This window comes from Actinomycetospora cinnamomea (assembly GCF_003096675.1).
Taxonomy (GTDB): Bacteria; Actinomycetota; Actinomycetes; order Mycobacteriales; family Pseudonocardiaceae; genus Actinomycetospora; species Actinomycetospora cinnamomea.
The window spans coordinates 1-111,165 of the sequence record NZ_QEKW01000002.1 but is presented as its reverse complement, the minus strand read 5'-3'; the positions used below and the strand labels follow the sequence as shown (position 1 = coordinate 111,165).

The window sequence follows — 111,165 nt, the reverse complement described above, 5'->3', positions numbered from 1 at the left end:
TCGGCGGCGGCGCCCCGGGCCCGCCGACCGAGGAGTAGTTGCAGGTGATCCGCTCGAGACGCCCGACCTGCGGGGCGGGGACGTCGCGCAGCGCGGAGACCCGGACCGAGCCCAGCGGCAGGCCGAGGTAGTTCGGCAGCTGGTCCGACGCCAGCACCTGGTCGCAGTCGTTGGGCAGGATGCCGTCGCGCGGCGGGGGCGCACTGGTGACCGGGGCCGCCCCCGGACCGGGGAACGTCGGGATGGGCGGGGTGCCCGAAGCCGGCCCGGAGGAACACGCCCCGACCAGCAGCGCGAGCCCCGCGAGCGCCCCGACCAGACCGGCGCGACCCCGTCGCGACCGACGCCGGCCCCTCGCCGGGCCCGGCGTCCCCGCTCCCCCGCGCTCCATCGGCCCCCGTCCCCGCCCCGTCGTCGTCGGCCTGCCGGCCGCCGCCCGCGGACCGTCCTGCGCGGCCCACGGTAGCCGTCGCCCGCCACGACGCGGCTCAGGCGTCCCCGGACCCCTCGTCCTGTTCGGCGAGCACCCGCTGCGCGACCGCGAACGCCCGGTTCGCCGCCGGCACGCCCGCGTACACGCCCACCTGCAGGAGGACCTCCCCGATCTCCTCGCGGGTCAGGCCGTTGCGCCGGGCCGCGCGGATGTGCATGCCCAGCTCGCCCTCGTGGTGCAGGGCCGCCAGCACCGACAGCGTGACGATGCTGCGGTCACGCCGCGCGAGGCCGGGACGGGTCCAGATCCCGCCCCACGCGTAGCGGGTGATGAAGTCCTGGAAGTCGGCGGTCACGTCGTCGGTGTTCGCGACGGAGCGGTCGACGTGCTCGTCGCCGAGCACCGCGCGACGGACCTCCTCCCCGGCGGGATCCCAGTCCTGGGTCGAGGGGTGGGGGCTCACGGGCTCACCTCGCGGGATCGCAGCAGGTCGTCGACGAGGGCTGCCGCCTCGCCCACGGCGCCGGCCGGGTCGAGCAGCGCACGGACCTCGGCGGCGGGGTCGGCGGGCGGGTCGTCGAGGGCCGCGAGGGCGTCGGCGAGCACGTCGGCGAACGGCCGGTGCTCGTCCTGGGCGGCGCTCGCGGCGGCGGTGACCAGGTCCTTCGCTGCGGCGTGCCCGAGCCGGGCGCGCAGCCCGGTGGTGGCCTGCTCGGCCAGCAGGAGGCCGCCGGTGACGTCCAGGGCGGCCGCCACCCGGTCGGTGTCGACCGCGAGGTGGCCCAGCGCATCGGCCAGCCACGACGCCCCGGACCCGACGGTGCGCAGGAGCTCGACGAGCGGGCGCCACTCGGCGTGCCAGGGTCCGGCGGCGCGCTCGTGCTCGTGCAGCGAGGCCGCGCCCAGCACCGAGGCGACGAGGCCGGGCGCGGCGATGGCCGCAGCTCGCGCCGAGACGGCGGCCACGGGGTTGCGCTTGTGCGGCAGCGTCGACGACCCGCCGCGGCCGGGGACGTCCTCGCGGACCTCGCCGACCTCGGTCTGCGCGAGCAGCACGAGGTCGGTGGCCACCGTGCCGACGGCGGCACCGGCGCGTCCCAGCAGGCCGGCGAGCTCGGCCACCCGTCCGCGCTCGGTGTGCCAGGCGAGCACCGGCTCGGCGAGGTCGAGGCGCCGGGCCAGTGCGGCGCGCACCTCCCGCCCGCGCCCGTCGAAGGCCGCGAGCGTGCCGACCGCGCCGCCGAGCTGGACCGCGGGCCGCCAGGCGCCGAGCGCGGCGACCGCTGCATCCAGGCCCGCGCACCAGCCCGCGGCCCGGAGCCCGACGGTGATCGGCGCGGCCTGCTGGAGCAGCGTCCGCCCCGCCGCGGGCACGTCGCGGTGGGCGTCGGCCAGCGCGGCGGCGGCGTCGGCGGCGGCGCGCAGATCGGCGGCGATCGCGTCGCGCGCCCTGCGGGCCACGAGCATGGCCGCGGTGTCCATGACGTCCTGGCTGGTCGCGCCCCGGTGCACGCCCGAGGCCGCGGTGTCGGCGCCGGCCGCGCGCAGGTCCTCGCGCAGGCCCGCGACGAGCGGGACGACGGGATTGCCCGACGCCGCCGACGCCTCGCCCAGCCGGCCGGGGTCGACGGGGCGCCGGCACGCGTCCGCGACGGCCTCGGCGTCGGCGCGGTCGAGGGCGCCGACGTCGGCGGCCGCGGCGGCCAGGGCCCCCTCGACCTCGAGCAGGGCCGCGACCCAGGCGCCGTCCGACACCGCGGCCCGTACCGCCCCGCGCGCGAGCACGGGGTCGAACAGGCCGGCGGCGTCGGTCACCGGGGCAGTGTGCCCTGCGGGCACGTGAGCAGTAACGAGTGCTCCAGCACTCGGAACTGCTCACGTGGGGCTCAGCGCGCCCCGGCGGTCGCGCCTTCGTCGTGGACGCTGTGGGCGCCCTCGGCGAACTCCTCGACGATCTTCGCGCAGAACGCGTCGAGATCGCCCGGGTTGCGGCTGCTCACCAGCCCGCGGTCGACGACGACCTCCTCGTCGACGGCGTTGCCGCCGGCGTTGCGGATGTCGGTGCGCAGGCTCGGGTAGGACGTCAGCGTGCGGCCGCGCACCAGGTCGGCCTCGACGAGCGTCCACGGCCCGTGGCAGATGACGCCGACCGGCTTGCCGGCCGCGAAGACCGCCTGCACGAACGACACCACGTCGCCGCTCTGCCGCAGCTGGTCGGCGTTGACGGTGCCGCCGGGCAGCACCAGAGCATCGAAGTCGTCGGGCGAGACGTCGGAGATCGCGGCGTCCGGGGTGAACGTGTCGCCCTTGTTGATGTCGGAGTTCATCGCCTGGATCGGGTCGGTCGACAGCGAGATCAGCGTGCTGCGCGCCCCGGCCTCGTCGACGGCCTGACGGGGCTGCTCGAGCTCCGCCTGCTCAACGCCGTTGGTGGCGATGATCGCGACCCGCAGTCCGTCCAGTGCACCGGCCATCCGGTATCCCTCCTCGGGGATCGGGGGAGGGCGGCGGGCGCCGCCCGGTCACCGATCGGGTCCCCGACCGCCGGGTGGCCCGAAACGGTTCAGCGGCGGCGCAGGACGAGTCCGGGCGCGAGGGGGCCCGACGTCTCCCGCGCGGCGGCCCAGCCGGCCAGCGCGCTCACGTCGACGCCGTACCGCGCCGCCGCGTCGGGCGCCGCGGCGATGGTGTCCGCCCCGCGACGCAGCAGGGACGACGCCCCGCGCGGGTTGCCGCGCTGCTCGTGGGTGAGGCCCACCGCGAGCTGGGCGAGGCCCTTGAACAGCAGCTTGTCCTCCGGGGCCGCGGCCTTCCACGCCCCCTCGAGCACGTCGTGGGCGTCGAACGGCCGGCCCCGGTCGAGGAGATCCTGGGCGCGGGCGAACACCTCGTCCGGCGGGAGGTCCTCGTCCTCCTCGACCCGGTGCACCCCCTGTGCGCCCCGGGGCAGCGGCCGGCCGCTCGCGTCCCGGGGCCGGGCGTTGCGCGCCCGGCCCTCGGCGTCCCGATCGCGTCCGTCGGTCACACCCGCGACCCTAGGACTGCGTGCGCGAGCCCGACTGCTCGGCGCCCGGGGCGCCCGGGGCGTCGGCCGTCGAGCCGGCCGGGCGGGTCCCGCCGGGCCCGACCGACGGCGGCCGACCCTCGCCCTCGGCCTCCGCCGTGTCGTCGCCGCCCGCGTCGCCGCCGTCTCCCCCCGAGCCGAGGGAGCCCTGGCGCGTGGAGCGCAGGCTCGTGAACGTCACGACCGCCAGGGTGACCACGATGACCGTGAGCGACAGCCAGGTCGGCACCTCGGGAATGGCCGGCGAGACGTCCTCGTGCAGGTAGAGCATGATCAGCTTGATGCCGATGAAGGCCAGGATGAAGGCCAGGCCGTAGGACAGGTGCACGAGGCGGTCGAGCAGGCCGACGAGCAGGAAGTACAGCGCCCGCAGGCCCAGCAGGGCGAAGGCGTTGGCCGTGAACACGATGTAGGCGTTCTGCGTGATCCCGAAGATCGCGGGGATCGAGTCGAGCGCGAAGACCAGGTCGACCGACAGGATCACGGCGACGACGATGAACAGCGGGGTGACGCCCCACTTCCCGTTGACCCGTGCGGTGAGCTTCCCGTCGTCCTTGTAGCCCTCGTGGTCGCCGGCGTCCTCGTGGACGGTGACGAACCGGCGGACGAGCTTGACCGCGCGGTTGTCGTGCATGTCCTTCGGCTCCTGGCCGTGCTGCTTGACCAGCGTGTACGCGGTGTACAGCAGGAACAGCCCGAAGATGACGAAGACGAACGCGAACGCCGAGATCACCGCGGCGCCGATGGCGATGAAGATCGCGCGCATGACCAGCGCGCCGATGACACCCCAGAGAAGCACCTTCTGCTGGTGGCGTTTGGGCACCGCGAACTGGCCCAGGATCACCGCGAAGATGAACAGGTTGTCGACCGAGAGACTCTTCTCGACCAGATAGCCGGCGAAGTACTCGGTGCCGGACTGGACGCCCATGAAGAGGAGCAGCCCGACACCGAACAGGATCGCGACGACGATGTAGATGACCGACCAGAGGGTGGCCTCGCGGAAGCTGACCTCGTGGGGGGACCGTGCGTGCCAGATGTCGATGGCCACGAGGACGGCGATCCCACCGATCGTGGCCGCCCAGACCCAGAAGGGGACCGTCACGCCTGTTCCTCCACCACTGCCGTCGTCTGTCCCGGGTGTTCCCGGCTCGCCAACGGACGCGTCGGGAAGGGGGTTCCCGGGTGTGACCATACCGACGCCTCGTCCGGAACCACCCCGATGTCGTGTTCGGGGGCCTGCCCGTCCCGTCCGGGTGATCGTTGCGGGCCGGGGGGTGTCGGGCGCCGGGTGCTCCCCGCCCGCGGTCCAGGGTCGCGAGGTCGGGCCGCCGGTCGGCGTCCGCCGCACCCGGGGAGGCACGCGTGGGCGCCAGCCGTCGGTGGCGCCGCGTGGCGGCGCTGCTGGTCGCCGCGGTGCTGGGCCTGGGTGCGGCGCCCGGCCCGCCACCACCGGACGGCCGGGTCCTCGACGAGCTGCTCGTCCCCCGCGCCGCGCCCGACCTGCCGGGCACGACGTACCGCGAGTTCACGACGACGCTTCCCGACCCCCGCGGCGGCCCGATCACCGGTGACGTCGTCGAGGTGGACCTCACCTCGCCCGCCGTCCGCGTCGACCTGCTCACCCCGCCCGTGGTGGCCGCGGTGGCGACCGTTCCCGATCTGGCCGGGCGTGCCGACGCGGTCGCGGCGGTCAACGGCGGCTTCTTCGACCAGGGCGGCACCGGCGCCCCGGTGGGCGTGCAGATCGTCGACGGCGCGCTGCGCAGCTCCGGGGTGCCCCGCGGACGGCGGCCGGCGCCGCCGCCCCCGCCCGGCGAGGACCCCGACACGGTCGTCGGGGTGGACGCCGACGGGCGCGCCCACCTGGCGCGGGTGACCCAGCGCGCCCGGGCCGTCGCCGGGGACCGGGAGGTGACCCTGGCCGGGCTCGACGGCTATGCGGTGCCCGTCGACGGCGTCGGAGTCTTCGACGCGGCCTGGGGCGACGCCGATCGCGGGCGGACCACCTGCGGCTCGGACACCGACCCGGGCGCCCCGTGCAGCGCGGAGACGCTGGAGGTGCGGATCGCGCGCGGTCGTGTCGTCGCCGTCGGCCCCCCGGGCGCCGGGCGCCTGCCCGACGGCACGCTCGCGCTCGTCGGGCGCGAGCGCGGCGCGAGAGCCCTGCGCGGGCTCACGGTGGGCACCGCGGTGCGCGTCGAGCGCACGGTCCTCGCCGTCGGTTCCCCACCCCTGCGCGCGGCGGTGGGCGTCCTGCCCCTGGCGCGCGACGGTCGGGTGCTGACGGGCCTGCAGGACACCGAGCGCGCCCCGCGCACCGCGGTGGGCCTGTCCGCGGACGGACGGCGGCTCTGGCTCGTCACCGTCGACGGCCGGGCCGAGGCGAGCATCGGGACCACCCTCGCCGAGCTGGGCCGCCTGCTCACCGACCTCGGCGCCCCGACGGCCGCGTCCCTCGACGGCGGCGGCTCGACGACGATGGTCCGCCGCGGACGTGACGAAGACCTCGCCGTCGTCAACTCCCCCGCCGCCGACCCCCTGCGAGCCGTGACCGACGCCCTCGCGGTCCTCCCCGGCTGACCTGGCACTCCCCGTGCCAGCAATGCGGCTTTGCTGGCACGGAACGCCAGGATCGCCACATCCTCACCGGCACCCGCACCACGGCGTGTCGCGTCCGCGGTGACGATTCGCCACCCCCATCCGGGAACACGCGACGGGGGCATGAGGTTGAATGGGGTGTCCGGGCCGGGCGCCATGTGCCCCCGGGTCTCAATGATAAGAGCCGCCAGGGACGATCGTTCGGCTGAAGCCCTGGTGTGCCACGCGCCGCGAGGCGGCTCATCGCCCGGCTCGGACCCGACACACGACGGCCCCCGCACCTCGGTGCGGGGGCCGTCGTCGTCAGGGTCGGCTCACTCCGGCTCGACGGGCTGCTGCGCCCCACCGGGCAGCTGCTGGCCGAACTGCTGCGCACACTGGTCGGCGGCCTGCTGCACCGCCGCGGGGTTCGGCTGGTTGGACGCGTTGGCCAGGCAGTCCTGGAACTGCTGGATCGACTGCCCGCCGCCCAGGTTGATGAAGGCCAGGCCGAACAGGAACAGCGCGACGCTGAGGACGATGTTCACGATCAGGCTCAGGATGCCCAGGACCAGGCCGGTCGTCGCCATCCCCTGGTTGGTGGCCTCCATGCGCTTGGCCCGCCCGCGGCCGATGACGCCGAGGACGATCGCGACGATGCCGAGGATCCCGCCGACGATCGGCAGCCACCAGCACGTCAGCAGCGCGAGGATGCCGAAGATCAGCGCGGCGGTACCCATGCCGTTGCGCGGTCGCGCTGGCGTCGCGGGCTGGCCCCACCCCGGGGGGTTCGGCCCGGAGCCGCCGTACCCCGGGTCGCCGTAGGGCTGCTGCCCGTATCCCTGCTGCCCTTGCGGGCCGTAGCCCTCGCCCGGAGTGCTCACGTCGACAGTCCTCTCGCGCCTCGAAGCTCCGACCGGTGGCCGGGCGGTCATCGTGCCACCGGTACCCGTTCCGGCCGGAGTCCACGATCAGGGGTGCGCGCCGATTCGTGAGGTCGTCGATGCCTCGGCGTGTCGGGCGAGCGAGGATGTGGCGATCCTGGCGTTCGACGCCAGGAAAGCCGCATTGCTCGCACGACTCAGTGCAGAGACGCCGCGTGGGCGCGGGCCTCGTCCTGGCGGCGATGCTCGGCGCCGGTGGCGATGGGCGCGCCGATCCAGGACTCGGGGATGCCGAAGGCGTCGACGAGCGCGCGGGCGTGGGGGCGCAGCTCCCGGCACAGGCGGTTGACCTCGGCGGTCACCGTCTTCGCCCGGGCGGCGGAGATGCGCCCGTGCTCGAGGAACCAGCCCTTGTCCTCCTCGATGACCGAGAGCGCATAGAGGTCGCAGACCTTGCCCAGCAGGGCACGCGCCGACGGGTCGACCGTGGAGTCGATGCCCCGGACGAAGGCGTCGAGCACCAGGCCGTCGAGGTGGGCCCGGGCCGCGCGCAGCAGGTGGTCCTGGGCGTTGTTGAAGATCGCGAACTGGCGGTCGGGCGAGATGCCCTTCTCGCGGGCCGGCCGCAGGCGGCGCACCAGCCCGTCGAGCGTGTGCTCCTCGCGGTCGTCGAGGAGCTTGACCTGCCACGACCGGTCGAGCACGTCGTCCTCGTCGCGGCCCGGCCCCACGGCGCGCAGCCGCTCGGCGAGCTGGCGCAGGGAGGTGCGCTCGGCGACGGTGTCGAGCACCTGGTCGGCGACGAAGCGCACGGTGCCCAGGGTGTCGAGGTTGCCGAAGTCGTCGGCGTAGCCCGAGATGAGGCCCTTCGCGACGAGCTGGAGCAGGACGGTGTTGTCGCCCTCGAACGTGGTGAACACGTCGGTGTCGGCCCGCAGCTGGCCCAGCCGGTTCTCCGAGAGGTAGCCCTGCCCGCCGCACGCCTCGCGGCACGCCTGGATGGTGGCCGTCGCGTGCCAGGTCGTCAGCGCCTTGATGCCCGCGGCGCGGGACTCGAGCTCGCGCTGGCGCTTCTCGTCCACGGTGCCGCCGGCCTCGCGGGTGGTCTGGATGTCGTGGAGCATCTCGACGAGCTCGTTCTGCGCGAGGCGCAGCGCGTAGGTCCGCGCCAGACCCGGCAGCAGTTTGCGCTGGTGGGCCAGGTAGTCGAGGACAGTGATCTCCTCGTCACTGCCCGGCGCCGCGAACTGCCGGCGCGCCTCGCCGTAGCGCACGGCGATGGTCTGGGCCAGGGAAGCGGCGCCCACCGCGCTGCCCGAGACGCTGACCCTCCCGCGCACGAGCGCGCCGAGCATCGTGAAGAAGCGCCGGTTCTCGCTCTCGATGGAGCTGGAGTACGTCCCGTCGGGCGCCACCGCGCCGTAGCGGTCGAGCAGGTTCTCCCGCGGCACGCGCACGCCGTGGAACGCCAGGCGCCCGTTGTCGACGCCGTTGAGGCCCTCCTTGTGGCCGTCGTCGGTGATCTCGATGCCCGGCAGCACCGTCCCGTCCTCGTCGCGCAGCGGCACCAGGACCGCGTGCACGCCGTGGCGCTCCGGCTGCTCGTCCCTCGGGCCCGAGTACAGCTGCACGAACACCGCGGCCATCCGCCCGTCGCGGGCGGCGTTGCCGATGTAGTCCTTGCGCGCCGACTCGGTGGGGGTGTCGACGACGAACTCCTGCGTGTCCGGGTCGTAGGTCGCCGTCGTGTGCACCGACTGCACGTCCGAGCCGTGACCGGTCTCCGTCATGGCGAAGCAGCCGGGCAGCGAGAGGTCCATGACGCCGGGCAGGAAGCGGGCGTGCTGCTCGGCGTTGCCCAGCGCCTGGATCGCGCCGCCGAACAGGCCCCACTGGACACCGCTCTTGACCTGCAGTGACAGGTCGGCGAACGCCAGCATCTCGAACGACACCACCGAGCCGCCGATGTCGCCGCGCCCACCGACGGCGGTCGGGAAGCCGTGGACGGCGTGTCCCTCGTCGGCCAGGCGCCGGAGCATCTCCCAGATCGTCGCCCGGTAGGTCTCGACGTCGGTGCCGGGGTGGACGCGCAGGTCGGCGAAGTCGGGCCGCGCACGGATCTCGTCGCGCAGCGTGTGCCAGCGCCCGTCGAGGGCACGACGGACGGCGGCGACGCCCGCGTCGGTGACCTCGTCGGCGTACTGGCCGGTAGGACGACTGTTCGGGGTGTTCACGGGGTCCTCCCGGGGGAGCGGTTCGTGATCGGGCTGTATCCCGTCAGGACGCGGACGACGCCGCCGAGGGCGTCACGGTGCGCGAGAGCCCGGCCCACGCGAGGTCGGCGAGCTGTCCCGCGAGCACCTCGCGCTCGAGCTCGGGGCGGGCGGCGAGCCACTGGTCACCCGCGGCCCGGACCATGCCGACCAGCGCGTGACCCCACGTCTGGGCGGGCCCGGTGTCGCGGCCCTGCCGGCGGAGCTCGGTGGAGATGACCTCGGCGATGTGGTCACCGATGACCGAGCAGAGGTCGCTGACGGGGTCCTCGTTCGCCGGCCGGTCGAGCTTCGGCGGGCGCATGACGTAGCGGTAGACCTCGGGGTCGGCCTCGATGAGCCGCAGGTAGGCGTCGACGCCCGACACGAGCGTCTGCCGCGGGTCGTCGGCCGCGTCGCGCATCGCGCTCTGGAGCTGGCCGACCAGCACCGTCGCCACCCGGTCGCACACCGCGAGGTAGAGGTCGGTCTTGTCGGCGAAATGGCGGTAGACGACGGTCTTGCTGGTGCGCGCCTGCGCGGCGACCTGGCTCATGCCCACCTCGGCGCCGTGGGCGCGGATGGCCGCGATCGTGGCCGCGGTGAGCTCGTGACGGCGGGCCCGGCGATGCTCGTCCCAGCGGCTCGAGCGCCGGTCGCGCCGGGGCCGCGCGGCATCCCGCTCACCCTCGCGCCCCGCGCCGGGGGCGGGACCCCGACCCGACTCGGGGTGATGCGTGGAACGTCGGCTCACGTTACCGACGGTACCTGATACTTTCGGGTAACTCCGTCGGCACGGTGCACGTCGCGCCGCCGTGACCGCTCGCGGCGAGCCCGCCCGCACCCCGCCAGCCCCTACGACCCCGGAGGAATCGTGTCCCCCACATCGTCCTCGGCGTCATCGTCCCGCCCGCTGCCGCGCCGTGCGGCCATCGTCGGGGCGAACCGTATCCCCTTCGCGCGGTCGAACGGCGCCTACGCCCGCGCGTCCAACCAGGACATGCTCACCGCCGCCCTCGACGGGCTCGTGGCCCGCTTCGGCATGGCCGGCGAGCACGTCGGCGAGGTCGTCTCGGGCGCGGTGCTCAAGAAGAGCAGCGACTTCAACCTCACCCGCGAGGCCGTGCTCGGCAGCCGCCTCGCCGCGGCGACCCCCACCTACGACGTGCAGCAGGCCTGCGGCACCAGCCTCCAGACGACGCTGCTGATCGCCAACAAGATCGCCCTCGGACAGATCGAGAGCGGCATCGCCGCGGGTGTGGACACCACCAGCGACGCGCCGATCGAGGTCAACGAGGGCCTGCGCAGCGTCCTGCTGGCCGCCAACCGCGCGAAGAGCACCGCGGGCGTCCTCAAGGCGCTCGCGGGCCTGCGCCCCGGCCAGATCGTCCCCGAGATCCCGGCGAACCGGGAGCCGCGCACCGGCATGTCGATGGGCGAGCACGCGGCCCAGACCGCCGCGGCCTGGGGCATCACCCGCCAGGCCCAGGACGAGATCGCCGCGGCCAGCCACCAGAACCTCGCCAAGGCCTACGACCGCGGGTTCTTCGACGACCTCATGACGCCCTATCTCGGGCTGACCAGGGACAACAACCTGCGGGCCGACTCGACCGTCGAGGGGCTGGCCAAGCTCAAGCCGGTGTTCAAGCCGGCCGGGTACCCCGACACCGAGGCGACCATGACCGCGGCGAACTCCACGCCGCTCACCGACGGCGCCGCGACGGTGCTGCTGGCCAGCGACGAGTGGGCCGCCGAGCGCCACCTGCCGGTGCTGGCGCACCTCGTGGACGCCGAGACCTCCGCGGTCGACTACGTCCACGGCGACGAGGGCCTGCTCATGGCGCCGGCCTACGCGGTACCGCGCCTGCTCGAGCGCAACGGCCTGACGCTGCAGGACTTCGACTTCTACGAGTTCCACGAGGCGTTCGCGTCGACGATCCTCGCCACCTTCGCGGCGTGGGAGGACCCGATCTTCTGCAAGGAGAAGCTCGGGTACGACGAGCCGCTCGGGTCGTTCGACAAGTCCAAGCTCAACGTCGTCGGCTCCTCGCTGGCCACCGGCCACCCGTTCGCCGCCACCGGAGCCCGCATCGTCCCCACCCTGGCGAAGCTGTTGCACGAGAAAGGATCCGGACGCGGTCTGATCTCGATCTGCGCGGCCGGCGGCCAGGGCGTCGTCGCCATCCTCGAGGCCTAGAGACAGGGAGACACAGCCCCGATGTCCAACGACTGGTACTCCGATTTCGTCAACTCCTCGATCGGACGCTCGATCGCCGGCACCGTGGGGCTGCCGCCGGTGCCGCGGCTGCGTCGCTACGAGCCCGGCCAGCCCCTGCTCTCCGGCCCGGCGCTGCTCGGCACCGCGACCGCGGACGGCCGGGTGGCGAAGGTCGTGCGCTCGCTGCTGACCGACCTGGGCGTCGAGGTGCACGACGACCCGAACTCAGCCGTCGGCGGTGGCAGCTCGACCTCGAAGGTCGCCGCGGGCATCGTCGACGCCACCGGTCTGTCCGGGCCGGGCGACCTCGCCGAGATCCAGGCGTTCCTCACCCCGGTGATGCGCCGGATCGGGCCGTCGGGACGCGTCCTCGTGATCGGCGACGTGCCGGCCGGGGCGACGGCGCCGGCGGTCCGCGCCGCACGGCGCGCCCTCGAGGGCCTGGTGCGCTCGGCGGCCAAGGAGGCCCGCTACGGCGCGACGGTCAACCTGCTCCACGTCGCCGACGGCGCGGAGAACGACCTCGAATCGACGCTGCGCTTCTTCCTCTCGTCGCGCTCGGCGTTCGTGCACGGCCAGCGGCTCGACGTCGGCACGGTGCCCGGTTTCTCGGGCTCGAGCCAGGGTGTCGACTGGGACAAGCCCCTCGCCGGGCGCACCGCCGTCGTCACGGGCGCCGCGCGCGGCATCGGTGCGACGGTGGCGGCGACGCTGCGCCGCGACGGCGCGACGGTGATCTGCATCGACGTGCCCGCGTCGGGCGACGCGCTGGCGCGCACGGCCAACGAGGTCGGCGGCAGCGCGCTCCAGCTCGACATCACCGCCGACCACGCCCCGGCCACGCTGCTCGAGCACGCGCAGCGCCACGGCGGGCTCGACGTGGTCGTGCACAACGCCGGCATCACCCGCGACAAGCTGCTGGCCAACCAGGACCGTGACCGCTGGAACTCGGTCATCGACGTCAACCTCACCTCCCAGCTCAAGATCAACGACGCGCTGCTGTCGTCCGATGTGTTCCACCGCGGCGGGCGCATCGTCACCGTCTCGTCGATGGCGGGGATCGCCGGCAACCGCGGGCAGACCGCCTACGGCGCGTCGAAGGCCGGCGTCATCGGCATGGTCGACGCCACCGCCCCGCTGCTCGTGGAGAAGGACGCGACGATTAACGCCGTCGCGCCGGGCTTCATCGAGACCGCGATGACGAACGCGATGCCCGTCGGCACCCGCGAGGCCGGGCGGCGGCTGTCGTCGATGACCCAGGGCGGCCTGCCGGTCGACGTCGCCGAGACCATCGCGTGGTTCGCCCAGGGCGCCTCCTACGCCGTGAACGGCCAGGTCCTGCGCGTCGACGGCCAGAACTACCTGGGGGCGTGAGGTGAAGACCGAGACCCTCGACGCACCCCCGACCCTCGGGGTGCTCTACGGGCGGGCCCTGCTCACCGCACGCTCGGGCGGCGGGGCGCTGCCCGACCGTCGCCTCGAGCTCGCCGGGGTGCGCATCGACGCCGACGCCGTCGCCGACTACGCCCACGTGTGCGGGTTCGGCGTCGGGGGCGTCGTCCCGCCGACCTACCCGCACATGCTGGCTTTCCCGCTGCAGATGCGGCTGATGACCGACCGCGAGTTCCCCCTGCCCGCGCCGGGCATGGTGCACCTGCGCAACGTGATCACCCAGCACCGCCCGCCGGAGGTGGGCGAGCCGCTGACGGTGGCCGTGCACGCCGACCGCCTGGCCGCGCATCCCAAGGGCGCGCAGGTCGACCTCGTCACCGAGGTCCGGGACGCCGACGGCACCGGGGTCTGGGGCTCGCGCAGCACCTACTTCGTGCGCGGCGCCCCGGCCCCCGAGGGCGCCGACGAGGTCCCCGCCGCGCCGCCCGAGCCCGAGCCGCAGGTGGGCCGGCTCCCGCACGCGATCTGGACGATCCCCGCCGACATCGGGCGTCGCTACGCCGCGGTGTCCGGCGACGTGAACCCCATCCACGTCAACGGGCTCGCGGCCAAGGCGTTCGGGATGCCCGGGATGATCGCCCACGGGATGTGGACCAAGGCCCGCGCGCTCGCCGCGCTCGCCGGCCGCCACGGCCCGGCGTTCACCGTCGACGTCGTGTTCAGGGCGCCGGTGCGCGCCCCCTCGAAGGCGTACTTCCACACCGCCGCGGTCGACGGCGGCTGGGACGCGAAGCTCGTGAGCCCGAAGGGCAAGGACCACCTGCTCCTGACCCTGCGCGACGCCTGAGCCGCGCCGGTCCCCTGGTGCAGCGAACGCGCTGTTCGCTGCGTCTAGGCGTCCCAACTCCGCGTTCGCGTCCGCGCCGAGGTGCTCGGCCGTTCGCGAACGCGGAGTTTCGGCGCCTAGAAGCAGCGAGATACCCGTTCGCTGCCACAGGGCGGGCACCCCGCTACAGCGGGATCTGCCCGCCGCGGTGGACGACGTCGACGCGGTCGTCCCAGCCGCGGCGCTCGACCTCGGCGAGGAAGTCGGACAGCGGCGAGCGGAAGACCGTGTAGTCGTCGTAGTGGATCGGCGTCGCCCGGCGCGGCGCCATCGTCTCCAGCACGTCGGCGCCCATCCGCCCGTCCATGGTCACGACGAGGCCGCCGGGCAGGGTCGTACCGCCGAGGTGCAGGACGGCGCGGTCGACCTCGCCGACGTGCTCGCGGATGGCCGCGATCCCCTCGAAGGGCAGCGTGTCGCCGGAGAGATAGATTCGGCGCACGACCTCGCCGCCGGGGTCGGCGAACTCCAGCAGGCTGCCCATCACCGGCGGCAGCAGGCGGGTCAGCGGCCGGGGCGAGTGGATGCCGGGCAGCGCGGTCACCCGCAGCGTCGCGCCGTCGGCCCCGAGGAGCGTGTGGTGCTCCCAGGTCTGCAGGCCGATCGCCCGCCGGAATCGCTGGCGGGACTGCAGGGTCCGCGCGGCGGCCGGCGTGGTGATGATCGGCAGCGAGCGGTCGAGCCCCCGCCGGGCCACCCGGTCCCAGTGGTCGCCGTGCAGGTGGGACAGCACGACGGCGTCGAGACCGGGCAGCTCTCCGGGGGTCATCGCGGGCTCGGTGAGCCGCTTCGACCACAGCCCGTACCCCAGGTAGGCCCGCTGCCCGCGGTGCAGGAAGTTCGGGTCGGTGAGGACCGTGAACCCCGCGCACCGCAGCAGCGTCGTGGCCGTCCCGATGAAGGTGAGCGACGGCCGGCCGTCGATCACGGCGACAGGACCACCTTGATGCACTCGTCCTGCTTCTTCTGGAAGATTTCGTAGCCGTGGGCCGCCGACTCGAGCGGCAGCCGGTGGGTCTCGAGGTCGTGCACGCCGAGCGGGTCGTCGTCGGTCAGCAACGGCATGATCTCGGGGATCCACCGCTTGACGTGAGCCTGGCCCATGGTCAGCTCGATGCCCTTGTCGAACATCTTCAGCATGTTGATCGGGTCGGCGGTGCCGCCGTAGACGCCCGAGAGCGAGACGGTGCCCGCGCGGCGCACGGCGTCGACGCAGCCGACCAGCGCCGCGGTGCGGTCGACGCCCGCGACCTGCATCAACGGTGCGGAGATCGCGTCCGGGAGCTTGTTCACCATCTTCTGCGCGAGCTGCGGGATCGCCGAGCCGCCGTGCGCCTCCATGCCGACCGCATCGATCGCGGAGTCGGTGCCCCGGCCGTCGGTGAGGTCACGGATCGCGCCGGTGACGTCGTCGACCGCCGAGGCGTCGACCACCTCGATGCCGTGGCGGCGCGCCATCGCGTTGCGCTCCGCGACGCTGTCGACGGCGATGACCCGGAAGCCCTGGTGCCGCGCGATCCGCGCGGCCATCTGCCCGATGGGGCCGAGCCCGAAGACCGTGACGCTGCCGCCCTCGGGAACGCGCGCGTAGGCGACGGCCTGCCAGGCGGTCGGCAGCACGTCGGACAGGTAGAGGAAGCGCTCGTCGACCGGGCCCTCGGGCACCTTGATCGGCCCGAACTGGGCCTGCGGCACGCGCAGGTACTCGGCCTGCCCGCCGGGGACCTGGCCGTAGAGCTTCGTGTAGCCGAACAGTGAGGCGCCCATCCCCTGCTCGCGGTTCTGGGTGGTCTCGCACTGGGCGAACCACTGGCGCTCGCACATCCAGCAGTGCCCGCAGCTGATGTTGAACGGGATGACGACCCGGTCGCCGACCTTGAGGTCCCCGGTCTGGGAACCGACCTCCTCGACGACGCCCATGGGCTCGTGGCCGAGGATGTCGCCGGGGTCGAGGAACGGGCCGAGCACTTCGTAGAGGTGCAGGTCCGACCCGCAGATCGCGGTGCTCGTGACCTTGATGATCGCGTCGGTCGGCTGCTGGATCGTCGGATCCGGCACGGTCTCGACCCGGACGTCCTGCTGACCCTGCCATGTCAGTGCGCGCATGGGTTCGGCTGCCCGGCCACGTGGCGACCCGAAACGACGGCCTCCGGCCTCGTGAGTGATCTGGGTCGTGATGGCCCCGAACCACTCACGAGGCCACCGGCCATCACACCTTGATGATCATCTTCCCCGTGTTCTCGCCCCGGAGCATGCCGCGGAAGCCCTCGACGGCCCGGTCGATGCCCTCGACCACCGTCTCGGCGAACTTCACCCGGCCCTCGGCGACCCAGGGCGTGACCTCGGAGAGGAACGGGCGCATCCGGTCCATCGAGTCGGTGACGATGAAGCCCTGGATCGACAGGCGCTTCTTGACGATCTGGAACAGGTTCCTCGGCCCGGGCGTCGGGTCGTCGTCGGTGTCGTTGTAGTGCGCGATCGCCCCGCAGGCGGCGACGCGGGCGAAGTCGTTGGCACAGGCGATGGCCGCCTCGAGATGGTCGGCGCCGACGTTGTCGAAGTACACGTCCACGCCGTCGGGGATCACCTCGCGCAGCTGGTCGACGACGGGCGCGTCCTTGTAGTTGAACGCCGCGTCGTAGCCGAGCTCCTCGGTCAGCCACCGCACCTTCTCGGCGCTGCCCGCACTGCCCACGACGCGGGAGGCACTCTTGAGCTTCGCGAGCTGTCCCACCAGGCTGCCGACCGCGCCGGCCGCGCCGGAGACGAAGACGGCGTCGCCCTCGCGGAACGACGCCTTGTCGAGGAGGCCGACCCACGCGGTCAGGCCGGGCACGCCGAGCACGCCGAGGAACGCCGACGGGCTCACGCCCTCGGACGCGTCGACCTTCTGCACGTGCTTCGCGGGCACGACGCCGTGGGTGCGCCACGCGAGATTGCTCGTCACGAGGTCGCCCACCGCGACCCCGTCGCTGCGGCTGGCCAGCACCTCGCCGACGGCCCGGCCGTCCATGGGGGCGTCGAGCGCGAAGGGCGGCACGTAGGACGGCACGTCGTTCATCCGCCCGCGCATGTAGGGGTCGACCGAGAAATGGTGGTTGGCGACGAGGACCTCCCCCTCGCCCGGCGCTTCCAGGTCGCGGTCGACGAGGGCGAAGTCGTCGGGATCGGGCATCCCGGAGGGGCGGCGGACGAGGTGGACCTCGCGGGCGGTCACGGTCGCAGCTGTCATCGGGCGGGTCATGGGAGTCCGGGTTCCCCGCGTGCGCGTGGCCACGCCGTGACGGGGGTAGCCCCAGACGTGAGCGGAGTGGACTCACATCGCTCGGAAAGACATGAGTCACACCGACTCAGGAATGAATCCTCGGCCCCCGTTGCTGAGGTGGTCAGTGCCGGCGCACCCGCCGGCGTGGACCCACTGAGGAGCTACATGACCAGCGCCTTCGGGCCCGGTGGTCCCGGGTCCGGCCCGTTCGACGACTTCCTCGCCCAGTTCTTGAGTGGACGCGGTATGGGCGGCGCGTCCCCGCGTGGTGTGCAGCGCATCGACATCACCCAGCTCATGACCGAGCCGGCGCGTCAGCTCGTGGGCGCCGCGGCCCAGCAGGCCGCCGAGCGGGGTAACGCCGACCTCGACGCGTGGCACCTGCTCCACGTGGTGACGCAGGTCCCGCCGCTGCGCCAGCTGCTCGCCGGCGCCGGCGCCGACCCCGACGCCCTGCAGCGCACCGCCGACGAGCAGCTGCCCCGGGGCGAGGCGCGCACGGAGCCGCCGTCGCTGACCCCGACCGCCAAGCGCACCCTGCTCGACGCGCACCAGATCTCGCGTGCGCTCGGTTCGAGCTACATCGGCCCCGAGCACATCGTGCTCGCGCTGGCCGCGAACAACGACAGCCCGGTCGGCCGCGCGCTCGGCCAGCAGGGCGTCACGCCGCAGTCGCTGCAGCGCTCGGCGGCCTCGGGCGGGCAGCGCCCGGGTGCCGGCCAGGGCGGTGGCGGCGGTCAGGGCGACTCCGGGACCCCGACCGTCGACCAGTTCGGCGTGGACCTGACCGCCAAGGCGCGGGCGGGCGAGCTGGACCCGGTGGTCGGCCGCGAGGACGAGGTCGACCAGACCATGGAGGTCCTCTCGCGGCGCACCAAGAACAACCCCGTGCTCATCGGTGAGGCCGGCGTCGGCAAGACCGCGGTGGTCGAGGGCATCGCCCAGCGCATCGTCGCCGGCGACGTCCCCGAGCAGCTCGAGGGCAAGCGGATCGTCCAGCTCGACCTGTCGGGCATGGTCGCCGGCACGCGCTACCGCGGTGACTTCGAGGAGCGGATGACGAAGGTCGTCGCCGAGATCCGCGAGCACTCCGACGAGCTCATCGTCTTCATCGACGAGCTCCACGGCGTCGTCGGCGCGGGCGGGTCGTCCGAGGGCGGCATGGACGCCGGCAACATCCTCAAGCCGGCCCTGGCCCGCGGCGAGCTGCACATCGTCGGCGCGACCACGCTCGACGAGTACCGGCAGTCCATCGAGAAGGACGCCGCGCTCGAGCGCCGGTTCCAGCCGGTGATGGTGCCCGAGCCGTCGGTCGCGGACACGATCGCGATCCTGCACGGCCTGCGCGACCGGTACGAGGCGCACCACCAGGTGCGGTTCACCGACGAGGCGCTGACCGCGGCGGCCGAGCTCTCCGAGCGCTACGTCACCGACCGCTTCCTGCCCGACAAGGCCATCGACCTCGTCGACCAGGCGGGCGCGCGCAAGCGCCTGCGGGCGAAGGGTCCGCACACCGACTCGCGCGAGCTCGAGCGGCGGCTCGAGTCGCTGCAGCGCGACAAGGACCAGGCCGTGGCCGACGAGGACTACGAGCGCGCCGGCGCCCTGCGCGACGAGATCGCCGAGGCGCAGGCTCAGCTCGAGCAGGCCCGCAGCGAGCGGCGCTCGGACCAGCCGGGCGTGCTCGAGGTGAGCGTCGACGACATCGCCGAGGTCGTCTCGCGCTCCACGGGCATCCCGGTCGCGCAGCTCACCGAGACCGAGCGGGACCGCCTGCTCAAGCTCGAGGAGCAGCTCCACGAGCGGGTCGTCGGCCAGGACGACGCCGTCGCCGCGATCGCCGAGGCGGTACGCCGTTCGCGCGCCGGCCTGGGTGACCCGGACCGCCCGATCGGCAGCTTCCTCTTCCTCGGCCCGACCGGTGTCGGCAAGACCGAGCTGGCCAAGGCCCTGGCCGCGCAGCTCTTCGGCGACGAGGACCGCATGGTCCGCGTCGACATGAGCGAGTACTCCGAGCGGCACACCGTCTCGCGGCTCGTCGGGTCGCCCCCCGGCTACGTCGGGTACGGCGAGGCCGGCCAGCTCACCGAGGAGATCCGCCGCCGGCCGTACTCGGTGGTGCTGCTCGACGAGATGGAGAAGGCCCACCCCGACGTCTTCAACACGCTGCTGCAGGTGCTGGACGACGGGCGGCTGACCGACTCGCAGGGCCGCACGGTCGACTTCCGCAACACGGTGCTGATCATGACCAGCAACGTGGGGTCGGAGCTGATCACCACGAGCACGCAGGCGCTCGGGTTCGCCCCGTCGAACGTCGACCCCTCGCAGTCCCTGCAGGACCGGCTGATGCCGCGCCTGCGGGAGTCGTTCCGCCCCGAGTTCCTCAACCGGATCGACGAGGTGATCGTCTTCAAGCGGCTGGACCAGGCCCAGCTGCGCCGGATCACCGACCTGCTGCTCGACGAGACCCGCGAGCGCCTGGCCGCGCAGGACATCGGCTTCGCGATCACCGAGGCCGCCGTCGACCACCTGGCCGAGCTGGGCTTCCAGCCCGAGTTCGGGGCCCGGCCGCTGCGCCGGACCATCCAGCGCCAGCTGGGCAACCGGCTGTCGTCGATGCTGCTGGCCGACGAGCTGCACGGCGGGCAGACGGTGACGGTGGACGTCGGACAGGGTGAGACGGCCGGTGAGCTGACGTTCGCCGTCGACGCCCCGGCCGCCGCCTCGCCGGTCGCCGCCGGCTGACGGGCGAGCCGAGCCGTACGCCGCGAAGGGCACCTCCGGTCGAGGAGATCGACCGGAGGTGCCCTTCGCGCGTCTGTGGGGTACGTGGCTCGGCGACACCGTCGCGACGAGGAGGACACCGTGAGCACGTCCGTGGGCGACCGCATCCGCATGCACTCGAACCACACCGACGTCCCCGACCGGACCGGGACGATCGTGGCCGTGCTCGGCCAGGGCGGCCCGCCCTACCGCGTCCGCTTCGACTCGGGCGAGGAGACCATCGTGACGCCCGGTCCGGACGCGACGATCGAGTCGGGCTCGGTGGGCGACAAGCTCGGGCTCGCCGCCGAGCAGGCCGGTGAGAAGGCGGGCGAGGTCGCCGGCGCGGTCAAGGAACAGGCCGAGGACGCGACCGGCGCCGCGGCGCGCACGGTCGCGGACCTGGCCGACGACGTGGCGAAGCGCTTCGAGCGCTGAACGTCCGCCGACCGTCGCCGGTTTCTTGAGCGGGACGGTGACGCCCGGGGGCGACGACGTGCGCGATCGGCCGCCGGCGGCTGGAGCGTAGCCGCTCAGCCCTCGATGGCCGGGCGGTCGCCGTCGTCGCCGCCCTCGACGGCGAGCGGCTTGCGCGACACCGACACCCCGCCCATCAACGCGAGGCCCCGCACCCGGACCCGCGGTCCGGAGGCGCTCCGGGGCGCGCCCGACCCGTCCTCGAACGCGCCCAGGAACCCGAACCCGCCGTCCTCGACGCGGGTGTCCTGGTCGACCAGCACCTCGATACCGGCCATGATCGCCACGGCCTGGACGGTGACCTCGACGCCGGCGGGGATGCCCCGCAGGTCGATCTGGATGCCGGCCATGATCGCGACGGCGGCGATCGTCAGCCCGGCGTCGTCGATCCGCGCGTCGCGGAACGACAGCTCGGCGCCGCCCCAGAACGCGACGACGCTGTGGGTGCGGCCCGGCGTCCACTCACCGCGCTTCTGCGCGCCCGAGAGCACGGCCACCGACCAGCTCGTCGACGGCCGCTCGATGCGGCCCAGCGGGCGGCGCACGGGCGCCGACCCGGTGCTCGGCGGGAGCGACGTCTCCGTCGGCCCGAGGTCCGCGGTGATCGGCGCGAGATCCCGGCGGAAGCGCGCGGCGTAGACCTCGCGCAGGCGCTCGTCGCCCTCGACGATCGTCAGCCGCCCGTCGGACACGGCCTGCCGCACGACCTCCGCGACCTGCTCGCGCTCGGCGTCCGACGCGCGGATCGGCGTCGGCGCGGGCGCCGCCGCCGGGACGTTCTCCGCCGAGGCCCCCTGGTCGTCGTCTCCCTGCTCGCCGGGCGGCTGGCTCATGGCCGGGAGGATAGGCCGACGCCCGCGGCCACGGGAGATCACCGGGTCGGCCCAGGCCGGTGCTGCCCGTCGTGCGCGCGGAAGAACGGCCGGTTCGCGCCGCCGACCAGCGGCTTCCCGAAGCCCGGCCGCGCGCGCATCTTCGGGATCTCCTGACGCCAGGGCCCTGTGAGCCCGTTCACGAGCGGGCGCGGTGATCGGCGGGTACACGCCGATGTGGACGTCACCGTGTTCGGCGGAACCGGCAAGATCGGCCAGCACGTCGTGCGCCGCCTCCTCGACAGCGGGCACCGCGTCACGGCCCTGGTGCGCTCGCCGGAGAAGGTGACCGTCGCCGACGACGCCCTCGAGCTGGTGGTCGCCGAGCTCGACGACACCGACGCGGTCCGCCGCGCCGTCAAGGGCGCCGACGCGGTGATCAGCGCCCTCGGCCCGGCGATCGACCCGTTCCTGCGCAGCGGTCCGCTCGCCGCGGCGACGCGGACGATCGTGGCCGCGATGCACGAGCACGGCGTGCGACGACTCGTCGCGCTCGCCACCGTCAGCGTCCCGGACCCGCGCGACCGGCCCGGCCTGCTCGACCGCCTCGTCCCGGTGGGCATCGGCCTGCTCATCCCGGGCGCGCTGCGGGAGGTGCAGGGGATCAGCGAGGTCGTCACCACCTCCGGGCTGGACTGGACGCTCGCGCGCATCACCGCGCCGGTCGACGTCCCCACCAACGGCACAGTGCGAGCCGGCTTCCTGGGCCGCGATCGCATCGGGGCGCCGATGGCGCGCACCGACGTCGCCGCGTTCCTCGTCGACCAGCTCGCCGACGACACCTTCGTGGGCGCCGCGCCCGCGATCAGCAACTGATGGTGGCCGCTCGGGGTCCTGCGCGAGGGGCACCTTCGGCATGATCGACGGGCGCGGCTGCGCAACGTGCCCCCTCGCGGGTCACTCCCGGTCCGCGTCCTCCGGCGTGGCCTGGTGGTGGCCGGGGACGACCCGCTCCTCCAGGCGCGCCCACGTCGCGCTCCACTCCGCCAGCGGCACGAGCAGCCGCTGGAGCACCTGGAGCTGCTCGTCGAACGCGGTGAGCTGGCTCTGCATCGCGGCCACGGCGTCGCGCTGGGCCTGGATGGCGGTACGCATCGCGCCGAGCTGGGCGGCGGACATCGCGCCCGGGTGGGTCGCGACCTCGGGCAGCGCGGGCAGCTCGCCCAGCGGGTTGTGTGCGCCGGCGGCCTTCACCACGTTCTCCGCCATGCCACGCAGACCGGACACGACACTTCCGAGGTAGCTCTCGCCGCCGTCCGCGTTCCCCGGCTGCTCGCTCATGACCCGTGGATACCCGCCCGGGCGTCGCCGAGGAACGCCTCGAGGATGCGGTCGGCGGCCAGGGCCGGCGTCAGCTCGCCGGCCTGGACCTCCCGCTCGAGCTCGGCACGCATGCCCTTGACCTCGGGATGGTCCTGCAGGCGGCCGAGCACGCGGTCGCGGACCATCTGCCAGGTCCAGTCGACCTGCTGGCGGGCGCGCTTCTCGACCAGCCCGCCGCCGGCGTCGAGGTGCTCCTGATGGCGCACGAGCGCCGACCAGACGTCGTCGAGACCCGTGCGCTCGGCGGCGCTGCACGTCAGCACCGGGACCTTCCAGGTCTCGCCGCCGGATTCGGGTTCCTGGCTGCCGCGGAGCATCGCCAGCGCCTGCTCCAGCTCCCGGGCCGCGCGCTTGGCCTCGCGGGCGTGCGGGCCGTCGGCCTTGTTCACCGCGATGACGTCGGCGATCTCGAGGATGCCGCGCTTGATGCCCTGCAGGGAGTCGCCGGTGCGGGCGAGGGTGAGGAAGAGGAACGAGTCGACCATCTGCGCGACCGTCGTCTCGGACTGGCCGACACCGACGGTCTCGACGATGACGACGTCGTAGCCCGCCGCCTCCATCACGACCATCGTCTCCCGGGTCGCCTTCGCGACCCCGCCGAGCGTGCCCGCCGTCGGCGAGGGCCGGATGAAGGCGTCGTCGTCGGTCGCGAGCTCGTTCATCCGCGTCTTGTCACCGAGGATCGATCCGCCGGATCGCGTCGAGCTCGGGTCGACGGCGAGCACCGCGACCTTCGAGCCCTGGGCCGTCAGCGTCGTGCCGAGCGCGCCGATGAACGTCGACTTGCCCACGCCGGGGACTCCGGAGATGCCGATCCGCCGGGCCCCGCCGGCGTGGGGCAGGAGCGAGACGAGCAGCTCCTGCGCCGCCTCGCGGTGGTCGGGGCGCGACGACTCCACGAGCGTGATAGCCCGCCCGATCCACAGCCGCGAGCCGGACCGGACGCCGTCGACGTACCTGTCCAGGTCGATGTCGCTCACCGCGGTGCTCCTCTCCCGGCGCTCGCCTCAGTCGTCGGCACGCAGCACCGCCACGGAGTACGCCTCGAAGCGACGGTCGGCCGTGACGAGGGTGAGGCCCTCGTATCGGGCCTGCGCCACGAGCATCCGGTCGAACGGGTCGCGGTGGTGCAGGGGGAGATCCGCCACGGCCCGCGCATGCTCCGCCCGGACATCGAGCACCCTGATGCCGAGGCCGGTGACGGCGGCCTCGACGTCGAGATCGACCCGGAGCTTGCCGATCGAGGTCTTCATCGCGATCTCCCAGAGCGAGACGACGGAAACCACGACCTCGCTCGCCGAGGCGGTGAGCGCTTCGCGCGCCGCGGTCCCGACGCGCCCTGGTCGACCGAGAGACCAGAGCACCGTGTGCGTGTCGAGAAGCAACCGCATCAGGCGTTGCCGGGCGGTCCGATCGGCCCGGCGTAGAACAGGGCCTCGATCTCGTCGTCGCCCTCGTTGATGTCGTCGGGCATCTCGATGAGGTGCTCGTAACCACCCAGCCGCCGCGGCTCCTGCTGACCGCTCCGCTGCGACGGCACCAATCGTGCGACCGGCCGTCCGTTGCGGGCGATGACGATCTCCTCGCCCGCCTCGACGCGTTCGAGCAGCTTCGAGAGCTGCGTCTTCGCCTCGTAGACGTTCACCTGCTCGGCCACGCGCCCACCCTACCTGACCAGACCTGACCAAGTCAGGAGGAGCTGTGCCCCAGCCGCTCCGACAGCGTCTCCAGCAGCTGCGTCGCAGCCTCGGCGATCACGGTGCCCGGGCCGAAGATCGCGCTCGCGCCCTTGGCCAGCAGCTCCTCGTGGTCGCCGGGCGGGATGACGCCGCCGGCGACGATGAGGATCTCCTCGGCCCCGGCCTCGGCGAGCTCGTCGCGCAGGGCCGGGACGAGGCTCAAGTGCCCGGCGGCCAGCGACGAGACCCCGACGACGTGCACGTCGGACTCCACGGCCTGACGGGCGACCTCGGCCGGCGTCTGGAACAGCGGGCCCACGTCGACGTCGAAGCCGAGGTCGGCGAACGCGGTGGCGATGACCTTCTGCCCGCGGTCGTGCCCGTCCTGGCCCATCTTCGCGACGAGGATGCGCGGGCGGCGGCCCTCGGCCTCCTCGAAGCGCGCAGCAGCGGCGCGGGCCTGCTCGACGGCGGAGTTCTCGCCCACCTCGTCACGGTAGACGCCGGAGATCGTGCGCACGTCGGAACGGTGCCGACCCCAGACCTCCTCCAGCGCATCGGAGATCTCGCCGACGCTGGCCTTCGCGCGGGCGGCGTCGATGGCGAGCTTGAGCAGGTTGCCGTCGAGAGACGAATCCCGGGAGCCCTCCGACGCGGCCCGCGCCGCGTTCGTCAGCTGCTCCAGGGCGCCGCGCACCGAGTCGTCGTCCCGGTCGTCACGGAGCCGACGCAGACGCTCGACCTGCTGGCGCAGCACGTCGGCGTTGTCGACCTTGAGGACGTCGACGTCCTCGCCCGAGGTCAGCGGGTACTTGTTGACGCCGATCAGCGGCTGGCGACCCGAGTCGATGCGCGCCTGCGTGCGGGCGGCCGCCTCCTCGATGCGCATCTTCGGCAGGCCCTCGTCGATGGCCTGCGCCATCCCGCCGGTGGACTCGACCTCCTCGATGTGGGCCCACGCCCGACCGGCGAGCTCGCGGGTGAGCCGCTCGACGTAGTGCGAGCCGCCCCACGGGTCGACCGTGCGCGTGGTGCCCGACTCCTGCTGCAGCAGCAGCTGGGTGTTGCGGGCGATGCGCGCGGAGAAGTCGGTCGGCAGCGCCAGCGCCTCGTCGAGGGCGTTGGTGTGCAGCGACTGCGTGTGCCCCTGCGTCGCGGCCATCGCCTCGACGCAGGTGCGGACGACGTTGTTGTAGACGTCCTGGGCGGTGAGCGACCAGCCACTCGTCTGGGAGTGCGTGCGCAGGCTCAGGGACTTCGGGTTCCGCGCCCCGAAGCCGTGCACGAGCTTGGCCCACAGCAGCCGGGCGGCGCGGAGCTTGGCGATCTCCATGAAGTAGTTCATGCCGATGCCCCAGAAGAACGACAGGCGCGGCGCGAACTTGTCGACATTCAGCCCGGCGTCCCGCCCGGCCCGCAGGTACTCCACCCCGTCGGCCAGCGTGTAGGCCAGCTCCAGGTCGGCCGACGCCCCGGCCTCCTGGATGTGGTAGCCGGAGATGGAGATCGAGTTGAACTTCGGCATCTTCTCGCTGGTGTAGCGGAAGATGTCCGAGATGATCTGCATCGACGGCTTCGGCGGGTAGATGTAGGTGTTGCGGACCATGAACTCCTTGAGGATGTCGTTCTGGATGGTCCCGGCCAGCTGCTCCGGCGCCACCCCCTGCTCCTCGGCGGCCGCGACGTAGAGCGCCATCACCGGGAGCACGGCCCCGTTCATGGTCATGGACACCGACATGCGGTCCAGCGGGATGCCGTCGAACAGCTGGCGCATGTCGAGGATCGAGTCGATCGACACCCCGGCCATCCCGACGTCACCGGAGACCCGCGGGTTGTCGGAGTCGTAGCCGCGGTGGGTCGGCAGGTCGAACGCGACCGACAGCCCCTTCTGGCCCGCGGCGAGGTTGCGCCGGTAGAAGGCGTTCGACTCGGCGGCCGTGGAGAAGCCCGCGTACTGGCGCACGGTCCACGGCTGCGTCACGTACATCGTCGGGTAGGGGCCGCGCAGGAACGGCGTCAGGCCCGGGTACGTGTGCAGGAAGTCGAGGCCATCGCGGTCCGCGTCGGTGTAGAGCGGCTTGACGCCGATGCCCTCGGGGGTCTCCCAGACGAGGTCCTCGGCGCCCTTGCCCGTGGCGGCCTCGAGCGCGGCCTCCCAGTCGCCGGACGCCCCCGCGGGCGCGGCCAGCTCGACGTCGTCGAAGCTCGGGATGCTCATCGTCAGACCTCCCCCTGATCCTTGGCTAGGTGGTCGAGCGTGTCGCGCAGGACGGCGGCGGCGTCGCACCCGGCGTGGAGGGTGCCGTCGACACCCGCGACGTCCTTCCTGCCCGCCAGCAGGATGCGCGTCGCCCCGGCCTCGCGCAGGGCGGCCGCGACCTCGGCGGCGTGCTGGTCGTAGATCTTGTCCGACGACGCGATCACCGCGACCGTGGTGCCGGCCTCGCGGAACGCCGCCGCGATCTCCTGCGGCTCGGTGCCGCCGGGGCCGTCCGTGGTGGCGATGCCGCCGGCGCCGAGCAGGTTCTGGGTGAACGACACGCGGGCGGTGTACTCGGCGAGCGTGCCGATGGTGGCGAGGAAGACCGTCGGTCTCTGCTGCGCGGCGTCGGCGCGGTCGCGCAGGGTCTCGAAAATCTCCGCGTAGCGGCGTCGCGGCAGGCCACCGTCGTGCGGGGTGTCCGGCGCGGGCTCGCGGCGCGGGAGCTCCTCGTGCAGGTTCGGGAACTCGCTGACTCCGGTGATCGGGTCCTTGCGCCGGGCGATGCGGGTGCTGCGCCGTTGCCAGGTCTCGTCCAGGCGGGCGCGCAGCGAGCCGTCGTCGAGGGCCGTGGCGATGCCGCCGTCGCGCTCGGTGCGGGTGAACTCCGCCCACGCGGCCTGCGCGAGGGCATCGGTGAGCGACTCGACGTACCACGACCCGCCGGCCGGGTCGATCACGTGCGCGAGGTGCGACTCCTCCAGCAGCAGGGCCTGGGTGTTGCGCGCCAGACGGCGGGCGGCCTCGTCGGGACGGCCGAGCTCGTTGTCGAACGGCAGGACGGTCACCGCCGCGGCCCCGCCCAGCCCGGCGCCGACGGCGGCGACGGTGGTGCGCAGCATGTTCACCCAGGGGTCCCGCCGAGTGATCATCGCGGGCGAGGTGACGGCGTGCTGGTGCATCGCGCGGGCGTTCTCGCTCGCGCCGCTGACCTCGCCGATCCGGTCCCAGCAGCGCCGCGCGGCGCGGAGCTTGGCCAGTGTCGCGAACTGGTCGGCGGTGGCGGCGAAGCGGAACTCGATGCGCCGGAAGGCGTCGTCGGTGTCGAGGCCGGCCTCGGTCAGCACGCGCAGCGCGTGCACCCCGGCGGCCAGAGCGGCGCCGAGCTCCTGGGCGTCGCTGCCGCCGGCGCGGTGGTACGGGAGGCCGTCGGCGACCACCGTGCGCAGCTGGGGGTGGCTCGCCGCGGCGGTCCGCGCGTGCTCCACGAGTTGCCCGCGGTACGTGTCGTCGAGCGGTGCGCCGCCGTGCGTGCGGTCCAGCAGCGGGTCGTAGCCGAGGCTGCCGCCGATCGCGCCGGCGCCGTTCTCCTCGGCGAGGCGCAGCAGCGCGGCGGCGGCGGCCGGGGTGTCGCGGCCCGCCTCGAGGGCGATCGGGGCGAGGTCGACGAACACGCCCTCGAGCAGGCGGGGCAGCGCGTCCGCCGAGGGCCCGCCCGCCTCGCCGAGCACGAGCCAGAGCGAGGAGACGCCGTTCTCCAGCTCGGCCATCACGACGTCGTGGGCCTCGCCGAGGTCGACGTCGGGCGGGAAGGCGTGACGCTGGCGCACGAGCCAACCCTCGGCGACCTGCCCCTCGGCGCGCGCGCCACGCACGAACGGCGGCAGGCCCGGCACCCCGGTGTCCACGTCCGGCGCGTCCTCGGCGGCGTAGAGCCCCGCGATCGTGATGCCGTCGTCGGTGACCGTCGCCAGCGCGGCCTCGGCGTCGGAGGGCGAGACCTCGCGCCCGGACCTGGCCAGCACCCCGGCGACCAGCTCGCGCCACTGCTCGCGGGTGGGGGCGTCGAACTCCCCCGCGAGCGTCAGGTCCTCCCCGGCAGCCGTCATGGGCGTGGATCGTAGGACGGTCAACCCCGACCGGTTTCCCGGCGTGCGACAGGCCACCGGGTGCGAGGGAGCGGAATCGTTCGAGATGGGCCTGCGCCCCACGTGAGTGACGGGCGTCGTCATCGCGACCCGCATCGCTCACCCGGGCGGAGCCCCTCGGGCCGCGTCGTCGGCGCAGGCAGCGTGGCGGACCGTCCGGGCCACGTCGTCCTCCCGTGGCGTGCGCGGGAACGGGATCACCTTCCGGCGGGTCCTCCCGACACGGTCGACGATCACCTCGACGGTGGTGAGGGCGCGTACGGCGAGGGCGAGCAGACCCCCGTGCTCGTCGTCGATGACGGTGGTCGACCGCGTCGCCGGTGAGAGGTCGGACGGGGACGGCATGGACATCTCCTGCTGTCGAGGATTGCTCCGCACACGGCGGCGTGAAGGCCGGCCCGGCCGCGTCCGTCCCCCCATTTCTTCGACGGACGCGGCCGAGCCGGTGAGGCAACGGGCCGTCAGGGCCCCGCCACCTCCGTCGGCGGCGAGGCCGCACGGAGAGGACCGGCGCCCGGCGAGCCGGGAGCACCGGAGAGCTGGCAGACCGCCGAGTGGACAGCGACGACGTCGGGACGCGCCGGCCCGGAGGACGGCGTCTTCCTCGCCGACGTCGGTGTGGCCGTCGTGGGGGTGACGTCGTGTCGCGCGCCTGCCATCGCACCCCCGAGCCGTCATGCTCGGCCGCGGTCGGCCGAGACGGGCGCCGGGGTCTGGGGCACCGCGATCGATGTCGGCGCGAACCTAACGCGACCGCTCGCCGTCCGGCAACCACCGGTAGCCGATCGGCCACGCCCGGCTCGCCGGACAGCCACGGTGCCGCCGCCCGCTGCCGGAGGTGTTTGCGGTGCGCTCGCGGTGGTGCTGCACTGACGCCTCGCGACGGCGCGCTCTCGATCCCGCAGGAGCCGGCTGTGGCGCCACTCCCGCGAGGAGACCACGATGAGCCGCAGTTCCCCGTCCCACTCGAACGGCACCGCCGAGCCCGGGGGCCCCCTCCACCGGCACGTACACCAGGCCACCGGGACCGCCGCGCGCACCGTGGACGACGTCGCCGCCGACCTCTCGGCACGACGCCGGCGCGTGGACCGCGAGCACTAGGTTCCGCCACGTGAGCACGACATCGACCACCACCGATGACCTGGGCGGAGCGTCCGCCCGGGAGGCGTCGCTGCTGACGGCGCTCGTCGGGCTGGCCCGCACGCTCGTGTCGGACTACGACGTCGTCGACGTGCTCGACCAGCTGACCGCCCGCTGCGTCGAACTGCTCGACGTGGACGCCGCCGGGCTCATGCTCGCCGGCCACGACGGCGGGCTCGAGGTCATGTCCTCCTCCAGCGAGCAGGCCCACCAGCTCGAGCTCCACCAGCTCCGCGACCGCCAGGGCCCGTGCGTGGACGCCTACCGCACCGGCGTCGGGGTGCACGCGGACGACGTCGCCGCGCACGGTCACCGCTGGCCCGAGTTCGCCGCGCACGCCCGCGAACTCGGCATCCACGGGGTGCACGCACTGCCGCTGCGCTGCAACGAGCGCGCCATCGGGGCGATGAACCTGTTCACCACCACCCCGCGGCCGTTCCCGGACGCCGACGTCCACGCCGCCCAGGCCCTCGCCGACGTCGCCACGACGGTGGTGTTGCAGCACCGCACCCTGGGCGAGGCCCAGCTCATCACCGAGCAGCTCCGGACCGCCCTCGACAGCCGGATCATCATCGAACAGGCCAAGGGCGCCCTGGCCGAGCGCGGCGGGCTGAGCGCTGACGACGCCTTCGCCCGGATGCGCCGCCACGCCCGCCGCCACCACCTCAAGGTCACGGCCGTCGCGCAGGCGGTCATGAGCGACGCGATCGACACGGCCGCGCTCCTCCGCGGCTGACCGCTCCCTACCGCGCCGCGGGCCGACCACGCATGTGCACCCGCTCGCCCTGCCTGCCGAACAGGGCCAGGACCTCGACGGGGCCGTCACCCGTGCTGCCCAGCCAGTGCGGGCGGCGCGTGTCGATCTCGGTGGCCTCGCCCTGGCGCAGGACCAGGTCGTCCTCGCCGTTGATCACGCGCAGGCACCCGGCGAGGACGTAGACCCACTCCCAGCCCTGGTGCGCCGGGAGATCGGCCGGGGGCCGGTGGCGGGCGGGCGAGAAGACGAACTTGTAGGCCGCCGGCTGCCCCGCGCTGCGGGACAGGCGATAGACGATCGTGTCCTCGGTGCGCGAGACCGGTTCGTCGCGGACCCGGGCGTCCTCACGGAAGCCGACGAGCTCGTCGAGGCCGGTGCCGTAGACCGTCGCCAGCGGCAGGAGCAGCTCGAGGGTGGCACGCCGACCACCGTGCTCGAGCCGGGAGAGAGTGCTCGCCGAGATGCCGGTCGACGCGGACAGCTCGGCCAGCCCGAGACCGGCCCGTCGCCGCCGGGTCGCCAGCCGCGCGCCGAGGCCGTCGAGCACGTCGTCCGCCGTCACGCCGGCCATCCTGGCTGCGCGTCGTCCGGATCACGAGGGTTCGCTCTCGTCCGCGGGGACCACCACGACCCGTTGCACGTGCCCGATGCTCGGGCCCCTCGGCCGTGCCCGCGGTAGGGACAAGGACTCCCCCGTCGAGGACCCGTGCCGCCGAGCCGTCCGACTCCCGAGGAGCGTCCGGCGCGAGCGCCGTTCGCTCCTCCTTTTGCCATCCTGGCAAGAATCCTCGTCGTCCCGCACGGCCGGGAGCACGCTCGATCCCATGACCGACGAACCCCTCGACGTCCTCGTCCTCGGGGGCGGCGCGGCCGGGCTGTCCGGCGCGCTGACCCTCGCCCGTTCCCGCCGCTCGGTGCTGGTGCTCGACGCCGGCGAGCCGCGCAACGCCCCCGCCGCCGGGGTGCACGCGTTCCTCACCCGCGACGGCCTGCCCCCGGCCGAGCTCGTGCGTCTCGGCCGCGCGGAGGTGGAGTCCTACGGCGGGCGCGTCCGCACCGGCGCCGCCGTCACCGCCCGCCGCGAGGGTCCGGTGCTCGCCGTCGACACCGCCGACGGGGAGACGCTGCGGGCGCGGCGCCTGCTGGTCGCGACCGGACTCGTCGACGAGCTGCCCGACCTGCCCGGCGTGCGCGAGCTCTGGGGCCACGACGTGCTGCACTGCCCGTACTGCCACGGGTGGGAGGTGCGCGACCGGGCCGTGGCCGTGCTCGGGACCGGGCCGAACGCCCTGCACCAGGTCAAGCTGTTCTCCCAGCTCACCGACGACCTCGTCTACCTGCGCCACCGTGCGCCGGCGCTCACCGACGACGAGGCCGAGCAGCTCGCGGCGCTCGACGTCGCCGTGATCGACGAGGAGGTGACGGGGCTGGAGATCGCCGACGGCCGCCTGGTCGGCGCGCGGCTGGCCGACGGTCGGGTCGTGGCGCGCCAGGCCCTCGTCGTCGGCCCGCGCTTCGTCGCGCGCAGCGCGGTGCTGGAGGATCTCGGCGTCGAGGTCCTCGACCACGCCCTCGGCGGGCGGTACGTCGCGACCGTCGACCCCACGGGGCGCACGGCGGTGCCCGGCGTCTGGGTCGCGGGCAACGTCACCGACCTCTCCGCGCAGGTGGTCGGCGCCGCCGCCGAGGGCACGCTCGCCGGCGCCCGGATCAACGCCGACCTCGTCGAGGAGGACATCGCGCGAGCCGTCGCCCGCCACCGGGAGGGGGCCCTCGCATGACCACCCACGAGCAGTCCACCGCGGCGTTCTGGGACGAGCGCTACGGCGCGACCGAGCGCGTGTGGAGCGGCGAGCCCAACGCGGTGCTCGTGCAGGAGGTCGCCGACCTGGCCCCGGGCGCGGCGCTCGACGTCGGCAGCGGCGAGGGCGGCGACGCCGTGTGGCTGGCGCACCGGGGTTGGCGGGTCACCGCGATCGACGTCTCGCGGGTCGGGCTCGAGCGGGTGGCGGCGCGGGCGCAGGCCGAGGGCGTCGCCGACCGGGTGACGACGGTGCCGGTGGATCTGTTCGCCGAGGCCGTGCCCGGCGAACACGACCTCGTCACCATGCACTTCATGCAGCTGCCCGGCGCCGACCGGCCGCGCCTGTACCGGGCCGTCGCCGGGGCGGTGGCGCCCGGCGGGACGTTGCTGATCGTCGGCCACGACCCCGAGGGCATGCCGCCCGAGGCGGGGCAGCACCACCCGGCGGACATGTTCGCGACCGCCGAGGAGGTGGTCGGCGAGCTGGGCGACGCGCTGGAGGGCTGGACGGTCGTGGTGGCCGAGCGCCGCGGGCGCGACGCGGTGCAGCCCGACGGGCGCCCGCGGTTCCTCTACGACGCCGTCCTGCGCGCCCGCCGCCCCATGTGAGCGATCTTCCCGGCGATAGCTGTGAAGATCGCGCACGCACCTAGAGGCGCGCCTTCTGCACCTTGCCCATCGCGTTGCGGGGCAGGGCGTCGACGACGCGGACCTCGCGGGGCCGCTTGTGCGCCGAGAGGCGGTCGGCGACGAAGGCGATGACCTCGTCGGGGTCGACCGGGTCCCCGGCGAGGACGACGTGGGCGACGATGCGCTGGCCGAGGTCGTCGTCGGGCTCGCCGACCACGGCGACCTCGCTGATGCCCGCGTGCTCGAGGAGGGCCGTCTCGATCTCGCCGGCGCCGACGCGGTAGCCGCCGGTCTTGATGAGGTCGACCGAGCGCCGCCCGACGATGCGGTGGTAGCCGCCCTCGTCGATCACCGCGGCGTCGCCGGTGCGGAACCAGCCGTCGGCGGTCCAGGTCTCGGCGGTCGCCTCGGGCCGGCCGAGGTAGCCGTCGAAGAGCCCGGGCCCGCGGACCTGCAGCTCGCCGATGGTTTCGCCGTCGTGCCGGAGCAGCTCGCCCTCGGTCTCCTCGTCGGTGGAGGCCAGCCGCGTCTCGAAGCCCGCGACCGGGACGCCCACCCAGCCCGGCCGGCGCTCGCCGTCCGCGCGCACCGAGACGGTGATCATGGTCTCGCTCATCCCGTAGCGCTCCACGGGCGCCTGACCGGTGCGCTCGCGCAGCTGCTCGAACACGCTCACGGGCAGGGGCGCGCTGCCGGAGACCAGCAGCCGGGCGGGGCGCAGGGCCGCGGCGGCGTCGGGGTCGGCGGCGACCCGTGACCAGATCGTCGGCACCCCGAACAGCAGGCTCGCACCGTGGTCGCGCACCGCGGCGGCGTAGTGCGCGGGTTTCGGCCGCCCGACGTGGACCAGCTTCGAGCCGATCCGCAGGGCCCCGAACACCCCCAGCACGAGCCCGTGGACGTGGAACAGGGGCAGGCCGTGGGCGAGGGTGTCGTCGGCGGTCCAGTCCCAGGCGTCGGCGAGGCCGTCGAGCCCCGCACCCATCGCAGCCTTGGACAGCAGCACGCCCTTCGGCGCCCCCGTGGTGCCCGAGGTGTAGAGGACCAGCGCAGGGCCGTCGTGCGGGGTCTCGCGGGCCGGGTCGCCGCTGCGCTGCCGCACGTCGACCTTGCGCACCGGGAGCGAGATCTCGGGTGGGCGCTCGCCGATCCAGAGCGAGGCCCCGGAGTCGGCGAGCACGTGGGCGCGCTCGCCCGCGCCCACGTCCGGGGGCACGGGCACGACCGGCACGCCCGCGAGCAGGGCACCGACCATCGCCACGACGGTGCGCGCCGTCGGCTCGGCGAGGACCGCCACCGGGCCCTCCGACGGCCGCTCGGTGATCTGGTCGGCGACGACCGCGGCGGCACCGAGCAGCTCGGGGCCGGTCATGGTCGTATCACCGACCCGGATCGCCTCCGGGTCGTCGAGGCCCCCCTCGAGCAGCGCAGCCAGCAGCGTCATGGCGTCCATCATGGGCACCGCTCCGGCGGGCGCGGCACGGGCCCCTGGCCCGACGCTCCGTTCGCGACCTACCCGTCCCGGTGTCGCATCCGCCACACGGTGAGCGCGACGCCGACGACGAGGTAGACGAGCGCCCGCGCGGTGCTGGACGCCAGGTCGTCGAGAGGGAGCGGATCACGCAGCGCGTCGGTGCCCGCACCCCAGCCCGAGGTCAGCAGCAGCGGCTGGAGCCACTCCAGCGACGGCACCGCGGCGAGCACACCGAAGACGATCAGCCCGCCGAGCACGGCCGCCAGGACGACGAGCGGGTGCTCGGTGAACGCGGAGATCGCGAGCGCGACCGCGCCGACCGCCAGGAGCTGCACGATGGTCCACGCGGCGACCAGCGCCACCCTCCCCATCGCCTCCCAGAGGCCGAGCGCCGTGCCGGAGAGGGTGATCAGCGTGCCGTCCGGACCGCCGACGACGACCAGACCGGTGATCACTCCCGCGACGGCGACGACGAGCACCGCGAGCACGGTCACGGCGACCACCCCGACCGCCTTCATGACGACCAGCCGCCCCCGCCCGACCGGGGCGAGGAGCAGGCCGCGCAGCGTGCCGTGCTGCGCTTCGCCGGCCAGCGCGTCGGCGGCCGCGGTGGCCACCGTCAACGGCAGCAGCAGGGTGAGCGCGAGGCCCAGCGCGGCGATCGGCAGGACCAGCCCGTTGCCGGCCACCGCGGCGACCAGGCCCGGACCGTCCCCGTCGCCCCCGCCGGGCCCGCCCGTCAGCGCGATCCCGACCCCGACCGCGACGGGGACCGACGCCAGCAGCGCGAGGAGCACGAGGGTGCGCGGGCGGCGCAGGACCCAGCGGACCTCCGCCGCGGCGAGCCGGCCCAGCGGTGCCCTCGTCCGGGCCGCCTCCACCGTGGTCACGCGTCCTCCTCGGTGAGACGGGTGAAGAGCTCCTCGAGGTGCGCTCGGCGGCGATGGACCTCCCACACCGCGACCCCCGCCCCGACGAGAGCGGCGACGATCCCGGGCGCCTCGAGCGGACCCGGCGGGACCGCCACGCCGCCCTCGGCGCGGTACGCCGGCGCCCCGGCCGCACGCAGCGCCAAAATCGCGTCGTCGACGTCAGGGGTGCTGACGACGACGCCCCCGGCGTCGGCGTCGAGCAGGGCCCGCAGGTCGCCGGCCACGAGCAGCGTCCCGGTCTGCAGGACGGCGACGTGGGTGCAGACGGCCTCCACCTCGGCGAGCAGGTGCGACGAGAGCAGCACCGTCACCCCCGCCTCGCGCAGCTCGGCCACCACACGCCGGACGTCCCGCGTCCCGGCGGGGTCGAGGCCGTTGGTGGGCTCGTCGAGCACGACCAGCCGGCGCGGGACGAGCAGCGCTGCGGCGAGCCCGAGGCGCTGCTTCATCCCCAGCGAGTAGCCGCGGTAGCGGCGGCGCGCGGCGTCGGCGAGCCCCACCCGCTCCAGCACCGCGTCGACCGGCCTGCGCAGGTCGCCGTCGAGGCGGGGCTCGGCGGCGGCGCAGCGAAGCAGGTTGTCGCGCCCGGACAGGAACGGGTGGAAGCCGGGGCCCTCGACGAGCGCGCCCACGTCCGGCAGCGCGGCCGGGAGGTCGGCCCCGGTGCACCCGAGCAGCTCCACGGTGCCCGCGGTCGGGCGGGTCAGGCCGAGCAGCATGCGGATGAGCGTGGTCTTCCCCGAACCGTTCGGGCCCAGCATCCCGAGCACGGCACCGGCGGGGACGTCGAGGTCGACGTCGTCGACCGCCACCGTGGCGCCGAAGGTCTTGCGCAGCCCGCGGACCCGCGCGGCGAGCGCGTCCGCCGGGGACGTGGTCGCCGGCTCCGTCGTCGATGCCGCCGCCGTCACCGGGCCAGGGCCTCGCCGAGCACCTGCTGCGGGACGGCGCCCGCGGCGATCCGGCCGTCGTCGGTGACGATCACCGTGGCCACGGCGGTGGTGATCACGCGCCCGGTGCCCCACGGGCCGGTGACCGGCGTCCCCAGCGCGGAGAGGTCCGGCGCGCTCTCGGGGCGCTGCCGGCCGTCCGGCTGCTGGCCCTGCCCCTCCTGCGGCGCCTGCCCGATCACCACCGTGTCCCAGCCGTCGCCGACGGTCGTGCCCTGCCGGGCGCCGTCGGGGCGCTGCCCGTCGCGGGCCGGCGCGTCCTCGACGGTCGTGCCCGGGGGCGGGGTGAAGGCGAACAGCGCCGGGTCCTGCGGGCCGTAGGTGATCTCGGTGAAGCCGACCTGCAGCGCCGGCTCGCCCGATCCCTGCGCGAGCACGGTGAGCTGCAGCGGCAGGCGGGTCTCGGCGTCGACGGCCACCCGGACCTCGCGCAGCAGCGTGCGCTCGGTGGGCAGGGGCGTCAGGACCAGCTGGTACGCCGGGCGGCCGGCCACCTCGGCGGTGCCGTCGACGGCCACGGTGCTGGACTGTCGCAGCGTCGCGACGGCCTGCGTCGCGGCGGTGGTCGGGTCCTGGGCGTCGGAGCCCTCCGGTCCGCCCCGGCCCTCGCCGACCGGGACCCGCGTCGCGCTGCGCTCGCGCGAGTCGTACGACCAGCGCGTCGTCCCGTCGGACACCAGGGTGCGCTCGCCCTCCGCCGACGGGATGGCGACGCGCCCGCGGTCCTCCCCGCCGGACCACACGCGGACCGTGGAGGTGCCGTTCGCGAGCTGTGGGACACCGGGGACGGCGGGCAGGCCGAGCGCGTTGTCGACCTCGACCTCACCGGCCAGCGCCGGCCGGTCGGCGGCGATCACCGACGACACGAGGTCCTCGGGGCTGACCGGCGGCAGCGGCGGCGCCGCGGCCGCGCCCGTCGGGGCGACCACGAGCCCCACACCGACGGCGCCCACCAGCGCCGCGCCCAGCCCTGCCCCGACCCAGCCCCTGCGTGCCATGCCCCCATCGTGTCCGCCGCCGGCTGAGACACCCTCAGCGTCGATCGGGCCCCGGCGACCCTCCGGCGGCCTACCGTCGGAGGGGTGCCGAAGGTGCTGGTGGTCGACGACGAGCCCGGGGTGCGCGAGGCCCTGACCCGCGGGCTCGCGGCCGAGGGCATGGAGGTCCGCGCCGTCGCCGACGGCCGCGCAGGGCTGGCGGAGGCCGCCACCGGCGCGTACGACGCCGTGGTCCTCGACATCCTGCTGCCCGGGCTCTCGGGCTACCGGGTGCTCGAGGCGCTGCGGGCCGAGGGGATCGCGACCCCGGTGCTGCTGCTCTCGGCGAAGGACGGCGAGGTCGACCAGGCCGACGGCCTCGACCTCGGCGCCGACGGGTACCTGGTCAAGCCGTTCTCGTTCGTCGTGCTCGTCGCGCAGCTGCGCGCGGTGCTGCGGCGCGCGGGCCCCGCCACGGCGCGGGTGGTGCACGGTGCCCTGACCCTCGACCCGGCGACCCGGTCGGCGACGTGGGAGGGGCGCGAGGTCGGGCTGTCGGCGCGCGAGTTCGCGGTGCTCCACGCGCTCGCGGTCCGCCCGGACACCGCGCTGACCAAGGACGAGCTGCTCACCGCGGTGTGGGGCGGGGGCGGGTCGGCGAGCCGCAACGTCGTCGAGGTCTACGTCGGCTACCTGCGTCGCAAGCTCGCCGCGGTCGGTGCCGGGGAGCTGGTGCGCACCGAGCGCGGGCGCGGGTACCGGCTGGGCGCCGGCGGGTGAGCGACCGGCGGGCGGGCGGCTGGTGGGCGCGCCGCTCCCTGCGCACGCGGATCACCCTCGTCGTCGGGGTCGTCGCCCTCGTCGCCCTGCTCGCCGTCGGCCGGGTGGCGGGTGGGCTGCTGTTCTCCGCGGTGCTGAGCAGCGGGGACGCCGCCCTCGTCGAGCGCGCGGCGACCGCGGCCGGGGCCGTCGCCGCCGGGACCCCCGCCCCCGCGGGCGTGCGCGTGGTGGACCTGGCGGGGACGCCGGTCGACGGCCGCGGGCCGCGCCCCGTGGACCCCGACGCCGTGCGCCGGCTCGCCGCCGGGGAGCCGGTGACGACGGCCGGCGACCCGCTCGGGCCGCGACGCTGGGTCGCCGTCGCGGTCCCGGCACCGGACGGGTCGCCGCGCCTGGTGCTCGCCTCCCGCGACCTCGTCGGCGCCGCGGCCCTGCTCACCGAGGCCGCCCGGGGGCTGGTCGTCACCGCCCTGCTCGGGGCCCTCGCCGTCGTCGCCGCGACCTGGACCGCGACCCGGCTGGCCCTGCGGCCCGTCGACCGGATGCGGACCGCGGCCGCCGCCCTGCCGCCCGGTGAGCGCCTGCCCGTGCCGCCCGCGCGCGACGAGCTCGCGGCCCTCGCCGCCGAGCTCAACGCCCTCCTGGCCCGCCGGGACGACGCCGTCGCCCGCCTCGAGCGCTTCACCGACGAGGCCGCGCACGAGCTGCGCTCCCCCATCGCGGCGCTGCGCGCCCAGGCCGACGTCGCCGTCGCCCACCCGGACCGGGTCCCGGGCGCGGAGACCTGGGCGTCGGTCGCGCGCGAGGCGGAGCGGCTGTCGAGGCTGGTCGCGGACCTGCTGGCGCTGGCGCGGGCCGACGCCGGCGAGCGGGTGGCCGCCCGGCCGGTGGACCTCGTGGACGCGGTCGGCGACGCCTTCGCCCGCCTGCCCGAGGAGCCGCAGGTCGCGATGACGCTGTGGGCCCCGCTGCCCGTCGCCGTCGCGGCCACCCCGGGCGAGGTCGCGATCGTGCTGGACAACCTGCTCGCCAACGCCCGGCGCCACGCCGCCACCGTGGTGCACGTGTCGGTGGTGCCGGCCGGGCGGTGGGTCCGGCTGCTGGTCGACGACGACGGGCCCGGCATCCCGGCCGAGGACCGCGACCGGGTCTTCGACCGCTTCACCCGCCTGCGCCCCGACGCCGGCGAGGGCAGCGGGCTCGGGCTGGCGCTGGTGGCGCGCCTGGTGGCCGGGCGCGGCGGCACGACGCGCGCGACGACGTCGCCGGACGGCGGGACGCGGCTGGTGGTGCGCTGGCCGACGGCGCCACCGACCCCGACGACGCGCGGCTGTCGGGGGTGACGGGCAGGATGGTCGGTGTCGCGCTTCCCCCGCGGCGTCCGTCCGATCGGCCGTGCCCGAGGGGAGCTCTCGTGTCCACGCTCGACCACCGCCGCGCCCGCGCGCGGCTCGACGCCGAGACCATCGACCGCGCCGCCGCCGTGCTGCGGCGTCGCGTGGCGATGGGCCGTTACGCCGGCCTGGCCGGCGACTACGCCGGGTTCGAGGTGTGCGCGCTGCTCGAGGCCGTGGCGCACACCTCGGCCGAGGATCCGCGCTCGTCCCGCGTGCGCGACGCGGCGCTGCGGGTCGCCCGGGCGGTGCTGGCCGACGAGCCGGGGTCCCCATGAACCCCCTGAACACCGTGAGCCCGCTGCTCCCGCCGCTCCCGGTGCCCGTCGGTGACCACGGCCAGCGCGACCCCGGCCACCAGGGCCACCTCGCCGACCAGCGCGAACGGGCCGGGCACGGCGCCGGCGAGCGACGCGGCGAACACGAAGCCCCAGGCGGTCTCCAGCGCCATGAGCTGGCTGACCAGCACGGGCGAGAGCCGCCCGGCGGCGGCGTGCCAGAGGCGCACGGCCAACCAGGACGAGACCAGCCCGAGGAACAGCACCACCAGCAGGGCGCGCACCGGCTCGGCCGGGACGCCGCCGACGGCGAGCAGCCAGATCCCGAGCGGCAGGGCCAGCACGCCGGCCGCCAGTCCCTGGGCTCCGGCGAGCACCGGGCCCAGGTCGGGACGCGCGGCGAGCAGGCGGTGGGAGTCGACGCCGTACCAGCTCCACGAGGCCACGGCCGCCAGCGCGAGCAGGGTCCCCACCACCGCGGACCACCCGCCCGGTCCCGGCGTCGGGGCGCTGTGCACGAGCGCCTGCCCGACCGCCACCAGCCCGAGCGCCGGGGCGAGGGCCAGCAGGCCCGCGCGCCCCCGGCGGCGCGCCGAGATCAGCGCCATCACCACCGGCACGAGGCCGATGGTCGCGACGGCGATCGTCGGTCCGGCGAGGCGTACGGCCAGGGCGACGAGGCCGTAGTACACCAGCGAGCCGGTCAGCGCGTGGGCGACGACGCGGGCCCACGGGACGTCGGCGCGCAGCACGGCGCGCACCTGGGGCAGCGACACCACCCCGAAGGCCACGAACCGGCCCATGGCCAGCAGCAGGGCGGGCGCGAGCGGCGCCAGCTCCGGCGCCACGAACACCGCTCCCCAGCCCGCGCCGGCGATCACCATCGCACCCAGCGCCGTCCGCCTCGTCATGCCTCCACGATGTGCGCGCGCCCGCGGGCGATGTCGGGCGATCTTCGACCCTACGAGGCGTGTGCCTGCATGATGTGCCCGTGACGGCCCCGCAACGTGCACGATCCACCCAGCCGCCCCTCGACCGTGTCGATCGCCGCATCCTCGACCACCTGGCCGACCACGGGCGCTCGAGCCTGGCCGACCTGGCGGAGGCGGTGTCGATCTCGCCGTCGTCCGCGCAGCGGCGGCTGCGGCGCCTGGAGAGCGAGCAGGTGGTGCGCGGCTACCGCGCGGTGCTCGATCCCGAGGCCGTCGACCGCGGGCTGGTCGTGCACCTGTCGGTGACGCTCGTCGACCACACCGAGAACACGGTCGGGCGGTTCGAGCGGCACGTCGTCGACCTCGACGGTCTCGTGAGCTGCCACCACGTCACCGGCGACGTCGACTACCTCCTGCGCGTCGACGTCGCCGACGTCGCGGCCCTCGACGTGCTGCTGCGGCGCACGCTGGCCCGCATCCCGGGCGTCGCCCGCCTCACGACGATGGTCGCCACCTCGGCCCTGGTCGACCGCGTCACCCACGTCTGAAGCGGGCTGGGTCGCCCCCGCGCGAGGCGGGCGAGCAGCGAGGGTCACCCTCGCTGCGTCCCACGCAGCCGAGGCGTCCCTCGTTGCGTCCCACCACCCCTCGCGGCGGGCAGGGCGTGAGCAGCGAGGGTCACCCTCGCTGCGTCCCACGCACCCGGGGCGTCCCTCGCTGCGTCACACCGCGCCGAGCTGCGTCACACCGCGCCGAGCTCCGTCACACCGTGCCGAGCGCGAGGCCCCGGTAGTTCTCCGCCAGCGCGCGGCGGGCGGATTCCGAGACCTCGATGTGGTGCAGGTGGGCCAGGGCGAGCTGCTCGTCGAACGGGTCGCCGTCGGGGTCGACGTGCAGCATCGTCGTCATCGTCCAGGAGAAGTGCGAGGCCCTCCAGACGCGGCGCAGCGCGGTGTCGGAGTAGGCGTCGAGGAGCGTCTCGTCCTTCGAGGAGAACCACTCGCCCAGCGCGTCGGCCAGCACGCGGACGTCGGCCACCGCGAGGTTCAGCCCCTTGGCCCCGGTCGGCGGCACGATGTGCGCCGCGTCGCCGGCGAGGAACAGCCGCCCGTGGCGCATCGGCTCGGTGACGACGCTGCGCATCGGGGTGACGGACTTGTCCGTGACGGGCCCCCGCGCGAGCGTGAACGACCCCCTATCGGCGTGCTCCCCTGGATCGAGGGCGAAGCGCGCGGAGAGCTCGTCCCAGATCGCCTCGTCGGCCCACGCCTGGGCGTCCGTGCCGTTCGGCACCTGGATGTAGGCGCGGGTGACGCTCGGCGAGCGCATCGACGCCAGCGCGAACCCGGTGCGTCCGCGCGCGTAGATCAGCTCGTGGGACGACGGCGCGACGTCGGCGAGGATCCCCAGCCACGAGTACGGGTAGATGCGCTCGAACCGGCGCACGAGGTGCTCGGGGATCGCCCGTCGCGCGGGCCCGTGCGACCCGTCGGCACCGACGACGACGTCGGCGCGCAGCACGTGCTCGGCGCCCTCGTACCGGTAGCGCACCGACGGACCGTCGGTCTCGACATCGGCGACCTCGAGCACCTCGGCGTCGAACAGCAGCGGCTCGCCCTGGGACAGGCGCAGCGCGATGAGGTCCTTCGTCACCTCGGTCTGCGCCCAGATCATCACCCGCTGCCCGGTCAGCTCCTGCATGTCGACGCGCACGCTGCGACCGGAGAAGCGCAGCTCGAACCCGTCGTGGGGCAGGCCGAGCTCGTCCATCCGCGCGTCGGCGCCGACCTCGCGCAGGGCGTCGACCGTGCCGTGCTCGAGGATGCCGGCGCGCTGGCGGGTCTCGACGCGCTCGCGCGGCCGGGCCTCGAGCACGACGGAGTCGACGCCGCGCAGCCGCAGCAGGTGGGCGAGCATCAGCCCGGCGGGCCCGCCGCCGACGATCGCGACCTGGGTGCGGTCGCCGACGGGGCCGGCGGGGCTCACAGCGTCTCCGGGGTCTCGACGGTCTCGGCGGGCGGCTGGGCCAGGCCGTGCGCGGACAGGTCGAGGAACACGGTCTCGCCGGGGCCCTGCATCCGGACGTCGAACCGGTAGCCCGGCCCGGTCGGGCCGCCGTCGGGCACGGCCATCAGCGTCGCCCGGCGCTCCTCGTCGAGGGCGGAGAGCAGCGGGTCGGCCTCGTTGGCCTGCACGTGGTTCGGGAAGTAGACCCGCGTGAACAGGTGGTGCAGCAGGCCGCGCGCGAACACGGTGACCGCCAGGTGCGGGGCGTGGGGCGCGCCGGTGGGCGCCGCCGGACGCAGGGTGCGCAGGCAGTAGTCGCCGGCCCGGTTCGTCGCCACCCGCGCGAAGCCGGTGAACGTGCGGCCGTCGCGGTGCAGCGAGCCCGGGCGCACGGGCACCCGCCCGTCGGGGCCGGCCTGCCAGAACTCCAGCAGCGCGTCGGGCACCGCCGCGCCGGCGCCGTCGCGCACGGTGCCGTGGAGCGTGATCGCGCCGGGGGTGCCGGGCGGGACGACGTCACCGCCGCCGACGAAGGGCAGGCCGAACGCGAAGAACGGCCCGACGGTCTGGGAGGGCGTGAGGTCGAGCATCAGGCGTCCACATCCGGCGGGGTGGCGTGAGCGCCGTCGAGGACGATGTCCCAGCGGTAGCCCAGCGCCCATTCGGGCTCGGTCACGTCGTGGTCGTAGGCGGCGATCAGGCGCTGCTGGGCCTTCTCGTCGGTGACCGACTGGAAGATCGGGTCGAGGCCGAACAGCGGGTCGCCCGGGAAGTACATCTGCGTCACGAGCCGCTGGGTGAACGCCGTGCCGAACAGCGAGAAGTGGATGTGCGCCGGCCGCCAGGCGTTGGTGTGGTTGCGCCACGGGTAGGCACCCGGCTTGATCGTCACGAAGCGGTAGCGGCCCTCGTCGTCGGTGAGCGTGCGCCCGCCGCCGGTGAAGTTCGGGTCGAGCGGGGCGGGGTGCTGGTCCCCGTCGTGGCGGTAGCGACCGGCCGCGTTGGCCTGCCAGACCTCGACGAGCTGGCCCCGCACCGGGCGCCCGTCGCCGTCGATCACGCGGCCGGTGACGATGATCCGCTCGCCGAGGGGCTCGCCCGCGTGGTGGCGGGTCAGGTCGGCCTCGATCGGCGCGACGTCGGCGGCACCGAACACCGGCGCGGCGAGCTCGGTCAGGCTCGGTGGGGACACCACGAGCGGGTGCTGCGGGGCCCGCAGCGCGGTGCTCCGGTACGGGGCGTAGGCGCGCTCGGGGTGGCCGTCGATGCGCGGCGCCGCCTCCGCAGCGGCCGCGATCTCCGCGGAGACCTCCCGCTGCGTGGCGACGCGCGGGGCGCCGTCGGGTGGGTTCACCGTTCCAGCGTGCCGTGCGCCCGCGGCGTGCCAGAATCGAGCTTCCGGTCACCGGAAGGAGCACGGAGTGAGCCGACAGGACGAGGGGCGGGGCGGGGCGGACGGGGGTCCGACGGTGACCGAGCGCGTCCTCGGCATCCTCTCCGCGTTCGGGCCCGGCGCCGAGGCGCTGACGCTCTCGGGCATCGCCCGCGCCGCGGGGTTGCCGCTGTCGACGGCGCACCGGCTGGTGGGCGAGCTCGCGGCGTGGGGCGCCCTCGAGCGTGGCGAGGACGGGCGCTACCGCATCGGTCTGCGGCTCTGGGAGGTCGGCGCGCTCGCCCCGCGCAGCCTGGGCCTGCGCGAGCGCGCGATGCCCTACCTCGAGGACCTCTACGAGGCGACGCGGCAGAACGTGCAGCTCGCGGTGCGCGACGGGCACGAGGTCGTCTACGTCGAGCGGCTCGCCCACCCCGAGGCGGTCCGGGTGTTCTCGCGGGTGGGCGGGCGGATGCCGCTGCACGCCACCGGCGTCGGCCAGGTCCTGCTCGCGTTCGCGCCTTCCGTCGTGCAGGAGGAGGTGCTCGCGGGGCCGCTGCCGCCCCTGACACCGAAGACGATCACCGAGGCGCACGCGCTGCGCCGCGCGCTGGCCGCGGTGCGGCGGGAGGGCGTGGCGGTGTGCGACGGCATGGTCGACCCGGTCGCGCTGTCGGTGGCCGCGCCCGTGCGTGGCGAGGACGACCGGGTGGTGGCATCGCTGTCGGTGGTCGTGCCGAGCGCCGGCGCCGAGCCGCGCGCGATCGTGCCCGCCGTGCGCGCCGCGGCCCGCGGCATCTCCCGGGCGCTCGGCTCACCGGCGGCCCGGCGCCGCCCCCTGGGGGTCGTCACGCCCCTGACGGGAGCGGCCGCCGGCGAGCCGGCGGGCGCCGAGCGCGGAGCGTGACCGGGCCTACCCGGGCTCGCCGCGCGCCTTGCGGTAGAGCACCCAGACCAGGTCCACGAGGCAGATCAGGGCGACGACGCCGAACGCGAACGACGCCCACGGCAGCCAGATCACGACGAGGAAGATCACCACGCCGGCGATCGACGCCAGCAGCCCGAACGCGGCGAGCACCGCGCGCAGGGTCAGCGCGCTGTAGGCGGGGGGCGCGCCGCCGAAGCCACCGGTGGGGTCGTGGTAGTCGGGCAACCCGCGCTCGTAGTCCTCGCGGGTGCGTCGGGGCTTGGCGGACATGGTCGACACCTCCGTCCGTGCGGGTCGACGTGCGGACGTCGGGTTTGCCCGGGGCCCGGGAGCGGCGAAACACGGGTACCACCACCACCGGAGGCTCCCGTGCGCCCGTTCGACGACATCGACCGTCTCGCGAAGACCCCCGCCCTCGACAGGATCGCCGCGCCGCTGCGCGACACCGTGCACAAGGTGCTCAAGCGCCAGGACGTCAAGGACGCGCTGCACGGGGTGTGGATGGGCCACCCACTGCACCCGGTCCTGGCCCAGCTCACGGTCGGCAGCTTCGCGTCCGCCGGCATGCTCGACGTCCTGCCCCGCACCCGGCGCCCGGCCACCGCGCTCATCGCGATCGGCATGGTCTCGGCGGTGCCCACCGCCGCGGCCGGCTGGGCCGACTACGCCGACGGCCACGAGGAGCAGCAGCGCGTCGGGGTGGTGCACGCCGCCGCGAACGGCGTGATGCTCGCCGGCTACGCCGCCTCCCTGCTCGCACGGGCGCGCGGACGCAGCTTCAAGGGCGCGCTCTGGGGCTGGGCGGCGCTGGCCGTCGGCACCGTCGGTGCCTCGCTCGGCGGGCACATGGCCTACCACCAGGCCATGGGCGCGAACCACGCCGAGGGCTACCCCCACATCGGTCCGGGCGACTGGACCGACGTCGGCGCCGCGGACGAGCTGGAGGAGGGCGAGCCGACGCGGCGGATCGTCGGCGACGTCGGTGTGCTCGTCGTACGCCGCGGCCGGACGTTCCACGCGCTGGCCGACCGCTGCGCGCACGCGTCGGCGCCGCTGCACGAGGGCAGCATCGTCGACGGCGACGGGCGCGGCGAGTGCGTCGTGTGCCCGTGGCACGGCAGCGTGTTCCGCCTCGACACCGGTTCGGTCGTGCACGGGCCGGCCACGGCGCCGCAGCCGACGTTCCGCACCCGCGTGCGCGACGGGCGCCTCGAGCTCGCCGTGACGGGCTACCCGGGGGTGCCGGCGAGCTGACCGGGGCCGGCGTCGGGTCCGTCACGCGTGCTCCCCAGCGGGCGGCGGGAAGCCTATGGGAACAACCGGGGGCCGGTCCGCGCGCGCGAGAGCGTGCGGGTGTTCCACGCCGACGACGGCCGCGTCGTGGTGCTGCTCACGTGGCCCGACGGGGATGCCCTGGCACGCTTCCCGCGACGAGATGGAGCGTGACATGTCCTCCGGCGGGGACATGGCGCCGCCGGTGTTCACCGAGCTGCACGAGGACGGCGACCTCGCACACCGCGGCCGCCGGGTCGCGTGAGGCGTACATCACCCGTCGCAGTCGCACGGTTGAGGCCGGCCCATCAGGGTGGGACGTCCGGGTGAGCGACGGGCGTCCACCGGACGAAGGGGACGCGTCGACCACCTCGGTTCCCGCTCCGTCGTTGCGCGAGCACGGGGTGTGCCGTGTCAGGGTGGGTCACCGGCACCCGCCGCCTGGTCGACGACACCGTCGTCCACGATTCGCCGCGCCCCCCGGGAGCACCCCCGCAATGACGTCCGGTACGGCCGCACCTCCTGCCGACCTCTCCGACCACCGGCGCCACATCGCCCCGCACGTGATGGTCTACCTCTTCGCGTTCGTGCCGTTCGTCGCCCTGGTCGCGGCGGTCCCGCTCGCGTGGGGCTGGGGACTGACCTGGCTGGACGTGGGGCTGACCGCCGGGTTCTACGTGCTGACCATGCTCGGCGTGACCGTCGGCTTCCACCGCTACTTCACCCACGGTGCCTTCCGTGCCCGGCGCGGGCTGCGGATCGCGCTGGCCGTCGCCGGGAGCATGGCCGTCCAGGGCCCGATCCGGCACTGGGTGGCCGACCACCGGCGTCATCACGCGTTCGCCGACAAGGAGGGCGACCCGCACTCGCCGTGGGCGTTCGGCACGTCGCCCGTCGCGCTGGTGCGCGGCTTCTGGCACGCGCACATGGGCTGGATCTTCGAGCGCTCGCTCACGAACCAGCGCCGGTTCACCCCGGACCTGCTCGACGACGCGGACATGCGTGCCGTGCACCGCTGGTTCACCCCGCTGACGGTGATCAGCCTGGGCGCGCCGCCGCTGATCGGCGGTCTGGTGTCGTGGTCGTGGTGGGGCGCGCTGACGGCGTTCTTCTGGGCGAGCCTCGTGCGCGTCGGCCTGAGCCACCACGTCGCCTGGTCCACCAACTCGATCTGCCACCTCGTCGGCGAGCGCCCGTGGTCGGCGCGCGACCGTTCGACCAACGTGTGGCTGCTCGCCATCCCGAGCATGGGCGAGTCGTGGCACAACCTGCACCACGCCGACCCGACCTCGGCGCGCCACGGCGTCGGGCGCGGTCAGCTCGACATCTCGGCGCGCACGATCTGGCTGTTCGAGAAGCTCGGCTGGGCCAGCCACGTCAAGTGGCCCACGGCTCGGCGGCTCGAGCGTCTGGCCGCCCGGGTGTCCTAGGGAGCTCTGCTCCTGGCGCCGCATCTCCTCGGCGCGGCGGATCAGTAGGCACGCCGGTAACGGGCGTCGAGCAGGCAGTAGAGGCCGAAGGCGGCCAGCCCGACCGACACCGCCACCAGCGGCGCCACGCCCTGCCAGCGGTCGACGAGCTCGCGCAGCGCGAGGTCGAGCCCGCCGATCTGGCTGGGGTCGCCGCGCAGCGCCCCGACCGCGAACAGCACGCCGACGGCCCCGAACGCGAGGGCGCGGGCGAGGTTGCCGACCGCACCGAGGACGATCGCTGCGCGCCGGGCCCCGACCGGGAGGTCGTCGACGAGGTCGCCCATGAAGGTCCGGGCGACGCCGGTGTAGACCATCGAGCCCGCGATGACCATGACCGTGATCGCGACCGCGCCGACGAGCAGTTGACCGCCCGGCAGGCCGAGCAGCCAGGTCACGAGCTTCTGGGGCCCCGCCCGTCCCTGCGCCGGGTCGCCGAGGACGGTGCGCGCGGCGACGTAGGCGACGGCGAGCACGGCGACGGCCTTGGCCGCCGCCCCGACCCGCTTGCGGAAGCGCTCCCCGCCCGACACCCAGCGGAACCCGACCGCCACCGCCGTGACCTGCCAGACCGCGAACGCCGCGAGGCCCGCGACGAACACGAGGAGCAGCACGATCCCGGCCGCACCCACGGCCGCGACGGCGGACACCGCGCCCTGCTGGTCCACCTCGCTCGGCCCGGCGCCGAACGCCAGGCGCAGTCCCAGCCCCGCGACCAGCAGGTGCACCGCGCCGTAGGCCACCAGGCCCACCCGGCCCAGCAGCTCGACCAGGCGGCTCGGGGCGTCGCCGCCGCCGTGCAGGGTCCGGTCCACCGCCTCGTGCACCGCGTGCTCCGCGACGGCCTCGACCGCGTGCGGGTCGCGGTCGGACGCCGTGGGCGCGGCGTCGTCGGCCGCACGGGAACTGCTCACCGACGGGACATCACCCGGTCGACGGCGCGGTGAAACGTCCGTGGTGACCCGGCGCACGCTCCTCAGAAGTCGGGCGAGGTCTCGCTCGGGACGCCCCGGGCGTCGGGCACGCGCTGCAGGTGGACCCGGCGCGCCAGCCGGATCACCGGGCGGATCAGCAGCTCCACGCTGCCGAGGACGAACAGCCACGTCCCCGCGTAGGTGGTCGACTCGGAGAAGAACAGGATGCTGCCGAGGAGGAACCAGATCGCGATGAGGATGTCGTTGACGATCGACAGGACCTCGTAGCGACGCCGGATGACCAGTTCCTCGCGGCCCATGGTGAAGACCAGCGGGCCGTGTCCGCCCGTCGATGCGCTCATGGGGTGCAGCGTGCCCGGCGCCGTCGCGTCAGGCGACAACAGGCGACGTCAGGGGAACGAGTGGGCGTGGCGCTCGGCGGAGTCGGCGTCCTCGCGCGCCCGGTCGGCCTCCCGGCGGCGGGTGTCGCGCTCGCGCGCCGCGGTGTCGGCGCGGTCCCAGGCCCCGCGACGGGCGTCCTCGGCGGCCTCGAGGCGGGCACGCAGGTCGCTCACCGTCGCGTCGGCCTCCTCGGCCTCCGCATGCGCGGCGTCGGCGTCCTCGCCCGCGCGCCGCGCCGCCTCGGCCGCCTCGTCGGCGCGCGCCCGGGCCTCCCGGGCGGCCTGCTCGGCGCGCTCGCGCTCCTCGCGCTCCCGGCGTTCACGCTCGGCGCGCTCGCGCTCCTCCTGCTCCCGCTCCTCCTGCTCGCGGGCGTGCCGGTCGTCCTGCTCCTCGGCGTCCTCGCGGGCCGGCGCCGACGGGCGGGACGGGCGCCGGTCCGGCCGGCGCTGCGTCGGGCGCGCGGGGTGCGCCGGGCGGGCGGGCCGTGCCCCGGACGCCGGGCCGCCCAGGGCGGCGCTGACGCCGCCGTCGCCCAGCCCCGCCCCGGCCTCCATCCCGCCCGCCAGCTGCCCACCCGCGAGCGCCCGCGCCGCGGTGGGGTCGGCGAGCGCCGCGCCGATGGTGCGCTCGAGCTCGCGGACCGCCGGGTCGCCGAGACGCACCGACTCCTCGCGGGCGATCCGCCGTCCGCGTTCGACCAGCGCGTTGATGAGGCCGTGGCGCTGGCGCGAGAGCTGGCGCAGCGCGTCGCCCTCGAGCTTCTCCTGCGCCTCCCGCAGCGACGAGCCGAGCTCCTCGAGCGCGCCGATCTCGTCGGGGAACTCGCGGGCGAGCCTGTTGGCCACCCAGGCCGCCACGGACGGTTTGCGCAGCCCGCCGATCTCGCCCGCCAGCTCCCGGTCGCCGGCCTGGCGCACCTGCTTGACCAGGGCGTCGCGGTACGGGATGAACTCCTCCCGCCCGACCCCGTACAGCAGGTCGGCGGCGTCCTCGAGGGAGGTGGGCAGCTCCTCGTCGGCACCGGGCGTGTCGGCCTCGGCGGGCGCGTCCTGGGCCGGGGGCATGCGGACACCTCGTCGGTCGTGGTTCGCGCCGGTGGCGCGCGTGGGGACACTGTGGTCCATGGCGCCCTCCGTCCGCACGCTCGCCCGGCGTGCTCGTCGCCAGGTGCTGCGCCCGCCCCGCTTCCTCGCCCGCGCCGCCCGCGCGAGCGGGCCCGAGCGCGAAGCCGTCATCCAGGCGGCCAAGGCCGCGGTCGCCGCCGCCCTGGCGTGGCTGCTCTCCCGCTGGGTGCTGGAGTCGCCGCAGCCGTGGCTCGCGCCCTACGCGGCGGTGTTCCTCGTCGTGCAGGTCACCATCTACCGGTCGGTGCGGGATGCCGGGCAGCAGCTCGCGGTCGTCGCCACGGGCGTCGTGCTCGCCCTGGTCGCGACCCTGCTCACCGACCAGGTCGTGGTGGGGCTCGCGGTCGTGGTGCTCGTCGGGATGCTGCTCTCCCGGCTGCGGATGTTCGGCGAGCACGGGCAGTGGGTGGCGGTGACGGCGCTCATCCTCGTCTCCCAGGCGGGTCCCGAGGCCAGCTCCCCCGTGAGCGCCGTCGTGCGCCTCGCCGAGATCGCTGTGGGCGCGGTGGTGGGCGTCGTGGTCAACATGCTCGTGCTCCCACCCGTCTACCAGCGCGACGCCACGGCCGCGCTGACCGGCGTCGCGGGTCGCCTCGCCGACCTCTTGCGCCGGATGGCGTCCTCGCTGCGGGAGGACCAGGAGGCGCGGGCGGATCTCGCGCACGACTGGTTGCACCGCGCCCGAGGCCTCGCCGACGAGGCGCGCCGCGCCCGCGACAGCGCCTCCTGGGCGCGCGAGAGCCTGCGCCTCAACCCGGTGCGCCGGCGGCAGCGCACCGCCGACCCCGCCGCCGTGCTCGGGCCGGCCGCCGACGCCGTCGTCGAGGTCTCGAGCCACGTCGTCGACCTGTGCGAGGCCACCGTCGACGCCGCCGAGCAGCAGGACGAGGCCCGCGCGGACGAGGACGAGACCACCGAGGGCGGCGAGCCGGGCCTCGACCCGCTGTTCGTGGGTTCGTTCGCCGACCTGCTCGACCATCTCGCCGCGGCGATGGAGGAGATCCGCGACGACCCGGCCGCCATGTCGCCCCAGGCCGACCGCCACCCACCCGGCACGGGGGCTCTGGAGCTGATGAGCGCGGTGCACCGCGAGGCCGCGCAGCGGCTGCCCGGCTCGACCGGTGAGGTGCGCGCGGGCTGGAGCGTCGAGGGTGCGCTGCTCAACGCCGCCCAGCGCGCGGTCGTCGACCTCACGGGCCGGCGGCCGGGATCGTCGGAGTGAGGCGCCGAGCTCGCCGGTGCGATCTCCCGAGGCTGCCGGGAGCGTGGTGCGACCGGCCGGCGTCGACGCGGCGAGTCGGCCGGCGATCCCCGTGGGCACGCACGCTCCGGTGACGAACTCCGCGCTCAGCGCGGACTTCGTCACCGAAGTCCTCGCCATGGTCGAGGTCGGCGACGGCTACCCCCGGCCCTGGGCGCCTGTCCACTCCCACATGGTCCAGCGGTAGCTACCGTCCTCCTCGACCTCGTACTCGATCACATCGGCCACCTGCGCGACCCGCTTGAACGTCTCCGACGAGGTCGTCGCCGCGCCCCATACGCCGTAGCTCGCGGAGTAGCCAGGACCGGTGGGCCGTCCGACGCCGCCGCCGGACCAGTCCGCGACGTCACCGTTGCTCGACATCATCAGCACGTGGCCCTCGCCGTAGAGCACGCCCCCCGACCGGATCGTCTGACGGTAGGTACCGATGTCGGTGATGTCCTGGCCCACCAAGGTGCCGGTGCCCTGGAACGAGACCTCGATCCAGATGTCCTGGCCCTCCGTCGGGAGCACGCGAACGCTGGTGAACTTCCCGTGCGCTTCCCCCAATTTGTCGCCCAGCACGCTGTCCGCCTCCTTCCGAGTACCCGTGGAGCCGTCGGTCAGGAGCGCAGCTCGACCCACGGACTCGCGACCGCTCCGACGTCGGGCGACCGTCCCGCCAGGCCCGCTGGGCCGCCAGGGACCATCGGCGGGAGGCGGTAGGACGGTCGGCCCCCGTACCCCGCGGACCGGCACCCAGGGTGGTCCGACCGTTCCACGGAGCGACGACGCCGCCTACGTCGCCCGCGGCGCCACGACACGACCGAGACCCGGCGGCGAGGGCGCCATCCCCGTCGTGGCCGGGCCCTCGAGCACGTCGCCGTCGGGGGCGAAGCGCGAGCCGTGCAGCGGACAGTCCCAGCTCTGCGCGGCGTCGTTCCACGCGACGATCCCGCCGAGGTGCGGACAGACGGCGCCGACCTCGTGCTCCACGCCGCCGACCCGGCAGCGCGCGATCTTGCCGCGCGAGGTGGTCTCGATCCGACCCTCGCCCTCGGCGAGCGCCGCGCCGGTGGGCAGGTGCGGGCGGGCCCAGCCCGTGGCGAGGTAGCGGCCGACCTCGGTGTTGACCCGGGCGAGGGTCGGCAGCGCCGACGTCGTGGGCGCCCGGTCGGCGCGCAGCGCGCGCATCCAGGGGTTGTCACGTCCGAGGACGTGGTCGCGCAGGCCCAGCGCCGCCGCCGTGCCGCCCGTCATCCCCCACTTCGCGAACCCGGTGGCGACGAGGACACGCGGCTGCCAGCGCATCGGGCCGACGAACGGCAGCCCGTCCTCGGGCTCGTAGTCCTGCGCCGACCAGCGGTGGGTGATCTCGCGGACGGCGAAGTGGTCGGCGGCCCACGCCGCCAGCGCCTGCTCGTGCGCGGAGGTGGGCGTGCTCGCGCCGACGCGGTGGCCGAAGCCGCCGGTGAGCAGGCGCCTCTCCCCCTCGATCACGGCGGTGCGCAGGGAGACGGTCGGCTCGTCGGCCGAGAGGTACATCGCCTCGGGCAGCGGCCCGTCGACGCGGACCGCCTGGGCGTAGGAGCGGCTGGGCTCGACGCGGGCGAAGTACAGGCCGCGGTCGAGGATCGGGACGCCGGTCGCGAGCACGACCCGCTCGGCGCGGACCTCGCCGTGGTCGGTGCGCAGCCGGGGTGCGCCGAGCAGCGAGACGCTGCGCACGCGGGTGTTCTCGTGCACCGCGTGGCCGCCGTCGTGCAGCTCGCGGGCGAGGTCGGCGAGGTAGGGCATGGGGTCGAACTGCGCCTGGTCGGGCAGCGTCACGGCCTCGGAGACGGCGAACGGCAGGCCGACGTCGGTCCCGAGGCGCGCGGGCAGCCCCGCGCGGCGCAGCACCGCGGCCTCGCGCCGGATCGCCTCGGCGCCCGCCGACGATCGCCCGCTGGTCGCGAACGTGACCGCGTCGCGGCTCTCGAGGTCGCAGTCGACCCGCCGGGCACGGTCGAGCAGCCACTCCTCACCGGCGCGGTGTGCGGCGACGTAGGCGTCGACGGCCTCCTCGTCGTGGCGCGCGTCGAGCGCGGCGCCACGGGTGCCCTGCAGGACGGAGATCTTGGCGGTGGTGTTGCCGCTCGCGACCGCCCCGATGCGCCGGCCCTCGAGCACCGCGACGTGCAGGCCCTCGCGCGCGAGCAGCACCGCCGTGGTCAGGCCCGTGATGCCGGCGCCGACGACGGCGACGTCGACCCGCCGGTCGCCGCGCAGCGCCGGGTAGGTGTCGGGTTCCTCGGCGTGCTCGGGGTCGTGCCACGCGGAGAGCTCGCGGGCGGGCAGCGCGGGGGCGGTGCCGTCCCGACCGCCGCCCCTGCCGCCGTCCATGCCGTCCATGCCGTCCAGGTGTCCGCGCGTCCGGTGGGGCAAACGGCACCCCGTGTGAGCGATCTTCGCGGCTGTAGCCGCGAAGATCGCTCACATGGGAGGAGTCAGACCGCCACCAGCTGCTCGATGCTCGACTCGCGCTCGATCTGGTCGCGTAGCGCGGCCAGCGTGCGCGAGAGCAGCCGCGAGACGTGCATCTGCGAGATGCACAGGACCGAGGCGATCTCGGCCTGCGTCTTCTCGTGCACGAACCGCAGCGCGAGCATGGTGCGCTCGCGCTCGGGCAGGTCGCGGACCAGGGACCCGACCAGCGTGCGGACCTCGACGCGGTCGAGCTCGCCGTCGGGCACCCCGAGGATGTCCATGAGCGCCGAGTCGTCGCCGTCGCCGAGGGACTCGTCGAGCGACGCGGGCTGGTACGAACCGTGCGCGGCGATCGCCTCGGCGACCTCGTCGCGGCTCATGCCCAGGTGTTCGGCGAGCTCGGCCGCCGTGGGCGCGCGCCCCAGCTGCTGGGACAGCGACGCCGTCGCCGACCCGACCGCGACGTAGCGGTCCTTGACGCTGCGCGGCGTGCGCACCGACCAGGCCGAGTCACGGAAGTGGCGGCGGACCTCGCCCATGATCGTCGGCACCGCGTAGGACAGGAAGTCCCGCTCGCGGCCCGGGTCGAAGCGGTCGAGCGCGTGGAGCAGGCCCAGCGAGGCCACCTGCTCGAGGTCGTCGGTCGGTTCGCCACGCCGGGCGAACCGGCGGGCGATGTTGCGGGCCACGGGTAGGAAACCCACGACGAGCTTCTCCCTGACGCGTTCGCGTCGTGGGTCGTCGTCGGGCAGGGACGCGTACTCCTCCAGCAACGGGACGTACTCGTCGTAATCACTACTGCGTCCGGCCATCGGTCACCCCCAAGGGGCCCCGAGGATCCGGAGGCGGGCTCCGGATGCAGGCGGGGCGCTCTTTCGGTATGAGCTGACCCGGCTGGTGTCTGAACCGGAGTTCCTGTGCAGATGGTCAGTGCCCCGTACGCGGTGTGCTCACACATGCGTGGCCGGTGACCGGCCGATGGGGCGCCGGGGACGCTACCGGTGGCGCAGCCGGTCGACCAGGTCCAGCAGCGCGGCGTCGACCACCGCGTGGTGGGTCTGGTTGACCGCGTGTCCCGCGCCGTCGACCAGCACCAGGCGCGCCCGCGGGCCGAGCGTCTCGGCGATGCGGCGGCCGTGCGCGGCCGGGGTGAGCCGGTCGTCGGTGGCGGCCACGACGGTGGTCGGGATCCGCGCCAGCGCGGGGAGCGCGTCGGTCTCGTCGTGGTCGAGAAGAGTGGACGAGAACGCCGAGGTCACCGGGAGCGGGACGCTCTCGGTGACCGTCTGCAGGCGCCGCACCTCGTCGTCGGTGGCGTCGGGGGTGAACGCGAGCCGACGCACGAGCCAGCGCCCCAGCAGCGAGTCGCGCCACGGCAGCTGGTCGGCCAGCGGCGCCGCGAGGCGGGCGCCCTGGAGCACCGCGGGCAGCACGCCGGCCCGGCGCGCCGTGGCGTGCAGCACGCCGAGCAGGCCGTCGGAGACGAGGTCGCCGGCGGAGGTGGCGACGAGGAACACGCCGCCCACCCGCGTGCCGAACCACTCGGGGTGGCGGCGGGCCAGCGCGAGCACGCTCATGCCGCCCATCGAATGCCCGCCGAGCACCACCCGCCCGCACGGGGCCACGGCCTCGACGACGGCCGCCAGGTCGCGCCCGAGCTGGTCGATCGTGGCGCGGCGCGGGTCGCCCCAGCCCGAGCGTCCGTGGCCCCGCTGGTCCCACGTCACCACCCGCGCGCGATGGGCGAGGGCCGCGACCTGCGGCGACCACTCCGTCGAGTCGACGGTGAAACCGTGGGTGAGCACGACGGTGGGGCCCTGGTGACCGCGGATCTCGACGTGCAGCGGGACCCCGTCGCTGGTGCGCACGCCGTGGACCGGACGGGGACGGGGTCGCTGGTGCGCGGAGGCGGGAGCCGGGGCGGACGTCCCGGGCACGCCGGGGGTCGCGCCGGCCCGCTCGGTGGGCAGGACGGCCATGGACCCAGGATCGGCGTCTCCGCCGCCGCCTCCAGCCCGCCGGCCGGTGATGTCGACCAGGTGCTCCCCGCGGCCGACGGGCGGTGTGACCGGGGTCCCAGCGGCCGCGTCGCCTCACTCCGACGGAGCAGTCGGGGCAGTCGGGGCAGTCGGGGCGCCGTTCGTCGAGTCGCTAGTGCCTCGGCTCGACGGCCAGCGTCACCGCGGTGGGGTGGGCCGCGTCGTGGAGCACCTCACGGGGCTGGGGCACGAGCGTCGTGGCCTCGCCCAGCGGTTCGCCCGTCCCGGGGTTGCGGGCGAAGCGCGGGTGGGCGCCGCCGGAGACCTGCACGCGCAGCCGGTGCCCGGCGGCGAAGCGGTGACCGGTCGGCCAGAGGTCCAGGGTCACCGCGCGGGTGCCGTCGGCGGCGGTGGGCGGCGAGCCCGGGGTCAGGCGGACGAGGCCGTCGGTGATGTTCACCGAGCGCCCGCGGGGGTCGACGTCGCAGACGCGGACGAAGACGTCGAGGTGCCCGACCTCCGTGCGCAGGTGCACCGTGGCCGACACCGGGCCGAGGGCGACGACGTCGTCGGCGAGCGGGTCGGAGGAGAAGACGGCGACGTCGGGGCGGGCCTCGAGCGCGGACTGGTCGCGGGGGCCCGAGCGGCCCGTGAGGATGGGGCCGCCGACGGCCGGGGTGGGGTCACCGGGGTCGTAGTCGACCCGCGTACCGGGCCAGCGCACGGCGCCGTCGGTCCGGTCGGGCGGCGGCTGGACCGACAGGGAGTGGTCGGCGCGCAGGTACCAGGTGCGCTCGACGGCGTCCGGCGGCGGCCAGTCCGCGAGCCGCCGGCTGCCCCCGCCGCCGGACAGCGTCACGGCGACCGGTGTCTGCGTGGTGGTCGCCGCCGTCGTCGCGCCGCCGCCGTCGAGCACCCGCTCGAACGCGGCCAGCGACTCGCGCATCCCGGCGGCCATGCCCGGGCCCGCGGTGTGCACCCACGGGCCCAGCACGAGCCGCGGGCGCGCCCCGGCGGCCCGCAGCGCGGCGTGGTCGGCGAGCTGCCAGGGCAGGAAGATGTCGGAGAAGCCGCCGAGCATCACCACCTCGACCCCGGCCCGCGCGACGTCGTCGATGCCGGCGCCGTAGGAGCGGTGGGCCCAGTACGCCGAGTCGGGGTCGGACTCGCGCAGCCAGTCCTGGAACCAGTCGACCTGGCCGCCGGTGGCGCGCGAGTCGGCGGAGCTCAGGGGCAGCGCGTCGAGGGCGTCGACGACGTTGCGGCGCCCGCGCAGCAGCCGCACGACGCGGACGACGGGCCCGGCGGCGAGCGTGCGCATCGTCGAGGTCCAGGACAGGGCGTTGTCCAGCGAGAACGCGCCGCCGGGGTAGGTCTGGCCGCGGAACGAGGACGCGGTGACCAGCGTGCCCATGGCGCGCAGGGCCCCGCCCGCCGCCGGGGCCAGGGCCCACTGCGTCAGGCCCAGGTAGCTGGGGCCGAGCGTGGCCAGGCGCCCGTCGCACCACGGCTGGTCGAGCACCCAGGCGACGAACGCGCACCCGTCGTCGGCCTCGTCGAACGGCGAGAGGACGCCGCCGGAACCGGCCGTGCCGCGCACCGACTGCACGACGACCTGGAGGCCGCGCTCGGCGACGAGGCGCCCGAACACCGTGCCGACCCACCCCGCGCGCCCGTAGGGGCTGCGCACCACGACCACCGGACCCCGCGCCACCCCGGCGGGACGGTGGTGGTCGTGGCGCAGGACGGTGCCGTCGGGCATCGGGACCGCGACGTCGCGGTCGACCGACACGCGCCGGGCGCGGGGCGCGGGCAGGCGCATCGCCCGGCGCAGCAGGGCGGTCGTGAGGCTCATCCGCGCCAGTCTCGCCGCGGGGTGCGCTCCGCGCACGTGAGCACTTCGAGGCGCCCCAGCACTTCTTCCCGCTCACGTGCCCGCGGGGCACCGCCGGAGAGGAGCGTGCATGATGCCCCGGTGCGCGCCCACCCGGTCCTCGACGTGCTGGCCGCCCGGCGCGCCGAGGGCAGCACGCCGAGCCGGCGGAGCGACCCCCACCGCGTCGCCCTGGCCGTCGAGGGCGGCGGCAGCCGGGCCACGTACTCCTCGGGCATGGTGCTGGCGCTCGAGGAGCTCGGGCTCGCGGAGTGCTTCGACGCCGTCTACGGCTCGTCCGCCGGCGCGCTGGCGGGGAGCTGGCTCGTCGGCGCGCAGGCCGCGCACTGCTGCGCCGGCTGGTACCGCCCGGGGCTCATGGAGCGGGTGACCCGGCCCGGCCGCGGGCTGCGCGGCCAGCCGGTGGTCGACGTCGAGTACCTCATCCACACCGTCGGCGAGGACATCGTCCCGCTCGACTGGCAGATGGTGCTCGACGCCGAGGTCCCGCTGCACCCGGTGGCCACCGACGTCGAGACCGGCGAGGCCGTCGACCTCCACGACACCATCGTCGACAAGGCCTCCCTGCAGCTCGCGCTGCGCGCCAGCGCGGCGGTCCCCCTGCTCGCCGGGCTGCCGGTCGAGATCGATGGGCGCCGCTACGTCGACGCCGCCGTCGCCGAGCCGATCCCCTTCCGCACCGCGGTGCACCAGGGCGCCACGCACGTGCTCGTGCTGCGCACCCGCCGCGCGGACCAGACCGCGATCGACGCGACCCGCCTGGAGAAGGCGCTGGTGTCCCGGCTCGGCGCGGTCAACGTGCCGGGGCTGGTGCACGTGCTGGGCAACCGGCTCGAGAACCGCCGCGGCGACGACCGCCGGCTCGCCCACGCCACCGCCTCGCCCGACGGCGAGCCCCCGTACCTGTTCGAGGTCCGCCCGCCGTCCGGCGCGGACACCATCAACCCGCTCGAGACCGACCCCGACGTCCTGCGCCGCGGCATCGAGACCGGGCAGGGCGCGCTGCGCCTGGCCCTCCAGTTCGACGAGGACGGGCGCGACGTGGAGCTCAGGCCGGCCTGAGCCGGCTGGTGCCGGGCGTCAGCCGGCGGCCGCCGTCCGCAGCGGCAGCCCCGCGACGATGCGGGCCGCGTCGCCTCTGGGCCTCGCTCGGGTTCGAGCGACGACGAGGACCCCGCGCGACGCACCGCCTGATCTGCGCGGGTCAGGCGCGCCGGGCCGCGTCGCCGGGGGCGGCGTGGTCCTCGTCGGTCACGAGCTTGAGGGGGACGCCGGTGACGACGCGGGCCGCGTCGTGACCCATCCGCCGGGCGACCTCGGCGTTGACGTCGGGGTCGACCGTGACCGGTCGCCCCGCCGGGAGTTTCGCGTGGTGGACGGCGATCCCGCGCTCGGTGAGGCCGACGCCGACCTCGAGCGATGAATCGCGCGCGACGCGGTGGGCCAGGACGGTCGGGTCGGGCTCGTCGTCGTGGCCGGGCCGCAGCTCGTGCGGCACGCCCTCCTCCTCCAGCCCGGCGCGCAGCTCCCGCAGGATCGCGGCGGGGAACGTCCCGGCGGCGGCGACGAGCACCATCGGACGGGTCGGGCCGTCGCCGACGCTCACGCCGCCCCCGAGACCCGGCGACCGCGGGCGTGCCCGGCCACCAGCCCGGACGCCACCGCGTTGCGGGGACCCAGGCTGCCCCGGACGTTGCCGGTGCCGCAGACGATGCCGTGCGGCGCGACCGCGTCGGCGATCATGTCGGGGATCTCGAAGTCGAGCGCGGACCCGCCGAGCAGCACCACGAACTCGATCTGGCGCAGGGTGCCGCCCGGCGCGATCTGCTCGAGGGCGCGCAACGCGTTGACCACGAACACCCGCCGCTTGGCCTCGCGTCGGGTGTGGCGCAGCGTCGCCAGATCGTGGCGGCCCGGGACCGCGTGCATGCCCTCGTCGGTGAGGACCACAACCCGGGCGAACAGCTCCGGGGCCAGCGGCTCGGTGAAGAACTGCGCCGTGCCGTTCTCGTGCCGGACGTGGAAGAAGCTCTCCACCTTCGCCAGCGGGTAGCGCTTGATCTCCTCGGCCACCTGCTTGTCGTCCAGGCCGAGCTCGGCGTCGATGAGGGTGGTGACCAGGTCCCCGGCACCCGCGACGTGCACCGAGTACACCTCGCCGTCGGTGTCGGCGTGGGCCGCGTCCGTCGAGCCGCCGCCGAGGTCGAGCACCACGATCGGCTCCCCGCTGCCGGGGGTGGTCAGCGCGCCGCCGACCGCCATCTCGGCCTCGATCCCGCCGATCTCGACCTCGAGCACACGTTGGGCCTCCTCGGCGAGCACGCGGCGCACCTCGGCGGCTACCTGCTCCATCGGCCCGCGGCTGGTGCGCACCATCGCGGCGAGCAGGACGGCGTCCTCCCGCGCGACCTCCTTGGCCAGCCCGCCGCGGACCTCCTGCGGCACGAGCGTGTCCACCGCCAGCAGGTCCTCGATGGCGACCTCGTCGGGACGCTGCCCGGTCAGCTCCGACATCGCGTCACGGACACCGGCGATCATGCCGCCGACGTGGGTGCCGCTCTCCCCCTCGGCGTCGACCAGCGGCCGGATCCGGGCGAGCGCCCGCATGATCTCGTCGGCGCCCGCGTCGACCTCGACCGACACCGTCGAGGACCGCCCGCGCAGGGCGATCGAGCCGGCCGGCACCCGGCGGTCGGTGATGTCGCCGCCCGGGGTGCGCACGACGACCGCGGACCGGTTGCCGGTGAGCGACCGGGCCACCGGTGAGATCATCTTCGTCTGCTCGGCGTCGAGGTCGAACAGGGTGGCGATGCCGTAGGAGTTGGACAGGGTGCGGATGGTGCGTCCCGGCTCGGCGACCTCGACGGCGGCGAGCATGCCCAGCGGGACCTCGTCGACCAGGGTCACCTCGTCGACGATCGGCAGGGTCTCCTCCAGCCGGTTAGCCACCAGCACCGCGTCGTCGCCCCCCAGGATCGCGCCGCGCACCCCGACCCCGCGGCGGGCCGCCGCGACCAGGGCCTCGGCGACGTCCTCGAAGTCCTCCGCCGCGGGCACCACGACGAGGACGTCCTCGCCGGCCGCCCGCTCGGCGAGGTCGGCCAGGGCGACCGTGGTGCCCACACCGATGCCGCTGCCGCCCGGGGTCCGGGGGTCGTGGCCGATCATCGTCGACTCGGTCACGACGGTCTCGGTGATGGTCTCCATGGCGAGCCCGCTGATCACCGGGGTGGCCTCGTTGGTGAGGACGAGGTCGACGTCCGGCCACCGGCACCCGCCGTCGGCCAGCGCCTGCCCGGCGGCCTTCCGCACGCCCTCGGCGTTGTCGGGGGTGCCCTTGATCCCGGTGGTGGGCGCGAGGCCGCTGCCGAGGTACTCCACGCCGCCGTCGTCGTCGACGCGGGCGCAGCAGGCCTCCGTGGTCGAGTTGCCGATGTCCACGCCGACGACGAGGCGCGGCGCGCCGGATGCCACCGCGGTCAGCTCCCGGCGCGTCGGATCGACACGTCGAGCTCGACGATGCCCCCGTCCGGCTCGATCATCTCGGTCTCCTTGAGGTGCAGCAGCGCCGCCTTGGCCTGGTAGCGCGGGCGGGCCATGAAGTCGTTCTGCACCGGGACCGGCGCGGGCGAGTCGCCCTTGGCGTACTGCGCGGCGTTGCTGCCGATGGCGCGGAAGGTCTCCGGCGTCAGCAGCGGGGCCTGGGGGAACAGCTCGAGGTTGCTGAGCTTGGCCAGGTCCTTCTGGTGGATCATCGAGGTCCCGCGGGACAGGATCCCCACCCCGATCCCCGACCCGGACAGCCGGGCCGCCCGGTGGGCGATCTTGGCCAGGTCGCTGGAGTCCTTCACGCGCACGATGCGCAGCGAGACGCCCTGCTCCTCGACGCCGGCCATCACCTCGCGCAGCACCTCCGCGAGCGGGATGTTCGAGATGGTCTTGGTGAAGAAGGAGCAGAAGGCGGGCGAGATCCCCAGGACCACCTCGTCCTCGCGCTCACCGCGTCCGGCCGGCCCCTTCTCGGTGATCTCGGCGGTGCGCTCCGGTCGCCCGGTCTCGGTGCTGGTCACGTCACTCGACCTCCTGCTCGGGGTTGCTGGCGGACAGCACGTGGCGCAGCCGCTTCATCTCCTCCCAGCGCTCGCCCGAGGGGCGGTAGCCGGTGCCGGGACCTGCGTAGTCGTTGGCGTCGTTGATCGCCGACCGCACGGAGAAGTCGCCGTCGAGGATCGCCGAGGTCTGCAACAGGTCGCCGGAGACGCGCTGGCGCAGCACGTGGAGCAGGTTCTCGGCGACGTCGCGGAACCCCCCCTTCTCCAGGGCGGCCACCAGGTCCAGCCCGGTGATGCCGCGATCCATCACGCCCTTGGCCGCCTTGAGGTCCTCGAGCACGTCGCGCTCCGGGAGCTCCTCGCTGCCGTGGGCGTAGATGCCGGCGTCGACCTCCTCGTCGGTGATCGGCGGCAGGTCGAGGCCCGCGAAGACGGCCTGCAGAGCGCGGATCGCCTTGCCCCGCACCGCCAGGACCTCCTTCTCGGCGACGTGGCGCAGCCCGCCGTCGACCTTGAGGTCGCGCTGGATGGTGTTCCAGTCGTCGTAGTCCTCCGGGTCCCAGTTGGAGCCCGCGAACATGTTGTCGGCGTTGGGGACGCCGGAGTAGCCGGACACCACGAAGTCGGTCCCGGGCAGCAGCTGGGGCATGGTGCGTGCCGTGCGCCGCATGGGCGAGTGCGAGAACGACTGGTCGTTGCCCGACGCGCACTCCAGGTCGAGCATGCTGGCCACCAGGTTCTCCGCGGCCACCGCGCGGATGCCGGAGGGCACGGCCCCCGGCACGCCGATGCAGCTGATGGAGCCGTTCTGCAGGCCCTGCACACCCGCGCCCTTGGCCACCTGGATGCAGCGGATCTCCAGGTACAGCATGGACTTGCCCTCGGCGTTGCCCATCTGCACCTCGGCCCCGGTCCCCGAGGTGAAGCGCATCTTGATCCCGCGCGAGGCGTAGGCGGACGCGAGGAACGCCTTGGACCAGGGCGTGTCGTCGCCGTCGACGAACACCGACTCGGTGCCGTACACCGAGATCGTCTCGGCGTAGGCGGTGATGCCCCGCATCCCGAGCTCGAGCTCGGTCGCCTCCTCGAGCGCGCACTGGGTGATGACGCCGCCGCGCCCGGTCTGCCCGCCGACCTGCAGCGCGATGGCCACCAGCGGCGCGTACCGCACGACGCCGAGGGTGGTCTCCAGCTCGGCGAACCCGCGCAGCGCGGCCTCCGCGGCGTCGGCGGCGACCTGCACGGGGTTGTCCCGGGCGCTGGTCGAGTGCGCCTGGTTGGCGGGGGTCCGCCGGGCGCGCATCTTCTGCATCGCCATCATGATCTCGACGACGTTCATGCTCTCGACGACGTCGAGCAGCTTGGCCGGGGTCAGCCCGCGAGTGAGGTGGAGGATGTCCTGCCGCGGTACTCGGGGGTCGACGATCCGGGCGGCGATCTCCTGCGCGTCGAGGGCCATGGCCTCCTCGGCGGCAGAGATGTCGATCGCGTGGTCAGCGATGAACTGGTCGAGGAAGTCGAAGTCGGAGCGCTCGCGCCCGTCCATCTCGACGATGACGCCGTCCTCGACGCGGATGCTCGGCTCCGGGTCGTAGGGGCTCTCCATCGCGATCATGCCGACCTCGGGCCACTCCTCGACGAAGCCGTCGAGCTGGATCGGTCGGGCCTCGATGATCTCGGTGCGCGTCGAGTGCCGGTTCTGGGCCGGGCGGTCGGTACTGGTCATGACGGCCTCTCTCGGGTCGCGGGGCGACAGTGTCGTCCGCGGGGTCAGTCGTCGGCGGCGGCCAGCAGGTTGCGTCGCCCGTAGACGTCGGCGGCCTCGCGGACGAGGGCCGCAGTGCGCCCCGCCGAGTACTCACGCTCGAGCTCGTCGGCCAGATCGGCCAGCTCCTGCCCGCTGGAGGCGTTGGGCCGCAGGGCGTTGTACATCGCGAGGACACGCTCGTCGGGGATCTCGGTCATCTCGGCAGCCCTGCGGAAGTTCTCCGCCAGCTGCCACCGCCCCGCGCCGTCGGCGATCTCGGCCTGCATGAGCAGCGTGTCGGGCGCGATGCGCAGGTCCAGCGGGCTGAGGTCGCCCGCCACCACCGCGTCCAGGGTCAAGTCCTCGATGTGCTTGCCGGTCGGGGTGTGCAGCAGGTCGGGCCGCCGGCTGCTCAGGGGGTAGTCGACCGCGGGGTCGAGATGCCGGTCGCCGGTCTGGGTCACGGGTCGCTCACCATCCGCTCGTGTGGGGTCGTGCTCTGGTCAGGCCTTCAGCGCGGCGACGGCGGCCTCGGCGACGCGGACGTCCTGCTCGGCCGAGCCGGCGCTGACGCCGACGGCGCCGACCAGCTCGCCGTCGCGGTGCGCCGGGATTCCGCCACCGAAGACGACCATGCCGCCGGCGGTCTGCTCGAGCCCGTAGAGCTCGGCACCCGGCTGGACCAGCGGCATGAGCGCCGCGGTCGGGGCCTCCATGAGGATCGAGGTCTTCGCCTTGCGCTGGGCGATGTCGATGCTGGCCCGGATCGCGCCGTCCTGGCGGGCGAAGGCCAGCAGGTGGCCACCCGCGTCGACGATCGCCACGTTCATCGGCTGGCCGATCGCGTCGGCCTCGGCGAGCCCGGCATCGAGCATCCGGCGGGCCTCGGCAAGGGTCAGTCCCGGCATCTCGGGAACCTCCGGGGTGGGGTGACGCCCGCACCCGGACCGGTCCCTGGGGACCTCACCGTCGGGGGGCGGCCGGGGAGAGTCCGGCGCGCAGGACGCTAGGAGCGCACGGGCCGCCCCGGCCACGGGGACTGTCCCCACCCCGGGGCATGGGGGATGTCCCCCATGGCGCTCCTAGGAAGCAGCGGGGCTCCGCGTGCCTGCGACGGCGACGCGGGTGGCGTCGAGGTGGTCGCGCAGCCTGGCGCGGGCCTCGTCCGCCCGCCCCGGGGCGAGCGCGTCGACGATCGCCTCGTGCTGGGCGAGGATCTCCTGCGGCCGGCGGGGCCCGCGGTCCAGCGAGCCGAGGTTGATGCGCAGCTGACGGTCGCGCAGCGAGGCGTAGAGCTCGAGCAGGATCGGATTGCGCGTGCTCTCGACGATCGTGATGTGGAAGCGCCGGTCCGCCTCGGCGAACGCCGGCTCGTCGTCGTCGGCGAGCGCGGCCCGCTGGACGTAGAGCACCTCGTGCAGGGCGCGTGCGACGGCCTCGCGCTCCGCCGTCGGCGCCTCGCAGAGCTTGCCCAACGCGTGGCCCTCGACCACCTCGCGGGCCTCGAGGACGGCCTCGACCTCTGCCGGCGACACGGCGACGACGAGCGCCCCGCGCTTGGGGAACAGGCGTAGCAGCCCCTCGGCCTCCAGGCGCAGGAACGCCTCGCGGACGGGGGTACGGCTCATCGCGAGGGCGTCGGCCACCTGGCCCTCGGTGATGAGCTCACCGCCGGGCAGCGAGCCGTCGAGGATGCGCGCCTTGGTGTCCCGGTATGCCCGGTCCTTGGCCGAGGTCCCGTTCCCCACCGCGCACCCACCCTTGCCGTCGAGTCGGCGTGACCCTACTCTCACCGCATCGATGCATCTTGTATGCATCCGGTTCCCGACGTGGTCGAGGAGGACGACTGGTGGTGGCCGCGGCTCCCCTCGACGCCCTGCCCGCTCCCGCACCGGCGGGGCACGACGAGGCGGATCCGCTGCTCCAGCGCATCGCCGACCACCTCGGGTCGCTCACCGGCGGCACCGGCTGGGTCGTGCGTGTCGACGAGGCCACGGGCACGTGGGCGGTGGCGGCCGGCGCGGGCGACGTGCCCATCGAGGCCGTCGACCGGGTCCTCGCGACGCGCGGCCCGGTGGTGGACGACGAACCGGGACGCGAGCCGGTGCTCGCCGTGCCCGCGCGCCGCGGCCCGCGGGTCATCGGCGCGTGCGTGGTCACCGGCACCGGGGCCTTCTCCCCCGCCGACGTCCACCTGGCGGAGCTGTTCGCCGACTACGCGGTCCTCGCGCTGGCCGACAGCGGCGCGCTCGCCGGCCGCACCCTCGAGCAGGCCGTGCGCGAGGAGCTCGCCTGGGTGGAGGGGCACGGGTCCCCGCGCGCCGACCTCGTCACGGTGGGCGCCGGCGCCGTCCCCGGCGAGGTGGCCGACGAGGTCTTCCGGATGGCGCAGGAGGCGCTGCTCAACGTCGTCGTCCACGCGGACGCCGCCTGCGTCCGGGTGGGCGTGCTGCACGGGCCCGGCACGTTGACCGTGCTCGTCGAGGACGACGGCCGCGGCTTCGACGCCACCGCTCAGTCCCGGCTGCACGTGGCGACGGCGGGTGCGCGGCTCGGGCTGCGCGCGATGGCCGCGCGGGCGCGGCGCCTCGACGGCGAGCTCGAGATCGACAGCACGCCGGGCCGCGGGACGCGGCTGCGCCTGACCGTCCCGTGCGCGGCGGCCGCGGTCCCGCAGGGCCGGGCGCGGACCGGGGTTCTCGTCGCGGCCGTCCGCCCGGTGGTGCGGGCGGGCGTGGTCCGGCTGCTGCAGCTCGGCGAACCGGGGCTCGGCATGGTGTCCGAGGTCGCCGAGCCCGCCGACGACCTCGCCGGCGCCTGCCGGCTCCTCGGGCCCGACGTGCTGGTCGTCGAGCACGGCCTGCTGGGCGACGACCTCGCCGTCCTCGACCGCCTCGCCGCCCTCCCCGCCCCGCCCGCGGTCGTGCTGCTCGCGCACGACTGCCCCGACGAGCGGCTGCGTGCCGCCGTCGCCGCCGGGGTGAAGGGCTGCGTCGACCCGGACGCCGACCGCCTCGTCGCCGTCGTCACCGCCGCCGGGCGCGGCGAGACCCTGCTGGCCGACGACCAGCTGAACCGGCTCGCGGCGCCACCCCGTGCGCCCGGGATCACCCCGCGGGAGCACGAGGTCCGGGGTCTCGTGGCCCGGGGCCTCACCGACCGCCAGATCGCGCGGACCCTGGCCATCTCCGCCAAGACCGTCGAGAAGCACGTGGGCTCGCTGCTGCGCAAGACCGGCACCCGCAACCGGACGATGCTGGCGCGGTTGGGGTAGCGCGGGGTTCCCGCAGCGAACGTGCTGTTCGCTGCTTCTACGCGCACGGAGTCCCCGTTCGCTCGGCCCGGTCAGGCGCCGAGCTGCGCGCGGGCGATCCCCGCGACGGCCGAGAACCCGCGCACGGGCTCGAACCGCTCGGCGGCGGCGGTCAGCGCGTCGTACTCGTCGTCGCCGAGACGGATCTCGGCGGCGGCGCAGTTGCTCTCGAGCTGCGCGACGCTCGAGGCGCCGGGGATGGCGCACACGACCGGGTGGTGGATCGTCCACGCCAGCGCGACCTGCGAGGGCGTCGCGTCGTGGGCGTCGGCGACCTCGCGCAGCGTCTCGATCAACGGCGTCGCGCGGCGCAGGCTCTCGGGCAGGAAGAGCGGGTTGAGCGAGCGCACGCGATTGGCCGGGCGGTGGTCGGCGTCGTACCTGCCCGACAGGAAGCCCTGGGCCAGCGGGCTGTAGGCGAGGATCGCGCGGCCCGCGGTGCGGGCGTAGGGCAGGAGGTCGCGGTCGGGGTCGCGCGCGACGAGGCTGTACTGCACCTGGTCGGAGACCACCTGGGTGCCGAGCGCGGTCTCGGCGCCCTGCCAGCGGTCGAGCGAGTAGTTGCTGACGCCGACCTCGCCGATGACTCCCGCGGCCTGCAAGGTCCGCATGCCGGCCATCGTGGTGCCGTCGCCGATCACCGGGTTGGGCTGGTGGACCTGGTAGAGGTCGATCCTCCGGCGCAGCCGGGCGGCGCTGGAGGTGCCGCGCTGCACGACGACCTGGTCGATCGGCAGCACAGGGAAGATCTTCGTCGCGACGACGGTGGTCTCGGGGTCGGCGTCGGCGCGGTCGAGCGCCTCGCCGAGGATGCGCTCACTGCGCCCGAAGCCGTAGGCCTCGGCGGTGTCGAAGACGGTCACGCCGAGCTCCAGGGCGCGCGCGACGATCCGGCCGGCCTCACCGTCGGCGCCGGCGTAGTCGCGCCCGTACCCCCACTCCCGGGACCCGAACTGCCAGGTGCCGAGGCCGATCGCGGACCAGCTCTTCGCGGTGGGGAGATCGAGGTAGCGCATGTCCTCCGTTCTACCCGCCTTTGACCTCCGGTCTCGTGAGTGCCTTCCCGTGCTGGGGCACGGGGAAGCACTCACAGGATCGGATCGAGGACGTGCTCGCGCACACGCTCGACGGGCAGGTCGAGCAGGCACGCGGGCTCGGGGGCCAGCGGACATCCGGCATCCCACCAGCAGACCTGCTCGGTGATCGCGGTCGGCATCCGGTACGGGCATCCGGGCAGGCCCTGCAGGTTGGTGCCCTCCTCGAGCCCGTAGCGCGAGGCCGCCGTGGGCCCGAAGAGGCCGACGGTGCGCGTGCCCACGGCCGCGGCCAGCCGGACCGGGCCGGTGTCGGGGCCGACGACGGTGCCGCCGGCCTCGCCGACCGCGGCGAACAGGGCGCCGAGGCCGCGCAGGTCGGTCGGCGGGAGCTCGGCCGCACCCTCGACCGGGCCGACCGACAGCACGGGGCCGGGCAGCGACGCCGCCAGCTCCGCCCACCGGCGCGCCGGCCAGCGCTTGACGGCCATCCCGGCGTCGGGGACGAGGACGGTCGGCGTGTCGCGCGGGCGAGGATGTGGCGATCCTGGCGTCTGATGCCAGCAAAGCCGCATTGCTCGGACCAGCGCGTCCCGACCCCGCGCGCGCTCGTCGTCGGTGAGGACGACGCGCGGGGGTCGGAGCTCGTCGGCGATGACGCCCTCGGCGGCGAGGATGCGCTGGTAGCGCTCTCCCACCAGCTCGTCGGGCGGCGGGTTCCGCCACAGGTTCGCGACGGCCCTCGTCCCCCGGGCGGCGGCGTCGCTCTCGACGAGGTCGCCGATGCCGTCGAAGCGCGTCGTCGTGACGGTCAGGTCGGGGGCCAGGTCGACGAGGGCCTGCTCGATTGCGGCGCGCTCGTCGTGCTTCTCGGCCGTGCGTACCGCGGCGACGGCGGGGTCGCGGGCCAGCAGTGGGACGCTCGGGGCGTGGGTCAGCACGGTCAGCTCCGCGCCCGGGTGCGCGTCGGCCAGCGCGTGCACGCTCGGCAGCACCATGATCAGGTCGCCGAGCCCGCCGAGCAGGTCGATCAGGAGGATGCGGCGCACCGGGTCACCTCTCGGTAGACCTCCACGTGCAGCGCGGCGAGCGTGTCCCACGACTGCCCGCGCACCAGCTCGTGGCCACCGGCGGCGACACGTTCTCGCAGCGCGTCGTCGCCCAGCAGCCGGCGCAGCCCGTCGACGAGCACCTCCGCGTCGCGCACCTGCCGGGCCACGACGACCGTCTCGCCGTCGACGAGGTCGGGGTCCTCGGGCGCGTCGGGGCGGCGCGTGACCAGGGTGGGCAGCTGGTGGTCCAGCGCGGCGAGCAGCGCCCCGCTCTTCAGCGTGGCGCCGGCGGTGAACGGGAACGCGGCGACGTCGGCGGCCTGCAGCGCGGCGCTCACCTCGCCGGCGGGCCGGTGCCCGGTGATCGTGACGCGGTCGGCCGCGCCCGCCTCGGCGATCTGCCCGGCCAGCTCCGCGCGGAACGCCTCTGCCTCGTCGGCGGGCAGGGCGAGCGAGGTGAAGCCGCCCAGGATCAGCAGGTGCACCCGCGGCCGCTCGGCGGCGAGCTTCGCGACGGCGTCGGCGAGGTAGCGCAGGCCCTTGACCGGGTGCACGAAGCCGAAGAACACCACGAGCTCCGCGTCCTCGGGCACGCCGAGCGCCCGGCGGGTGGCGACGCGGTCGGGGGCATCGGGAGAGACCTCGACGTTGGGGAGCAGCGGCGCCCGGCGTGACGCGACACCGCACCGGTCGGCCAGCGTCGTGGCGTGCTCGCCGTTGGTCGTGAGCACCGCGGCGCTGCGCGGGACGAGGCGGCCGGTCTCGCGGTCGGCCCAGCGACGCCGCTCGAGGAACGACCACACGCGCGCCGGCACGCGGGGCGCCCACGACCACCAGCCGTACTCGTGCAGGGTCGTCACCAGCGGTCTCCCCGCGAGGTCGCCCAGCAGCCCGGGCGCGCCGGAGAACCCGAACGCCGAGGGCGCGAACTGCACATGGGCGACGTCGGCGCGGCTCGCGCGCAGCAGGCGGGCGGCGCGCAGCAGCCCCCGCACGCCCGGGTCGACGGGCACGTCGACGACGTCGAGACCCCGGCGGTCGAGCGCGTCGGCGAGGTGCACGGTGTAGTCGGCGACCCCGTCGTGGGCGGGGTCGGCGCGCCCGTGCACCAGGGCGACACGCAGAGGACTCACCCGGCGCCGGTACCCGACCCGCCCGGCGGGCAACCGTGGGCCGTGCGCGCTTCCCCGTGCCGGGGCACGGGCAAGCGCGCACGAGACCGGAGGTCAAAGGTAGATCGAGCAGGCGTCGAAGACGGCTTCGCGGACCGGGTCGTCGTCGCAGTCGCGGGCCGGGCGCAGGACGGCGTCGCCGGCGAGCAGCCGCGCGAAGGCCGCCGCGACCTCGCGCAGGTACGCGCCCTCGGCCACCGCCCGCCCGAAGTGCGCCATGAGCACGAGGTGCACGTCGTCGGCGAGGTCGGCGAGCCGCGCCGTCGAGGCCGCGAAGGCGGCGAGGTCGGACTCCGGCGCCTGGGCGTACGTGGGTCCGGTGTTGACCGTGTCCCCGCCGAACAGCAGCCCGGCGTGCTCGTCGAGGAAGCAGACGGAGTCGGGGCTGTGCCCGGGCGTGTGCAGCACGGTGAGCGCGCGCCCGCCGAGGTCGACCACGTCGCCGTCGGCGAGCAGCGCGGGCTCCAGCGCGGGGCCGGGCGCCCAGGTGGTCTCGTCGACCCCGGGCGGCAGCGGGCGCGGGTCGGAGTCGGCGGAGAGCAGGTGGAAGAAGTCGCGGTCGAGCGCCCGGTACGCGTCGGCCGCCGTCAGCATCCGGCGCGTGTGGGCGAGGTAGCGGCGCCGCTCGGACGCGCTCGCGCCCGCCCGCAGCTCGGCGACGCCGGCGGGGTGGATCGCGACCCGGTCGAATTCCGCGTCGCCGCCCACGTGGTCGAGGTGGGCGTGGGTGTGCACGACGTCCACCGGGCGGTCGGTGAGGGCCTCGACGACGCGGCGGATCGGGGCGATGCCGAGCCCCGAGTCGACCAGCACCGCCCGGTCCCGTCCGGCCACGAGGAAGGAGTTGACGTGCCCGGGCTCGGCGACGAGCCACACGCCGCGGGCGACGGGCCGCGCGTGGAACCACCCTGACCAGGCCACGCGCGTGATGCTGCCAGCAGCTCCGGGTACTCGCCGTCGTGCGTGTCGATCACCCGTGCCCCGACCTGAGGCACCCCGCGGCCCACCGGCCCGGGCACGGCGACCCCGACTGGGCCGCGATGCGCCACGTCCTCGTCGTGCGCCCCGACAACGTCGGCGACGTGCTCATGACCGGCCCGGTGTTCCGCGCGCTGCGCGCCGCCGCACCGCACGCGCGCCTGACGCTGCTCGCCTCCCCCGCCGGCGCCGCCGCGGCCGCCCTGCTGCCCGAGGTCGACGACGTCGTCACCGCCTCGGTGTCGTGGCAGCAGCTCGACCTCGTGCCCGGCGCCGACCCGGACGCCGACCTCGTCGCCGACCTCGCCGCCCGCGGCCTCGACGCCGCCGTCGTGCTCACCTCGTTCTCCCAGTCGCCCTGGCCCGCCGCCGAGGTCGCCCGGCGCGCCGGCGTCCCCGTGCGGGTGGGCACGTCCAAGGAGTTCGGCGGCGGCTTGCTGACCCACTGGGTGCCCGCGCCACCGGACGAGGAGCACCAGGTCGACCGCATGCTCGGCACCCTCGCCGCCGTGGGCGTGCCGTCGCGGGGCCACACGCTGCACGCCCGCGTCCCCGACGACGCGTACGTGCCCACCGCGCTCGCCGGCACCCGCTACGCCGTCGTGGCCCCCGGCGCGAGCTGCCCGTCGCGGCGCTGGCCCGCCGAGCGGTTCGCCGCCGTCGCCCGCACCCTCGCGGCCGACGGGCTGGTCGTCGCGGTGACCGGTACCGAGCGCGAGGCCGACCTCGTCCATGCCGTCGCCGGTGACGTCGGCGTGCCGCTCGCGGGCGGGCTCGGTCTCGGCGACCTGGCCGCGGTGCTCGCGGACGCCGAGGTGGTCGTCGCCAACAACTCCGGCGGTGTGCACCTCGCCGACGCCGTCGGCGCGCCCGTCGTCGAGCTGTTCGCCGGCACCGAGACCGTCGGCCAGTACGCGCCGCGCTCCACCCGCGCCGAGGTGCTCACCCGGCCCGTGTCCTGCGCGCCCTGCCGCCAGCTCGCGTGCCCGTTCGCCCAGGAGTGCCTGGACATCGGGCCCGACGAGGTCGTCGCCGCGGCCCGGCGCCTGCGGGCGCTCGCATTCGGTTGATGGTCGAGCACACCGACGACGGGCGATACATCGTCGTCGACGGGCGCCGCTGGCGCGCCGCCGACCCGCGGATCCCCGCCGACGACGCCGCGGTCCTGCGGCGCTGGCTCATGGCCGCCCGCCGCGACGTGGGCGCCGCGACCCGCGCCGGCGACCGTGCGGGAGAGTCGTCGGCGCGATCGCGGGTACAGGCGGCCAAGACCGCCCTGGGTGAGCGAGGCCCGGCGTGGTGGGAGCAGACCGAGGACGAGCGCCGAGCGCGCTGGACCGAGGGCCTGCACCGCGCCGCGCAGGAGGGCTTCGGCTCCGCCTCGTGAGCGGATCTCCGTGCCGGGGCACGGACACGCGCGCACAAGACCGAAGGTCGAACGGAAGGAAGCATCTGATGACGACACCGCCGATCCAGGGTGACGAGAACCCCCACGACCCGAACCCGTCGAACTCGAGCCAGACCCTCGCCGCGTTCAGCGGGCAGGTGCAGCGTCGCCTCGGGCTCGAGCAGCCCTCGGAGGCCGAGGTGCTGGTCCGCAGCACGCTCAACGAGCTCGGCAAGACGATCAGCAGCGGCCTCGCGCAGGAGCTCACGGTCAGCTTGCCGCCGGAACTGTCCGCGGAGCTGCGTGCCCAGCGCCCGAAGGACGACGCCGCCCGCCCGGTCGGCAAGGACGCGTTCGTCGACGCGGTCAGCGGCCACGTCGCGTCGGTCGACGCCGACGAGGTCGAGCGCCAGGTCGAGCAGGTCCTGCGGCTGCTGCGCGAGTGGCTGCCCTCCGACCAGGTCGACCGCACCCTCGAGCAGCTCCCCGGCGAGCTGGTCGCCCTCATGCGCTGACGAGCGTGGGTGGCGGGTCCTGCGCCGGGCGTGGGACCCGCCGCCCTGAGGTCCGCGCTCCGGAGTGCGAGCAATGCGGCGTTGCTGCTACGCAACGCCAGGGAAAGGCGCATCGATCACCGTCGGCGGTCGGCGCGGCCGGTGATCGGCGCGGCCGGTGATCGGCGCGGCCGGTGACCGGCGCGGCCGGTGATCGGCGGAAGTGTGCGGGGGCAGGCTTCGAGAGCACGTTGGCGCACACTTCCGCCGATCACGACCACGACCGTGGCGCTCGTAGATCAGGAGCACGACCCGCGCGCGGCGCCGTCGTCCACCGCACGAACCCGGAGATCACGGCCGCGCCTCCGAGCCCGGACGCCGACCAGGACGACCGGCCGAAACGCCCGTCTCGCCCCGCGTGGACGAGAACCCCCCGCCCGGACAGGCGCGATGGTCAGTTCAGCCCTCGACGCTGCGCGACACCCGGGGCGACGCGCCGCCGTCGCCGCTCGTCGACGGGTCGGCGGGCTCACTCGGCTCCGGTTCCGCCGGCGTCGATCCCCCGCGTGTCGGCGTGACGGGTGCCGGCGCCACCGGCTGCGGGGTGACCGTCCGCGCCGTCGCGCGGGTCGTGCGCCGGGTCGTCTCCTCGACGGCGCTGCGCCGCGGCATCCGGGTCGTGGTCCGGGTCGTGGTCCGGGTCGTCGTCGGCGAGGTCACCTCCGGGGCCTCCGTCGTGGGCGTCACGAGCGTCGGCGGCGGACCGAGCACGGGCACGGGAACCGGCGGCGGGACCGCGAGCGTCGCCGGCGCCCCGACCAGCGCCGCGGGCGCCACGCCGGTGGCCACGCCCACGCCCGCGACGCCCAGGACCGCCGTCGACACCCCGAGCGTCGCGCGGGCGAGCACGCCCGGCCGGCGGCGCCGCCGGCGCAGCACGGTCGTGAGGCCGGCGTCCGTGGGCGCGTCGTCGGGAGTAGCCATGACGGACCAACGAGGGCACCCAGTCCGGGGGTCACGCCGTGATCAGGAGCCACCCTCCGTCGCGACCGGCGCCCGGACGGCCTACGGCAGCGGCGACCAGTGCACCACCTTGGTGGTCGTCATCTCGTCGAGGAGCTCCGGCCCGTAGCCGAAGCCCGATCCCGAGCGCCCGCGCGGCTCGGCGGCCCCGCCCGGCGCGCCCCCGAACACCGCGTTGATCTTCACGGTGCCGACGGGCAGCTCCCGCCACGCCTGCTGGGCGTGCGCCATGCGACCGGTCAGCACCGTGGCGGCGAGGCCGTGCGGGTCGTCGATCGCCTCGGCCAGGCCCTGGGCGAAGTCCTCCACGACGCGCACCGGGGCGACCGGACCGAACGTCTCCTCGCGCAGGATCGCCATCGCCGGGCTCAGGCCCGAGAGCACGGTGGCCGGGTAGAACGCGCCCTCGCCCTCGGGCACGTAGCCGCCGGCGTGCACCCGCGCGCCGTCGGAGACCGCGGCGGCGACGTGGGCGTGGACGTGGTCGCGGTGGCGGCGGTCGACCAGCGGGCCGAGCGCCTTCTCCCCCGGTCCCGGCCGGTAGACCCAGCGGGCGGCCTCCTCGGCCAGCGCGTCGAGGAACGGCTCGGCGACGCCCGCCGCGACGTAGATGCGCTCGACCGACACGCACACCTGGCCGCCGTTGGCGTACGAGCCCAGCGCGGCCTGCTCGGCGGCCCAGCGCGGGTCGACGTCGTCGTCGACGACCAGCGGGTCGTTGCCGCCGTTCTCGAGCAGGACGTGCGCCCCGGTGCCCGCGGCGGCCTGGGCGATCGCGCGGCCGGCGACGATCGAGCCGACATGGGCGACGAGGTCGACGTCCGCGTGCCCGGCCAGCGCCGCGCCGGTGGGGCCCGCGCCGTCGACGATCTCGAGCACGCCGTCGGGCAGGAACGACGCGACGAGCTCGGCGAAGCGCCGCCCGAGGTGCGGGCAGCGCTCGCTGGGCTTGTGCACGACGGTGTTGCCGGTGACCAGGGCCGCCCCGGATAGCCCGGCGGCGACGGCGACCGGGTCGTTCCACGGGGTGATGACCGCGGCCACCCCGCGCGGCTCGGGGACCATGAGGTCGGTGGCACCCCAGTTGCCCTGCAGCGAGCGCCCGCGGTGCACCGGGCCCAGCTCGGCGTACTGCTCGAGGGTCCCGGCGGCGGCGAGCACCCCGCCCAGGCCGTCGTCGTAGGGCCGGCCGGTCTCGGTCTCGTTGAGGCGGGCGAGCTCCTCGGCGACGGCGCGCAGCGCCCCCGCGGCGTCGCGGACGAGCCCGGCGCGGTCACCGGGGGACGTGCGGGCCCAGCCGTCGCGGGCGGTGCGGGCGCGGGCGACCGCGGCGTCGACCTCGTCGGGGCCGGCGGGGTGGACGCGGCCCACGAGCTCGCCGGTGGCCGGGTCGTGGACCTCGATGGCGGTCTGGCTGTCGGTCGGAGTGCTCACGTGTCGCGGGGTTCCACCGGAGCGCCCGTGGTACGCCTGCTCGTGATCGGCACCGAGGTGGGGAGGACTGCGTGGGTGGAGTGCTCGGGGGCACGACCGCCGTGGTGACGGGGGCGCTCGATGGTCCCGCCCTCTCCATGGTCACCCGGCCGCGGCGCGCGGCGGTGAACGAGATGCTCGTGCGCCCCACCGAGCAGGTGCGCTGACGCGCCCGTGAGCACGTAGGAGTGCTGGAAGCACTTCTTCGTGCTCATGTGCGCGGAGCGCACCCGGCGGGCCGGTACCGTCGGGTCGCGGTACCGGTGGGAGAAGAAGGCATGTCTCTGGACCGTCTGGACGACCCCGACCACCCGGCCTTCGGCATGGGCCAGGCCGTCGACCTGCTCGGGGTCACCCCGGCGTACCTGCGCAACCTCGACGCCGCCGGGCTGGTCAGCCCGGCACGTTCCGAGGGCGGGCACCGGCGGTGGTCGCGCGCGCAGCTCGACCGGATCGTCGCCCTGCGGGAGCTGACCGAGCACGGTCACACCCTCGCCAGCGCCGCGGCGATCCTCGACCTCCGTGCCGACCTCGCCGACGAGCGCGCCCGTCACGCCGCGACCACCGAGGAGCGCGACCGGGCTCGCCGGGAACGGGACACCGCGCGCGACGAACGCGACGTCGCGCGCCGCGAGCTCGGCTCCACGCGCGGGGAGGAACCTCAGGGTTGACCTGAGGAAAACCTCTCCCTAGAGTTGCAGGTATCTCGCGGTTGGTTGGAGAGGCGCCGAGGCGCTCTCAGGGTTGACCGGAGGAGGTGTTCGTCGTGGCCGTCGACCGTCGCCGCCCGAGGACGCGGTCGCCCCCGCCGCACGTCGACGACGACCGTCTCGACGAGGAGGTGATGTCGAGCGCGATACCGACTCCTGACCGACAGCACGGTGATCGATGACCCTCCCCGGCGGGAGCCGGGCCGACCGGACGACCGACGCACGGCCGTACGCCGCATCCACCCTCGACACGGGTCGCTCCGGCCACCGGCCCCGGCTTCCGCCGGGCGCGGTCTCGTCACCGTGGCACGCGGGAGCCGGACCGACGGTGTGCTGCGGAGGCGAGGGAGGCGCGATCGTGGGGCTGAGCCGGGTGTGGATCCAGACCCTGGACGACGGGCTGGTGCGTGCCGACCACGTCGTCGAGGTCCTCGCCCACCAGACCGCGGCGTTCTCCGGGAAGCCCGCCCGCTGGCTGCTCGACGTCGTGACGTCGGCCAGCCAGGGTGCCGGCACGGCCGCGGCGTGGAACCTCGGGGCCTCGCACCGCACACTGCTGCAGACCGCCGACGAGCCCCGCGGCGCGGCGCACCGCCTCGCCCGGATGCTCTGGGAACTGGACACGAAGGACGCCGCCGGGGTCGTCACCGTCCGGCGCACCACCGACGGCGTGGACATGGACTTCGAGGCCTTCACCTGAGCACGACCGGCCGGTCGGGCTCGGTCGGGGCTCAGAGCTGGTCGCCCACCGCGAGCACCAGCACGAACGAGATGACGTTGAACGTGGCGTGGGAGGCCACGGCCGGCCAGATCGAGCCGGTGCGCTCGTAGAGCACGGCGTTGACGACACCGAGCAGGAACGCGGCGGCGAAGACGACGTTGAGCCCGTGCGCCAGGGCGAACACCGCCGCGCTGAGCACCACGGCGACGACGCGGCCGAGGCGGCGCAGGACGGGGTAGGCCAGCCCGCGGAAGAGCAGCTCCTCACCCAGCGGGACGACGAGGCCGCCGATCGCGACGACCAGCGCCGCGGCGACCGGTCCGCTGAACAGCGTCAGCGCGGCCTGGGGGTCGGAGGTGTCGCCGGTGACGGCGACGTAGACGACGATGAGGACGCGGGAGAGCAGCCAGACCACGAGGCCGATCCCGAGACCGGTCGCCAGGTGACGCGCCGTGGGGCGCACGAGCCCCACCGCGGCGGCCGAGCGCACGCGCAGGGACAGCGCGATCGCGACCGCGCCGAGGGCCGAGGCCCCCGAGACCGCGACCAGCAACGGAGCCGGCGGCATGCCCTCCGACAGCAGCCCGATCGGCACGAACAGGCCGATCTGGAGGACGACGTAGGCGAGGGCGGCGACGACGAGCTCGAGCCAGCCCGGCGCAGGACGGGGCGGCGTCACCGGCCCGGTGACGGGTTCGGCGGGACCGGCCGGCTCCAGCGCGGGGTCAGTCACCCCGGGCCTTGCGGGTCTCCCTGTCGTTGGCCTTCTGCACGGCCTCCGCGAGGTCGTCCTTGTCCATCTTCGAGCGACCCTCCACGCCGAGCTCCTTCGCCCGCTCGTAGAGGTGCTCCTTGCTGGCTCCCGCGTCGACCCCGCCGCCGGTCTCCCCGCCGGGGTTCGCGCCGCCGCTCTCGGCGCGGGAGTCGGAGGGGCCGTACTCCTCCTTCTGCTCCCAGTGGTCGCCGACCTTCTCGTGCGTGTGCTTGAGCGCCGCGTAGGCCGTGCGACTGGCGCGTTCGCCCTTGCCGTAGGTGTCCTCCGCGGACTCCTTCGCCTTCGCGTAGGTCTCGCGGGCACTCTCCGGCGAGCGCTGCAGCGTCGACGGCAGGTCCTCGAACTTCTCGGGCATACCCGCGAGGTACCCCGTCAGCCCCGCACGCCCACCTCCAGCTCGGCCACGCTCTGGACCACCTGGTTGGGCCGGTAGGGGTAGCGATCCATCTCGCTGGGGTCCGTGATGCCCGAGAGCACGAGGATGGTGTGCAGCCCGGCCTCCATGCCCGCGACCATGTCGGTGTCCATCCGATCGCCGATCATCGCCGTGGTCTCGGAGTGGGCACCGATGGTGTTGAGCCCGGCACGGATCATCAACGGGTTCGGCTTGCCCACGAAGTACGGGTCACGCTTCGTCGCGTGGGTGATCAACGCGGCGACCGATCCGGTGGCCGGCAACGTGCCCTCCGGGGACGGGCCCGTGGCGTCGGGGTTGGTGACGATGTAGCGCGCGCCGCCCTGGATGAGGCGGATGGCCCGGGTGATGGCCTCGAAGGAGTACGTCCGGGTCTCGCCGATGACGACGTAGTCGGGGTCGCGGTCGGTGAGGATGTAGCCGATGTCGTGCAGCGCGGTGGTGAGCCCCGCCTCGCCCACGACGAAGGCACTGCCGCCCGGGCGCTGGTCGTCGAGGAACTGCGCGGTGGCCAGCGCGGAGGTCCACAGGTTCTCGGCGGGCACGTCGATGCCGCTCGCGTGCAGGCGGGCCTGCAGGTCGCGCGGGGTGTAGATCGGGTTGTTGGTCAGGACGAGGAACGTCTTGCCCGCGTCGTGCAGGCGACGCAGGAACTCGTCCGCACCCGGCAGGGCGTTCTGCTCGTGGACGAGCACCCCGTCCATGTCGATGAGGTACGACTCGAGGTCGGGCAGGTCGGTCACGCCGCCTCCAGGTGGGTGTGGAAGAACCCCAGGATGCGCCTCCAGGCGTCCTCGGCGCTCGGACGGTGGAACCCGGCGCCGGCGAAGCGCACCAGCAGGCCGTTGGCCGGGAAGTGCTCGAAGAAGCTGTGCCCGGCGTCGGGATAGGTCTTCACGTCGTGGTCCACGCCCATGCTCGTCAGCGCGGCCTCGAGGCGTGCCGGATGGTCGCGGAGCATCGTGTCCCGTCCGCCGAAGCTCGCGACCACCGGGCAGATGCCGGACAGGTCGGCCTCGGCGTCCGCCGGGACCATCCCGTAGTTCGGGGCCGCCGCCGCGTAGTCGTGGCGGGCGGCGGACAGCAGCGCGAAGGTGCCGCCCTGGCAGAACCCGATGATGCCGATCCGCCCGGTGCAGTCGTCCCGGCCCGCGAGCCACGTCCGGGCCGCCTCGATGTCGTCGAACACCGGGCCCCGACCGGAGCGCATGGCCCGCAGGGTGGCGGCCACACACCGCGGCCCGCCACCGCGCGCGGTGTAGACGGCCGGGGCGACGGCCAGGTAGCCGGCGGCCGCGAGCCGGTCGGCGTGGTCCTTGATGTTCTCCCCCACCCCGAAGGCGTCCTGGAGGACGACGACGCCGGGGAACGGGCCGTCGCCGACGGGGGGCTCGGCGAGGTAGGCGGACTGGTGGCTGCCCGCCGAGGCGGGGATGTGCAGGTCGGGCACGGGCTCACCCTCGGAGGTTCTCGACCGCTGTTGGCGGGCCGAGCCTGGCAGCACCGCCGGGGCCGTGCGACGCGGGAGGGTCAGCGGCCCACCCCGACGCCGGGTGGGCGCCGGTCCGACCGACGTGACCGATCCCGCGGGTGGGGGCGTCGTGCGCGGGTACGCCCTGTCGTATGGACATCCAGTACACCGCCGAGGCCACGTCCTCGGGTGACGCCCGCAACGGTCACGTCCGCAGCTCGGACGGCGTCATCGACCAGGACATGACGATGCCCAAGGAGATGGGCGGCCCCGGTGGCGGCACGAATCCCGAGCAGCTCTTCGCCGCCGGGTACGCCGCCTGCTTCCACCAGGCGCTCAAGCTCGCCGCGGGGCAGGCCGACCTCGACATCGACTCCTCGACCGTGGAGGCCCGCGTCGGGATCGGCCCGGACGCCGAGAGCTTCGGGCTGAAGGTCTGGCTCACGGCCACGGTCCCGGGCGCCGACCAGCAGCAGGCCGACCGGCTCGTGGCCCGCGCGCACGAGCTCTGCCCGTACTCCAAGGCCACCCGCGGGAACATCGAGGTCAACCTCAGCGCCGCGGTGTGAGGGGTGTGAGCGTCGGCGTGCCCGTGGGCGAAGCTCCACGGGTGCGCCTCCCCCTCAGCCTGCGCCTCGTGGGTGCGCTGCGCCGCCGGCTCGGCGGCTCGGTCGCCCACCTCGATCCGGCCGACGTCCCCGCCGCCCGGGCCGCCGTGCTGCGCCTGCAGCACGGCCCGCTGGCCCGGGCGGTGATGGGGAGCCCGCCGCGCGAGGTCGTCGTCGAGGACGCCCGGCTGCCCACGGCGGCCGTGCCCGACGGGCTCGCGGTGCGCGTGTACCGCCCGCCGTCGACGGACGCGCCCGCCCCCGTCGTCGTGAACTTCCACGGCGGCGGGTTCGTGCAGGGCGACCTCGACCAGTCCGAGTGGTTCTGCGCGCACGTCGCGCGCGAGGCCGGCGCGGTCGTGGTGTCCGTGGACTACCGGCTGGCGCCCGAGCACCCGTTCCCGGTGCCGGCGCAGGACGGCTACGACGCGGTCGCCGCGCTGGCCGCCGACCCCGGCGGCTGGGGCATCGACGCCGGGCGCATCGCGGTGATGGGCGACAGCGCGGGCGGCAACATCGCGACCGTCGTGTGCCTGATGGCCCGTGACCGACGGCGCGAGGGGCAGGACGGGCCGCGCATCGCCGCCCAGGTGCTCGTCTACCCGGGCGTCGAGATGGTCGACGTCCTGCCCTCGGAGCGGACGATCCCCGTCGCGCCGATCCTCTCGGCCGCCGACATCCGCGGCTTCCACGCGCTCTACCTCGCCGGCGCCGACGGCACCGCGCCCTACGCCTCGCCGTTGCGCGCCGACCTCCGCGAGCTGCCGCCCGCGCTGGTGCAGACCGCCGAGCACGACCCGCTGCGCGACCACGGCGAGCGTTACGTGACGGCGCTGGCCGGCGCCGGCGTGGCCGTGCGCCACACCCGCTACCTCGGCGCCGCCCACGGCTACGTCGCCACCGGCGGGCTCACCCCCCGCACCTCGCTGCAGGCCGTCGCCGAGGCGGGCGCGTTCCTCCGGACCCACATGTGAGCGGACTTCCCGGCTGCAGCCGGGAAGTCCGCTCACGTGGGAGGGCGGCGCGGGGGCGGGGTTACCGTGGAGGCCCGTGACACCCGAGCCCGCCGCCGCGCCCCGCGCCGTGCTGCTCGGCGTGTCCGCGGCCGTGCTCGGGGTCGCCGCCCACGGCGAGGCGGGCGGGGCGGTCGCCGCCACCGCCCCGGCCACGGTCGTCGCCGTCCTCGTCGTCCTGGCGACGGCGCTGGTCGGGGCCCGCCCGGGGTCGCCCGGACGCACCGTCGGCGTGCTCGCGGCCGGCCAGCTCGCCCTGCACCTGTCCCTGCCCGCCGGCCACACCGACCACGCCCACCACGGGCCGGCCGCGACGCCGCACGGGCCCGGCATGGTCCTCGCGCACCTCGCGGTCGCCGTCGTCGTGGGCGGGGCGATCGTGCGGGCCGACCGCGCCGCCCGCGAGGCGTTCACGCGCGTCGGCACCGCCTGGCGGTGGTGGCCGGTGCTGCTGGCCGGCGTCACGCCGCCCGCCGGACCCCGTCCGCGCACCGGACGCCCCGGCCCGGCCGCCCCCGGCGCGGCCGCCCGCGCGGCCGTCGGGCACCACCCGCGGCGGGGTCCGCCGTCGACGCGCTGAGCACCCGCGCGTCCGACGACACCCCGCCCCGGAAGGACCCCCATGACCCCGACGTGGACGGCGCGCGCCGTCCCCCGGACCCACCGCCCGCGCAGCCCCCGCGACCCGCTCGGCGTGCTCGCCGCCGGCCTGCTCGCCCTGGTGGCCCTCCTGCTGACCAGCGGGACCGCGTCCGCCCACGACGTCGTCACCGGAAGCGACCCGGCCGACGGCGCCACCCTGGCGAACGCGCCGACCCAGGTGTCGGTGACCTTCGACCAGACCCCCCAGCCCGGCCTCGCCGCCCTCACCGTGGTGGGGCCCGACGGCGCCCACCACGAGCAGGGTCAGGCGACCGTGCAGGGCGAGGTCGTCTCGGTCCCGGTCGGGCCGCTGCCGACCGCGGGCGAGTACGAGATCGGCTACCGCGTCGTCTCCAGCGACGGGCACCCCGTCACCGGATCGATCTCGTTCACGCTGACCAACCCCTCGCCGGGCGCAGCCGTGCCCGCGACCACGCCGGGCACCGCGGGCACGCCCGCCCCCGTCGACCCCCACGCGGGTCACGGCGGGCCCACCGCGCCGCCCTCACCGGCGGCCGCGGCCGACCAGGACACCGACGGCGGCGTGCCGACCTGGGTGTTCGTGGTGATCGCCCTGGTGGTCGTCGCCGGCGCCGTCGCGCTCGTGCTGCGCCGGCGGGCCTGACGGCCGACCCCGGTGGTCGCGGGGCGAGAGGCACCCCCCTCGCGTGTCCCCCGCCCCGCGACCCGGTCAGGGAACGATCTGCACGCGGTCGTTCGGGTCCAGGTGCTCGAAGAAGCGCTCCGCGTCGTCCATCTCGAGCCGCACGCAGCCGGCCGACTGCCGGTCGATGTCGCCCCCGTGGAACGCCCGGCCCTCGTTGTCGAAGAACACCGAGTACGGCATCTCGGCGCCCTCGTACTCGCGGCTGACGTGGTAGCGCTCCTTGCGCTGGATGATGTAGTCGCCGGGCGGCGTCTCGTGGCCCTCGGCACCGTGGCTGTTGGCGACGGGGCCGTGGACGACGTTGCCGTGGCCGTCGAGCAGCCACGCGCGGTTCTCGGAGAGGTCGACGCACGCCTTGATGCGCGCGTCCGTGCAGGGCGTCCCCCCGACCGTGGCCGTGCCGGTGGGCGCCGCCGCCGCGACCCCCGCGAGCTGGATCGCGCCGAGCCCGACGGCGGCCACCGAGACCGCGACCCGCCCCGCCGGCACCCCGCGCTGCGCCCCCCTGCGATGCCTGCCCGCCATTGCCTGCCCCTCGCTCGCGTGCGTCCCGCCCGAGCCCCGGACGGGAGGACCTGGTCGTGTCGACGGCCCGATCCGACGGGCACAACGAGGCAGTGACGAGGGGGTCACGGACCGTTCACGGTGGTCGGACGCACGTCACCTACACCGGTTCGGCGCACAACCGCTGTGGGTCTGGCGGATCGCTCACTCTGTGCGTCGGGCCACCGGATCTCTCACCCGAGCGATTGCGTCGCCCGGACGAAGACCTGGTGGACTTGATCGCTGAACAGGATGAACCGTGCCTCGCGCACCGCACTCTCGGTCTCGCGCACGGTCGTCACCGCGATCCGCGCCGCGTCGCCGAGCGGCCATCCGTACACGCCGGCCGACACCGCGGGGAACGCGACGGTCAGCGCGCCGATCTCGTCGGCCACCCGCAGCGACTCGCGGTAGGCCGAGGCCAGCAGGTGCGAGCGGTCCTCGGACTTCGCGTACACCGGCCCGACGGTGTGGATCACCCAGCGCGCCGGGAGCTCCCCCGCCGTCGTCGCGACGGCCCGCCCCGTCGGGAGCCCGTCGGGCAGGGTGGTGCGGCGCAGCTCGCGGCACGCCTCGAGGATCGCCGGGCCGCCGGCGCGGTGGATCGCGCCGTCGACCCCGCCGCCCCCGAGCAGCGAGGAGTTGGCCGCGTTGACGACGGCGTCGACCGCGGCGGCGGTGATGTCACCGCGGTGCAACGTGATGTCCGGGGTCGCCATGCGCGCGGGGTACCCCGCGCGCGGACCTGACACGATCGCGGGGTGAGCGACACGCAGATCTCGGTCAGCGACATCGTCGACGCGCCGGTCGAGCGGGTCTTCGCCCTGCTCGCCGACCCCGACCGGCATCCCGACCTCGACGGCAGCGGCACGGTGCGGGCGTCGCACACCCACCTCGCGATCACCGAGGTCGGCGACGTCTTCGTCATCGACATGGAGCACCCCGACCGCGGGCGCTACCGGGTGGAGAACCACGTCGTGCGCTACGAGCCCGACCGGGCGCTGGCGTGGGCGCCGGCCAGGCCGGGCGCCGAGCCGTCGGGGCACGTCTGGAGCTGGGAGCTCGAGGCCACCGACGACGACCGCACGCGGGTGACTCACACCCACGACTGGTCGGCGGTCACCGACGAGGCGATCCTGAGCCGCGTCCGCGAGGTCACCGCCGAGCAGATGCGGATGACGATCGGCCGCCTCGCCGAAGCCCTGGCGTGAGGTGCGCTCCGCGCACGTGAGCAGGACGAGGTGCTGGAGCACTTCCTCCTGCTCACGCGCCGAAGGCACCCAGGGCGCGGAAGTCGTCGCCGGGCGGCGCCTCGAGGTCGTGGCGGGTGCCGTCGGGGCCGGTGAAGCCGAGACGCCAGGCGTGCAGGCCCGTGCGCGTGGCCGGGGACTTCGTGAACAGCGGGTCGCCGATCAGCGCGTGGCCGATCCACGCGAGGTGCACGCGGATCTGGTGGCGCCGTCCCGTGAGCGGCGACACCGCCAGCAGGGTGCGTCCGGCGCCCTCGACCTCGGCCTCGGCGAGCCGCTCGAACGTCGTCGTCGAGGGGTAGACGTCCCCGGGCAGCACGGCGTCGTCGGGCACGGCCCAGCGGTCGCCCTCGCGCGTGATCGCCTCGCGGGGCGCGGCGACGCGCACCCGGTTCTTGCGCCCTACCGACAACGGCAGCTCGATCGTCCCGGCCGCGGGCAGGCCCGTCCCGGCGGCGACGGCGAGGTAGGTCTTGGTGACGCTGCGGTCGGCGAACTGGCGGGTCAGCGCGCCGTGCACCTCGAGGCGCCGGGCGAAGAGCACGAGCCCGGACGTCACCTTGTCGATCCGGTGCGCGGGCCACAGGGTCTCGCCGGCGTCGCGGGCCAGGCGCACGAGGTCGGTGTCGTGGCGCTCGCCCATCACCGACCACCCGGCGGGCTTGTCCAGCACCAGCAGGTCGTCGTCGGCGAGCACCTCGCGGCCCGCGCGGATCTCGTCCCAGCGGCTCACGCCTCGTCGAGGCCCAACGCGTCGAGCAGCGTGCGCAGCTTGACCGCGGTCTCGGCGAGCTCGTCGGCGGGCCGCGAGGCGGGCACGATGCCGGCGCCGGCCCACAGGCGCACCCGGTCGCCCTCGACCTCGCCGCAGCGCAGCGCCATCACCCACTCGCCGTCGCCCTGCGCATCGGTCCAGCCCACGGTGCCGGTGTAGAAGCCGCGGTCGAACGGCTCGATCTCGGTGATCGCGGTGTGCGCGGCGGCCCGGGGCACCCCGCAGACCGCCGGCGTCGGGTGCAGGGCGCGCGCCAGGTGCAGCGCCGAGACGTCCGGGTCGGCGACCCGCCCGCGCAGCTCGGTCGACAGGTGCCACAGCGTCGGGGTGGCGACGAGCGACGGCGCGTCGGGCACCTCGAGCCCGTCCACGAGGGGCGCCAGCCGCTCGGCGACGTCGGCGACGACGAGCGCGTGCTCGTGCTGGTCCTTGACCGAGGCGAGCAGGGCCTCGGCGCGCCGCCGGTCCTCGGCGGGCTCCGGCGAGCGGGCGGCCGAGCCGGCGATGGGGTTGGCGACGACGTCGGCGCCCTCGCGGGACACCAGCAGCTCGGGGCTCGCGCCGAGGAGGGTGCGCGGCGTGTCCCCGGGCAGGTCCACGGCGAAGAGGTGGCTGCGGGGATCGCGGTGGGCGAGCTCGCGGACCATCCGCACCGCGTCGACCGGCGCGTCGGCGACGACCTCGAGCCCGCGGGCGAGCACGACCTTCGCCAGCCCGTCGGACGCCATCCGCGCCAGCGCCTCGGCGACCATCGCCTCGTAGCGCTCGGGCGCCGGCACCGACCGCAGCACCCCCGACACCGGTGCGCCGGTGGGCTCGGCGACGAGCACGGTGCCCAGCGGGGCGGCGCGCTCGACCCGCTCGGGGACGACGAGGTGGGCGGGCGCGTCCGGGTCGAAGGGCAGGGCGCCGACGGCGAGGGCGGGCTCCGCGCCCGCCGGACGGCCCGCGTCGACCTCGCGCAGGCAGCGCACGACGGCGTCGGGGTCGGCCGACGACGGGCGGGTGAGCGTGCCCCGGGTGAGCAGCGACCCCCGCGGGCCGGAGAGCCACGAGCCCCGGCCGGGCGCCCAGGACCGGAGCAGGCGCACCGGGTCGGTCGCCGCCGCGCGCGGTGTGTGCGGCGCGGGGCTGGTGCTCGTCACGTCCCGCTCCCGTCGTCGTCGTGCGGACCGGGTGTCGATCCTGGTGGCATGGTGGTCGGAGGTGGTCGGAGGTGGTCCGGGGGGTCGCCCGGCCCCGCACTGTTCACCCTCCGCGCGGCGTGGTGTCCGGTCCAGCGGAGCGGACGTGACGCTCCGCACCGGGCGCGGCTCACGCTACGACGGCGCCGGGGGGGACCACACGACGAGCAGGGAGGCCGCGGACCGTGACGACGGACCAGGTGGAATCGGCACGCCGGCCCCTTCCCCGGTGGCGCGCCGACCTGCGGCTGGGCACGCGCATCGCCGTGATGCGGGCCGGCGGGCTCGCCCTGGCCCTGCGCGGCGACCCCGTCGCCCGGTTGATGCACAGGCCCTGGCGCCTCGACCCCTACCCGACCTACGCCGCGCTGCGCGCGTCCGCGGACGGCGGGCTCGCCCGCAGCCGCACCGGCATCCACGCCGTCGTCACGCACGAGGCCTGCACCGCCGTGCTCCGGGATCGCCGGTTCGGGGTGCGGTTGGCGGACGGGCGGATGCCGTTCGACCCGACCGACGATGCGAGCACCTCGTCCGCACCGGACCCCACCGCCGCGGACACCGCGCTCCTCGAGCCGATCGACCTCTCCCTGCTCTCCCTCGACCCGCCCGACCACACGCGCCTGCGCCGCCTCGCCCAGCCGACGTTCGCGCCACGGCGGCTCGCGCAGTACCGCGACACCGCCCGCGAGGTCACCGACCGGCTGCTCGACGACGCCGCTGACCGGGCCGCGCGTGGAACGTTCGACCTCACCACCGACCTCGCCGCGCCGCTGCCGATCAGCGTCATCGCCGAGCTGCTCGCGATCCCCGACGTCGACGCGCCCCGTTTCGCCCGATGGGGCCGGGCGCTGGGCGCGGCCCTGGACGGTGTGCGTTCGGTGCGCCACGCGCACGCGCTCTCCCGCGCCACGGCCGACCTGCGCGCACTGTTCGGCGACCTGGTCGAGCGGCGCCGCGCCGAACCGGGCGAGGACGTCATCTCCCAGCTCGTGCACGAGCTGGACGAGGGCACGCTGACCCTCGACGAACTGGTCTCGCTCGCGCAGCTGCTGCTCGTCGCGGGCTTCGAGACCACGACCAACCTGATCGGCAACGCCGTCCGCGCCCTGCACGCGACGGGCACCTGGGACGACCTCGTCGCCGACCCGGGCCTGGCGGCCGGCGCCGTCGAGGAGACGCTGCGCTTCGATCCGCCGGTGCAGCTCACGGCACGGTTCGCGCACTCCGACGTGGAGATCGCCGGGCGGCGGCTGCGGCGGGACTCCGGTGTGCTCGTGCTGCTCGCGAGCGCCGGGCGCGACCCGGCGGCGCACGCCGACCCCGACCGCTTCGACCCGCGGCGCGAGCAGTCCACCCCGCACCTGGCCTTCTCCGGGGGTGCGCACTACTGCCTCGGCGCCGCGCTGGCGCGGATGGAGGGCGAGGTGGCGCTGGAGATGCTCGCGCAGCGGATGCCGCGCCTGCGCCCCGCCGGGCGGATCGTGCCCCGCGTCGCGACGGTCCTGCGCGGGCCCGTGCACTTCCCGGTCCGCGCGGGCTGAACCGGCCCCGTCCGACGCCGCGAACGGGTATCTCGTGCGCGTAGACGCAGCAGTTGACGCAGCACGCCGATAGGGCGTTCGTTGCGACAACGGACGACGCCCCGGAGGACCCCGTGCCCGAGCTCCCCTCGATCTCCCACGTCGCGTTGTCGGTGACCGACCTCGCGGCCAGCCAGGCCTGGTACGAGCGGCTGTTCGGTGTCGAGCCGGCGATGACGCTGTCCGACGGGCCGTTCGAACGGAAGGTGTTCGCCCTCGCGGGCGGCCAGCTGTTCGGGCTGACCGCCCACGAGGCCGCGCGCCCCGGCGACCGCTTCGACGTCGTGGCCCCGGGACTCGACCACGTCGGGTTCGCCTGCACCGACCGCGCCGAGGTGGCCGCGTGGCAGACCCACCTCGACCTCATCGGCGTCCCGCACGGCGGTGTCGTCGAGGCCGACTACGGCTGGGCGCTCTCCTTCACCGACCCGGACGGCAACGCGCTGGAGTTCTTCGCGCTCGCGTCCTGATCCCGCCGCGCCCACGCCGGCGCGTGCTCGGGCAGCACGCCGACGCCGACGAGGTAGGCCGGCACCCGCTGCAACGCCGGCACCCGCTGGAGCAGCCGCAGCGGCACCGGCAGCCGCTCGCGGCCGAGCGTCTCCCGACGGCCGAGCACAGCACCGATGACCGCGCGGTGTCCCAGGCGCTGGGCGGTCTGGGTCAGGAGGGTCGGCAGCCACCGTCGCCGCTGCACGCGCGCAGCCGCCCGGTCGACCTGCGCCGGGTCGGGCGGCGCCGCGGCGAGGACCGGACCGAGCACGCGCGCGGCGGCCACGGCGTCCTGCACGGCCAGGTTGATCCCCACGCCGCCGACCGGCGACATGGCGTGCGCGGCGTCGCCGATGCACAGCAGGCCCGGGGCGTACCAGCGGCGCAGCCGGTCGAGGGTGACCCGCAGCAGCTTGACGTCGTCCCACGACGCGAGGCCCTCGACCCGCTCGCCGAGCCACGGGTGCAGGGCGAGCAGGTCGTCGCGCAGGAAGCGGATCGGGCGCTGCCGGTACTCCGCGTCGGCGCCGCGCGGGATGAGGTAGGCGACCTGGTAGTGGTCGCCGCGATCGAGCATCACGACCATCCGGCCGGTGCTCAGGCGGCCCAGCCCGCCGGCCGGGTCCTCCCCCTCGCCGCGCGGCAGCCGGAACCACCACACGTCCATCGGCACGTCGAAGTCGCGCAGCGGCAGGCCACTGCGGGCCCGCACCCGCGAGTCGCGCCCGTCGCAGGCGACGACGAGGTCGGCGGCGAGCTCGTGTTCGTCGCCGCCCTCGCCGCCGGCCCGGTCGCGCCACCGCACCCCGGTGACCCGCCCGTCACGCCGCAGCAGGTCGGTGACCTCGGCGTGCCGGACGAGCGTGAACGTGGGCTCCTCCTCGCCCGCAGCGACGAGCATGTCGAGCAGGTGCCACTGCGGCACCATCGCGACGAACGGGTGCGGCTCCCGCAGTCGCCGCATGTCGGCCACGGTCGCGGCGCCGGCGTCCAGGACCACCCGCGCCGTCTCGATCGGCTTCCACGGCAGATCAGCGAAGCGGTCCCACAGGCCCAGCTCGTCGATCAGCGTCATCGTCGAGACGTGGACGGTGTCGCCCCGGAAGTCGCGGAGGAAGTCGCCGTGCTTCTCGAGCACGGTGACCTCGGCCCCGGCGCGGGCGAGCACGAGCCCCAGGACGATGCCGGCCGGGCCGCCGCCGACGATCGCGCACGTCGTCCGCTGCCTGTCCATCGCGACCACCTCTTCCGCGAACGTTCTTTCGCCATGGAGCATCCTCCCGCCCCGCGATCCCGTCAAGGCGAACGCACATTCGCGTACGGTGGGTCCGTGCCCCGGATCAGCGACGAGCGACGGGCGGCCAACCGGGCGGTGATCCTCGACGCCGCGCGGCGCTGCTTCGCCCGCGACGGCTTCCACCAGACCTCGATGCCCGACCTCGTCGCCGAGGCGGGCATCTCGGCGGGCGCCTTCTACCGGTACTTCGCGAGCAAGGAGGAGATCGTCCGCGAGATCGCGCACGAGACCTTCGTGAACCTCGCCTCCGGGCTCGTCGCCACGCTCGAGCGCCTGGACGCCCCCTCCGTCGCCGACGTCGTCGAGGTCATCACCACCGCGCTCTCGGCCGCGACGTTCACCGCGGACGGCCGGGAGATCGACCTCGACGTCCAGGCCCGGGTGGCCGTCGACGCCTGGGGCGCGGTCCTGCGCGACGAGGGCCTGCGCCGCGAGGCCGGCCAGGGGCTGCGGCGGTTCGACGCCGGGATCGCCGGGGCCCTGGCCCGCGGCCAGGCGGCGGGCCGGGTCTCCGCCGGCCTCGACGTCGCCGACGGCGCGGCCCTCGTGGTGTCACTGCTCCCCGGCCTGATCCTGCGGCGCGCGGCCTTCGGCACCGACGCGTCGGCCGTCGGGCGGGCGGCGGCCGCCCTGCTCGACGCGCCGGCCGCCACGAGAACGGGAGCGCACCGCTCGCGCACCCTCCCTTCGGCCAGTTCTCCGCTGTCGCAGGAGTAGTGCGACAACGAGGTTCCTGCGACACACTGACCCGAGTCACCCGCCCGGGTGGCAGGTGCTCCGCACGCGGGGGTGACTCGTGGAAACGCACACCGGCCTCGTCGCCATGCACATGAGCGACGGCATCGTCAACGCGCCGACGTCGCTGCTCTTCGGGCTGGTCGCCGTGCTCGGCCTGGCCGTCTGCGTCGCCCGCGCCCGCCGCGACCTCGACGACCGCACCGCGCCGATGGCCGGCCTCGTCGCCGCGTTCGTCTTCGCCGTGCAGATGCTGAACTTCCCGGTGCTGCCCGGCGTCAGCGGGCACCTGCTCGGCGGCGCCCTCTGCGCGATCCTCGTCGGGCCCTACGTCGGGGCGCTGTGCGTGTCGATCGTGCTGCTGCTCCAGGCGCTGCTCTTCGCCGACGGCGGGCTCTCCGCGCTCGGCACGAACATCACGAACATGGCGCTGCTCGGCACCTTCGTCGGCTACGGCGTGGCCGTGGCCATGCGCCGGATCGCCACCCGCAGCCGCGGGGGCCTCGTCGTGACGGCCTTCGTCGCGGCCTGGGTGAACACCGTCGTCGCGTCGCTCGGGTTCGTCGTGCAGTACGCGATCGGCGGCGAGGGCCTGGCCCTCGGCACGGTGTTCGGGCTGATGACCGGGTTCCACGCGCTCATCGGCATCGGCGAGGGCCTCATCACCGCGCTCACCGTCGGCGCCGTCGCCGCCGTGCGCCCGGACCTCGTCTACCTCACGCGCACCGCCGCGCCGTCGCTGCAGATCAAGACCCCGGGGGTGCGGTCGTCGTGAAGAAGCTCCCACTGGCCTTCTACGCCGGCTTCCTCGTCGTCGCCCTGCTGCTGGCCGGGGTGGTCTCGTACGCCGCGAGCGGCAGTCCCGACGGCCTCGACGCCGTCACGCAGACCGGGTGCGAGCTCGACGAGTCCGGCGAGCCCGTCGGCGGGCAGTGCATCGCCCGGAACGCCGGCGAGCACGCCACGGGCGGCAGCCCGCTCGCGGACTACGCGGTCGGAGGATCCGAGGGCACCACAGGCGTCGCGGGCGTCATCGGCGTGCTCCTCACCCTGCTCGTGGCCGGGGGCCTGTTCCGGGTGCTGCGCCGGCGCTCGCGCGACGAGGCGCCCACCCAGGTCGAGTAGCCGTGGCCGCGGGTCACGCACACCCCCTCTACCGGGCCGGGGACTCCGCCGTCCACCGGCTCCCCGCCCACGTCAAGATCGTCGTGGCCTTCGTGTTCGTGCTCGCGGTGGTGGCCACGCCGCGCGAGGCGTTCGCGGTGTTCGGGTGCCACCTGCTGCTGCTCGCCGGCGTGTGGGTCGTCGCGCGCATCCCGCCCGGCTGGCTCGCGACGCGGGCGCTCATCGAGGCGCCCTTCGTCGTCCTGGCGGTCCTGCTGCCGTTCTTCGCCGCCGGCCCGCGCGTGGAGTGGTGGGGGATGTCGCTGTCGGTCGACGGGCTGCTCGCCGGCTGGAACATCCTGGTCAAGGGCACGCTCGGCGTGCTCGTGTCCGTGACGCTCGCGGCGACCACCCCGCTGCGCGACCTCGTCTCCGGGCTCTCGCGGCTACGGGTGCCGGCGATGGTCTGCGTGATCGCGACCCTGATGCTGCGCTATCTCGAGGTGATCGTCGCGGAGGCCCGCCGGATGCGCCTCGCGCGGGTCTCGCGGGGCCACGACCCGCGCTTCGTCTGGCAGCTCGGGGCGACGGTGCGCTCGGTGGGCGCGCTGTTCCTGCGCTCCTACGAGCGCGGCGAGCGCGTGCACCTCGCGATGCTCTCCCGCGGCTACACCGGCACCATGCCCGCGTTCACCACCGCGCCGGCATCCACCGCGACGTGGTCGGTGGCCCTGCTGCCCGCGGCCGCGGCGGTGGTGTGCGCGGCGTCGGGATACTGGGTGCGGTGAGCAGTCCGCCCTCCCTCGAGGTCTCGGGCCTCGCGTTCGCCTACCCCGACGGTCACCAGGCGCTGTTCGGCGTGGACCTGCGCATCGAGCGCGGCGAGCGCGTGGCGCTGCTGGGTCCGAACGGGGCGGGCAAGACGACGCTCGTGCTGCACCTCAACGGGGTGCACCGCGCGGGCGCCGGCGAGGTGCGCGTGGGCGGGCTGGAGGTCACCCGCGAGCACGTGCAGGAGATCCGCCGCCGCGTCGGCATCGTCTTCCAGGACCCCGACGACCAGCTGTTCATGCCGACCGTCGGCGACGACGTGGCGTTCGGGCCGGCGAACTTCGGGGTCACCGAGCCGGAGCTCTCGCAGCGGGTGTCCGACGCGCTCGACGCGGTCGGGATGGCCGACCTCGCCGACCGCTCCCCCATGCACCTCTCCGGCGGCCAGCGGCGCCGCGTCGCGCTCGCGACCGTACTGGCGTGCGACCCGGAGATCCTCGTGCTCGACGAGCCGTCGACCCACCTCGACCCGGTCGCCCGCCGCGAGCTCGCCGAGGTGCTGCTCGGGCTCGACCGGACGATGCTCATGGTCACCCACGACCTGCCCTACGCGCTGCAGCTCTGCCCGCGCTCGGTGGTCATCGACGGCGGCGTGGTCGTCGCCGACGCCCCGACCTGGGACATCCTCGCCGACCCCGACCTCCTCGCGGCCCACCGGCTCGAGCTGCCCTTTGGCTTCGCCTTGTGAGTGCCTGTCCGTGCTATAGGACGGGAAAGCACGCACGAGCCCGGAGGGCAAAGTGGACCTCGAGGACTTCCGCCGGCAGGCCGGCGTCGAGCAGGGACTGGTGGTCGTCGCGACGGCCCGGGCCGACGGGTCGATCCAGTCGACGGTGGTCAACGCCGGGGTGATGGACCACCCCGTGACCGGCGTGCCCGTGGTCGCGTTCGTCGCCGGCGGGCCGGTCAAGCTCGGCAATCTCCGGCAGCGGCCCTGGACGGCGGTGACCGTGCGGTCGGGCTGGCGGTGGGTCACCGTCGAGGGCTCGGCCGAGCTCGCCGGCCCGGACGACCCGCTGGCCGGGGTCGACCAGGTACCGGCCCTGCTGCGCGCGGTGTTCACCGCGGCGGGCGGGACCCACGACGACTGGGCGGAGTACGACGCCGTGATGGCCCGCGAGCGGCGCGCGGCGGTGCTCGTGACGCCGGGGCGGGTCTACGGGGTCTGAGATCCCTCGGGGTCCTCGGGCGCACCGGTGAGCATCGACAGCGTCCGCACGACGTGCCCCTCGACGGCGTCGCGGGCCAGGCCGAGCCCGGTCAACGTGCCCTGGCCGTCCTCCTGCTCGAGCAGCGCCAGGAGGAGGTGCTCGGTGCCGACGTAGTTGTGCCCCAGCCGCAGCGCCTGCCGGAACGTCAGCTCGAGGGCCTTCTTGGCCTGGGCGTCGAACGGGATGAGGTCGCCCACCCCCTCGGCCCGCGGCGGCAGGGTGCCCACCAGCGTGCGGCGGACCGCCTCCGGCGACACGTCGAGGGCCTTGATCGTGAGGACCGCGAGCGACTCCGGCTCGTGCAGGAGCCCGAGGGCCAGGTGCGCCGGGCCGATCTCCGCGTTGCCCGCCGACCGCGCCTCCTCCTGCGCGGCGACGACGACGTTGCGGGCGCGCGGCGTGAAGCGGCTGAAGCCCTCCTCGGGGTCGAGGTCACTGCTCGCCCCCTTGGGCACGAAACGCTTCTGGGCGGCCTGCTTGGTGACGCCCATGCGCTTGCCGATCTCGGTCCAGGACGCCCCCGAGCGGCGGGCGCGGTCGACGAAGTGGCCGATGAGGTGGTCGGCGATCTCGTCGAGGTGCTCGGCGGCGAGCACGGCGTCCTGGAGCTGTTCGAGGGCGTCGGAGTGCACCGAGGTGATCGCGTTGATGAGGTCGTCCAGGCGGACGGGGTGCGCGGGGGTCGACATGCGTCCACCGTAGGTTGACGATTCGCGAATCGTCAACCGTAGGTAGACGCTTGCCCCTCCCACGGTGTGAGGCCCTACCGTCCCCGCCATGACACGCGGTCGGACGGTCGGCGAGCTCGCCGAGGCCACCGGCCTGTCCGTGCGGGTACTGCGGCACTGGGACCAGCGAGGGGTCGTCTCGCCGTCCCGCACCCCCGCGGGCCACCGGCTCTACGACGCCGACGACGTCGTGCGCCTGCACCGCGCGATCACCCTGCGGGCGCTGGGCCTGCGGCTCGACCAGGTGGCCGCCCTCCTCGACGGCGCCGATCCCGATCCGGCCGCCACGCTGCGCGCCCACCTGGCGGGCGTCGACGCCGACCTGCGCCGCCGGCAGGTGGTCCGCGACCGCCTCGCCGAGGTCCTCGACCGGCCCGGCGACGACGTCCTGTCCACCGTGATCCGGGAGATGACCATGGTCGGGTCCTACGTCCACGGCTACCACGACACCGAGGCGGCGCGGCTGCGCGACCAGGCCGCGACCCTCGCCGACCTGCTCCACGAGGGCGTGGCGTTCGCCGACGGCGCCCACGTCCTCGAGCCCGGGTGCGGCGTCGGCGCCCAGACCGTCGTGCTGGCCGCCCGCAGCCCGGGCGCACGCTTCACCTCGATCGACCTCGAGCCGGGCCAGGTCGCCGCCGCCCGCGCCCGCGTCGCGGCCGCCGGGCTCGCCGACCGCGTCGACGTGCGCGCCGGTGACGTCCACGCCCCGCCGGTGGCCGCCGGCTCAATCGACGACGTCGTGGTGTTCTTCCTGCTCGAGCACCTCCCCCGGCCCGACGAGGCCCTGCGGGCGCTGCGCCGGGTGCTGCGGCCCGGCGGGACGATCACGGTCGTCGAGGGCGACCACGGCGCCACCGCGTTCCACCCCGACAGCGCCGACGCCCGGGCGGTCATCGCGTGCCAGGAGGTGCTCCAGCGCCACGCCGGGGGCGACGCGGGCATCGGGCGGCGGCTCCACCCGCTGCTCACCGCGGCCGGGTTCGACGACGTCGACGTTGTGCCCCGCACCGCCCACGCCCACGCCGGCCGGCCCGACCTCGCCGACGCCCTCGTGCGTCGGACCTTCACCGCGATGGTCGCCGGGGTCCGCGAACCCGCCCTGGCCGCGGGGCTGATCACCCCCGAGCGCTTCGACGCGGGGGTGCGCGACCTCCTGCGCACCACCGAGCCCGGCGGGACCTTCAGCTACACGTTCTTCCGCGCCACCGGCACGAGGGCGGCGTCGACGACGTCGGTGACGCCGACGAATCCCAGCCGCGCGTAGAGCGCGTTGCTCGTCGGGTTGGCGAGGTCGGTGAACAGCAGGACCTCCTCGGCCCCGCGCGCGAGCGCGAGCCGGGCCGCCGCCGCGGTGACCGTCGCCCCGTGCCCGCGCCCGCGGTGCTCGGGGCGCGTGTAGACCGGCCCGATGCGCGCGGTGGCGAGCGAGGTCGGGCCCACCGCGGCGTAGGCCACCGGCCCGCCGCCGGTCACCGCGACCACGATGCGCCCCTGGTCGACCGCCGCGTCGAGAGCCGGTCGCGGCGGGGGCGGGTCGTCCGGTGTGGCCTCGTCGTGGAACTCCTGCACCCACGACCACAGCAGCTCGCGGTCCGCGTCCCGCGCCGGCCGCGTCGGGGCGGGCGCGCGCGGCGGCCGGAGCGCCGCGAGGCGGTGGAGGCGCTCGGCGACGAGGACGTCGACCGTCGCGTCCCAGGCCCGCGCCAGGTGGTCCACGGTGCCCGCGGGGCCGAGCACGCGCCGCGGCCGCGGCCGCAGCGCCGCCCACGCCGCGGCCGCGTCCACGGGCATCGCCGACACCACGGGCCGGTACGGCGGGGTGTGCACGACCAGCGCGGACGGGCCGGCGCCGTCGTCCCACCACGCCAGCTCCGGCGGGGCGCCGTACACCCCGCCCCCGCGGGAGCGGAGCGTGTCGAGGATCGAGAGAACGAGGGTCGATGCCACCCGGTGCGCCCGCAGATAGGGGTCGGTCGCCCGCCAGAACTCCTCGGCGTCCGCCGTCACCGTCCAGCCCACGCCCACCAGCATGGGGGGCGTCGAGCGGGTCGCGAGGGTGAGGCGGCGGCGTGAAGCCGCCCACGCCGGCCCCGGAGCAGCGTCGCGCGGGACGATGATGGAGGGGGAGACCCGCGACGACGAGGAGGGGCCCGTTGCCCGTCACTCCGCTGCCCACCGAGGGCATCGAGATCGAGGCCGTCCGGCACCTCGCCAACCTCCGGGACGTCGGGGGGATGCCGACGGTCGACGGCGGCCGCACGCGGCCGGGCGTGCTGTGGCGCTCGGACGCGCCGCTGCACGGCGACGCGACGACACGGGGGCCCGGCGGGCTGGACTGGCCGCCCCGCACCGTCGTCGACCTGCGCAACCCCGAGGAGCTCGACGGCCGGCCGCACCCGCTCGTCGACCTCGGCGCCGACCTGCTGCCGTTGCCGCTGATCCAGGCGCTCGCGCCCGGCGTGCTGATGCGGGGCGCGCCGCCCGAGCGGCGGCAGCGCAAGGGTCTCGACGAGCTCTACCTGCTCCTGGTCCGCACCGGCGAGGCGTGGATGCCCCCGCTCGTCCGGGCTGCGGCCCACGGGCCGGGGCCGCTGCTCGTGCACTGCGCCGCCGGCAAGGACCGCACCGGCGTGGCCGTCGCGCTGCTGCTGCGCGCCGCCGGGGTGCCCCGCGACGCCGTCGCGGCCGACTTCGCCGTGACCAACGCCCACCGCGCCCCGCTGCGCGACCGCCTGGCCGCCCAGGGCGCGCTCGACCCGGACACCGACCCGTCCCGCGTCGGCGTCGACCCGGAGCACCTCGAGGCCGTGCTCGACCTGCTCGACGACGACCCGCGGACCCCGCTGCGGGAGGCCGGGGTGCCCGAGCCCGATCTCGACGCGTGGCGGGCTCGGCTGGTCGACGCAGCCTGATCCGGCCGACCGGACGCATCGTCGGCGCACGCTGTGGTGTGCCACAACGCCGCTGTCGTGATCTCTGTGGGCGGGCACAGTGCCCGGCCGCGGGCGCTGCCGAAGACTGGTGGCAGCGGGCCCGCGACGCGCCCGCACCGCGCCGACGACCACCGAGGTGACCTGCATGAACGCCCCGACGACGTGCCCCTGCTGCGGGGTCGTGGTCATGCCCCGGGAGCTGTCCTACGACTTCGACGGCGAGACCGTCGCCTCGCTGACCCGCGAGGTCGCCTACCTGCGCGAGACCGTCGCCCGCCTGCGCGGTGTCGCGCAACCGCCCCAGACGACGCAGCCGGCCCGGTCGGCCCAGTCGGCCCAGTTGGTCCAGCCGGCCCAGCCGCCCCGGGCGCCGGTCGTCTCGCTCACCGCCTGACCCGCGTCCCGTCACCGGCCGCGGCCCGCAGCCGGGCCACGGCCGTCCCCGGGTCGAGGCCGGGCAGTGCCGGCCCCGACCACCGCACCACGGCGCCCTCGACCACGTCCGCGGCGAGCGCGACCAGGTCCGAGGCCAGCGCCAACCCCGTCCGCGCCGCGTCCGGCCCGTCACCCGCGCGGCGCATCGCCTCCAGGACCTCGTCGGGGACGACGACGTCGGGCACCTCGTGGCGCAGGTACTCGGCCTGCGCGTAGCCCGTCAGTGCGCCGACCGAGACGAGCACCGGCACCCGGCACCCGGCCACGTCGAGCGCGTCGACCACCACCTTCAGCCGCTCGACCTCGAACACCGGCCGCGACACGAGGAACTCGGCGCCCGCCTCGACCTTGGCCACGGCGCGGGCGGCCTCGTGCTCGAGATCATCGGCGCCGGGCGTCACGCGGGCACCGAGGCGGAACGCCGTCGCCACCCCGAGCTCGACGCCGTCCGCGTCGACACCGCGGTTGAGCCCCGCGGCCATCCGCAGCAGCTGGGCGCCGTCGACCTCCCACACCCCGTCGCGCACGGCCTGCTCGGCGTGCACCGGCGGGTTGCCCGTCTCGCACACGAGGGCGCGCAGGCCCAGGGCGTGCAGTCCCAGCAGGTCGGCCTGCAGGGCGAGCATGCTCGTCTGCCAGCTCGTCACCGTCAGGACCGTGTCGACGTCGACGCCGTCGTGCAGGTGCAGCGCGAGCCCGGCGGTGCTGGTCGTGACACGCCGCGCCCGCGGGCGGCTGACCCACAGCGCGGAGGCGCCACCGGCGACGGCCCGGCGGGCGCGGCCGAGGTGCTCGTCCGGGCCGCCGGGGCCGGCGATCTCGGCGGCGACGAGGAACTCCCGCGTCCCGCGGCGGCGCAGCCACCGGTCCAGTGCTCCCCGCCCGCGCGCGGCGGCGGCCTCCGGGGGCAGCTCGTCGGGCACCGTGGCGCGGCTGGTGACCACGACGGGAGCGGGCGCGGGGTCCGGGTCCGGCGGCGGCGCCCAGGCGTCGTGGGCGGTCAGCGCGGCGGCCGCGGCGGCGATGTGCTCGGGCGTCGTGCCGCAGCAGCCGCCGACCAGCCGTGCTCCGGCCGTGACGTAGCGCAGGACGTAGCGCGCGAAGTGCTCGGCGTCGCCCGCGAAGCGCACGCTGCGGTCGGCGACGACGTGCGGCAGCCCGGCGTTGGGCTGGGCGGTGAGCGCGGGGCCACCACCGTTGGGGCCCATCCGGCGCAGGACGTCGAGCAGGCCCTGGGGGCCGAGCGTGCAGTTGCTGCCGACGGCCGCCGCGCCGGCGTCGGCGAGCCGGGCGACGACGTCGGCCGGGGACTCGCCGGCCGCGGTCAGGGGTCCACCGTCCTCGTCGACGAAGGTGGCCTGGGCCACGACGGGCAGGTCGGTCACCTCGCGCACGGCGCGCACCGCGGCGAGCAGCTCGTCGGCCCGGCTGAACGTCTCGAACAGGATGAGGTCGACCCCGCCCTCGACGAGGGCGGTGACCTGCTCGCGGATCGCGGCGGCCGCCTCCGCGGCGTCGACGGGACTGCCGCGCCCCGGCGGCGTCACCGGCGAGACCGAGCCCGCGACCCAGGCGGGACGCCCGGCGCGGTCCCGCGCCTCGACGGCGAGACGGGCGCCCGCGCGGTTGAGCTCGCGGGTGCGCCGCGCCAGCCCGTGACGCTCGAGGCGCGGGCGCGAGGCGCCGAACGTGTGGGTCTGCAGCACGTCGGCGCCGGCGGCGAGGTAGCGCTCGTGCAGGGCGCCGACCAGCTCCGGGGCCACGACGCAGAGCTCGGCGCCGGGCCCCTCGACCTGGCCGCCGCTGGCCCGCGCGAGCGTGCCCATCGCGCCGTCGCACAGCAGCACCCGGCGGGCCAGCGCCTCGGTGAAGGACTCGCTCACCCCTCCATCTCCCCGAGGATCTCCAGCGCGACCTGGGCGGCGAGCCGGTCGCGGTAGGTGTCCAGGCGCAGGCCGCTGAGCTCCTCGGCCCGCCGCAGCCGGTAGCCGACGGTGTTGGGGTGGACGTTGAGCGCCCGCGCCACGCGCTGGGGGCTGCCGTCCTCGCGGAAGTAGCGGGCGAGGGTGCGCAGCAGCTCGACCGTGCGCTCGGAGCGGTCGGTGACGAGGCGGCCCAGCACCTCGTGGGCGAACGCCCGGGCGGCGTCGGGGTCGGGGATCTGCAGCAGGAGGCGGTGCACGCCCAGGTCGTCGAAGCGCAGCACGCGCCCGGCCCGCCCGAGCCGGCGCGCGGCGACGAGGGTGCGGCGCGCCTGGTCGTACGACGCGGCGATCTCCCCCGGCGCGCTGACCGGCCCGCCCACGGCGACGCTGACCGGCCACTGGGCGTCCGGATCGGGGACGCGCCCCCGGGCGAGGCGGCGGGCACAGGCGGCGCCGACGGCGACGGGGTCGGCGGACTCGGGCACGACGGCCACGGTCTCGCTGTCGCGCACGACGGTCAGCGCGGACGGGGCGGCGGCGAGCAGGTGCTCCTCGGCCTCGCCGAGCAGGCTCGCGGGCCCCGCGCCGTAGGCATCGTCGTCGTCCGGGGACACCACCACGACGCGGTGCGGGACGCCGTGGTCGTAGCCGACGTGCTCGGCCCACTGGGCGGCCTGGTCGGCGTCGCGGGCCCGATCGAGCAGCAGCCCCGACACGAGGTCGCCCCGGACCTGGCCCGCGGCCGTGGCCAGCACCCGGTCGCGCCCGGCGAGCACCCCGACCACCGTGGCGGCGTGCTCGGCGACGAGCAGCAGGACGTCGTCACCCGTCAGGGCCTCGGGGCGGTCGCGGCCCGCCGTGTCCTCCTCGGCGACGAGAAAGGCCGGGACCTCGGGACCGAGCAGCACCGGGGCCACGACCTGGACCCGCGTGCCGGCCCCGGGCACCCGCAGGGCACGGCCGGCCGCCGCGGCGGTCTCGAGCGTGCGCGTCCAGGCCGCGCCGCGCACCAGCCCCGACGCCTCGGGCAGCCCGAGGCCCGGCGCCGCGGCGGCGAGCACCTCGCAGGACGGCCCGACCACGGCCGCGAGCACGCCGAGCTCGCCCGCGACGACGGCGGCGACGGCCTGGACGTCCGCGGTCGGCGCGGCGACCAGCCCGGACAGGCGCCGGTAGAGGGCGACGAGGCCGCGCGGGCCCGCGGTGTCCGCAGCCGCGGCCCTCGGCGGCGTCCCACGCGCCTCCCGGGTCGTCACGTGCACCAGTCTGCTCCGTCGCGGCCCGGTGCGCGGCCGGAACGGGCGGCTCGTCATGATCGGGGGCCCGACCCCGACCCCGGGAGGCCCCGTGACCGACCGTGCGCCCCGCATCGTCGTCGTCTTCTACTCCGCGACCGGCAACGTGGCCGCGCTCGCCGAGGCGCTCGCGCAGGGGGCCCGCGACGCCGGCGCCGAGACGCGCGTGCGGCCGGTCGCCGAGCGGGCACCGGCCGAGGCGATCGAGGCGAACCGCCGGTGGAAGGCCTGGGTGGAGGGCAACCCGTACGACACGCAGGCCTCCCTCGACGACCTCGAGTGGGCCGACGGCATGGCGTTCGGCAGCCCGACGCGGTTCGGCAACGCCGCCGAGCAGCTCAAGGCGTTCATGGACACCACCGGCGGGCTGTGGGCGCAGGGCAAGCTCGCGGACAAGGTCGGCACGGCGTTCACCAGCGCGTCGACCGGCCACGGGGGGCTGGAGTCGACGATCCTCGCGATGAACAACGTGCTCTACCACTGGGGCACGCTGGTGATGCCGCTCGGCTACGCCGCCGACCCGTCGCTCATGTCCTCGGGGAACCCTTACGGCGCGTCGTGGGTGTCGAAGAAGTCGGCCGCGCCCGACGACGACGCGCTGCACGCCGCCCGCGTCCAGGGCACCCGCCTGGCACAGGTGACGGCGAAGCTGATCGCGTAGGTCCCATGTGAGTGATTTTCCCAGCTATAGCCGAGAAGATCGCTCACGTGCTGGATGCCTACGCCGAGGCCGCGACGGCCGTGACGGAGCTGGTGGCGCGGATCCCGGACGACGCCTGGGACCGGCCCGCGCTGGGTGAGTGGGACCTGCGCGCGCTGGTGGGGCACACGAGCCGGTCGTTCGTCACCGTCCTGACCTACCTCGGACGCCCCGCGGAGCGCGAGGACGTCCCCGACCCCGAGGGCTACTACGCCCTGCTGCCGTCGATGACCGGCGAGGGCTTCGACCAGGCCGCGGTCGCCCAGCGGGGCCGCGACGCCGGGGCCGCGCTCGGCGACGACCCGGCGGGCGCGTTCCGTGACCTCGCCGACCGCGCGGTGGCGGCCGCCCGCGCGGCGGACCCGGACGCGCTGATCGAGACCATCGCCGGCGGGCTGCGCGTCGCGTCCTACGTGCCGACGCGCACCGTGGAGCTCGTGGTGCACGGCCACGACATCGCGGCCGCGACCGGGCTGGACGTGACGTTCTCGGAGGGGACGACGGCCGGCGTGGCCGCCCTGCTCGCCCGCACCGGCGTCCGGCTGGGCCACGGCCCGGCGATCATCCACGCTCTCACCGGCCGCGCGCCCCTGCCCGCGGGTTTCAGCGTGGTCTGAGCGGCCCACGTGAGCGATCCGGGTCGCCGTGGCGACCCAGATCGCTCACGGGCGCAGCATCAGGCCGCCGAGCCCACCGAGGCGACGATGTCGTCGAAGCGGGCGGCGAGGTCGAGGTCGAGGGCGGCGACGACACCCATGCTCTCGGTGCGCGCGCGCACGGTCAGCGAGGTGGGCGTGCGCTCGACGATGCGCAGCCGGGCGCCGATCTCGCTCTCGGCCGCGCGGAGGCGCTCGAGGACGAGGTCGAGGTGCTCCGCGGGCAGCGAGACGGTGCGCTCGATGCCGGAGACGTCGCCCGACCAGTCGGTGAGCTGGCGCAGCACGCGTTCCAGTTCGTCGGGGTCCACCGGCTGCGGCCGACCCTGGGCCCCCACGGACGCAGCGTCCGGCGGCACCGTGGGGCCGCTGCCGCGCAGGTCCTCCGGCACGACCCGCCCGATGCGCTCGCCCAGGTCGGCGTCCTCGGCGTTCAGCTGGCCGATCACCGCGGTCAGCGCGTAGCGGGCGCGCTCGGGCTCCCAGCCGCTGCGGCGCGCGACCTCGTCGACGAGGCCGGCCTCGGTCGGGGTGCCGCCGCCACCGGCCGTGTCGACGCCCGCCTCCTGCTCGAGGAGGTTCGGCAGCGCCTTCGCCAGCGCGTCGCGGTCGTCGCTCGGCAGGTGCTCGGCCAGCGTGGCGAGCACGGCGTCGGCCGCACGGCGGGCGTCGTCGGTCTGGGCGAAGCCACCTCGTGTGGCCACGCCGGCGAGGAACTCCTGGTGTCGCATGGCCCGGGCCTACCCGGCTCGCGTCGCCGTGTACCCCCGATCAGCAGAACGTCGGGAGCGGTCCCTGCCGGCGCTCAGTCCAGCGCGCGGCGCAGGAAACCCCGGAGGCCGATGGCCCCGAACAGCACGCACGACGCCAGCAGCGCGAGCAGGCAGATCCACGCGGGCAGGTGCGGTACCGCCGGGGTCAGCGCGCCGCGCAGCCCCTCGGAGACGTAGGTGATCGGGTTGAACGCGCAGATCACCTGGAACCATCGCAGGTTCTCCAGCTGCAGGAACGGGAACTGCGTCGAGCCAGTGAACAGCAGCGGGGTGATCACGACCGCGAACACGACGTTGATGCGCCGCGGCGAGACCAGCGTGCCGATGACCAGCCCCGCCGCCCCACCCGACAACGAGCCGAGCACCAGCAGGACCGCCGCCCAGGGCAGCCCGCTGAGGTCCCAGTCCACGCGGTCGAGCACGAGGTAGCCGACCGGGATCATCACCAGCGACCCGAACAGCCCGCGCATCGCGCCGAACACGATCTTCTCGACGGCCACCAGGCGCGTCGAGAGCGGCGCGAGCAGCCGGTCCTCGATCTCCTTGGTGTACGAGAAGTCGATGACCAGGGGCAACGCCGTCGCCTGCACGGCCACGAAGAACGCGTTGAGCGCCAGCAGCCCGGGCAGCAGCAGCTGGGCGTAGTCCGGCGTCACGTAACCGAGCTGGCCCAGCACGACGCCGAAGACGAACAGCAGGAAGAACGGCTGCACCAGCACCTGGCTGATGAAGCTGCCGAACTCCTTGCCCGTGACCGCGAGGTCACGGCCCAGCACCCCCAGGAACGCCCGCCCCTGCCCCGGACCCACCCGCGTCGGCGCGCTGATGGCTCTACCTTCCCTTCGCACGGTGGAACCCGGCAGGGAGCGCTTGGTGCGCTTGTCCCTTGAGGACTGAGGTGAGACGGCGCCCCTGCCGGGCCCCGGCGAAGGCCTGACGTCCGGGAGGGTGTGGTCCCGCGAGGACTGGTTCATCAGCACGACGCAGCGCCTTCCCCGGCCGCCGAGCATGCTGTCGGCGGCGGAAGGAGAACGGACCGTGCTGGGAATCGGCATCGACTGGGCCGAAGAGTTCCACGATGTTGCCTTCGGAACGGTGGAGAAAGGAGTGATCGAACAGTTCCGGATCGAGCACGGCCCGAGCGGCGTCGCCACGCTGATCGAGCGGGCGCTGCGCCTGGAACCGGACCCGGCCGAGATCCGGGTGGTGCTCGAGACCCGACACGGGTTGCTGGTCGAGGCGCTGATTGACGCCGGCTTCGCGGTGGTCCCGGTCAACCCCGACCTGGTCGCCCGCCGTCGCGGTCCGGCACGCAAGAAGGACGACGCCGAGGACGCCCGCATCTGTTGTCTGCTGGCGCTGGACCGCCACGCCATGCTCAAGACGCTGATCCCCCACGGCGACATCGGCGGCGAGCTGCGCGCGATCGGCCGCGACGACGAACGCGCCGCCCGCGACCAACGCCGACTGCTCAACCGGCTGCGCGCGGACCTGCAGACCACCTACCCGGCCGCGCTGACCCTGGCCGGTAGTGATCTCGGGGCGCCCACGGTGCTGCGGCTGCTCGAGCGCTGGCCCAGCCAACCCGAGCTCGCCGAAGCCTCCCGCGAGGACCTCGTCGCGTTCGCCCGCGCTGGCCGCCACGGCTGGCCCGACCGGTTCGCCGATCAGGTCGAACACGCCCTCGCTGTTCCGGGTCTGCCCACCCGCGACTACCTCGTGCGCGCCAAAGCCGCCGGCATCCGGCTGGCCGCGGTGCAGCTGCTCGCGCTGCACGACGCCCGCCGCGGCTGGGAGAAGCGCATGGCCGAACTGCTGCTCGGCGGGCCACGCAGCGGACGTGACCACACCGTGAAAGAACCCGACCCGGGGAAGGCCTTCCCAGGCGGGGACATCTACCTGAGCTTCCCCGGCCTGGGAGACCGCCTCGCAGCTCGGGTCGCCGGTGAGATCGGTGAACACATCGCACAGTTCGACACACCCAACGCCCAGCAGTGCTACGCCGGCCGCGCCCCGGTCACCCGCCGCTCGGGCAAGAACGATTTCGTGGTCGCCCGCCGCCTGGCCCACAACCGCTACCTCGGCGACGCGGTGCACCAGTGGGCGTTCTGCAGCCTCACCCGCAGCGGCTGGGCCCGCGAGTTCTACGACACCAAGATCACAACAGGGAAAAGCCACCACGCCGCGATCCGCGCGTTGGGCAACCGCTGGCTGGAGATCCTCTGGCACTGCCTGACCAAGGGCGTCGCCTACGACGAGAACATCCACGTCACCAACCGCAACCGCGCCCTCGGACGCGCCGCCTGACCCGGTGGTTGACAGAGGGTGTCTCACCGCAGCCCCCTGCCCGTCAGGTCGATGAAGACGTCCTCGAGCGTCGGCTCCCCGACGTCGACCTGGCCCACGGTGGCGCCGGTGCCGGCCACCGCGCCCAGCACCGGGGCGAGCGCCGCGCCGGCGTCGCCGTCGACCCGCACGCGCAGGCGGACCGTGTCGTCGCCCTCGCCGCCGCGGTCGTCCACCCCGGCCACGCCGCGCACGCCGTCGATGCGGCCCCGCACGGTCGCCGCGTCGGCGCCGGTGAGCACGAGGTCGATGGTGGCCTCGCCGGGCAGACCCGCGACCAGCGCGTCCGGGGAGTCCAGCGCCAGCAGCTTGCCGTGGTCGACGATGCCCACGCGGTCGGCGAGCTTCGCCGCCTCGTCCATGTCGTGGGTGGTGAGCACGACCGTGACCCCGGACGCGGCGAGCTCGGTCACGCGGTCGTGGACGAACAGGCGCGCCTGCGGGTCGAGCCCGGTGGACGGCTCGTCGAGGAAGAGCACCTGCGGGTCGTGCATGAGGCCGCGCGCGATGATCAGCCGCTGGGCCTGCCCGCCGGAGAGCTCGTCGGGGTTGGTCGACGCCTTCTCGGTGAGGCCCATGCGCTCGAGCAGCTCGTCGGCCAGCGGACCGCGCCGCGCTCGGGGCACCCCGTGGTAGGCGGCGTGCCAGACGAGGTTGCCGCGGGCGTCGAGCGAACGGTCGAGGTTGGGCCGCTGGGGCACGACGCCGAGCACGGCCCGCGCCGCCACGGGATCGGCCGCGACGTCGATGCCCGCGACGGTGGCGCGCCCGGAGGTGGGCGTGACGCGCGTGGTCAGCACGCCCACCGTGGTGGTCTTGCCCGCGCCGTTGGGCCCGAGCAGCCCGAACACCTCCCCGCGGCGCACCGCGAAGCTCAGGCCGTCGACGGCGGGCCGGCCGCTGCGGCCGTAGCGCTTCACCAGGTCGGCGACCTCGACGGCGGGCGCCCCCTCGTCGGCGTGGACGGCCGGCTGCGTCGCGGGAGCGGTCGTCTGCGTGCTCACCCGTGGTCCTCCCGTCGCGCCGGCCCGGGTGGCGGACGCCCGATCGACGCTACGCCGGGCCCCCGACAGCCCTCATGTCGAATTCCGGTGGGCGCGGTCACGGGGACCACGGTCGGCCCTCGAGCACGGTCGAGGTCAACCGCTCAGCTCAGTGCTCCGACGGCGGCACCGGGACGTGCACCAGCCGCGGGCCCGGCCCGGCGAAGCCGCGCCGCAGCGCCGCGCGCAGCTCCTCGACGCTCCCGACGCTCTCGGCGGGCACCCCGTAGGCCCGGGCGAGCCCGACGTGGTCGATCGCGGGCAGGTCGAGCCCCGGCACCTTCGGGGTCTGCTCGCGCGCGGCGAACCACTTGAGGATCGCGTACTCGCGGTTGTCCAGGACGAGCACCGTCACCGGCACCTGCAGCGCCGCGGCCGACGCGAGCGCCTGCACCGTGTACTGCAACGAGCCGTCGCCGATCGCCGCCAGCACGGGACGCGTCGGGTCCGCGAGCGCCACGCCCACCGCTGCGGACAGGCCGAAGCCCAGGCCCCCGGAGGCGGTGAAGTACGAGCTCCCGGGCCGGGCCAGCGGCACGCGCGCCTGGGCGATCGCCCGGTGCGAGGGCGCCTCGTTGATGAGCACCCCGCCCTCGGGCCACTCCTGCGCGAGGGTCGTGAAGACCTCCTCGGCGGACACCCGCCCGTCGCCGCCGGCCCGGGGTGCGGCGAGCTCCTGCGCGGGCGGTGGGGCCGTGCGGTCGTCGGGGCCCGGGCCGACGCGCTCGCACAGGGCCCGCAGCGTCAGGGTCGGGTCGGCGACGACGGCGTCGCCCACCGGGGCGCGCGCCGCCTGGTCCGGGTCGGCGGTGACGTGCAGCAGCCGCGTGCCCTCGGGCAGGAACCGGCCCGGCACGTACGGGTAGTAGCGGAAGACCGCCGTGCCGACGACGAGGACGACGTCGAACCCCTCGAGGGCCTCCGCCACGGGCGCGATCGCCATCGGCAGCGCGCCCCGGAACTGCGGGTGGTCGGTGGGGAAACCGACGCGGCCGTCCGAGGGCGGGGCGAACACCGTCGCCCCGAGCCGCTCGGCGAGGGCGACGGCGTCGTCGAAGCCGCCGGTGGCGTCGACGTCGCCGCCGACGACCAGGGCCGGGGACCGCGCGCGGTCCAGCGCGGCGACGCACGCGGCGAGGCCGTCGGGGTCGGGTCCGGCGCGGTGGTGCACGCGGCGTGCGGCGACGGCGGCGGCCGCCTCGGTCTCCGGGTCGAGCACGGCGTCCCAGTCGTCCATCGGGACCGAGACGAACACCGGACCGCGCGGCGGGGTCGCCGCCGCGTGCACGGCGCGGGCCAGCACGGCGGGCACGTCGGCCGGGCGGGCGGGCTCGAGCGAGAGCTTCACGGTCGGGCGCGGCAGGACGGTGGCGTCCGGGTTGGTGAGCAGCGCTTCGAGGTTGAGCATCGGGCGGACCTGCTGGCCCGCGGTGACGACGAGCGGCGCGCCGTTGGCCGCGGCGTTCACCAGCGCGCCGAGGGCGTTGCCGACGCCGGGCGCGGTGTGCAGGTTGACCAGCGCGGGACGTCCGGTGGCCTGGGCGTAGCCGTCGGCCATGCCCACCACGGCGGCCTCCTGCAGGCCGAGCACGTAGCGGAAGTCGTCCGGCAGGTCGGCGAGCATCGGCAGCTCCGTGGAGCCCGGGTTGCCGAACACGGTGGTCATCCCGTGGGCCCGGAACACCTCCAGGGAGGCCTCCCGCACCGTCGGTCCGTCCGCCATCCCACACCCCTCCCGGCTGTGATCCCGCCGGGCGAGTATCCCCGGACCGGGCGGGGTCAGCGCGGTCGATGCAGCCGCGAGACGCGGATGACGATGTCGCGGAGGCCGTCGTGGTCGAACTCCCGCCGCATCTCCTCGGCGCGCAGGGTGGCCTCGACCCCTTCGTAGGGGCCGTGGGCGTCGAGCTCCCCGGTCTCCGGGTCGAACACCAGCACGACGTACCCGTCGCACTCGTCCAGGTCCGCCGCCGCGGCCAGCAGCACGGCCGATCGATCGTTCAGCACGCTGATCACCTCCGCTTCGTGCATCGCCACCATGCGGTCCCGTGTGACACCTCGCCGCGAAGTTGGCTCGTTCGGGTCATGAACTCCAGCCGTCGGCGTGTCGCGCTGGTCCGGACGCCCACCGGATCGGGTCGCATCGTTGGGCGGCGTCCCGCGCGTCTGGATACGGTGCGGTCGTGGCCGCCTCCGCACCGGTGCCGACCGGCGATCCGTCCGTCGAGGTCGTCCCGTTCGTGCTCGACGTGCCCGACGAACAGCTCCTCGACCTGCGGGAACGGCTCCGGCGGGTCCGGCTGCCCGAGCCGGCGACCGACCCGTCGCAGGGCCTGGGCCTCGACGCGGTGACCGAGCTGTGCCGCGCGTGGCTCGAGGAGCACGACTGGCGGCGGGTGGAGGACGAGCTCAACCGACGGGGTCAGTACCGCACCGCGATCGACGGTCTCGGCGTCCACTTCCTCCACGTTCGGTCACCACGTCGTGACGCTCTGCCACTGATCATCACCCACGGGTGGCCGGGGTCGGTGGTCGAGGTCCTCGACGTCCTCGACGCCCTCACCGACCCCGGCGACGACACGCGCCCCGCCTTCCACGTGGTCGCGCCGTCGCTGCCCGGCTACGCCTTCAGCGACAAGCCCACCGCTCCCGGCTGGGGCGTCGAGCGCATCGCCGACGCGTGGGCCGAGCTGATGACCCGCCTCGGCTACGAGCGCTTCCTCGCCCAGGGCGGCGACTGGGGCGCGATGATCACGACGAGCCTCGCGCTCCGCCACCCCGACCGGGTGGCGATGATGCACACCACCATGCCGATCGCCCCGCGCCCCGAGGGCTTCGACGACGCGATGCTGGCCGAGCTGGACGAGACCGAGCGACGGTGGCTCGCCGGGACCGACGAGTTCCGCAGGGTCGGCTCCGGCTACTCCGGCCAGCAGCGCACCCGGCCGCAGACGCTGGGCTACGGCCTCGTCGACTCGCCCGCGGGCCAGCTCGCGTGGATGGCCGAGAAGTTCGTCGCCTGGACCGACGGCGACGGCTTCGGCGGCGTGCCCCGCGACCGGGTCCTCGACAACGCCGCCGTCTACTGGCTGACCGCCTCGGGCGCCTCGTCGGCGCGCCTGTACTGGGAGAGCTTCGCGCGCGGCGACCTCAGCCCGGTCACGGTCCCGAGCGCGGTGTCGTACTTCCCCGCCGAGATGGTCAAGGTGCCGCGCGCCTGGGTGGAGGCGCGCTACACCGACCTGCGGCACTGGAACGTGCTCCCGACCGGCGGGCACTTCGCCTCCCTCGAGGTGCCCGGCGACTTCGTCGACGAGCTGCGGACGGCGTTTGCGCTGGCGCGCTCGTGAGTGCTCGTCCGTGCCCCGGCACGGACGAGCACGCACGGGTGGGGAGCACCGAGGTCACCCCGGGTGGACCACGATCTTCCCGACGTGCTCGGCGCGGGCGAACTCCTCCTGCGCCTCGTGGATCGCGCTCAGGGGGCGGCGCCCGGCGATGCGGGGGCGGACGCGCCCGGCGACCGCGTCGGCGACGAGCTCGGCGAAGTGGGCCGGGGTGTGCATCGACGAGCCGACGAGCGCGACGTTGTGCAGGTAGAGCCGCCGCAGGTCGAGGTCCACGCGCGCCCCGCCGATCGCCCCGGCGATCACCCACCGTCCGCCGTCACGGACGCGGTCGAGCAGCGCGGGCAGCAGCGGGCCGCCCACGACGTCCACGACGGCGTCGAGCGGCCGGCCCGCGACGCGCCCCACGGCGTCGGCGACCGCCGCCGGGTCGCGATCGCGCAGCACGACCTCGGCCGCCCCGCCCTCGCGGACCGCCTCCTCCTTCCCGGCCGCGGTGATCGCCACGACCCGCGCGCCCCGGGCCGCCGCGAGCTGCACCGCCGCGAGCCCCACCCCGCCCGACGCCCCGGTGACCAGCACCGTCTCGCCCCCGGCGATCCCGCCGCGGGCCAGCATCCCGGCGGCCGTGCCGTAGGCGACCGGGAGCGCCGCGAGCTCGTCGTCGGTCAGGGGCGAGTCGGTGACGTCGTGGGCACGCTCGTCCGCCGCCACGGCGTAGCCCGCGAACCCGCCGTCGGCCTCGCTGCCGAGCAGGCCGACCGGACGCGCGTCCGGGCCGGGCCCGTCGTAGAACGCCGGGTCGACGAGCACCCGCCGCCCGACGCGCGCGGGGTCCACGCCCCCGCCCACCGCGACGACCTCACCGGCGATGTCCCCGCCCTGGATGCGCGGGAAGTCGACCGGGCCCCGCCAGCCCGCCCGTGCGTCGGGGTCGCCCGGCAGCCCGTAGGCGCCCTGGCGGGTCCAGATGTCGGTGTTGTTCAGCGCGGCCGCCGCGACCCGCACCAGCACCTCGCCGTCGCCGGGCCGGGGTACCGGGACCGAGCGCACCTCCAGCACCTCCGGCCCACCGAACCCCGTGAGCACCGCCGCCTGCATCTCGTCCGGGACCATCTCGACCTCCGACTACACTGACCTGTGAACCCGACACTAAGTTCACAGATCAGTGAAGTCCAGCGGAGGCCCGATGACCGGCGACACACTCACCCCGGGCGCCCGGCGGATTCTCGAGGTCGCCTCGGAGCTCTTCTACGCCCGCGGCATCCACGCGGTGGGGGTGGACACGATCGCGGCCGCGTCCGGGGTCACCAAGCGCACGCTGTACGACCGATTCGGCTCGAAGGACGCGCTCGTGGCCGCGTACCTGCGGGCCCGCGACGAGCGGTGGCGCGACCGGGTGTCCGACGCGCTCGAGGCCGCCGGCGACCCGGTGAGCCGCGTGCTCGCCCCGTTCGACGTGCTCGGGTCGTGGGTGGCCGATCGCGGCTGTGCCTTCGTCAACGCCTTCGCCGAGCTCGACGATCCCGGACACCCGGGCCGGGCGCTGATCGACGACGAGAAGCGCTGGCTCCGGGCGCTCTTCGCGACCGAGCTCGAGCGCGCCGGCGTGGACGACCCGGACGGGCTGGCGCTCCAGCTGCTGGTGCTGCACGAGGGCGCGCTGGTGGCGCAGGCGGTGGCCGCGGAGCCGGGCGCGATCCGGTCGGCCCGCGCCGCCGCGGCCCAGCTGGTGGCCGCGGCGCGGGGTGGCCCCGGGGTGTGAGCGCTTCTCCGTGCCAGGGCACCGGAGAGCACGCACGAGGCCGACGCTCCTATGGTTCGTCAACCCCTGCGGGTTCGAGCTGACGGTAGAGCTGGCGGGCGATGTAGCGCTTGAGGCATCGGCGGATCTCGCGGTC

At 75.2% G+C, this 111,165-nt stretch carries 117 protein-coding genes (1 of these 117 only partly in view); 47 read left to right on the top strand and 70 right to left on the bottom strand.

Annotation, left to right across the window (positions count from 1 at the left end; genetic code table 11):
* From C8D89_RS05270 to C8D89_RS05245, 6 genes are all read right to left on the bottom strand, one after another.
* On the bottom strand, nt 1-391 hold the 5' portion of the coding sequence (locus C8D89_RS05270) for a hypothetical protein (protein WP_116707053.1). Its footprint begins 314 nt before the window's first position; only the first 391 of its 705 coding nucleotides appear in the window; it begins with the start codon at nt 389-391; the stop codon falls past the left edge of the window.
* 97 nt (nt 392-488) lie between these two features.
* Nucleotides 489-896: a 4-carboxymuconolactone decarboxylase gene (gene pcaC / locus C8D89_RS05265; RefSeq protein WP_116707052.1), complete on the bottom strand. Its 408-nt coding sequence runs from the start codon at nt 894-896 to the stop codon at nt 489-491.
* On the bottom strand, nt 893-2,248 hold the full coding sequence (locus C8D89_RS05260; RefSeq protein WP_116707051.1) for a lyase family protein: 1,356 nt from the start codon (nt 2,246-2,248) through the stop codon (nt 893-895). The genes pcaC and C8D89_RS05260 overlap by 4 nt, the downstream gene beginning before the upstream one ends.
* A gap of 71 nt (nt 2,249-2,319) precedes the next feature.
* Nucleotides 2,320-2,907, bottom strand: a complete 588-nt coding sequence (locus tag C8D89_RS05255; RefSeq protein ID WP_116707050.1) for a type 1 glutamine amidotransferase domain-containing protein — start codon at nt 2,905-2,907, stop codon at nt 2,320-2,322.
* Between the two features lie 89 nt (nt 2,908-2,996).
* Nucleotides 2,997-3,458, bottom strand: a complete 462-nt coding sequence (locus tag C8D89_RS05250) for a DUF309 domain-containing protein (protein ID WP_116707049.1) — start codon at nt 3,456-3,458, stop codon at nt 2,997-2,999.
* Between the two features lie 10 nt (nt 3,459-3,468).
* Nucleotides 3,469-4,599 carry a TerC family protein gene (locus tag C8D89_RS05245; protein ID WP_116707048.1) on the bottom strand — a complete coding sequence of 377 codons (1,131 nt, stop codon included), beginning with the start codon at nt 4,597-4,599 and terminating at the stop codon, nt 3,469-3,471.
* Between the two features lie 260 nt (nt 4,600-4,859).
* Between C8D89_RS05245 and C8D89_RS05240 the strand changes: the two genes are divergently transcribed.
* Nucleotides 4,860-6,077, top strand: coding sequence for a phosphodiester glycosidase family protein (locus C8D89_RS05240; protein ID WP_133251822.1), 1,218 nt, complete (start codon nt 4,860-4,862; stop codon nt 6,075-6,077).
* 332 nt (nt 6,078-6,409) lie between these two features.
* On the opposite strand, the gene C8D89_RS05235 is transcribed toward C8D89_RS05240, so the two are convergent.
* From C8D89_RS05235 to C8D89_RS05225, 3 genes are all read right to left on the bottom strand, one after another.
* A complete protein-coding gene (locus tag C8D89_RS05235) occupies nt 6,410-6,958 on the bottom strand; it encodes a DUF4190 domain-containing protein (protein WP_165825560.1) in 549 nt (182 codons plus the stop codon).
* A gap of 197 nt (nt 6,959-7,155) precedes the next feature.
* Nucleotides 7,156-9,090, bottom strand: coding sequence for an acyl-CoA dehydrogenase family protein (locus C8D89_RS05230; protein WP_243417911.1), 1,935 nt, complete (start codon nt 9,088-9,090; stop codon nt 7,156-7,158).
* Nucleotides 9,091-9,235: 145 nt separating this feature from the next.
* The gene (locus tag C8D89_RS05225) at nt 9,236-9,964 is read right to left on the bottom strand and encodes a TetR family transcriptional regulator (RefSeq protein WP_116707044.1); all 729 of its coding nucleotides are present in this window, start codon (nt 9,962-9,964) and stop codon (nt 9,236-9,238) included.
* A gap of 120 nt (nt 9,965-10,084) precedes the next feature.
* Between C8D89_RS05225 and C8D89_RS05220 the strand changes: the two genes are divergently transcribed.
* The 3 genes from C8D89_RS05220 to C8D89_RS05210 are packed head-to-tail and all read left to right on the top strand — an operon-like array spanning nt 10,085 to nt 13,667.
* Complete coding sequence (locus C8D89_RS05220; protein WP_243417871.1) at nt 10,085-11,407, top strand: acetyl-CoA C-acetyltransferase; 1,323 nt, start codon at nt 10,085-10,087, stop codon at nt 11,405-11,407.
* Nucleotides 11,408-11,428: 21 nt separating this feature from the next.
* On the top strand, nt 11,429-12,802 hold the full coding sequence (locus C8D89_RS05215; RefSeq protein ID WP_116707043.1) for a 3-oxoacyl-ACP reductase: 1,374 nt from the start codon (nt 11,429-11,431) through the stop codon (nt 12,800-12,802).
* 1 nt (nt 12,803) lies between these two features.
* A complete protein-coding gene (locus C8D89_RS05210; RefSeq protein WP_116707042.1) occupies nt 12,804-13,667 on the top strand; it encodes a MaoC/PaaZ C-terminal domain-containing protein in 864 nt (287 codons plus the stop codon).
* Between the two features lie 163 nt (nt 13,668-13,830).
* On the opposite strand, the gene C8D89_RS05205 is transcribed toward C8D89_RS05210, so the two are convergent.
* The 3 genes from C8D89_RS05205 to C8D89_RS05195 all read right to left on the bottom strand — a co-directional run bounded on the left by C8D89_RS05205 (nt 13,831) and on the right by C8D89_RS05195 (nt 16,938).
* A complete protein-coding gene (locus C8D89_RS05205; protein ID WP_207787072.1) occupies nt 13,831-14,634 on the bottom strand; it encodes an MBL fold metallo-hydrolase in 804 nt (267 codons plus the stop codon).
* Nucleotides 14,631-15,812 carry a zinc-dependent alcohol dehydrogenase gene (locus tag C8D89_RS05200; protein WP_116707041.1) on the bottom strand — a complete coding sequence of 394 codons (1,182 nt, stop codon included), beginning with the start codon at nt 15,810-15,812 and terminating at the stop codon, nt 14,631-14,633. The genes C8D89_RS05205 and C8D89_RS05200 overlap by 4 nt, the downstream gene beginning before the upstream one ends.
* 103 nt (nt 15,813-15,915) lie before the next feature.
* Nucleotides 15,916-16,938 (bottom strand): NADP-dependent oxidoreductase, encoded by a 1,023-nt coding sequence (locus C8D89_RS05195; protein WP_116707040.1) that lies wholly within the window; start codon nt 16,936-16,938, stop codon nt 15,916-15,918.
* Nucleotides 16,939-17,136: 198 nt separating this feature from the next.
* Here C8D89_RS05195 and C8D89_RS05190 point away from each other — a divergent pair, with 198 nt between their 5' ends.
* Together C8D89_RS05190 and C8D89_RS05185 are read left to right on the top strand one after the other, a co-directional pair.
* Nucleotides 17,137-19,716, top strand: a complete 2,580-nt coding sequence (locus C8D89_RS05190; protein ID WP_116707039.1) for an ATP-dependent Clp protease ATP-binding subunit — start codon at nt 17,137-17,139, stop codon at nt 19,714-19,716.
* 120 nt (nt 19,717-19,836) lie between these two features.
* The gene (locus C8D89_RS05185; protein WP_116707344.1) at nt 19,837-20,172 is read left to right on the top strand and encodes a DUF1918 domain-containing protein; all 336 of its coding nucleotides are present in this window, start codon (nt 19,837-19,839) and stop codon (nt 20,170-20,172) included.
* Nucleotides 20,173-20,267: 95 nt separating this feature from the next.
* Here C8D89_RS05185 and C8D89_RS05180 read toward each other — a convergent pair whose 3' ends face one another.
* Nucleotides 20,268-21,044: a DUF1707 SHOCT-like domain-containing protein gene (locus C8D89_RS05180; protein WP_243417870.1), complete on the bottom strand. Its 777-nt coding sequence runs from the start codon at nt 21,042-21,044 to the stop codon at nt 20,268-20,270.
* A 228-nt stretch (nt 21,045-21,272) separates the two neighbouring features.
* Here C8D89_RS05180 and C8D89_RS05175 point away from each other — a divergent pair, with 228 nt between their 5' ends.
* Complete coding sequence (locus C8D89_RS05175) at nt 21,273-21,899, top strand: NAD(P)-dependent oxidoreductase (protein ID WP_243417869.1); 627 nt, start codon at nt 21,273-21,275, stop codon at nt 21,897-21,899.
* A gap of 81 nt (nt 21,900-21,980) precedes the next feature.
* Here C8D89_RS05175 and C8D89_RS05170 read toward each other — a convergent pair whose 3' ends face one another.
* The 7 genes from C8D89_RS05170 to C8D89_RS05140 all read right to left on the bottom strand — a co-directional run bounded on the left by C8D89_RS05170 (nt 21,981) and on the right by C8D89_RS05140 (nt 28,558).
* A complete protein-coding gene (locus C8D89_RS05170; protein ID WP_116707037.1) occupies nt 21,981-22,364 on the bottom strand; it encodes a hypothetical protein in 384 nt (127 codons plus the stop codon).
* Nucleotides 22,361-23,386, bottom strand: a complete 1,026-nt coding sequence (meaB, locus tag C8D89_RS05165) for a methylmalonyl Co-A mutase-associated GTPase MeaB (protein WP_116707036.1) — start codon at nt 23,384-23,386, stop codon at nt 22,361-22,363. The genes C8D89_RS05170 and meaB overlap by 4 nt, the downstream gene beginning before the upstream one ends.
* 27 nt (nt 23,387-23,413) lie before the next feature.
* The gene (locus tag C8D89_RS05160) at nt 23,414-23,797 is read right to left on the bottom strand and encodes a type II toxin-antitoxin system VapC family toxin (protein WP_116707035.1); all 384 of its coding nucleotides are present in this window, start codon (nt 23,795-23,797) and stop codon (nt 23,414-23,416) included.
* Nucleotides 23,797-24,063 carry a type II toxin-antitoxin system Phd/YefM family antitoxin gene (locus C8D89_RS05155; RefSeq protein WP_116707034.1) on the bottom strand — a complete coding sequence of 89 codons (267 nt, stop codon included), beginning with the start codon at nt 24,061-24,063 and terminating at the stop codon, nt 23,797-23,799. Before C8D89_RS05155 ends, C8D89_RS05160 begins: the two co-directional genes overlap by 1 nt.
* Before the next feature lie 32 nt (nt 24,064-24,095).
* The gene (gene scpA / locus C8D89_RS05150; RefSeq protein WP_116707033.1) at nt 24,096-26,303 is read right to left on the bottom strand and encodes a methylmalonyl-CoA mutase; all 2,208 of its coding nucleotides are present in this window, start codon (nt 26,301-26,303) and stop codon (nt 24,096-24,098) included.
* A gap of 2 nt (nt 26,304-26,305) precedes the next feature.
* On the bottom strand, nt 26,306-28,174 hold the full coding sequence (locus C8D89_RS05145; RefSeq protein ID WP_116707032.1) for a methylmalonyl-CoA mutase family protein: 1,869 nt from the start codon (nt 28,172-28,174) through the stop codon (nt 26,306-26,308).
* A 138-nt stretch (nt 28,175-28,312) separates the two neighbouring features.
* On the bottom strand, nt 28,313-28,558 hold the full coding sequence (locus tag C8D89_RS05140) for a hypothetical protein (RefSeq protein WP_133251821.1): 246 nt from the start codon (nt 28,556-28,558) through the stop codon (nt 28,313-28,315).
* Between the two features lie 597 nt (nt 28,559-29,155).
* Between C8D89_RS05140 and C8D89_RS29050 the strand changes: the two genes are divergently transcribed.
* The gene (locus C8D89_RS29050) at nt 29,156-29,314 is read left to right on the top strand and encodes a hypothetical protein (protein ID WP_165825559.1); all 159 of its coding nucleotides are present in this window, start codon (nt 29,156-29,158) and stop codon (nt 29,312-29,314) included.
* 10 nt (nt 29,315-29,324) lie between these two features.
* Nucleotides 29,325-30,089, top strand: a complete 765-nt coding sequence (locus tag C8D89_RS05135; protein ID WP_207787070.1) for a GAF and ANTAR domain-containing protein — start codon at nt 29,325-29,327, stop codon at nt 30,087-30,089.
* A 7-nt stretch (nt 30,090-30,096) separates the two neighbouring features.
* Here C8D89_RS05135 and C8D89_RS05130 read toward each other — a convergent pair whose 3' ends face one another.
* The gene (locus tag C8D89_RS05130; protein WP_423716693.1) at nt 30,097-30,672 is read right to left on the bottom strand and encodes a helix-turn-helix domain-containing protein; all 576 of its coding nucleotides are present in this window, start codon (nt 30,670-30,672) and stop codon (nt 30,097-30,099) included.
* Nucleotides 30,673-30,934: 262 nt separating this feature from the next.
* Between C8D89_RS05130 and C8D89_RS05125 the strand changes: the two genes are divergently transcribed.
* The gene (locus C8D89_RS05125; RefSeq protein WP_116707029.1) at nt 30,935-31,891 is read left to right on the top strand and encodes an NAD(P)/FAD-dependent oxidoreductase; all 957 of its coding nucleotides are present in this window, start codon (nt 30,935-30,937) and stop codon (nt 31,889-31,891) included.
* Complete coding sequence (locus tag C8D89_RS05120) at nt 31,888-32,523, top strand: SAM-dependent methyltransferase (RefSeq protein ID WP_116707028.1); 636 nt, start codon at nt 31,888-31,890, stop codon at nt 32,521-32,523. Before C8D89_RS05125 ends, C8D89_RS05120 begins: the two co-directional genes overlap by 4 nt.
* A 40-nt stretch (nt 32,524-32,563) precedes the next feature.
* On the opposite strand, the gene C8D89_RS05115 is transcribed toward C8D89_RS05120, so the two are convergent.
* From C8D89_RS05115 to C8D89_RS05100, 4 genes are all read right to left on the bottom strand, one after another.
* On the bottom strand, nt 32,564-33,988 hold the full coding sequence (locus C8D89_RS05115) for an acyl-CoA synthetase (RefSeq protein ID WP_116707341.1): 1,425 nt from the start codon (nt 33,986-33,988) through the stop codon (nt 32,564-32,566).
* A 68-nt stretch (nt 33,989-34,056) separates the two neighbouring features.
* Nucleotides 34,057-34,908, bottom strand: coding sequence for an ABC transporter permease subunit (locus C8D89_RS05110; protein ID WP_116707027.1), 852 nt, complete (start codon nt 34,906-34,908; stop codon nt 34,057-34,059).
* Nucleotides 34,905-35,861: an ABC transporter ATP-binding protein gene (locus C8D89_RS05105; RefSeq protein ID WP_116707026.1), complete on the bottom strand. Its 957-nt coding sequence runs from the start codon at nt 35,859-35,861 to the stop codon at nt 34,905-34,907. The genes C8D89_RS05110 and C8D89_RS05105 overlap by 4 nt, the downstream gene beginning before the upstream one ends.
* Nucleotides 35,858-36,898 carry a LolA family protein gene (locus C8D89_RS05100; protein ID WP_116707025.1) on the bottom strand — a complete coding sequence of 347 codons (1,041 nt, stop codon included), beginning with the start codon at nt 36,896-36,898 and terminating at the stop codon, nt 35,858-35,860. The genes C8D89_RS05105 and C8D89_RS05100 overlap by 4 nt, the downstream gene beginning before the upstream one ends.
* Before the next feature lie 93 nt (nt 36,899-36,991).
* On the opposite strand from C8D89_RS05100, the gene C8D89_RS05095 reads away from it, so the two are divergent.
* Both C8D89_RS05095 and C8D89_RS05090 read left to right on the top strand, forming a co-directional pair.
* Nucleotides 36,992-37,657 (top strand): response regulator transcription factor, encoded by a 666-nt coding sequence (locus tag C8D89_RS05095; RefSeq protein ID WP_165825581.1) that lies wholly within the window; start codon nt 36,992-36,994, stop codon nt 37,655-37,657.
* Nucleotides 37,654-39,000 (top strand): sensor histidine kinase, encoded by a 1,347-nt coding sequence (locus tag C8D89_RS05090; protein ID WP_116707023.1) that lies wholly within the window; start codon nt 37,654-37,656, stop codon nt 38,998-39,000. The genes C8D89_RS05095 and C8D89_RS05090 overlap by 4 nt, the downstream gene beginning before the upstream one ends.
* Nucleotides 39,001-39,190: 190 nt before the next feature.
* On the opposite strand, the gene C8D89_RS05085 is transcribed toward C8D89_RS05090, so the two are convergent.
* Nucleotides 39,191-40,240, bottom strand: a complete 1,050-nt coding sequence (locus C8D89_RS05085) for a DMT family transporter (RefSeq protein ID WP_133251820.1) — start codon at nt 40,238-40,240, stop codon at nt 39,191-39,193.
* Nucleotides 40,241-40,320: 80 nt separating this feature from the next.
* Between C8D89_RS05085 and C8D89_RS05080 the strand changes: the two genes are divergently transcribed.
* Entirely contained in the window at nt 40,321-40,809 is a 489-nt protein-coding gene (locus C8D89_RS05080; RefSeq protein WP_116707021.1) for an Lrp/AsnC family transcriptional regulator, read from the top strand.
* Between the two features lie 214 nt (nt 40,810-41,023).
* On the opposite strand, the gene C8D89_RS05075 is transcribed toward C8D89_RS05080, so the two are convergent.
* From C8D89_RS05075 to pcaH, 3 genes are read right to left on the bottom strand one after another with little or no spacing between them, the layout of a single operon-like run.
* Nucleotides 41,024-42,247 carry a 4-hydroxybenzoate 3-monooxygenase gene (locus tag C8D89_RS05075; protein WP_279323354.1) on the bottom strand — a complete coding sequence of 408 codons (1,224 nt, stop codon included), beginning with the start codon at nt 42,245-42,247 and terminating at the stop codon, nt 41,024-41,026.
* Nucleotides 42,244-42,858, bottom strand: a complete 615-nt coding sequence (gene pcaG / locus C8D89_RS05070; protein ID WP_165825558.1) for a protocatechuate 3,4-dioxygenase subunit alpha — start codon at nt 42,856-42,858, stop codon at nt 42,244-42,246. The genes C8D89_RS05075 and pcaG overlap by 4 nt, the downstream gene beginning before the upstream one ends.
* Nucleotides 42,858-43,622: a protocatechuate 3,4-dioxygenase subunit beta gene (pcaH, locus tag C8D89_RS05065; protein WP_423716690.1), complete on the bottom strand. Its 765-nt coding sequence runs from the start codon at nt 43,620-43,622 to the stop codon at nt 42,858-42,860. Before pcaH ends, pcaG begins: the two co-directional genes overlap by 1 nt.
* A gap of 67 nt (nt 43,623-43,689) precedes the next feature.
* Here pcaH and C8D89_RS05060 point away from each other — a divergent pair, with 67 nt between their 5' ends.
* Nucleotides 43,690-44,547 (top strand): IclR family transcriptional regulator, encoded by an 858-nt coding sequence (locus C8D89_RS05060; RefSeq protein ID WP_116707019.1) that lies wholly within the window; start codon nt 43,690-43,692, stop codon nt 44,545-44,547.
* A 6-nt stretch (nt 44,548-44,553) separates the two neighbouring features.
* Here the strand turns inward: C8D89_RS05060 and C8D89_RS05055 are convergent, their stop codons facing one another.
* Nucleotides 44,554-44,838, bottom strand: a complete 285-nt coding sequence (locus C8D89_RS05055) for a DUF6343 family protein (protein WP_116707338.1) — start codon at nt 44,836-44,838, stop codon at nt 44,554-44,556.
* Between the two features lie 99 nt (nt 44,839-44,937).
* On the opposite strand from C8D89_RS05055, the gene C8D89_RS05050 reads away from it, so the two are divergent.
* Nucleotides 44,938-45,822, top strand: coding sequence for a Rieske (2Fe-2S) protein (locus C8D89_RS05050; RefSeq protein ID WP_116707018.1), 885 nt, complete (start codon nt 44,938-44,940; stop codon nt 45,820-45,822).
* Nucleotides 45,823-46,337: 515 nt separating this feature from the next.
* Nucleotides 46,338-47,270: an acyl-CoA desaturase gene (locus C8D89_RS05045; protein ID WP_116707017.1), complete on the top strand. Its 933-nt coding sequence runs from the start codon at nt 46,338-46,340 to the stop codon at nt 47,268-47,270.
* A gap of 41 nt (nt 47,271-47,311) precedes the next feature.
* On the opposite strand, the gene C8D89_RS05040 is transcribed toward C8D89_RS05045, so the two are convergent.
* From C8D89_RS05040 to C8D89_RS29045, 3 genes are all read right to left on the bottom strand, one after another.
* On the bottom strand, nt 47,312-48,223 hold the full coding sequence (locus C8D89_RS05040; protein WP_165825557.1) for a DUF1206 domain-containing protein: 912 nt from the start codon (nt 48,221-48,223) through the stop codon (nt 47,312-47,314).
* A 62-nt stretch (nt 48,224-48,285) separates the two neighbouring features.
* The gene (locus C8D89_RS05035; RefSeq protein ID WP_116707015.1) at nt 48,286-48,585 is read right to left on the bottom strand and encodes a YrhK family protein; all 300 of its coding nucleotides are present in this window, start codon (nt 48,583-48,585) and stop codon (nt 48,286-48,288) included.
* Between the two features lie 48 nt (nt 48,586-48,633).
* On the bottom strand, nt 48,634-49,689 hold the full coding sequence (locus C8D89_RS29045) for a hypothetical protein (protein WP_165825556.1): 1,056 nt from the start codon (nt 49,687-49,689) through the stop codon (nt 48,634-48,636).
* A gap of 58 nt (nt 49,690-49,747) precedes the next feature.
* On the opposite strand from C8D89_RS29045, the gene C8D89_RS05025 reads away from it, so the two are divergent.
* Nucleotides 49,748-50,971, top strand: a complete 1,224-nt coding sequence (locus C8D89_RS05025; protein ID WP_165825555.1) for an FUSC family protein — start codon at nt 49,748-49,750, stop codon at nt 50,969-50,971.
* Nucleotides 50,972-51,148: 177 nt separating this feature from the next.
* On the opposite strand, the gene C8D89_RS05020 is transcribed toward C8D89_RS05025, so the two are convergent.
* The 5 genes from C8D89_RS05020 to C8D89_RS05000 form a co-directional block, all read right to left on the bottom strand.
* Nucleotides 51,149-51,574 (bottom strand): hypothetical protein, encoded by a 426-nt coding sequence (locus C8D89_RS05020; RefSeq protein WP_243417868.1) that lies wholly within the window; start codon nt 51,572-51,574, stop codon nt 51,149-51,151.
* A gap of 213 nt (nt 51,575-51,787) precedes the next feature.
* Nucleotides 51,788-53,383: an FAD-dependent oxidoreductase gene (locus C8D89_RS05015; RefSeq protein WP_207787068.1), complete on the bottom strand. Its 1,596-nt coding sequence runs from the start codon at nt 53,381-53,383 to the stop codon at nt 51,788-51,790.
* Nucleotides 53,384-53,478: 95 nt separating this feature from the next.
* Nucleotides 53,479-54,270: a SigB/SigF/SigG family RNA polymerase sigma factor gene (locus C8D89_RS05010; protein WP_116707012.1), complete on the bottom strand. Its 792-nt coding sequence runs from the start codon at nt 54,268-54,270 to the stop codon at nt 53,479-53,481.
* Nucleotides 54,271-54,453: 183 nt separating this feature from the next.
* A complete protein-coding gene (locus tag C8D89_RS05005; RefSeq protein WP_116707011.1) occupies nt 54,454-55,437 on the bottom strand; it encodes an alpha/beta fold hydrolase in 984 nt (327 codons plus the stop codon).
* Between the two features lie 172 nt (nt 55,438-55,609).
* Nucleotides 55,610-57,292, bottom strand: a complete 1,683-nt coding sequence (locus C8D89_RS05000; protein WP_116707010.1) for a CocE/NonD family hydrolase — start codon at nt 57,290-57,292, stop codon at nt 55,610-55,612.
* A 120-nt stretch (nt 57,293-57,412) separates the two neighbouring features.
* On the opposite strand from C8D89_RS05000, the gene C8D89_RS04995 reads away from it, so the two are divergent.
* Nucleotides 57,413-58,393: a patatin-like phospholipase family protein gene (locus tag C8D89_RS04995; RefSeq protein ID WP_116707009.1), complete on the top strand. Its 981-nt coding sequence runs from the start codon at nt 57,413-57,415 to the stop codon at nt 58,391-58,393.
* Nucleotides 58,394-58,535: 142 nt separating this feature from the next.
* On the opposite strand, the gene C8D89_RS04990 is transcribed toward C8D89_RS04995, so the two are convergent.
* The 7 genes from C8D89_RS04990 to C8D89_RS04960 form a co-directional block, all read right to left on the bottom strand.
* The gene (locus tag C8D89_RS04990; protein ID WP_243417867.1) at nt 58,536-58,937 is read right to left on the bottom strand and encodes a glycerol dehydratase reactivase beta/small subunit family protein; all 402 of its coding nucleotides are present in this window, start codon (nt 58,935-58,937) and stop codon (nt 58,536-58,538) included.
* Nucleotides 58,934-60,805 carry a diol dehydratase reactivase subunit alpha gene (locus C8D89_RS04985; protein WP_116707008.1) on the bottom strand — a complete coding sequence of 624 codons (1,872 nt, stop codon included), beginning with the start codon at nt 60,803-60,805 and terminating at the stop codon, nt 58,934-58,936. The genes C8D89_RS04990 and C8D89_RS04985 overlap by 4 nt, the downstream gene beginning before the upstream one ends.
* Nucleotides 60,806-60,810: 5 nt before the next feature.
* A complete protein-coding gene (locus tag C8D89_RS04980; protein WP_116707007.1) occupies nt 60,811-61,401 on the bottom strand; it encodes a propanediol/glycerol family dehydratase medium subunit in 591 nt (196 codons plus the stop codon).
* Nucleotide 61,402: 1 nt separating this feature from the next.
* Nucleotides 61,403-63,109, bottom strand: a complete 1,707-nt coding sequence (locus C8D89_RS04975; RefSeq protein ID WP_116707006.1) for a propanediol/glycerol family dehydratase large subunit — start codon at nt 63,107-63,109, stop codon at nt 61,403-61,405.
* A 44-nt stretch (nt 63,110-63,153) separates the two neighbouring features.
* Nucleotides 63,154-63,594, bottom strand: coding sequence for a diol dehydratase small subunit (locus tag C8D89_RS04970; protein WP_116707005.1), 441 nt, complete (start codon nt 63,592-63,594; stop codon nt 63,154-63,156).
* Nucleotides 63,595-63,633: 39 nt separating this feature from the next.
* Nucleotides 63,634-64,038 carry a GlcG/HbpS family heme-binding protein gene (locus tag C8D89_RS04965; protein WP_116707004.1) on the bottom strand — a complete coding sequence of 135 codons (405 nt, stop codon included), beginning with the start codon at nt 64,036-64,038 and terminating at the stop codon, nt 63,634-63,636.
* 174 nt (nt 64,039-64,212) lie between these two features.
* The gene (locus C8D89_RS04960) at nt 64,213-64,878 is read right to left on the bottom strand and encodes a GntR family transcriptional regulator (protein ID WP_243417866.1); all 666 of its coding nucleotides are present in this window, start codon (nt 64,876-64,878) and stop codon (nt 64,213-64,215) included.
* Nucleotides 64,879-64,982: 104 nt separating this feature from the next.
* On the opposite strand from C8D89_RS04960, the gene C8D89_RS04955 reads away from it, so the two are divergent.
* On the top strand, nt 64,983-66,404 hold the full coding sequence (locus tag C8D89_RS04955) for an ATP-binding protein (RefSeq protein ID WP_165825554.1): 1,422 nt from the start codon (nt 64,983-64,985) through the stop codon (nt 66,402-66,404).
* 71 nt (nt 66,405-66,475) lie between these two features.
* Here the strand turns inward: C8D89_RS04955 and C8D89_RS04950 are convergent, their stop codons facing one another.
* The 4 genes from C8D89_RS04950 to C8D89_RS04935 form a co-directional block, all read right to left on the bottom strand.
* Nucleotides 66,476-67,459: an aldo/keto reductase gene (locus C8D89_RS04950; RefSeq protein WP_116707002.1), complete on the bottom strand. Its 984-nt coding sequence runs from the start codon at nt 67,457-67,459 to the stop codon at nt 66,476-66,478.
* 71 nt (nt 67,460-67,530) lie between these two features.
* A complete protein-coding gene (locus tag C8D89_RS04945; protein ID WP_207787067.1) occupies nt 67,531-68,526 on the bottom strand; it encodes a glycosyltransferase family 9 protein in 996 nt (331 codons plus the stop codon).
* The gene (locus tag C8D89_RS04940; RefSeq protein WP_165825553.1) at nt 68,508-69,662 is read right to left on the bottom strand and encodes a glycosyltransferase family 4 protein; all 1,155 of its coding nucleotides are present in this window, start codon (nt 69,660-69,662) and stop codon (nt 68,508-68,510) included. The genes C8D89_RS04945 and C8D89_RS04940 overlap by 19 nt, the downstream gene beginning before the upstream one ends.
* A 93-nt stretch (nt 69,663-69,755) precedes the next feature.
* Nucleotides 69,756-70,622, bottom strand: a complete 867-nt coding sequence (locus C8D89_RS04935; protein ID WP_165825552.1) for an MBL fold metallo-hydrolase — start codon at nt 70,620-70,622, stop codon at nt 69,756-69,758.
* 38 nt (nt 70,623-70,660) lie between these two features.
* On the opposite strand from C8D89_RS04935, the gene C8D89_RS04930 reads away from it, so the two are divergent.
* The 3 genes from C8D89_RS04930 (at nt 70,661) to C8D89_RS04920 (ending at nt 72,581) form a co-directional block, all read left to right on the top strand.
* Nucleotides 70,661-71,749 (top strand): glycosyltransferase family 9 protein, encoded by a 1,089-nt coding sequence (locus C8D89_RS04930; RefSeq protein ID WP_207787066.1) that lies wholly within the window; start codon nt 70,661-70,663, stop codon nt 71,747-71,749.
* Complete coding sequence (locus tag C8D89_RS04925) at nt 71,749-72,066, top strand: hypothetical protein (RefSeq protein WP_116706999.1); 318 nt, start codon at nt 71,749-71,751, stop codon at nt 72,064-72,066. The genes C8D89_RS04930 and C8D89_RS04925 overlap by 1 nt, the downstream gene beginning before the upstream one ends.
* A 68-nt stretch (nt 72,067-72,134) precedes the next feature.
* The gene (locus C8D89_RS04920) at nt 72,135-72,581 is read left to right on the top strand and encodes a DUF2267 domain-containing protein (RefSeq protein WP_116706998.1); all 447 of its coding nucleotides are present in this window, start codon (nt 72,135-72,137) and stop codon (nt 72,579-72,581) included.
* Between the two features lie 438 nt (nt 72,582-73,019).
* Here the strand turns inward: C8D89_RS04920 and C8D89_RS04915 are convergent, their stop codons facing one another.
* Both C8D89_RS04915 and C8D89_RS04910 read right to left on the bottom strand, forming a co-directional pair.
* Entirely contained in the window at nt 73,020-73,544 is a 525-nt protein-coding gene (locus C8D89_RS04915; RefSeq protein ID WP_116706997.1) for a hypothetical protein, read from the bottom strand.
* 81 nt (nt 73,545-73,625) lie between these two features.
* A complete protein-coding gene (locus C8D89_RS04910; protein ID WP_207787065.1) occupies nt 73,626-75,017 on the bottom strand; it encodes an aldehyde dehydrogenase family protein in 1,392 nt (463 codons plus the stop codon).
* Nucleotides 75,018-75,088: 71 nt separating this feature from the next.
* Between C8D89_RS04910 and C8D89_RS30690 the strand changes: the two genes are divergently transcribed.
* From C8D89_RS30690 to C8D89_RS04900, 3 genes are all read left to right on the top strand, one after another.
* Entirely contained in the window at nt 75,089-75,223 is a 135-nt protein-coding gene (locus C8D89_RS30690) for a hypothetical protein (protein WP_279323353.1), read from the top strand.
* Between the two features lie 111 nt (nt 75,224-75,334).
* Nucleotides 75,335-75,727 carry a helix-turn-helix domain-containing protein gene (locus C8D89_RS04905; RefSeq protein ID WP_116706996.1) on the top strand — a complete coding sequence of 131 codons (393 nt, stop codon included), beginning with the start codon at nt 75,335-75,337 and terminating at the stop codon, nt 75,725-75,727.
* Between the two features lie 397 nt (nt 75,728-76,124).
* Entirely contained in the window at nt 76,125-76,466 is a 342-nt protein-coding gene (locus tag C8D89_RS04900; RefSeq protein ID WP_133251817.1) for a hypothetical protein, read from the top strand.
* Between the two features lie 31 nt (nt 76,467-76,497).
* On the opposite strand, the gene C8D89_RS04895 is transcribed toward C8D89_RS04900, so the two are convergent.
* From C8D89_RS04895 to C8D89_RS04880, 4 genes are read right to left on the bottom strand one after another with little or no spacing between them, the layout of a single operon-like run.
* The gene (locus tag C8D89_RS04895) at nt 76,498-77,220 is read right to left on the bottom strand and encodes a CPBP family intramembrane glutamic endopeptidase (RefSeq protein WP_116706994.1); all 723 of its coding nucleotides are present in this window, start codon (nt 77,218-77,220) and stop codon (nt 76,498-76,500) included.
* Nucleotides 77,213-77,617 carry a ChaB family protein gene (locus tag C8D89_RS04890; RefSeq protein ID WP_116706993.1) on the bottom strand — a complete coding sequence of 135 codons (405 nt, stop codon included), beginning with the start codon at nt 77,615-77,617 and terminating at the stop codon, nt 77,213-77,215. The genes C8D89_RS04895 and C8D89_RS04890 overlap by 8 nt, the downstream gene beginning before the upstream one ends.
* 17 nt (nt 77,618-77,634) lie before the next feature.
* Nucleotides 77,635-78,381 (bottom strand): HAD-IIA family hydrolase, encoded by a 747-nt coding sequence (locus tag C8D89_RS04885; RefSeq protein WP_116707329.1) that lies wholly within the window; start codon nt 78,379-78,381, stop codon nt 77,635-77,637.
* A 35-nt stretch (nt 78,382-78,416) separates the two neighbouring features.
* Nucleotides 78,417-79,127: a dienelactone hydrolase family protein gene (locus tag C8D89_RS04880; protein WP_207787064.1), complete on the bottom strand. Its 711-nt coding sequence runs from the start codon at nt 79,125-79,127 to the stop codon at nt 78,417-78,419.
* Between the two features lie 173 nt (nt 79,128-79,300).
* Here C8D89_RS04880 and C8D89_RS04875 point away from each other — a divergent pair, with 173 nt between their 5' ends.
* The 4 genes from C8D89_RS04875 (at nt 79,301) to C8D89_RS04860 (ending at nt 82,036) form a co-directional block, all read left to right on the top strand.
* Nucleotides 79,301-79,717: an organic hydroperoxide resistance protein gene (locus tag C8D89_RS04875; protein WP_116706992.1), complete on the top strand. Its 417-nt coding sequence runs from the start codon at nt 79,301-79,303 to the stop codon at nt 79,715-79,717.
* A 41-nt stretch (nt 79,718-79,758) separates the two neighbouring features.
* A complete protein-coding gene (locus tag C8D89_RS04870) occupies nt 79,759-80,730 on the top strand; it encodes an alpha/beta hydrolase (protein WP_133251816.1) in 972 nt (323 codons plus the stop codon).
* Nucleotides 80,731-80,806: 76 nt separating this feature from the next.
* Complete coding sequence (locus tag C8D89_RS04865) at nt 80,807-81,349, top strand: hypothetical protein (RefSeq protein ID WP_116706990.1); 543 nt, start codon at nt 80,807-80,809, stop codon at nt 81,347-81,349.
* Nucleotides 81,350-81,391: 42 nt separating this feature from the next.
* A complete protein-coding gene (locus tag C8D89_RS04860; RefSeq protein WP_116706989.1) occupies nt 81,392-82,036 on the top strand; it encodes a copper resistance CopC family protein in 645 nt (214 codons plus the stop codon).
* 66 nt (nt 82,037-82,102) lie between these two features.
* On the opposite strand, the gene C8D89_RS04855 is transcribed toward C8D89_RS04860, so the two are convergent.
* Together C8D89_RS04855 and C8D89_RS04850 are read right to left on the bottom strand one after the other, a co-directional pair.
* On the bottom strand, nt 82,103-82,603 hold the full coding sequence (locus C8D89_RS04855) for a L,D-transpeptidase (protein WP_116706988.1): 501 nt from the start codon (nt 82,601-82,603) through the stop codon (nt 82,103-82,105).
* Nucleotides 82,604-82,815: 212 nt separating this feature from the next.
* Nucleotides 82,816-83,340: an O-acetyl-ADP-ribose deacetylase gene (locus tag C8D89_RS04850; protein WP_116706987.1), complete on the bottom strand. Its 525-nt coding sequence runs from the start codon at nt 83,338-83,340 to the stop codon at nt 82,816-82,818.
* Between the two features lie 42 nt (nt 83,341-83,382).
* Here C8D89_RS04850 and C8D89_RS04845 point away from each other — a divergent pair, with 42 nt between their 5' ends.
* Nucleotides 83,383-83,832 carry an SRPBCC domain-containing protein gene (locus C8D89_RS04845; RefSeq protein ID WP_116706986.1) on the top strand — a complete coding sequence of 150 codons (450 nt, stop codon included), beginning with the start codon at nt 83,383-83,385 and terminating at the stop codon, nt 83,830-83,832.
* Nucleotides 83,833-83,884: 52 nt separating this feature from the next.
* Here C8D89_RS04845 and C8D89_RS04840 read toward each other — a convergent pair whose 3' ends face one another.
* Both C8D89_RS04840 and C8D89_RS04835 read right to left on the bottom strand, forming a co-directional pair.
* Nucleotides 83,885-84,604, bottom strand: a complete 720-nt coding sequence (locus C8D89_RS04840; RefSeq protein ID WP_116706985.1) for an RluA family pseudouridine synthase — start codon at nt 84,602-84,604, stop codon at nt 83,885-83,887.
* The gene (locus tag C8D89_RS04835) at nt 84,601-85,791 is read right to left on the bottom strand and encodes an isochorismate synthase (protein ID WP_116706984.1); all 1,191 of its coding nucleotides are present in this window, start codon (nt 85,789-85,791) and stop codon (nt 84,601-84,603) included. Before C8D89_RS04835 ends, C8D89_RS04840 begins: the two co-directional genes overlap by 4 nt.
* Before the next feature lie 224 nt (nt 85,792-86,015).
* On the opposite strand from C8D89_RS04835, the gene C8D89_RS04830 reads away from it, so the two are divergent.
* Together C8D89_RS04830 and C8D89_RS04825 are read left to right on the top strand one after the other, a co-directional pair.
* Nucleotides 86,016-87,371, top strand: a complete 1,356-nt coding sequence (locus tag C8D89_RS04830) for a cytochrome P450 (RefSeq protein ID WP_243417865.1) — start codon at nt 86,016-86,018, stop codon at nt 87,369-87,371.
* Between the two features lie 113 nt (nt 87,372-87,484).
* Nucleotides 87,485-87,880: a VOC family protein gene (locus C8D89_RS04825; protein WP_165825551.1), complete on the top strand. Its 396-nt coding sequence runs from the start codon at nt 87,485-87,487 to the stop codon at nt 87,878-87,880.
* On the opposite strand, the gene C8D89_RS04820 is transcribed toward C8D89_RS04825, so the two are convergent.
* The gene (locus C8D89_RS04820) at nt 87,811-89,136 is read right to left on the bottom strand and encodes an FAD-dependent oxidoreductase (protein WP_116707326.1); all 1,326 of its coding nucleotides are present in this window, start codon (nt 89,134-89,136) and stop codon (nt 87,811-87,813) included. The genes C8D89_RS04825 and C8D89_RS04820 overlap by 70 nt on opposite strands.
* 96 nt (nt 89,137-89,232) lie before the next feature.
* Here C8D89_RS04820 and C8D89_RS04815 point away from each other — a divergent pair, with 96 nt between their 5' ends.
* The 6 genes from C8D89_RS04815 to C8D89_RS04790 all read left to right on the top strand — a co-directional run bounded on the left by C8D89_RS04815 (nt 89,233) and on the right by C8D89_RS04790 (nt 93,038).
* Entirely contained in the window at nt 89,233-89,916 is a 684-nt protein-coding gene (locus C8D89_RS04815; protein ID WP_165825550.1) for a TetR/AcrR family transcriptional regulator, read from the top strand.
* 106 nt (nt 89,917-90,022) lie between these two features.
* Complete coding sequence (locus C8D89_RS04810; RefSeq protein ID WP_116706982.1) at nt 90,023-90,709, top strand: energy-coupling factor ABC transporter permease; 687 nt, start codon at nt 90,023-90,025, stop codon at nt 90,707-90,709.
* Nucleotides 90,706-91,059, top strand: a complete 354-nt coding sequence (locus C8D89_RS04805) for a PDGLE domain-containing protein (protein ID WP_116706981.1) — start codon at nt 90,706-90,708, stop codon at nt 91,057-91,059. Before C8D89_RS04810 ends, C8D89_RS04805 begins: the two co-directional genes overlap by 4 nt.
* A gap of 2 nt (nt 91,060-91,061) precedes the next feature.
* Nucleotides 91,062-91,826 carry a cobalt ECF transporter T component CbiQ gene (gene cbiQ / locus C8D89_RS04800; RefSeq protein ID WP_116706980.1) on the top strand — a complete coding sequence of 255 codons (765 nt, stop codon included), beginning with the start codon at nt 91,062-91,064 and terminating at the stop codon, nt 91,824-91,826.
* Nucleotides 91,823-92,557, top strand: a complete 735-nt coding sequence (locus C8D89_RS04795; protein WP_116706979.1) for an energy-coupling factor ABC transporter ATP-binding protein — start codon at nt 91,823-91,825, stop codon at nt 92,555-92,557. Before cbiQ ends, C8D89_RS04795 begins: the two co-directional genes overlap by 4 nt.
* 52 nt (nt 92,558-92,609) lie before the next feature.
* Nucleotides 92,610-93,038, top strand: coding sequence for a TIGR03618 family F420-dependent PPOX class oxidoreductase (locus C8D89_RS04790; RefSeq protein WP_116706978.1), 429 nt, complete (start codon nt 92,610-92,612; stop codon nt 93,036-93,038).
* On the opposite strand, the gene C8D89_RS04785 is transcribed toward C8D89_RS04790, so the two are convergent.
* Nucleotides 93,026-93,769: a Clp protease N-terminal domain-containing protein gene (locus C8D89_RS04785; RefSeq protein ID WP_116706977.1), complete on the bottom strand. Its 744-nt coding sequence runs from the start codon at nt 93,767-93,769 to the stop codon at nt 93,026-93,028. The genes C8D89_RS04790 and C8D89_RS04785 overlap by 13 nt on opposite strands.
* Nucleotides 93,770-93,857: 88 nt before the next feature.
* Between C8D89_RS04785 and C8D89_RS04780 the strand changes: the two genes are divergently transcribed.
* The gene (locus tag C8D89_RS04780; RefSeq protein ID WP_116706976.1) at nt 93,858-95,075 is read left to right on the top strand and encodes a methyltransferase domain-containing protein; all 1,218 of its coding nucleotides are present in this window, start codon (nt 93,858-93,860) and stop codon (nt 95,073-95,075) included.
* On the opposite strand, the gene C8D89_RS04775 is transcribed toward C8D89_RS04780, so the two are convergent.
* Nucleotides 94,997-95,830: a GNAT family N-acetyltransferase gene (locus tag C8D89_RS04775; protein ID WP_165825549.1), complete on the bottom strand. Its 834-nt coding sequence runs from the start codon at nt 95,828-95,830 to the stop codon at nt 94,997-94,999. The genes C8D89_RS04780 and C8D89_RS04775 overlap by 79 nt on opposite strands.
* 134 nt (nt 95,831-95,964) lie before the next feature.
* Between C8D89_RS04775 and C8D89_RS04770 the strand changes: the two genes are divergently transcribed.
* Nucleotides 95,965-96,723 carry a tyrosine-protein phosphatase gene (locus tag C8D89_RS04770; protein WP_116706974.1) on the top strand — a complete coding sequence of 253 codons (759 nt, stop codon included), beginning with the start codon at nt 95,965-95,967 and terminating at the stop codon, nt 96,721-96,723.
* A 166-nt stretch (nt 96,724-96,889) separates the two neighbouring features.
* Nucleotides 96,890-97,138 carry a hypothetical protein gene (locus C8D89_RS04765; protein ID WP_133251815.1) on the top strand — a complete coding sequence of 83 codons (249 nt, stop codon included), beginning with the start codon at nt 96,890-96,892 and terminating at the stop codon, nt 97,136-97,138.
* Here C8D89_RS04765 and C8D89_RS04760 read toward each other — a convergent pair.
* Together C8D89_RS04760 and C8D89_RS04755 are read right to left on the bottom strand one after the other, a co-directional pair.
* On the bottom strand, nt 97,128-99,062 hold the full coding sequence (locus C8D89_RS04760; protein WP_116706972.1) for a homocysteine S-methyltransferase family protein: 1,935 nt from the start codon (nt 99,060-99,062) through the stop codon (nt 97,128-97,130). The genes C8D89_RS04765 and C8D89_RS04760 overlap by 11 nt on opposite strands.
* Nucleotides 99,059-100,360: a PucR family transcriptional regulator gene (locus C8D89_RS04755; RefSeq protein ID WP_133251814.1), complete on the bottom strand. Its 1,302-nt coding sequence runs from the start codon at nt 100,358-100,360 to the stop codon at nt 99,059-99,061. Before C8D89_RS04755 ends, C8D89_RS04760 begins: the two co-directional genes overlap by 4 nt.
* Nucleotides 100,361-100,451: 91 nt before the next feature.
* Between C8D89_RS04755 and wrbA the strand changes: the two genes are divergently transcribed.
* Nucleotides 100,452-101,060, top strand: a complete 609-nt coding sequence (gene wrbA / locus C8D89_RS04750) for an NAD(P)H:quinone oxidoreductase (protein ID WP_423716681.1) — start codon at nt 100,452-100,454, stop codon at nt 101,058-101,060.
* Between the two features lie 47 nt (nt 101,061-101,107).
* On the top strand, nt 101,108-101,716 hold the full coding sequence (locus tag C8D89_RS04745; protein ID WP_207787063.1) for a maleylpyruvate isomerase N-terminal domain-containing protein: 609 nt from the start codon (nt 101,108-101,110) through the stop codon (nt 101,714-101,716).
* Nucleotides 101,717-101,775: 59 nt separating this feature from the next.
* Here the strand turns inward: C8D89_RS04745 and C8D89_RS04740 are convergent, their stop codons facing one another.
* Both C8D89_RS04740 and C8D89_RS04735 read right to left on the bottom strand, forming a co-directional pair.
* Complete coding sequence (locus C8D89_RS04740; protein ID WP_116706970.1) at nt 101,776-102,486, bottom strand: DUF2267 domain-containing protein; 711 nt, start codon at nt 102,484-102,486, stop codon at nt 101,776-101,778.
* A gap of 74 nt (nt 102,487-102,560) precedes the next feature.
* Nucleotides 102,561-103,337, bottom strand: a complete 777-nt coding sequence (locus tag C8D89_RS04735; RefSeq protein WP_243417864.1) for an ABC transporter permease — start codon at nt 103,335-103,337, stop codon at nt 102,561-102,563.
* Between the two features lie 199 nt (nt 103,338-103,536).
* Here C8D89_RS04735 and C8D89_RS04730 point away from each other — a divergent pair, with 199 nt between their 5' ends.
* On the top strand, nt 103,537-104,835 hold the full coding sequence (locus tag C8D89_RS04730) for an IS110 family transposase (protein ID WP_279323356.1): 1,299 nt from the start codon (nt 103,537-103,539) through the stop codon (nt 104,833-104,835).
* A gap of 23 nt (nt 104,836-104,858) precedes the next feature.
* Here C8D89_RS04730 and C8D89_RS04725 read toward each other — a convergent pair whose 3' ends face one another.
* The 3 genes from C8D89_RS04725 to C8D89_RS04715 all read right to left on the bottom strand — a co-directional run bounded on the left by C8D89_RS04725 (nt 104,859) and on the right by C8D89_RS04715 (nt 107,924).
* A complete protein-coding gene (locus tag C8D89_RS04725; protein WP_116706969.1) occupies nt 104,859-105,878 on the bottom strand; it encodes an ABC transporter ATP-binding protein in 1,020 nt (339 codons plus the stop codon).
* A 148-nt stretch (nt 105,879-106,026) separates the two neighbouring features.
* Entirely contained in the window at nt 106,027-107,640 is a 1,614-nt protein-coding gene (gene mdlC / locus C8D89_RS04720; RefSeq protein WP_116706968.1) for a benzoylformate decarboxylase, read from the bottom strand.
* Between the two features lie 56 nt (nt 107,641-107,696).
* Nucleotides 107,697-107,924: a hypothetical protein gene (locus tag C8D89_RS04715; protein WP_243417862.1), complete on the bottom strand. Its 228-nt coding sequence runs from the start codon at nt 107,922-107,924 to the stop codon at nt 107,697-107,699.
* A 176-nt stretch (nt 107,925-108,100) separates the two neighbouring features.
* Here C8D89_RS04715 and C8D89_RS04710 point away from each other — a divergent pair, with 176 nt between their 5' ends.
* On the top strand, nt 108,101-109,267 hold the full coding sequence (locus C8D89_RS04710) for an epoxide hydrolase family protein (RefSeq protein ID WP_243417861.1): 1,167 nt from the start codon (nt 108,101-108,103) through the stop codon (nt 109,265-109,267).
* Between the two features lie 54 nt (nt 109,268-109,321).
* Here the strand turns inward: C8D89_RS04710 and C8D89_RS04705 are convergent, their stop codons facing one another.
* The gene (locus C8D89_RS04705) at nt 109,322-110,380 is read right to left on the bottom strand and encodes a zinc-binding dehydrogenase (protein ID WP_243417860.1); all 1,059 of its coding nucleotides are present in this window, start codon (nt 110,378-110,380) and stop codon (nt 109,322-109,324) included.
* A gap of 73 nt (nt 110,381-110,453) precedes the next feature.
* On the opposite strand from C8D89_RS04705, the gene C8D89_RS04700 reads away from it, so the two are divergent.
* On the top strand, nt 110,454-111,029 hold the full coding sequence (locus C8D89_RS04700; protein WP_116706967.1) for a TetR/AcrR family transcriptional regulator: 576 nt from the start codon (nt 110,454-110,456) through the stop codon (nt 111,027-111,029).
* The last annotated feature ends 136 nt before the right edge of the window (nt 111,030-111,165 follow it).

What these genes read in the sequence shown, in the direction of transcription:
- C8D89_RS04820 (WP_116707326.1), bottom strand. Translation starts at nt 89,136, where the DNA reads ATGGACAGGCAGCGGACGACGTGCGCGATCGTCGGCGGCGGCCCGGCC.
- C8D89_RS04925 (WP_116706999.1), top strand. Translation starts at nt 71,749, where the DNA reads ATGGTCGAGCACACCGACGACGGGCGATACATCGTCGTCGACGGGCGC.
- C8D89_RS04850 (WP_116706987.1), bottom strand. Translation starts at nt 83,340, where the DNA reads ATGGCGACCCCGGACATCACGTTGCACCGCGGTGACATCACCGCCGCC.
- C8D89_RS04920 (WP_116706998.1), top strand. Translation starts at nt 72,135, where the DNA reads ATGACGACACCGCCGATCCAGGGTGACGAGAACCCCCACGACCCGAAC.
- C8D89_RS05190 (WP_116707039.1), top strand. Translation starts at nt 17,137, where the DNA reads ATGACCAGCGCCTTCGGGCCCGGTGGTCCCGGGTCCGGCCCGTTCGAC.
- C8D89_RS05000 (WP_116707010.1), bottom strand. Translation starts at nt 57,292, where the DNA reads ATGAGCCTCACGACCGCCCTGCTGCGCCGGGCGATGCGCCTGCCCGCG.
- C8D89_RS05015 (WP_207787068.1), bottom strand. Translation starts at nt 53,383, where the DNA reads ATGGACGGCATGGACGGCGGCAGGGGCGGCGGTCGGGACGGCACCGCC.
- C8D89_RS04740 (WP_116706970.1), bottom strand. Translation starts at nt 102,486, where the DNA reads ATGCGACACCAGGAGTTCCTCGCCGGCGTGGCCACACGAGGTGGCTTC.
- C8D89_RS05120 (WP_116707028.1), top strand. Translation starts at nt 31,888, where the DNA reads ATGACCACCCACGAGCAGTCCACCGCGGCGTTCTGGGACGAGCGCTAC.
- C8D89_RS05010 (WP_116707012.1), bottom strand. Translation starts at nt 54,270, where the DNA reads ATGGCCGGACGCAGTAGTGATTACGACGAGTACGTCCCGTTGCTGGAG.
- C8D89_RS05160 (WP_116707035.1), bottom strand. Translation starts at nt 23,797, where the DNA reads ATGCGGTTGCTTCTCGACACGCACACGGTGCTCTGGTCTCTCGGTCGA.
- C8D89_RS05055 (WP_116707338.1), bottom strand. Translation starts at nt 44,838, where the DNA reads ATGTCCGCCAAGCCCCGACGCACCCGCGAGGACTACGAGCGCGGGTTG.
- C8D89_RS04860 (WP_116706989.1), top strand. Translation starts at nt 81,392, where the DNA reads ATGACCCCGACGTGGACGGCGCGCGCCGTCCCCCGGACCCACCGCCCG.
- C8D89_RS29045 (WP_165825556.1), bottom strand. Translation starts at nt 49,689, where the DNA reads ATGCCCCCGGCCCAGGACGCGCCCGCCGAGGCCGACACGCCCGGTGCC.
- C8D89_RS05195 (WP_116707040.1), bottom strand. Translation starts at nt 16,938, where the DNA reads ATGACAGCTGCGACCGTGACCGCCCGCGAGGTCCACCTCGTCCGCCGC.
- mdlC (WP_116706968.1), bottom strand. Translation starts at nt 107,640, where the DNA reads ATGGCGGACGGACCGACGGTGCGGGAGGCCTCCCTGGAGGTGTTCCGG.
- C8D89_RS04965 (WP_116707004.1), bottom strand. Translation starts at nt 64,038, where the DNA reads ATGCCGGGACTGACCCTTGCCGAGGCCCGCCGGATGCTCGATGCCGGG.
- C8D89_RS05170 (WP_116707037.1), bottom strand. Translation starts at nt 22,364, where the DNA reads ATGAGCGAGCAGCCGGGGAACGCGGACGGCGGCGAGAGCTACCTCGGA.
- C8D89_RS05125 (WP_116707029.1), top strand. Translation starts at nt 30,935, where the DNA reads ATGACCGACGAACCCCTCGACGTCCTCGTCCTCGGGGGCGGCGCGGCC.
- C8D89_RS04855 (WP_116706988.1), bottom strand. Translation starts at nt 82,603, where the DNA reads ATGGCGGGCAGGCATCGCAGGGGGGCGCAGCGCGGGGTGCCGGCGGGG.
- C8D89_RS05045 (WP_116707017.1), top strand. Translation starts at nt 46,338, where the DNA reads ATGACGTCCGGTACGGCCGCACCTCCTGCCGACCTCTCCGACCACCGG.
- C8D89_RS04730 (WP_279323356.1), top strand. Translation starts at nt 103,537, where the DNA reads ATGCTGTCGGCGGCGGAAGGAGAACGGACCGTGCTGGGAATCGGCATC.
- C8D89_RS04885 (WP_116707329.1), bottom strand. Translation starts at nt 78,381, where the DNA reads ATGGACGGGGTGCTCGTCCACGAGCAGAACGCCCTGCCGGGTGCGGAC.
- C8D89_RS04810 (WP_116706982.1), top strand. Translation starts at nt 90,023, where the DNA reads ATGCACATGAGCGACGGCATCGTCAACGCGCCGACGTCGCTGCTCTTC.
- C8D89_RS04975 (WP_116707006.1), bottom strand. Translation starts at nt 63,109, where the DNA reads ATGACCAGTACCGACCGCCCGGCCCAGAACCGGCACTCGACGCGCACC.
- C8D89_RS04890 (WP_116706993.1), bottom strand. Translation starts at nt 77,617, where the DNA reads ATGCCCGAGAAGTTCGAGGACCTGCCGTCGACGCTGCAGCGCTCGCCG.
- C8D89_RS04915 (WP_116706997.1), bottom strand. Translation starts at nt 73,544, where the DNA reads ATGGCTACTCCCGACGACGCGCCCACGGACGCCGGCCTCACGACCGTG.
- C8D89_RS05140 (WP_133251821.1), bottom strand. Translation starts at nt 28,558, where the DNA reads ATGCCGTCCCCGTCCGACCTCTCACCGGCGACGCGGTCGACCACCGTC.
- C8D89_RS04780 (WP_116706976.1), top strand. Translation starts at nt 93,858, where the DNA reads ATGACACGCGGTCGGACGGTCGGCGAGCTCGCCGAGGCCACCGGCCTG.
- C8D89_RS05100 (WP_116707025.1), bottom strand. Translation starts at nt 36,898, where the DNA reads ATGGCACGCAGGGGCTGGGTCGGGGCAGGGCTGGGCGCGGCGCTGGTG.
- C8D89_RS04950 (WP_116707002.1), bottom strand. Translation starts at nt 67,459, where the DNA reads ATGCGCTACCTCGATCTCCCCACCGCGAAGAGCTGGTCCGCGATCGGC.
- C8D89_RS05005 (WP_116707011.1), bottom strand. Translation starts at nt 55,437, where the DNA reads ATGGCCGTCCTGCCCACCGAGCGGGCCGGCGCGACCCCCGGCGTGCCC.
- C8D89_RS29050 (WP_165825559.1), top strand. Translation starts at nt 29,156, where the DNA reads ATGAGCCGCAGTTCCCCGTCCCACTCGAACGGCACCGCCGAGCCCGGG.
- C8D89_RS04705 (WP_243417860.1), bottom strand. Translation starts at nt 110,380, where the DNA reads ATGGTCCCGGACGAGATGCAGGCGGCGGTGCTCACGGGGTTCGGTGGG.
- C8D89_RS05200 (WP_116707041.1), bottom strand. Translation starts at nt 15,812, where the DNA reads ATGCGCGCACTGACATGGCAGGGTCAGCAGGACGTCCGGGTCGAGACC.
- C8D89_RS05215 (WP_116707043.1), top strand. Translation starts at nt 11,429, where the DNA reads ATGTCCAACGACTGGTACTCCGATTTCGTCAACTCCTCGATCGGACGC.
- C8D89_RS05085 (WP_133251820.1), bottom strand. Translation starts at nt 40,240, where the DNA reads ATGACGAGGCGGACGGCGCTGGGTGCGATGGTGATCGCCGGCGCGGGC.
- C8D89_RS05025 (WP_165825555.1), top strand. Translation starts at nt 49,748, where the DNA reads ATGGCGCCCTCCGTCCGCACGCTCGCCCGGCGTGCTCGTCGCCAGGTG.
- C8D89_RS04875 (WP_116706992.1), top strand. Translation starts at nt 79,301, where the DNA reads ATGGACATCCAGTACACCGCCGAGGCCACGTCCTCGGGTGACGCCCGC.
- C8D89_RS05115 (WP_116707341.1), bottom strand. Translation starts at nt 33,988, where the DNA reads ATGACGCTGCTGGCTGCGCTGCTCGAGGGGGGCCTCGACGACCCGGAG.
- C8D89_RS04905 (WP_116706996.1), top strand. Translation starts at nt 75,335, where the DNA reads ATGTCTCTGGACCGTCTGGACGACCCCGACCACCCGGCCTTCGGCATG.
- scpA (WP_116707033.1), bottom strand. Translation starts at nt 26,303, where the DNA reads ATGAGCATCCCGAGCTTCGACGACGTCGAGCTGGCCGCGCCCGCGGGG.
- C8D89_RS04785 (WP_116706977.1), bottom strand. Translation starts at nt 93,769, where the DNA reads ATGTCGACCCCCGCGCACCCCGTCCGCCTGGACGACCTCATCAACGCG.
- C8D89_RS05145 (WP_116707032.1), bottom strand. Translation starts at nt 28,174, where the DNA reads ATGACGGCTGCCGGGGAGGACCTGACGCTCGCGGGGGAGTTCGACGCC.
- C8D89_RS04765 (WP_133251815.1), top strand. Translation starts at nt 96,890, where the DNA reads ATGAACGCCCCGACGACGTGCCCCTGCTGCGGGGTCGTGGTCATGCCC.
- pcaG (WP_165825558.1), bottom strand. Translation starts at nt 42,858, where the DNA reads ATGCTCGACCTCACGCCCTCCCAGACCGTCGGGCCGTTCTTCGCGTTC.
- C8D89_RS04700 (WP_116706967.1), top strand. Translation starts at nt 110,454, where the DNA reads ATGACCGGCGACACACTCACCCCGGGCGCCCGGCGGATTCTCGAGGTC.
- C8D89_RS05180 (WP_243417870.1), bottom strand. Translation starts at nt 21,044, where the DNA reads ATGAGCCAGCCGCCCGGCGAGCAGGGAGACGACGACCAGGGGGCCTCG.
- C8D89_RS05255 (WP_116707050.1), bottom strand. Translation starts at nt 2,907, where the DNA reads ATGGCCGGTGCACTGGACGGACTGCGGGTCGCGATCATCGCCACCAAC.
- C8D89_RS05035 (WP_116707015.1), bottom strand. Translation starts at nt 48,585, where the DNA reads ATGAGCGCATCGACGGGCGGACACGGCCCGCTGGTCTTCACCATGGGC.